At 45.4% G+C, this 115343-nt stretch carries 77 protein-coding genes and 2 tRNA genes (2 of these 79 cut by a window edge); 19 read left to right on the forward strand and 60 right to left on the reverse strand.

What is annotated here, in order from left to right; all coding sequences use genetic code 11:
• The 19 genes from GV030_RS16735 to GV030_RS16825 all read right to left on the reverse strand — a co-directional run.
• Positions 1 to 6, reverse strand: partial view of a DUF4960 domain-containing protein gene (locus GV030_RS16735; RefSeq protein ID WP_159584445.1) — the 5' end (the start) only. It extends 1266 nt beyond the left edge of the window; the window shows 6 of its 1272 coding nt (coding positions 1–6); the start codon lies at positions 4 to 6; its stop codon lies beyond the left edge, outside the window.
• Positions 7 to 39: 33 nt separating this feature from the next.
• Entirely contained in the window at positions 40 to 1773 is a 1734-nt protein-coding gene (locus GV030_RS16740; protein WP_159584447.1) for a RagB/SusD family nutrient uptake outer membrane protein, read from the reverse strand.
• Positions 1774 to 1798: 25 nt separating this feature from the next.
• On the reverse strand, positions 1799 to 4933 hold the full coding sequence (locus tag GV030_RS16745) for a TonB-dependent receptor (RefSeq protein ID WP_159584449.1): 3135 nt from the start codon (positions 4931 to 4933) through the stop codon (positions 1799 to 1801).
• Positions 4934 to 6307: a sugar porter family MFS transporter gene (locus GV030_RS16750; RefSeq protein ID WP_159584451.1), complete on the reverse strand. Its 1374-nt coding sequence runs from the start codon at positions 6305 to 6307 to the stop codon at positions 4934 to 4936.
• A 274-nt stretch (positions 6308 to 6581) separates the two neighbouring features.
• On the reverse strand, positions 6582 to 9323 hold the full coding sequence (locus GV030_RS16755; RefSeq protein ID WP_159584453.1) for a substrate-binding domain-containing protein: 2742 nt from the start codon (positions 9321 to 9323) through the stop codon (positions 6582 to 6584).
• A gap of 165 nt (positions 9324 to 9488) precedes the next feature.
• A complete protein-coding gene (locus GV030_RS16760) occupies positions 9489 to 10388 on the reverse strand; it encodes a PfkB family carbohydrate kinase (RefSeq protein WP_159584455.1) in 900 nt (299 codons plus the stop codon).
• Between the two features lie 13 nt (positions 10389 to 10401).
• On the reverse strand, positions 10402 to 11889 hold the full coding sequence (locus GV030_RS16765; RefSeq protein WP_159584457.1) for a glycoside hydrolase family 32 protein: 1488 nt from the start codon (positions 11887 to 11889) through the stop codon (positions 10402 to 10404).
• 105 nt (positions 11890 to 11994) lie between these two features.
• The gene (locus GV030_RS16770; protein WP_159584459.1) at positions 11995 to 17358 is read right to left on the reverse strand and encodes an Ig-like domain-containing protein; all 5364 of its coding nucleotides are present in this window, start codon (positions 17356 to 17358) and stop codon (positions 11995 to 11997) included.
• Between the two features lie 44 nt (positions 17359 to 17402).
• A complete protein-coding gene (locus GV030_RS16775; protein WP_159584461.1) occupies positions 17403 to 19928 on the reverse strand; it encodes a GH32 C-terminal domain-containing protein in 2526 nt (841 codons plus the stop codon).
• Positions 19929 to 19934: 6 nt separating this feature from the next.
• Positions 19935 to 22169, reverse strand: a complete 2235-nt coding sequence (locus GV030_RS16780; RefSeq protein ID WP_159584462.1) for a GH32 C-terminal domain-containing protein — start codon at positions 22167 to 22169, stop codon at positions 19935 to 19937.
• 57 nt (positions 22170 to 22226) lie between these two features.
• The gene (locus GV030_RS16785) at positions 22227 to 23489 is read right to left on the reverse strand and encodes a DUF4960 domain-containing protein (RefSeq protein WP_159584463.1); all 1263 of its coding nucleotides are present in this window, start codon (positions 23487 to 23489) and stop codon (positions 22227 to 22229) included.
• A 48-nt stretch (positions 23490 to 23537) separates the two neighbouring features.
• Positions 23538 to 25202 carry a RagB/SusD family nutrient uptake outer membrane protein gene (locus tag GV030_RS16790; protein WP_159584464.1) on the reverse strand — a complete coding sequence of 555 codons (1665 nt, stop codon included), beginning with the start codon at positions 25200 to 25202 and terminating at the stop codon, positions 23538 to 23540.
• Positions 25203 to 25211: 9 nt separating this feature from the next.
• Positions 25212 to 28319 (reverse strand): TonB-dependent receptor, encoded by a 3108-nt coding sequence (locus GV030_RS16795; protein WP_159584465.1) that lies wholly within the window; start codon positions 28317 to 28319, stop codon positions 25212 to 25214.
• Between the two features lie 10 nt (positions 28320 to 28329).
• Positions 28330 to 29724 carry a sugar porter family MFS transporter gene (locus GV030_RS16800; RefSeq protein ID WP_159584466.1) on the reverse strand — a complete coding sequence of 465 codons (1395 nt, stop codon included), beginning with the start codon at positions 29722 to 29724 and terminating at the stop codon, positions 28330 to 28332.
• A gap of 199 nt (positions 29725 to 29923) precedes the next feature.
• Positions 29924 to 32641 carry a substrate-binding domain-containing protein gene (locus tag GV030_RS16805; RefSeq protein ID WP_159584467.1) on the reverse strand — a complete coding sequence of 906 codons (2718 nt, stop codon included), beginning with the start codon at positions 32639 to 32641 and terminating at the stop codon, positions 29924 to 29926.
• 275 nt (positions 32642 to 32916) lie between these two features.
• A tRNA-Thr gene (locus GV030_RS16810) sits at positions 32917 to 32989 on the reverse strand.
• Positions 32990 to 33091: 102 nt separating this feature from the next.
• A complete protein-coding gene (locus GV030_RS16815) occupies positions 33092 to 35158 on the reverse strand; it encodes a DUF349 domain-containing protein (protein WP_159584468.1) in 2067 nt (688 codons plus the stop codon).
• A 53-nt stretch (positions 35159 to 35211) separates the two neighbouring features.
• Entirely contained in the window at positions 35212 to 35790 is a 579-nt protein-coding gene (locus GV030_RS16820; RefSeq protein WP_159584469.1) for a YqgE/AlgH family protein, read from the reverse strand.
• On the reverse strand, positions 35790 to 36374 hold the full coding sequence (locus GV030_RS16825) for a tRNA-(ms[2]io[6]A)-hydroxylase (protein WP_159584470.1): 585 nt from the start codon (positions 36372 to 36374) through the stop codon (positions 35790 to 35792). The genes GV030_RS16820 and GV030_RS16825 overlap by 1 nt, the downstream gene beginning before the upstream one ends.
• Positions 36375 to 36509: 135 nt before the next feature.
• Between GV030_RS16825 and pdxH the strand changes: the two genes are divergently transcribed.
• Both pdxH and GV030_RS16835 read left to right on the forward strand, forming a co-directional pair.
• Positions 36510 to 37151, forward strand: a complete 642-nt coding sequence (pdxH, locus tag GV030_RS16830; RefSeq protein WP_221413401.1) for a pyridoxamine 5'-phosphate oxidase — start codon at positions 36510 to 36512, stop codon at positions 37149 to 37151.
• Positions 37124 to 38377 carry a glycosyltransferase family 2 protein gene (locus GV030_RS16835; RefSeq protein WP_221413402.1) on the forward strand — a complete coding sequence of 418 codons (1254 nt, stop codon included), beginning with the start codon at positions 37124 to 37126 and terminating at the stop codon, positions 38375 to 38377. The genes pdxH and GV030_RS16835 overlap by 28 nt, the downstream gene beginning before the upstream one ends.
• Here GV030_RS16835 and bshB1 read toward each other — a convergent pair.
• The 7 genes from bshB1 to GV030_RS16870 form a co-directional block, all read right to left on the reverse strand.
• Entirely contained in the window at positions 38365 to 39084 is a 720-nt protein-coding gene (gene bshB1, locus GV030_RS16840; RefSeq protein ID WP_159584472.1) for a bacillithiol biosynthesis deacetylase BshB1, read from the reverse strand. The genes GV030_RS16835 and bshB1 overlap by 13 nt on opposite strands.
• A 55-nt stretch (positions 39085 to 39139) precedes the next feature.
• Positions 39140 to 40096 carry a thioredoxin-disulfide reductase gene (gene trxB, locus GV030_RS16845; protein WP_159584473.1) on the reverse strand — a complete coding sequence of 319 codons (957 nt, stop codon included), beginning with the start codon at positions 40094 to 40096 and terminating at the stop codon, positions 39140 to 39142.
• 95 nt (positions 40097 to 40191) lie between these two features.
• Positions 40192 to 41055 carry an RNA polymerase sigma factor RpoD/SigA gene (locus GV030_RS16850; protein WP_159584474.1) on the reverse strand — a complete coding sequence of 288 codons (864 nt, stop codon included), beginning with the start codon at positions 41053 to 41055 and terminating at the stop codon, positions 40192 to 40194.
• Positions 41056 to 41111: 56 nt separating this feature from the next.
• Positions 41112 to 43256, reverse strand: coding sequence for a polyribonucleotide nucleotidyltransferase (pnp, locus tag GV030_RS16855; RefSeq protein WP_159584475.1), 2145 nt, complete (start codon positions 43254 to 43256; stop codon positions 41112 to 41114).
• A gap of 119 nt (positions 43257 to 43375) precedes the next feature.
• Complete coding sequence (gene rpsO, locus GV030_RS16860; protein WP_159584476.1) at positions 43376 to 43645, reverse strand: 30S ribosomal protein S15; 270 nt, start codon at positions 43643 to 43645, stop codon at positions 43376 to 43378.
• 80 nt (positions 43646 to 43725) lie between these two features.
• Positions 43726 to 45492, reverse strand: a complete 1767-nt coding sequence (locus GV030_RS16865; RefSeq protein WP_159584477.1) for an LptF/LptG family permease — start codon at positions 45490 to 45492, stop codon at positions 43726 to 43728.
• 60 nt (positions 45493 to 45552) lie between these two features.
• Positions 45553 to 45942 (reverse strand): START-like domain-containing protein, encoded by a 390-nt coding sequence (locus GV030_RS16870; RefSeq protein WP_159584479.1) that lies wholly within the window; start codon positions 45940 to 45942, stop codon positions 45553 to 45555.
• 97 nt (positions 45943 to 46039) lie between these two features.
• Between GV030_RS16870 and GV030_RS16875 the strand changes: the two genes are divergently transcribed.
• From GV030_RS16875 to GV030_RS16885, 3 genes are all read left to right on the forward strand, one after another.
• Positions 46040 to 46113 (forward strand) — tRNA-Met (locus GV030_RS16875).
• A 268-nt stretch (positions 46114 to 46381) separates the two neighbouring features.
• Positions 46382 to 46846, forward strand: coding sequence for a hypothetical protein (locus GV030_RS16880; protein ID WP_159584481.1), 465 nt, complete (start codon positions 46382 to 46384; stop codon positions 46844 to 46846).
• Positions 46847 to 46887: 41 nt separating this feature from the next.
• Positions 46888 to 47634, forward strand: coding sequence for a VIT1/CCC1 transporter family protein (locus tag GV030_RS16885; RefSeq protein ID WP_159584483.1), 747 nt, complete (start codon positions 46888 to 46890; stop codon positions 47632 to 47634).
• Positions 47635 to 47688: 54 nt separating this feature from the next.
• Here the strand turns inward: GV030_RS16885 and GV030_RS16890 are convergent, their stop codons facing one another.
• From GV030_RS16890 to GV030_RS16935, 10 genes are all read right to left on the reverse strand, one after another.
• On the reverse strand, positions 47689 to 49017 hold the full coding sequence (locus tag GV030_RS16890; RefSeq protein ID WP_159584485.1) for a sugar porter family MFS transporter: 1329 nt from the start codon (positions 49015 to 49017) through the stop codon (positions 47689 to 47691).
• Positions 49014 to 49916, reverse strand: a complete 903-nt coding sequence (locus GV030_RS16895) for an ROK family protein (RefSeq protein WP_159584487.1) — start codon at positions 49914 to 49916, stop codon at positions 49014 to 49016. Before GV030_RS16895 ends, GV030_RS16890 begins: the two co-directional genes overlap by 4 nt.
• Positions 49917 to 50099: 183 nt before the next feature.
• Positions 50100 to 54347 (reverse strand): carbohydrate-binding protein, encoded by a 4248-nt coding sequence (locus GV030_RS16900; protein ID WP_159584489.1) that lies wholly within the window; start codon positions 54345 to 54347, stop codon positions 50100 to 50102.
• Positions 54348 to 54373: 26 nt separating this feature from the next.
• Entirely contained in the window at positions 54374 to 55807 is a 1434-nt protein-coding gene (locus tag GV030_RS16905) for a glycoside hydrolase family 125 protein (RefSeq protein WP_159584491.1), read from the reverse strand.
• A gap of 22 nt (positions 55808 to 55829) precedes the next feature.
• Positions 55830 to 57077, reverse strand: a complete 1248-nt coding sequence (locus GV030_RS16910; RefSeq protein WP_159584493.1) for a glycoside hydrolase family 76 protein — start codon at positions 57075 to 57077, stop codon at positions 55830 to 55832.
• A gap of 108 nt (positions 57078 to 57185) precedes the next feature.
• On the reverse strand, positions 57186 to 58250 hold the full coding sequence (locus GV030_RS16915; RefSeq protein WP_159584495.1) for a LamG-like jellyroll fold domain-containing protein: 1065 nt from the start codon (positions 58248 to 58250) through the stop codon (positions 57186 to 57188).
• Positions 58251 to 58311: 61 nt separating this feature from the next.
• Positions 58312 to 59886, reverse strand: coding sequence for a RagB/SusD family nutrient uptake outer membrane protein (locus tag GV030_RS16920; protein WP_159584497.1), 1575 nt, complete (start codon positions 59884 to 59886; stop codon positions 58312 to 58314).
• Positions 59887 to 59888: 2 nt separating this feature from the next.
• Positions 59889 to 63140 carry a TonB-dependent receptor gene (locus tag GV030_RS16925; protein ID WP_159584499.1) on the reverse strand — a complete coding sequence of 1084 codons (3252 nt, stop codon included), beginning with the start codon at positions 63138 to 63140 and terminating at the stop codon, positions 59889 to 59891.
• An 86-nt stretch (positions 63141 to 63226) separates the two neighbouring features.
• Positions 63227 to 64213 carry a FecR family protein gene (locus GV030_RS16930; RefSeq protein ID WP_159584501.1) on the reverse strand — a complete coding sequence of 329 codons (987 nt, stop codon included), beginning with the start codon at positions 64211 to 64213 and terminating at the stop codon, positions 63227 to 63229.
• Between the two features lie 147 nt (positions 64214 to 64360).
• Complete coding sequence (locus tag GV030_RS16935; protein ID WP_159584503.1) at positions 64361 to 64981, reverse strand: RNA polymerase sigma-70 factor; 621 nt, start codon at positions 64979 to 64981, stop codon at positions 64361 to 64363.
• Between the two features lie 354 nt (positions 64982 to 65335).
• Here GV030_RS16935 and GV030_RS16940 point away from each other — a divergent pair, with 354 nt between their 5' ends.
• Complete coding sequence (locus GV030_RS16940) at positions 65336 to 66169, forward strand: ion transporter (RefSeq protein WP_221413403.1); 834 nt, start codon at positions 65336 to 65338, stop codon at positions 66167 to 66169.
• Positions 66170 to 66176: 7 nt separating this feature from the next.
• On the opposite strand, the gene GV030_RS16945 is transcribed toward GV030_RS16940, so the two are convergent.
• Positions 66177 to 66773: a toxin-antitoxin system YwqK family antitoxin gene (locus GV030_RS16945; RefSeq protein ID WP_159584505.1), complete on the reverse strand. Its 597-nt coding sequence runs from the start codon at positions 66771 to 66773 to the stop codon at positions 66177 to 66179.
• A gap of 127 nt (positions 66774 to 66900) precedes the next feature.
• Between GV030_RS16945 and GV030_RS16950 the strand changes: the two genes are divergently transcribed.
• Positions 66901 to 67470 (forward strand): DinB family protein, encoded by a 570-nt coding sequence (locus GV030_RS16950; RefSeq protein ID WP_159584507.1) that lies wholly within the window; start codon positions 66901 to 66903, stop codon positions 67468 to 67470.
• Positions 67471 to 67506: 36 nt separating this feature from the next.
• Here GV030_RS16950 and argJ read toward each other — a convergent pair whose 3' ends face one another.
• From argJ to GV030_RS16980, 6 genes are all read right to left on the reverse strand, one after another.
• Positions 67507 to 68724: a bifunctional glutamate N-acetyltransferase/amino-acid acetyltransferase ArgJ gene (gene argJ / locus GV030_RS16955; protein ID WP_159584509.1), complete on the reverse strand. Its 1218-nt coding sequence runs from the start codon at positions 68722 to 68724 to the stop codon at positions 67507 to 67509.
• An 18-nt stretch (positions 68725 to 68742) separates the two neighbouring features.
• Positions 68743 to 69780: an N-acetyl-gamma-glutamyl-phosphate reductase gene (gene argC / locus GV030_RS16960; RefSeq protein WP_159584511.1), complete on the reverse strand. Its 1038-nt coding sequence runs from the start codon at positions 69778 to 69780 to the stop codon at positions 68743 to 68745.
• 2 nt (positions 69781 to 69782) lie between these two features.
• On the reverse strand, positions 69783 to 70976 hold the full coding sequence (locus tag GV030_RS16965; protein WP_159584513.1) for an aspartate aminotransferase family protein: 1194 nt from the start codon (positions 70974 to 70976) through the stop codon (positions 69783 to 69785).
• Positions 70977 to 71168: 192 nt separating this feature from the next.
• On the reverse strand, positions 71169 to 72326 hold the full coding sequence (gene alr, locus GV030_RS16970; protein ID WP_159584515.1) for an alanine racemase: 1158 nt from the start codon (positions 72324 to 72326) through the stop codon (positions 71169 to 71171).
• Entirely contained in the window at positions 72320 to 74308 is a 1989-nt protein-coding gene (locus tag GV030_RS16975) for a hypothetical protein (protein WP_159584517.1), read from the reverse strand. The genes alr and GV030_RS16975 overlap by 7 nt, the downstream gene beginning before the upstream one ends.
• A gap of 57 nt (positions 74309 to 74365) precedes the next feature.
• Positions 74366 to 75589, reverse strand: a complete 1224-nt coding sequence (locus GV030_RS16980; RefSeq protein ID WP_159584519.1) for an acetyl-CoA carboxylase biotin carboxylase subunit family protein — start codon at positions 75587 to 75589, stop codon at positions 74366 to 74368.
• Between the two features lie 268 nt (positions 75590 to 75857).
• Here GV030_RS16980 and GV030_RS16985 point away from each other — a divergent pair, with 268 nt between their 5' ends.
• Entirely contained in the window at positions 75858 to 76760 is a 903-nt protein-coding gene (locus GV030_RS16985; protein WP_159584521.1) for a sialate O-acetylesterase, read from the forward strand.
• Between the two features lie 35 nt (positions 76761 to 76795).
• Here GV030_RS16985 and GV030_RS16990 read toward each other — a convergent pair whose 3' ends face one another.
• The 3 genes from GV030_RS16990 to proB all read right to left on the reverse strand — a co-directional run bounded on the left by GV030_RS16990 (position 76796) and on the right by proB (position 80007).
• On the reverse strand, positions 76796 to 77923 hold the full coding sequence (locus GV030_RS16990) for an aspartate aminotransferase family protein (RefSeq protein WP_159584522.1): 1128 nt from the start codon (positions 77921 to 77923) through the stop codon (positions 76796 to 76798).
• A 69-nt stretch (positions 77924 to 77992) separates the two neighbouring features.
• On the reverse strand, positions 77993 to 79249 hold the full coding sequence (locus tag GV030_RS16995; RefSeq protein WP_159584524.1) for a glutamate-5-semialdehyde dehydrogenase: 1257 nt from the start codon (positions 79247 to 79249) through the stop codon (positions 77993 to 77995).
• The gene (proB, locus tag GV030_RS17000) at positions 79246 to 80007 is read right to left on the reverse strand and encodes a glutamate 5-kinase (protein ID WP_159584526.1); all 762 of its coding nucleotides are present in this window, start codon (positions 80005 to 80007) and stop codon (positions 79246 to 79248) included. The genes GV030_RS16995 and proB overlap by 4 nt, the downstream gene beginning before the upstream one ends.
• Positions 80008 to 80239: 232 nt before the next feature.
• On the opposite strand from proB, the gene GV030_RS17005 reads away from it, so the two are divergent.
• Positions 80240 to 81223 carry a cytochrome c gene (locus tag GV030_RS17005; RefSeq protein ID WP_159584528.1) on the forward strand — a complete coding sequence of 328 codons (984 nt, stop codon included), beginning with the start codon at positions 80240 to 80242 and terminating at the stop codon, positions 81221 to 81223.
• 5 nt (positions 81224 to 81228) lie between these two features.
• Here GV030_RS17005 and GV030_RS17010 read toward each other — a convergent pair whose 3' ends face one another.
• Complete coding sequence (locus GV030_RS17010; protein ID WP_159584530.1) at positions 81229 to 83127, reverse strand: ABC-F family ATP-binding cassette domain-containing protein; 1899 nt, start codon at positions 83125 to 83127, stop codon at positions 81229 to 81231.
• Between the two features lie 145 nt (positions 83128 to 83272).
• Between GV030_RS17010 and GV030_RS17015 the strand changes: the two genes are divergently transcribed.
• From GV030_RS17015 to GV030_RS17030, 4 genes are all read left to right on the forward strand, one after another.
• Positions 83273 to 87520, forward strand: coding sequence for a CHAT domain-containing protein (locus GV030_RS17015; RefSeq protein ID WP_159584532.1), 4248 nt, complete (start codon positions 83273 to 83275; stop codon positions 87518 to 87520).
• Between the two features lie 42 nt (positions 87521 to 87562).
• Positions 87563 to 88732, forward strand: a complete 1170-nt coding sequence (locus GV030_RS17020) for a sorbosone dehydrogenase family protein (RefSeq protein ID WP_159584534.1) — start codon at positions 87563 to 87565, stop codon at positions 88730 to 88732.
• Between the two features lie 3 nt (positions 88733 to 88735).
• The gene (locus GV030_RS17025) at positions 88736 to 89734 is read left to right on the forward strand and encodes an ABC transporter ATP-binding protein (protein WP_159584536.1); all 999 of its coding nucleotides are present in this window, start codon (positions 88736 to 88738) and stop codon (positions 89732 to 89734) included.
• Between the two features lie 907 nt (positions 89735 to 90641).
• A complete protein-coding gene (locus GV030_RS17030) occupies positions 90642 to 91124 on the forward strand; it encodes a dCMP deaminase family protein (protein ID WP_159584538.1) in 483 nt (160 codons plus the stop codon).
• Positions 91125 to 91129: 5 nt separating this feature from the next.
• On the opposite strand, the gene GV030_RS17035 is transcribed toward GV030_RS17030, so the two are convergent.
• The 8 genes from GV030_RS17035 to GV030_RS17070 form a co-directional block, all read right to left on the reverse strand.
• Positions 91130 to 92743, reverse strand: a complete 1614-nt coding sequence (locus tag GV030_RS17035; protein ID WP_159584540.1) for a T9SS type A sorting domain-containing protein — start codon at positions 92741 to 92743, stop codon at positions 91130 to 91132.
• A gap of 197 nt (positions 92744 to 92940) precedes the next feature.
• Positions 92941 to 94650: a T9SS type A sorting domain-containing protein gene (locus GV030_RS17040; protein WP_159584542.1), complete on the reverse strand. Its 1710-nt coding sequence runs from the start codon at positions 94648 to 94650 to the stop codon at positions 92941 to 92943.
• A gap of 246 nt (positions 94651 to 94896) precedes the next feature.
• Positions 94897 to 97509: an ABC transporter permease gene (locus GV030_RS17045; protein ID WP_159584544.1), complete on the reverse strand. Its 2613-nt coding sequence runs from the start codon at positions 97507 to 97509 to the stop codon at positions 94897 to 94899.
• The gene (locus GV030_RS17050) at positions 97506 to 97844 is read right to left on the reverse strand and encodes a PadR family transcriptional regulator (RefSeq protein WP_159584546.1); all 339 of its coding nucleotides are present in this window, start codon (positions 97842 to 97844) and stop codon (positions 97506 to 97508) included. Before GV030_RS17050 ends, GV030_RS17045 begins: the two co-directional genes overlap by 4 nt.
• A gap of 147 nt (positions 97845 to 97991) precedes the next feature.
• The gene (locus GV030_RS17055; protein WP_159584548.1) at positions 97992 to 100436 is read right to left on the reverse strand and encodes a TonB-dependent receptor domain-containing protein; all 2445 of its coding nucleotides are present in this window, start codon (positions 100434 to 100436) and stop codon (positions 97992 to 97994) included.
• An 89-nt stretch (positions 100437 to 100525) separates the two neighbouring features.
• Complete coding sequence (locus tag GV030_RS17060) at positions 100526 to 101791, reverse strand: HAMP domain-containing sensor histidine kinase (protein WP_159584550.1); 1266 nt, start codon at positions 101789 to 101791, stop codon at positions 100526 to 100528.
• Positions 101788 to 102465 (reverse strand): response regulator transcription factor, encoded by a 678-nt coding sequence (locus tag GV030_RS17065; RefSeq protein ID WP_159584552.1) that lies wholly within the window; start codon positions 102463 to 102465, stop codon positions 101788 to 101790. Before GV030_RS17065 ends, GV030_RS17060 begins: the two co-directional genes overlap by 4 nt.
• 68 nt (positions 102466 to 102533) lie before the next feature.
• Positions 102534 to 104000, reverse strand: coding sequence for a CotH kinase family protein (locus tag GV030_RS17070; RefSeq protein WP_159584554.1), 1467 nt, complete (start codon positions 103998 to 104000; stop codon positions 102534 to 102536).
• A gap of 260 nt (positions 104001 to 104260) precedes the next feature.
• Between GV030_RS17070 and GV030_RS17075 the strand changes: the two genes are divergently transcribed.
• The 4 genes from GV030_RS17075 (at position 104261) to GV030_RS17090 (ending at position 108422) form a co-directional block, all read left to right on the forward strand.
• A complete protein-coding gene (locus GV030_RS17075) occupies positions 104261 to 104914 on the forward strand; it encodes an NUDIX domain-containing protein (RefSeq protein WP_370519077.1) in 654 nt (217 codons plus the stop codon).
• 82 nt (positions 104915 to 104996) lie between these two features.
• Positions 104997 to 105560: an RNA polymerase sigma-70 factor gene (locus GV030_RS17080; protein ID WP_255465517.1), complete on the forward strand. Its 564-nt coding sequence runs from the start codon at positions 104997 to 104999 to the stop codon at positions 105558 to 105560.
• 22 nt (positions 105561 to 105582) lie between these two features.
• A complete protein-coding gene (locus GV030_RS17085; RefSeq protein ID WP_159584558.1) occupies positions 105583 to 106572 on the forward strand; it encodes a FecR family protein in 990 nt (329 codons plus the stop codon).
• Positions 106557 to 108422 carry an LA_2272 family surface repeat-containing protein gene (locus tag GV030_RS17090; protein WP_159584560.1) on the forward strand — a complete coding sequence of 622 codons (1866 nt, stop codon included), beginning with the start codon at positions 106557 to 106559 and terminating at the stop codon, positions 108420 to 108422. The genes GV030_RS17085 and GV030_RS17090 overlap by 16 nt, the downstream gene beginning before the upstream one ends.
• 84 nt (positions 108423 to 108506) lie before the next feature.
• On the opposite strand, the gene xylA is transcribed toward GV030_RS17090, so the two are convergent.
• Positions 108507 to 109841: a xylose isomerase gene (xylA, locus tag GV030_RS17095; protein ID WP_159584562.1), complete on the reverse strand. Its 1335-nt coding sequence runs from the start codon at positions 109839 to 109841 to the stop codon at positions 108507 to 108509.
• A 4-nt stretch (positions 109842 to 109845) separates the two neighbouring features.
• Positions 109846 to 111336: a xylulokinase gene (locus GV030_RS17100; protein WP_159584564.1), complete on the reverse strand. Its 1491-nt coding sequence runs from the start codon at positions 111334 to 111336 to the stop codon at positions 109846 to 109848.
• A 101-nt stretch (positions 111337 to 111437) separates the two neighbouring features.
• On the opposite strand from GV030_RS17100, the gene GV030_RS17105 reads away from it, so the two are divergent.
• Positions 111438 to 112115: an NUDIX domain-containing protein gene (locus tag GV030_RS17105; RefSeq protein ID WP_159584566.1), complete on the forward strand. Its 678-nt coding sequence runs from the start codon at positions 111438 to 111440 to the stop codon at positions 112113 to 112115.
• A 68-nt stretch (positions 112116 to 112183) separates the two neighbouring features.
• Positions 112184 to 112396, forward strand: coding sequence for a hypothetical protein (locus GV030_RS17110; protein WP_159584568.1), 213 nt, complete (start codon positions 112184 to 112186; stop codon positions 112394 to 112396).
• 110 nt (positions 112397 to 112506) lie between these two features.
• Here the strand turns inward: GV030_RS17110 and GV030_RS17115 are convergent, their stop codons facing one another.
• From GV030_RS17115 to GV030_RS17125, 3 genes are all read right to left on the reverse strand, one after another.
• The gene (locus GV030_RS17115; RefSeq protein WP_159584570.1) at positions 112507 to 112857 is read right to left on the reverse strand and encodes a hypothetical protein; all 351 of its coding nucleotides are present in this window, start codon (positions 112855 to 112857) and stop codon (positions 112507 to 112509) included.
• A gap of 837 nt (positions 112858 to 113694) precedes the next feature.
• Complete coding sequence (locus tag GV030_RS17120) at positions 113695 to 114423, reverse strand: DUF6090 family protein (RefSeq protein WP_159584572.1); 729 nt, start codon at positions 114421 to 114423, stop codon at positions 113695 to 113697.
• Positions 114424 to 114538: 115 nt separating this feature from the next.
• Positions 114539 to 115343 carry the 3' portion of a gluconate:H+ symporter gene (locus GV030_RS17125; RefSeq protein ID WP_159584574.1) on the reverse strand. The gene runs 509 nt beyond the window's last position, so the window shows 805 of its 1314 coding nt (coding positions 510–1314); the start codon falls outside the window, past its right edge; the stop codon is at positions 114539 to 114541.

The following is a 115343-nucleotide window of genomic DNA, read 5'->3' on the forward strand; positions in this document are numbered from 1 at the left end:
CATCATCTTCATTTGTTCGTTAATTGGTTTGGTTATTTATCAGTTATATCCTTTGTTCTGTAGGTACCTGCCATTGCTCAGATTGATCTGCTGCTGCGGAATGGGCAAATACTCGTGTTTTCCTGCTTCAAACTGCGCGGATTGCAGGTATTCTCTTTTTGATTTTTCGGCACTGAAATACTCGTTGATTTCCTGAGCGGCTACTCCCCACCTTACCAAATCAAAGAATCGGTGTCCCTCCATGGCTAGTTCAAGGCGCCTCTCCCATCTGAGCGCCTGGCGAGCGAATGTCTGTGTCCAGGCAGAGCCATCATAAAGAGCCACATTGTAATTGGAAAGAGGTGCACCATTAGCATATTGGAGCAATTCGGTGCTATTAATGGCCCGTTGCCTGATTTGATTAATAATCGGCAATGCTTCCCCTTGTCTACCGAGTTCTATCAATGCTTCTGCTTTCCACAAGAGCACATCGGCGAACCTGATCAGAATGGTATTTTTAGAGCTAGACATAAATGGAGGAATCCGCTCAAAGCATTCACAATTGGGTGACACGTTTTCCTTTAGCGAGGAATAAGGACCATAAATGCCCGGCTGACGTGCCCACTCATCTTCAGTATAAATAATGGAAGTCTCATACTTCCAGGGCTTCTCAGGTTGTGCCACCGTGTGGTCTAACCTCGGATCAACAGTTTCTGAAGACAAATCCAAATCGTTCTCATTAAAAGCGTCAAACATCGGGAGTCCGGATTCATCTGTTTTGAAGCTATTAACCAAATTTTGACTCGGTATATGAAACCAGCAACAACCCAATTCGGTGCTCATAGGATTATTGAGCATAGATGAAAAATCAATATTCCCGGTGGTTGTGCCATCATCATGAGACCGCTGGATGGCCCAGACGGATTCGGTACCATTTTCAAATTCCCAGAGGAAAGGATTGGCAAAATCTGACTCCAGACTATATTGACCTGATCCGATTACCTCGTCCACCAGTGTGACCACTTCTTCCAGTTTTTCGGCATTGACGGCAACTACCTGATGGTCTTCATTTTGCTCATAGGCCTGATACAGGAGTACTTTAGCCAGATAAGCCTTGGCAGTGAATTTGTTGGGCCTGCCAGCATCTGTCTGACTTTCTGGCAAGCCACTAGCCGCTGCCCTAAACTCTGCAGCCACCAAATCCCATAGCTCCTGATCGGTATAAACGGTATTGGAAATGGCCTCAATCTCTTCTACCGATGCCTGCTCATCTATCCATGGGATGTGCTTGAAAAGTATCTTGAGATCAAAATAGTAATGTCCCCGCAAAAACCTCATCTCAGCGATTCGCTGACTTTTCTTAGGATACGCAGTTTCATCCACATCCTGCAACCTTCTGAGGGCATTGTTTACTCTGGAAATAGCCGTGTATTGCCTTTCCCACTTTTTATTATCCAAGTCACCTAACACCGATGGCGCATATGCACTCATATCCGGCTGGATGGTGGAAAAAACCTCCATGGCATGATAGATAGAAATATCAGCCGGTCCATCACCACCTTTGTAGGCATCTCCTGATCGAAGATCTCCCCATGGCCACAGCATATTGGGCACGGTATAATGATCGTTGCCCAGCATAGCGTATGCCGCGATCACCAGTCCATCGATATTTTCCGGTGAATTGAGGGCTTCATCCCCTATCACTCCCTGGGGGCTTACTTCGAGAAAATCACTACATGAGATGCCAGTAATGGCAACCAGTAGTATGAGAAGGTATCTTTGTATCAATTTCATCTCTTATTTGATTAAGGTGTTTTTGTTAAAATCCTAGACTTAAACCAGCGGTATAAATGGTCGGAATTGGAAATGCATAATTTGGGTTTTCTGGATCCGGTGCCGTAAAGCCTTTGCTCTTGAGGGTGAGCAGGTTTTGACCCTGCACAAATACTCTCGCCTTTCTCATTCCAAGCCGATCTAGTGTCGATTGTGGCAAACTGTAGCCTATCTGTAGGTTTCGAAGTTTCAGGTAGGAGGCGTTTTCTATGAAATAGGTGGACACTCTACCTTCGTTATTATTGTCGACTATGGTAAGTCTGGGAATGTCAGAGTCCTGATTGGTAGGAGACCAAGCATCCAGTGTGCGCTCTCCCCAGTTGGTACCGGGCCACAAGGAGGCAAAATCCGTATAGGTCTTATAGCTATTGTAATACTCTATTCCGGTGACACCTTGCGCAAATACGGTGAATGAAAAGTTGCCGTACGTCGCATTGATATTGAGCCCATAGGATAAAGCAGGATCAGCTACCCCAATGAACGTTTGATCCTCATTGTTAATCACATTGTCTCCATTTAGGTCTTTGTATCGGATCCGGCCCAACCCTTTTCCAGGCTGACTGGCATGACTGTCCACCTCTCCCTGAGTCTGAAACAGCCCATCGGCTACATATCCATAGATAGAATTGACAGAGCGTCCTACCAGCGTCTCACCCAAAAGCTCTATTTTGGCATCGTTTGGTACTGCCCCGCTCAACGGGGTACGAATAAACAAGCTCTCGGGCATGCTCACCACCTCATTGGTCAGTGAAGCCACATTACCAGACACATCAAAAGCCAGCTTTCCTATATGATCTTCATAAGTAAGGATAGCTTCTAAACCTTGATTTCTGATGGTGCCGCCATTTACAAACTGTCCGCTTGCTTCACCCACAGCTGACAAAAGGGTGCGGAAATAAAGAATATCGCTCGTCTCTTTGATGAAATAATCCACCGATCCTGAGAACTTTCGCAAGACATAATCCATTCCAAAATCCCACTGTGTGGTCGTCTCCCACTTAAGGTTGTCATTGGCTTGCTGATTGGTGATATAACCAGAAGGAAGCTCTCCCATGTCAGCTCCGGCTATGTCATAGGCCGTGCCCAGCGCCGGTCGGTAGCTTGGAGGATTTGGATTATCCCAAATAGCATCTTCTTTTCCGTAGACAGGTCTGTAAATATTATACACCGCCAATGGATCGATCTCCTGGTTACCATTTTGCCCCCAACTAGCCCGTAGTTTTATATCTACAGGAGTGGCTATTAAACTTTTGAAAAACTCCTCGTTACTGAGTCTCCACCCAACAGATGCTGCGGGAAAATTCCCATACCGGTTATTAGCTCCAAACCGTGATGATCCATCTCGTCTGATCGTGAATGATGCGAGGTATTTATCCTGAAGGCTGTAATCAAACTTACCAAAGAAAGACATCAGGGCCCACCGGTTTCCACCTCCACTATTCAATTGATTCTCTGCACCAGCGCCCAGATAAGCGTAGTTTGGATCTTCACTTATATAGCCTTCCCTTGAGGCGTTGAACCATTCCTGAGCGTATTTGATCTGTTCTGTTCCAGCCAGAAACTTCAACGATTGATTCTGTAGGTTTAGGTCATATGTAGCTGTGTTGGTCCAGATCCAGTTGCCACCGACACTGGTGTTATTGGCCACCATATTGTCCGGCTCAGACAAGAATCCGGAAACGTATCTTTTCCTAATTGATCGATTATAAAACAAGCTATAGTCAACCCCAAAGTTCGTTTTGAACTGTAAGTTTTTTACTGGATTGATCGCTACATAGGCATTGCCAAAGGGCCTCACAAACTTGTAGCGGTTTTGCTTATTGTCTTCGATTAGCCGGACAGGATTTTGACGGTCTGTCATTCCAGACACGGGGCCTCCCCAACCTCCTGCTTCGGTATGTACTGGCACAATCGGGTGCTGTACAAGTGAGGTAAATAATATCTCCCCGGCATTGATCTGAGTTTCTTCCTGATAGGTGACCTGGAAATTTTCCCCAACAGTGATCAGATCATTCAGGAAACTGAAACTCGAATTGAATCGAGTATTTATCCGTTCGAAATTTGATTCCTTTATGGTCCCGTCGTTATCGAAATACCCCACGGAAAACATCATGCTTCCATTCTCTGATCCTTTGGAAATCCTGAGGTTATAAGATTGAATCACTGATGGTTGAGAAACCTCATCAAACCAGTCCGTATCGGCCGGGCGCATGGTCTGTTTGGCATCCAGGTACTCATTGTAGGTAATACCCCCAAGTGCTGGATTGTTGAGGTCTCCATTCCAGGAGTAGTTATAGATGGGGCTCGTAGGCTTAAGACCCGCGTTGACAGAGGCCTGCCAAAAGACCTTGCCTCGCTGATAGGTATTGAGTGGGTTCAGCTTAGTGGTGTACTGCTGTAGTGACCATGAAGCATCGAAATCGATCTGAGCTTCCTTGCTTTTCCCTCTTTTGGTGGTAATGATGATCACGCCATTAGCCGCCCGAGCCCCATAGATACTTGCTGAAGCGGCATCCTTAAGCACCTGAATAGATGCGATATCAGCTGGATTAATTTCGTGCATTCCAGCTTTGGAGGGCACTCCGTCTATGATATATAAGGGATCATTGTTGTTGAGTGTGCCATTCCCCCTAATTCTAACAGTAGCTCCTGAACCAGGCGAACCATCAGACGTAATAGAGACGCCTGGCACTCGCCCTTGTATATTTTTCATGATATTTCCCGGTGGGAGGTCCTTCACTTCCTCGAGATCAACCACTGCCACGGATCCGGTCAGATCCTTCCTCCTTTCACTGGTATAGCCCACGACCACCACTTCCTCCAGGGCTGTCACATCAAACCCAAGCGTCAGATTAATGACGGAGCGATCGCCTACCTTCACCTCCTTTGGCTCATAGCCAATAAATGAAACCACTAATATATCGGCTTCAGAGGCCTCCAATTGAAAGGTACCATTGACATCCGTAATCGTTCCGCTGGAGGTTCCTTTTATCTGCACTGATGCCCCAGGCAAACCCTCTCCGGTTTCCTCATCGGTGATGGTACCCGATATTATCTTCTGTTGGGCACTAGCCAGCATACCCGTCAGTAATAATAAAAATGTCAAAATCTTCTTCATCATTTAGTTGTTAAGGTTTAATGAATGTTGTGCAGATGACACAGCTACTGTTTCGTCTCCTGCTTCTATTTCTTCAAGTGATTTCCCTTTGGTTTCAGGCATGGCCTTCCAAACAAATAATAATTGGAGTATCATCATTGAAGTGAAAATCAAGAAGGTATTAGATGGTCCTATGTGTTTGGTGATGTATGGGAAGATCAGTGCCACTGCTGCTGCAAGTATCCAATGGGTAAAGCTGCCTAAAGCCTGACCTGCAGCACGCACCTTATTGGGGAATATCTCTGAAATGAATACCCAGATAACCGCCCCTTGAGAAAAAGCAAAAAAGGCGATATAAATAAAGAAATAGATAGAAATACTCCCGAAATCTCTGATGTAGAACGACCAGGATATTAACCCCAATGTGATAATAAGGCCGAAAGATCCTACGAGCATGAGAAAACGCCTCCCAAACCGATCAATAAATGCCAGAGCCAGTAACGTAAAGCAGAAGTTAACCACCCCAATCCCGATCGTGGAAATCAACGAGCCAGACTTGCCCATTTCGGCCATCTCAAATATTCGAGGAGCGTAGTAAATGATGGCATTGATGCCTGACAGCTGATTGAAAAACGCAAAACACACGACCAGAAATATTTGGGTCTTATACTTGGTGTTCCATAGCGATTGTCTTTCCTCTTTACCTATGGATGAATTTAATATGGAATTGATCTCAGCCTCTACCAGATTGTGGTCGCGAATGGATAGTAATATATCTCGTGCCTCATCCACTTTGCCTTGCTTCACGATTAGCCAACGTGGACTTTTCGGAACAAAAAGCACCGCAAACAGGAAGATCAGTGCCGGAATCGCTTCTACCCCAAGCATCCATCGCCAGGCCATTTCACCCATATCTGCCAACCCGTAGTTAGATAGATAGGCGATCAGTATGCCAAAAACGATATTGAACTGAAAGAGCGCCACCAACTTCCCCCTGGATCTGGCGGGAGCGATCTCTGAGATATACAGGGGAGCCGTCACCGAGCTCACGCCCACACCTATCCCACCCATAAATCTAAAAAACAAAAAGAGGTTCCAATCAGTCGCTAATGCCGAGCCTACCGCCGAAATCCAGTACAGCACGGCAATCCAAAACAATGAATACTTACGACCTAGCCGCTCTGAGGGTATACCACCGAACAACGCACCTATCACAGTACCTATTAATGCTATAGAGACTGTAAAGCCATGCTGAATAGCAGTAAGCCCCCATATGCGCTGAACTTCCTGCTCAGCTCCCGATATTACGGCTGTATCAAACCCAAAGAGAAATCCGCCCAGAGCAACTACTATAGCATAGGTAAGGATACGCACATCGTTCTTCTCAAAAACTTTCATGCTAGCAAGTTATGAGATGAGTATCCTGCCGGTTGTCAGAAATGTTTCAACAAATTACAAATTCGTTAACTCAAATAGATTTCTTTGATAAAAGCTCATTAAAGTGGCTTTTAAGGTGATTTAAATTACACAAATCACAATTTGACAATTTAGTTTTTGTATCAAATTTTAGAATTTGTATCAAAAACCGCCTCAATCAAGAACGAACTTTGTCATGAATGGGCTTAGCCACCAACAAGGGGCTAATAGATTCTGTAGAAAAGCGAGTGTATTTTTAAGAGTTTGCCCGATTTTGACGGTATTCGCTCGGCGAGATATCAAACTTTGATTTGAAAGTAGACGAAAAATAAGATGGAGATGAAAAGCCTACCTCATAGCAAATTTCACCAATACTTTTATCTGTAGTACTTAAGAGGTATTTGGCCTTTTTCAAACGCACAGTAGTGATATAATCATTCACACTGTAGCCCAGCATAGCTTTCACTTTTCTGTACAGTTGAATCCGAGAAAGCCCCAGAGATTCGCAAATCACATTTACATCGAGTGATTGATCGGCAATGTTTTGCTCAACCACCGCAGTAAAGTCATTGACAAACTTCTTGTTGAGCTTACCCTCACTCCGCTGAGACTGATCAGAGGGTATTTCGTGGAGGTAATGCTCACGCAATTTCGCCCTATTGGCCAATGTGGTTTTGATTCGCTCTGACAAAAACCTGAAACTAAATGGTTTGGTGATGTAATCATCGGCACCCTCTCTTACACCCTCTACCCGCTCCTCCTCAGAGCTACTGGCCGTCATGATGATAAAGGGGATATGAGCTGTACGAACATCGGATTTCATCTTAGCCAGTATATCACGACCTCCCAGCTTGGGCAGCATCAAATCACTCAGAATCAAATCAGGAATCTGCTCTTTGGCAAGGGTCACACCAGCCTCCCCATCTTTGGCCCATAGCACCTTGTAGGATTCAGCCAGTTTTCGCTTTAAAAAAGCAGCCAGCTCTTGATTGTCCTCAATAATCAAAACGGTAAACTCATGATCAGCCATAGATGCCTCCACCCCTTCTTCATAACCAAAACCATCTTCAATCTCATGGTCATTGACCAACTGATCCCCATCACTACTCAACTGCTCTTCACTGAAGTGTGAATCTCCCATTTTCAACCTTACTTCGAAAGTAGTCCCAACATCCTTCTGACTCGAAATCTCAATAGTACCATCATGCATCGCTATCAATTCTCTCGAAAGTGCAAGCCCTAATCCGGTTCCGTCGGCTCTTGAGTCATCTCCCTGATAGTACCGATCAAATGCCCTGGCCCGCTGATCCTTACTCATACCCATTCCGGTATCGGTAAGCTGTATGACCACTTCATTTTTTTCAGGCACTGGCAACAATATCACTTTTATGGTGCCTCCCGGAGGTGTAAACTTGAAAGCGTTTGACAGGAGATTGAAAAACACTTTATCGATCATGGTTTTATCTACCCAGAGATCAATCCGATCTTCCCGACTGTCAAATATCAAGGTATAACGACCCTTCTTAGCCAGGTTTCTGAAGGAATCAGTAATCTCCTTTAGAAACCCCACCAACTCCGTCTTTGATGCCCGGACTTTCATCCGTCCATTTTCGATCTTTTGAAAGTCCATCAGCTGATTGACTAGCCCGGTCAAACGCCTGACATTTCTTTGGGCAAGCTCCAGATCCTTTTTCATAAAACCCGTGAGGGTGTTGCTGCTGTGGAGTTCATCCAAAGGTCCCTGAATCAGAGTGAGGGGTGTTTTCAATTCGTGAGAGATGTTGGCGAAAAACTGTATTTTGCTTTGATTGGCTTTGTTCACCTGCTGGGACATCTCCATCACCTCCGCTTTTTGTCTGGACACCTCCTCGTTTCTTTTCTTTAAGCTCTTGTTAATCTCTCTTCTTTCTCTTAGGAGCTTCAGGGTAAAGGCAAAAGACAAGGCACTGATCACAAATAACACTGCAATGACATACAAAATGTATTGCTGATTCTTATAGACCACCCTTTGCTGGTCAATTCTCTCCGCCAGTCGATTAATATCAGACTCATGCGCCAGTATTTTATTGGTCTGCATACGCATGACATGCACATTGGAACTATCTATAACAGTAGTGACCAACTCGTTATCTTTATCATACGGCCTACCATGTAAAATATCGGAAGCGATCTGAATGGCCACATCTCCACCGGTAGGGTACAGTAGTGAGGCCTTCAATATGCCTGATGTCACATAATCAATCCCCCCGCCAGGCCCTGAGAGCGCATCCACTCCGATTATCTCCAGTGATCCACCGGGAGATAACTCCCGATAGCTCTCATAAGCAGCATAAGCCATGATATCATTATGGGCAAAAGCCAGATCAAATGAATTACCCCCTTTCATAAGTTCAACAAAGCGCTTTCGGGCAGTCTCCTCTCCACCCCACTCACCTTCTATTTCTGTCACCTCTATTTGAGGAAAGGTTTTTATCTGGTCACGAAACCCATTGTGTCTCTCTATAAAGGGCGTGGAACCCTTCAATCCCTTGATTTCCAATACTTTTCCTTGCCCATCCAATAGGCTGGCAATGTAGGTCGCTGCTATTTTACCAATCTTATAATTATTAGCTCCTACATAAGCAGTATAAAAATTTGAATTGGTCTTTCGATCGATCAATATAACAGGGATTCCGCTCCTGTACGCCTGGTCAACGCTGCGGGTCACGGGCTCTGCTTCATTGGGAGAGATAATGAGCAAATCCACACCCATTTCCACAAGTTCATTAATGTGCTTGTTTTGAGCATCATTGTCTCCCTGAGCATCCTTGATCACCAATTGCATGTCTCCATGAAACGAAAGCTCTCTTTGCATTTCAGATTGCATAGTCTTTCTCCAACTATCAAACGAGGTACATTGGGAAAAGCCAACGAGATATTTTTTATCCGTGATCTGTGGCTTGCATGCCCACAAAAGCGCTGAAAGCAAAAAGACTATCGTCTGAAAAGAATACTTCAAGTATTTGAATAGTTAAGGCGTCACAAAGATGCTATTTATGGGGCATCCCATTTTGAAAAAACATTAAAAATATCATTTTTTCAGAATCATCAAACAGGATCACCCAATATACCACTTTAGTGAATTCACATAGATATCGGTGAACACCGAGTCAAATGCCTATCCTCAACCCGCACTCAATATCTCAATTTTTCGCCTGAATTTCTCCGGATAGATCGGAATAGCACCGCTTTCGGATACCACAAAGCCACCAACCATGTTGCCAATGCGCGCTGATTTTCTCGCATCACGGGTACGGAGGTAGGTATTGAGAAAGGCCGCACAAAATGCATCTCCTGCACCCACACTATCCTTCACAAGCATCATTTTAGCACTTACCTTGTAGTGCTCGCTACGGGTGCGGATCACACAACCCTGCCCCCCACCAGTGATAATCAGCAAATCGATGTTTGGATAATCCGCAAGAAGCCGAACCGTGAAATCGTCCTGACTCATCTCCGCCTCATAGAGCAATGAGCTCAACACCCTCACCTCTTCATCATTCATCTTGGCTATCGTACAGTAGCCAAATGAAGACTCAATCACCTCTTTGGTATAGGCATCCCTGCGCAAATTCACATCATAAAATATAGTGTTGAACGATCCTCTGGCCATGATGAAATCCATCGCTGCTTTGGATACGGGGTGTCGCTGGGCGAGCGTACCGAAGTAAAACGCCCCATATTCGTTCAGTTTGGCTGTATCTATACCGGACTGCTCGATGTAGTCATAGGCGACATCATTTCTGATGCGGTAGGTGGGCTGACCCTCCTCTAAAAACACCATCACCCGCCCAGTGAGGTGGCTATTTCGCTGCACAAAATCCTGACCCACGCCGAGTTTGATCATCTCCTCCACGGCCTGATCACCAAGTTTATCTGTACCAACAGCCGTGACAATAGACGCCTCTCGACCACACTGCACCATGTGTGCTGCGAAATTGACCGGCGCTCCGCCAAAATGTTTATATCCTTCTATGAAATCCCATAATACTTCCCCAAAGGCCAATACTTTCGTGTTTTCCATTTGCTTATAAATTTTAGAGTTCTACCAGATCAGATTTTAAAGAAGACATTTTCACGTCCAATCCTTCCGTAAATGAAATGGACGTATATACCTCATTGGGAAACATCAGATCTGTCATCACCACCAGTCCGTCATTTACAAAGACCTCTATGGAAGATTTATCCATAAAAATCTGAAGCTTTTCTATCTCTACATCCGGCAAAGGTGCTTTATGAACAGACGCAAATAAATCATTAAAATCAGAGAGGCCCGATGATGTTCTATCAATGAGCAATTCATCTTTAGACAGAGAAATAGTGAGCTTTTCAGCAATGTTATTTTCGAAGATCAACTCCAATCCCGACTCAGGAATATTGGACAGTTCCAACTTGTAGGCCGCAGATTCGAGCTGACCACCCGAATCAATAGAACTTGATGTCTCAAAGTGCTCGCCGAGTTCTTCTACTGGCACCGACTGCAAAACGGGCTGATCATTGATCGTGAGCAGCTTCAGTTCTCGTGGTAGGGTCATAGCGCTTCTCCAGTTATCGGTAGGCACCGCTACAGCGTACTGCCAGTTACTCATCCACCCCAAAAACAACCTACGCCCATCTGACTCAGGCACATCAGACCAGGTAACTCCGGCGTAGTTGTCCGCTCCATAATCTACCCATCGGATAGTAGAATCACCAGGTGTAAATACAGATCCATCAAAATCGCCCACAAAATACTGGGTAGCCGAACCTCCCTGTGGCCCTCCCGGATTGATGCTCACCAGCATCACCCATTTTTCAGTTTCGTTTTCGTCCGTCAAAGGAAAAAGGTCTGGGCACTCCCATACGCCTCCATGGGCCCCAATAGACTGACCAAATTCACTTTCCAACTTCCATTCTTTTAGGTCTGGAGAAGAATAAATATTCACATGATCTTTCACTGCCAAGATCATCGTCCATTGCTGGAACTCTTCATTCCATGATACTTTTGGGTCTCTGAAATCTATGATCCCCGGATTCTCCAAAACAGGGTTTTGTTGATATTTGGTCCAACTTCTTCCCCTATCCAGGCTATATGCGATTCCCTGGGTTTGAAAATCAATTCTTCGGGCATCGGCTCCAACCGGATCATGATAGGTATAGATAGCTACCATTGGTGGGTTGTCCCTGGTTCCAAAACCTGAGGTGTTTTGCCAATCGATGACCGCACTACCGCTAAAAATATAACCCAGAGAGTCTGGATATAATGCAATAGGCAGATGCTCCCAGTTGATCATATCCTCAGAGACGGCATGCCCCCAATGCATAGGCCCCCAAACATTGCTGTCGGGAAAATGCTGATAAAAGAGGTGATACTCTCCTTCAAAATAGACCATTCCATTTGGATCATTCATCCATTGAGCAGGTGGTGTGAAATGATAAGCCGGTCGGTATTCCTCTCCTCCGCTTAGTTTGATCGGCTCCTTCTGCTGAACAGTAGAAGCACAACCGTAAAAAATGATCGCAAATAGAATGGTGCTATATTTCATGTGTATAAGTTTATTTTAATGGGTCACATGAAATTCGCATAGACTTTATTCAACCCGCGGGTTGCCGCCGCCTGATGTCTAAAGTCTATGCTCCTTTCAAATAGTTTATCGTTTAATTATTCTAAAAACATGCTTTTGACTGTCCGTAGTTACCATCACCAGATACATTCCCGGATTCAGTGCCCGAACATCCAGTGTTGAGCCCGTCAGCGTTTGATTTCTGACTTCTCTACCATCCATAGACAGAATGCTCAACTCATATACCGACTCCTTAGGTAAATCCAAATGCAACTCATCAGTCACAGGGTTTGGATATACCCTCAAGACAATCGTTTCCTCCACCTTTTCGAGCTCTTCGGTAATTCGCGCTGTTGCGTTTCCTACAGTAGGGATGATCAGGTTATCGAGGTTGATATGCCCCCATCCACCGGTAGCATTGTCTACCAACTTCAGATAGCACTCGGTGCCCACAAATGCGGAAGCATCAAATTGCTTCTGTATGTAATCCTCACTGTCGTTGTTGTCACCAGTGGCTTTCATCAGTACGGCACCATCTGACTTACGAACAAGTGCCAGATAGACGGTGTTAAAATCAAATCCTCCACCGATCAAAAAAGTAATGATTCCATTCCCACCCAGTGTAAAATCGGCGGTTTGAAGGGTGCCTGTATCGGCATCACTTCCAGACTGCACGGACCACAAGTGATAAGTACCCTGTGGATTGAATGGGCCTCCCCATCCCCAGTTCACTGCATTGGTAGCATCGGCTGAGACGAATGCATTTCCTGTGGAGGTCCAGCCAGAAAGGTTGCCCGACTCAAAGTCATAAACCAGATATTGCTGCGCCTCTACAGTGACACTTGTCTGATCAGAGAAAGCTCCTTCGTTGGTGGTGACCGTGATCGTAGCACTCCCCGAAGCTATTGCTGTAACCGTACCATTTGCGTCTACTGTGGCCACATTGGTATTGGACGAACTCCAACTTACTCCCTGATTGGAAGCTCCTACTGGCAGTACGGTAGCTGTAAAAGTGGTACTGTGGCCCTCTGTCAAAATCACAGAAGCCTGGTCAAGATCGACCCCAGTCACAGACACGCTGGCTACCGGAATCCTTACATTGTCCAGGTTAATATGCCCCCATCCGCCGGTGGAATTGTCCACTAGTTTGAGGTAACATTCTGTACCCACATAGTCTACAGCATTAAACTGCCTTGTGGCATAGGCTTCACTGTCATTATTATCTCCGGTGACTTTCATCAGTACAGCACCGTCAGATTTGCGAACTAGCGCCAGATAGAGGGTATTGAGGTCAAATCCTCCACCGATCATAAAGGTGATCACGCCATTTCCATCCAATATAAAATCCTGAGACTGCATGGTACCAGTATCTGCATCACCACCTGACTTGACAGACCACAAATGATAGCTGCCCTGCTGATTGAAAGGGCCACCCCATCCCCAATTGACATCAGTGGTTACATCAGCTGAGACAAAAGCGCTACCAGTAGTCGTCCATCCGCTGAGGTTTCCAGACTCAAAATCATAAACCAGGTAATCCTGGGCCACCACAGTTGCCGTAGCCTGTGCGGTAAACCCACCATCTATAGTAGTCGCTGTTATTGTGGCCGTTCCGGCTGACACTCCGGTAACTACTCCATCATTGACGGTGGCCACATTGATATTTGATGAACTCCAGCATATGTCTTTGTTGGTAGAATTCGCAGGTGTCACTGTTGCTACCAGACTCTTTGAGGCCCCGGCGGTGAGTGTAAGCGAGCTGGCATTTAATGACACTCCTGTAGCTGGCACATTATTATTGCCAATAGGCACCACCAGGTTATCCAAGTTGATGTGTCCCCATCCACCTGTAGAATTATCCACAAGTCTGACATAACACTCTACCCCAATGTAAGCCGAAGCATCGAATTGTTTGGAGACATAATTCTCACTGTCGTTATCATCTCCGGTCGCTTTCATCAACTCCACTCCATCAGACTTCCTGACCAGGGCGAGGTAGACAGTATTGATATCAAAACCACCCCCTATCATGAAAGCGATAATACCGTCTCCACCAATCACAAAATCCTGAGACCTCAACGACCCGGTCTCTGTATCGCTCCCAGAGCTGACTCCCCAAAGATGATAGCTACCTTGTGGTGTAAATGGGCCTCCCCAGCCCCAGTTTGCTGCCGTGGTAACGTCCGCATTGACAAATGCTGTACCAGATATGGTCCACCCAGTAAGGTCACCACTTTCAAAGTCATAGATTAGAAACTCCTGATTAGACACCGTCACGGTGGCCTGCTCTGTGAATCCGCCATCGGCAGTAGTCACCGTCACTACCGCCTGACCAGTGGCCACAGCAGTGACCAAACCTGCACTGCTCACAGTAGCTACCCCCGTGTTGCTTGAAGACCATGTCACCGATTGATTGGCTGCATTGGAAGGACTTACCGTAGCCTCCAAAGCGAAGGTTGCCTGTGGTGCCAAAGTCAAAGCGGTTTGATTAAGCGAAACGCCCGTAGCAGCTATCGGTGTTCCGGACTGAATAGGAATCCGTACATCATCAAGGTTCAAATGCCCAAATCCTCCGGTAGAATTGTCCACCGCTTTGAGGTAGCAGACTGTACCCAGTGCGGCAGATCCATCAATGATCACTTTGGAATAGGTCTCATGGTTATTGGCTGTCACTTTCGCAAGTAGCGCATCATCAGAGGCACGATAAAGACCCACAAAAAGGTTGTTGATGTCATTTCCTCCTCCTATCAAAAGTTCGATTTGGCCATGGGATCCCAATGTGAAATTGCTTGTAGTAAGAGATCCTACCTGTCCATCTCCTCCATCTTTAAAACCATGCAAGTGATAGGTACCCTGATGCTGGAATAGGCCTCCCCACCAGGCAATGTCACTCGTGACATCTGCAGTGGCGAAAGCTGCACCTGATACAGTCCAGCCTGAAAGATTACCACTCTCAAAATCATACACCAGATAAGTTGGTGCATCTGAAACAGTCACTTCGCATGTAGCACTGTGACCATTTGCTGCGGACGCCGTGACCGTAGCTGTGCCTTTGGCTACAGGTGTTAATTTCCCGTCAACAACCGTCACTACCCCAGCGTTGCTGGTGGTCCAGGTAACCTGCTGATTGGTGGCGGTTGCCGGAGAGACCGAGGCTGTCAAAGTACCAGAGGTTGTTAGGGGCAAAATAAGGCTTGACTTGTTTAGTGAAACACTGGTCACACCAATACCTTGTCCTCCAGCCCCTAGCAAGTAGCTCTGTACAGAAGTGAAAGTAGTCGTTCCTCCATCAGAATATAGCTCCACACCGTTACTGCTAACCATGGTTGGATATATCCTATTGGAGAATGCCGCTTTACCATTGATAAACACATCGATAGCAGAGTGGTCAAGGAATATATGGAACTTCTCGGGCTTGCCAAAAGCGGTTTCGTCATAGTCCTCTGTAAAGCTTAATCTTTCAAAACTCCGTGGTGATAAACTAGAATTCAACTTATCCAGAACTACCTGCTTGTTCACTGCATCATAGTACAGTCGGGTAATCTCCTGCCCATCATCCGACACAAGGAAGTTCACTCCATACTTATCACCCGCAGTATTCGGGTTGAGTTCCACGATCAACTCCATTGACTGACCTTTTGCCTGTATCTTTTGTGTACCAGATACGGAAAGGTTAGTTTGGGTGATGGCTGTGCCTGGTATCCGCAATGTTTGCAGCTCTGGAGCCGGACTTTGTCCTAATGTCTGCCCATCTGCCAGCAGGGTGTAAACGCGCGGAAGGCTAAACGTATGACACCAGCCGGCATCCAGCTGAGCCTGTGAATCCCACCGCTCATCCACGATCCCCATACCCACCAACTGGCCGTTGGTGTTTCTGGCCACTGTAGGAGAAAGGTGCCCATGAATCACGTCCAGATTTTTAGGCTGAGTGTAGTCAGGCGTAAAAAGCCCTCCAGACCAAACACCGGTCCAGTATACCGCCCGGGTGTGACCTGGGCCGGGAATCGGATTGACTATTAGTATGTGTTTGCCATTTCCTATACTTTCAAATACTGGCATTTCCCACAGAGACTGAGCCGGGGCTACCTGATTGTAATCCAATGTAGTAAACTGAGATTGACGTGTCCAGTTGTTCAAATCTGAAGAAGTGTAGTACTCTAGTCCACCTCTTCCACTGGTGAGTTTTGCTCCAATGATCATGTGCCATGTCGTACCTTCTTTCCACAAGTAAGGATCTCTGAAATCTGCCACTACTTCTCGGTCAATCACTGGGCCAAGCTTTGTCCAGTTCTCTAATCGACCATTGCTACTGGTGGCATGCGAAATCCCCGGATTGTAAGGCCCGGAATGATTCACATTGGTATAAAAGGCATGGGCAGTTCCATTATCCACCACTACATCACCAGACCAGATACCTTTCATGTCATAGCCGGAAGTAGATGACCACTCCAAAGTAGGCCAAAGGGCATCTTTCTCATGCTCCCAGTTTACAAAGTCACTGCTGATCATATGTCCCCAGTGCATCATGGTTTTGAATGGGCCATTGGGCGTGCGCTGATAAAACAGGTGATATTGACCATTGTACTCCACCATACCGTGGGGTTCGTTGGTCCAGTTGGCAGCTGGCATAGCATGATATACAGGCCGCTGAACATCGTTTGCAAATCGACTGGATGGTACGGCCAGCGACTCAAAACCCGATGTGGGAATATTAGCAACTAAGGCCTGATATGCTGAAGAAATAGCGGTCCCGGATTTCGCAATGTCATATATTTTGGTTTCGTCTATCGCTGCATTAAGTGCATTAATCAGGAAAATCCCGCTGTAGGTATCCACATTGCTCTTACCAATGATCAGGGGAGCAGAAGCTTCCTGTATGGTGCCTCCGTTGGGTATGGATGCCGAAGCTACTTCCTGTCCGTTTAGATACAGCCTCATCACGCTGGCACCCGCATCTACTACACCTGCCACATGTACCCACTCATAGAGCGGAAATGGGTTTGGTGCCTGGCAGGTATATTTGAGGCCATTGACATTGACCGAAAACCAATACACACCAAATGTATTGATCCCGATCTGATAGCCCTGATCTCCCTGCATCTGACTGATGATAGCCGATGGGGTAAGATTACCATAGGGCACTTCATGATCAGACGGATAACTTTCCAGACTGATCCATGTCTCCACGGTCATAGTACCACCAAAATTGGTGGTCAAATCCCGGCTGGCCCAGGTTGAGAACCCATCGGTTCTTAGCGCCTTGCCGGCGACACCAGAGACTCGCTCTGGTTTATTAAACGTATTCGCAACTTGAAAACTCAATCCTCCTGCCTCATCCAACGCCGTTTGAGTTCCACTGGCTTCATCGTACTTCAGGTAGACGATGGGGTTTTGTGCCATAGCACAGTATGCCCAGATCACCATAATAATGGAGATAAATGTTTTCATCATTTTGTAAGGGTTTAAGTTTAAATCATATGTTCACCTAGTGCCTTTTATTCTTTGTTTTTGATCAGTATCCTCTCTGAGTAAAAGAGGGTGCCATCGCTGGCGGTCAGTAAATACATTCCGGCGGGAATTTGATGTACATCTATAGCTGCCCTCTCCTGGTCAATGGCTCCACTTAGTAGCTGCTGACCTGAGAGAGAATAAATAAAATATTGGCCGTTTTCTATTCCGGGAGTATCCAGGTTGATCACGTCAAACGAGGGATTAGGGTAGAGCTTCCACCCGGATTTAAAGCCCGATTTCAAAGGCTCCTCGGGTTCCTCTGGCTCTTTGGGCGTCTTGTTAAAATGCGTAGGAAGGTTACTCGGTACACAACTTTGACCCACTACTTCATGGTCCAACATGGAGGCCATTTCCCATTTCTTAGCTGACACCACAGATACCTCGCCATCTATGGCTACCACGTCTACCAGGTCGCTTTCCGCCCGAGAAGGATAAACCCTGGCAGAAAACACAGTAAGGTTTTGCACAAACACCTCTAAAGTAGAGTGATCAATGAATATGCGCACGTTCAAAGTGTCATTTGGGTTGAATACAAAATTCCCTATTCTGGTGTTCTTTAAGGTATTCGAAAGGGATGATTGGCGCCTATCCAGAATGATTTTATTCAGTTCATAATCAAAAGTAATGGTTGTATACTCGCGCTCATCTTCATGCTTGAGCACCTGAATTACAAAGTTGGCATTGGAATCAGCTTTGATATCAAATTCCATTTCGATCTGATTCCCTCTAAACTGAGGGAGGTTGTTTCTTTTGCCATTTTCCAAAACCAATTTTTCCACCGATATCTCGTCAGACCTCAGCCTGCAAAGGTTTGGATGGGGTATTTGCCCAATGGTGCTATCTTCCAGCAGGCGCACCTGACGTGGTATGCTAAAAGTCTGTCGCCACCCGGCATTGATCTGATCATTGCCATCCCGATCTTCGGGAATAATCCCGATGTAAGTATCTCCCGTCTCATCATCTGTACCAAAGGCCGGAGCCAGCATGTGGCTATCAAATAACTCGAGTGATTTCGGGGTTTCAAAATAAGGTTTGAAGGTTTCATTTTCCCAGGCGCCCAACAAATAAATAGAACGTGCCGGTTTACCATTGTTAGGCGTAGGTGTCAACTGTAGCAGGTAGGTATCCCCCGCCAACTTCCTGAAAGTTGGCATTTCCCAAAACTCCCCGTATTCGGAAATGTCTGAATTGGCATATAACCTCGGGATAAGCGTCCAATTGACCAAATCTGAAGAACGATAGGTAAAGAGTATGCCGCCACCATTGTTTTGCAAACCTGAACCCACTATCATGTAATACAACCCATCACTTTTCCACAGGTATGGGTCCCTAAAGTCCATGTGACTAAAGCTCGTAGGTGCATTGGCCAATAAGGGATTGGACTCACTTTCAGTCCAGGTGAGCAAAGAATCCCCGGTGGGAATGGCCATGCCAATACCGGCTTTGGCTCCATCTACCCCCGTGTAAAAAATATAGGGACTTCCAGCATTGTCCTTAAGCGTGGTACCTGACCATGCGCCGAAATTATCAAAACCCGGAGTTGGCCTCAAAGCAATATCTACTTCGCGCCAATGTACCATATCAGGGCTGATCAAATGGCCCCAGTGCATGAAATATAGCTGGGGAGCATTCGGGTTTTTCTGAAAAAACAGGTGATAGTTACCCTCGTAATACATCAAACCATAGCACTCATTGGCCCAGCTGTTGTTGGGCATCGGATGGTATTGTGGTCGCAAATGATCTCCGGCAAACCTCACGGCCGGATCTATATATAAATCAACTTTCCTCTCAGGTACAGATTGACTTGCATCCGTGATTTCTGCCTCTGTGAGTGCTACATTATAGACTTTTAGGTCATCCAAAGCTCCATTGAGCACATTGACAGAGAATCCATTTGCGCGTTGATCAAGACTTCTTTTACCAATGTACAAGGTACTCTCCGGGACAGAAATAGAGGATGCCGAAAGTCCTTGTTTTAAAAACCACACGACACCATCCACATACACCCTGGTCTCCCCAGCATCCAGGTCTATAGTCGCTACAATATGATGCCATTGATAAGTAGAAAGCCTGTTTGGTGTATTGTGCACATAAAACGTATTATCCAGGTGGTAGCCAAAGTTAAGTTCCCCATAAGGGCCCACACTTAGATAAAACCCAGAAGCCCCTGATGCTGAAGACAGCTCAATGATAGAGGAAGATTCTCTATTGAAAGCCTCAGTAGCATACCATGCTTCTATGGTCAGTGCACGATCGATCCCTGATAAACTAAAGTTGGATTGTGAAATATAAGTAGACCATCCATCCAGTCGCAGGGCGTTTCCATCAGGTGACGTAATACGCTCAGGACGATCAAAAAGGTTTTCGATACTCAGTGACTGTGAGGACACCTCCTCCGTGGTGGTATTTGTCCCTGAAACTTCGTTGAACCCTACATGAAAAACCTCTTGAGCAATGACCTGCTCTGTCAACATCAATCCTACCCAAAACAACAATTGTATCTTCTTCATATCCCTCTATTGATTGATTAACTGTTCGGTAATTATTTGGTTATCAGCCACTATCCTCAAAATGATCACTCCTGAGTAAGTCTCGTTATCCAGGACTATCTCATACCCTTCGTTCTTAGTACTAATGGTAAACGGAAGTCTATTGCCTGACATCCCGATCAACTCAACATGAGCAAGAGACTTTACCCCTTCCACCCGAAACTTTCCTTGGGATGGATTTGGGAAAATTTTAACCCTCGATTTGGGAGTGAAAGTGACCAGCGCCTCCTCTCCCCGCCAAATATTCCCATATTCAAAGTGCGAAACCTCAGTAATAGATCCAACGTCCCCATAAAACCTTAGCCCGGTGGCCCCTGACGTGGGGAAAATACGGGCTGAAATCAATTCCTCACCATCATTTACAAAAACCTCTACTGACGACTGATCTACAAAAATCTGGAAATTCAATGACTGGAGTTCAGATGTACTAAAATCAAACAACTGAGTGTAGTCTCCGGAAAAAGCTACTCCAGAATGTTTCCTATCCAAAAAAACCTTAGCCGTTTTGGGATCATATCCTATCTGGGTATAGTAGCTGCCCTCAGCTGCAAGAATTACCCCTGCTCCAGATTGGGTATTTGTTTGGTTAATAGAAAACCGCAACTCGTACTGGTTAGAGCTTTGCGCTCTGCCAACAAGGGCAGTATTGAGCGCGTCCAAATCACCCTGAATAACAAGTGTATCCTGTCTCAACTCATAGACCTCAGCAGCAGGTTGCTGAAACAGCCGAATACCAGCAGGAGTCTCTTTCAAAGTAAGTTCTCTGGGCAAAGACATTCCTCCACGCCAGGTGGAGGTAGGCAGGTTGCCCGCATATGACCAGTTATTCATCCAGCTCATCCACAGCACTCGGCCATCAGGAGTTTGTTGAAAGCTACGCCCGGCATAATCATCAGGCCCATGATTTACCCAAAAAGCCTCCTTTTGTACAATTGCCCGATCAGAAAAATAGACATGGTCCACATTGATGTGCCCCCATCCACCAGTCACTTCATCCACAATCTTAAGTTGGGCAGATTTGCCTGCATATTCTGATACATCCCAGGCGTACCACCTCAGTTGTTCGGTGTTGCTCCCTGTAGCACTCCTCACCACCTGATCGTCAACGATAAGCTTGATGGCCGTCAGGTCTGGGTGGTGGCCACCCCCTATCAGAAAGTTGATATAATTGGATTCAATGATGAAGGGCGCTGAGGTAAGACTGCCTGTAGCTGCATCACCATTCAGATAGCTATTCACCAACTGATCTCCCTGATAATTTGTGACGAGTTGTTGATCGGGGAGTGTACCTGCCACAGGTGCATGGCCAAAGGCCGTTCCTGTCACCGTCCAGTTTTCATAGCCGGACTCAAAGTCTTCAAAAACCAACACCTCATCTGTTGGCTGGGGGTTGAGCAGTAGCTCAAACTCGGGGGTAAGTGTAAATGACTTCCCATCAAAATCACCCACAAAATACTGAGTACCAGATCCGCCGGAGGGTGAGCCAGGGTTGATACTGACCATCAGCACCCATAGTTTCCTTGAGGTGCCTTGCACCTCCAACTGAAACAGGTCAGGGCACTCCCACACTCCACCGTGGGCACCCATTCCTTTTCCAAAGGCACTCTGATAGGTCCAGTCTTTTAAGTTTGGAGAGGAGTAAAACCCGATTTGATCCTGCTCGGCTAATGTCATCACCCAGGTGTGTGTGGATTCGTGCCAAAGCACCGTGGGGTCTCTAAAATCGATAATTCCTTTATTTGGCAGCACTGGATTCCCAGAATACTTAGTCCAGTTTATACCTTGATCCAGGCTGTACGCCAGACTTTGCTTTTGAGTCTGTCCCGCACTTGTGTAAATGGCCACCATAGCGGAGTCTCCAAAGCCGCTGGTATTGTGATAGTCAATGACTGCTCCCCCCGAAAAAATGGCACCCTGACTGTCATTATACAGGACTACACCTTGTTCTTTCCAGTGCATCAGGTCGGTGGATGTGGCATGCCCCCAAGACATATTGCCCCATTGCGTGCCGTGAGGATTGTATTGGTACATCAGATGGTAAGTACCGCTGAGGTAGACCATGCCACATGGGTCATTGACCCAGTTTCGCTCCGGAGAAAAATGATACTGCATTCGATATTGCTCAGTATAAGTCTGCGCTTTGGCCAGATGGCCAAAAATCAGTGCTATGAATATCAAAAAGAGCTTAGTGAGAAGATGCATGGTATGTGTGAAAAAACCGGAAGAGGAAACCCCCTCCCGGTTCAGTATGAAGAAAATTTACTTTTCTATTAAATAGTTAATTGAATTAACGGTCATTGCAGCATTGTTGCTCATAAATGCATTATCAGCGCCGTTTTGCTCCCACTCATATGCAGCAGCTCCAATCACGATGATCGAACCTTCAGCTGGTGCAGAAGCCCTCGCATGAAGCTCTACTACTGCTCCACAGCACAGGTCCACCACGTGACCCCACGTACCAATAAGTGTAGCTTCCATAGCTGCTTCCCATTTATCTGCTTTATCAAAAGCATCCACATGATCGGTGATCGGTGCGGCGTTGATATCCCACATGGAATTATGATCTTCTTTGTACCCAGCTGCTATCATTGGTATAGCAGGATGACCATAGGAAGTTTGATCTACAGGGTTGGCAATGTCACTGGTAGTGCAGCCCTCAAGTATGGCATGACCAGATCGATCCCAATCAGAACTGGAAACGGTCTCAATGGCATTAACATTCAAGTTGACATTAATTCCCCACTGATCAGGGTTTTCAAAACCATCACCACTTCCGTAGATTCTAGGCGCCCATCCATTCTCTTCGTACGGCTTTCCAGCATCATCTGGAATCCTTCCCAGTTGGTTGAGGTACTGTGTGCCATGACCAGCCAACACGAAATCTCCACCGGCTGCATGCCATGCTTTGAATGCGTCAACCACTGAAGCTGCCCGTGCTGATGCAGGGATACTCTCTAATAAACCAGGGTTGTTTCCCGGATCGCTATCCTGATAGTAAACCACTACTTCGATGTATTGTAACGCATCGGTATTTACACTAGAGAACGGAATGTACTCCAGGTCATCACCATACTCTCCCGAAAGATACGCATAAGCAGCGGCCATGTCTTTTTCTTTAATACTACCCGGAGCATTGGCATCTCCCACGAAAGCGATAGAAGCAGCAAATTCAGCAGTCACAGAAACCTCAAAAGAGAGCTCCTCACTACCATTGGAAATGGTGTAAGTCACTGCTCCTGCTGAAAAATCCTGAGCAGTACCAGATGCTGGAGATACTGTAACGCCCTCTGGCAAGGTAACTGCAATAGTCACAGCCGAAATATCCGTACGTGGTGGAAATGGCTGGAAAATAACCGTACCAGCGGCGGCATCTACCACACCCGTTCTGGTGATATCAGCCGACGTAGCTGTGATGGATGTGATTTCCAATGATGGTGCCGGATCCTCGCCACCGTCCCCACAGGCAATAAAGCCCACTGTTGCGATGATCATCACCGCATAAAACAAAATTGACTTCTTCATAATTATTTTGGTTTAGAAAATTGAATGTTTATTGAAAAGTTGATTGAATTAATAACCGTTATTCTGTTGGTAAAGGCCCGGATTCTTATCCAACTCGGCTTGCGGAATTGGATAATACTCATGAGTACCCTCTACAAACTCTACCCCTTCCAAATAAGGTGTTACTGTGTATTCATCGGATAAGTATTCACTGATGGTCTGGGCTGTAATCCCCCATCTGTTGAGGTCAAACAAACGATGGCCCTCCATGGCCAGTTCAAGCCTTCTTTCTCTCCTCAATGCCTGACGGGCATAGCTCTGGTTCCATCCGGTAGTTGGATAGGGTTCTATCGCATAATTGGCAGCTGTAGATACTCCGTCCAACGTTCGAACGTAAGTACTGTTCTTAGCTCTGTTTCGGATTTGATTGATGAGGGCACGAGCCTCATTCAGATCAATATTCCCTTCTATCAACGCCTCCGCCTTCCATAGGAGCACCTCGGCATACCTAATGATTGCGAAGTTTAGTCCGGAAGCTGCCCATGGTAAACCATCATGCATCCTGGGATCGTTAGAATCTATGACGTGTTTTTTGGAAGAGTAATTATTTGGATAATCTGCACTCCTGCCCCACTCTGAAAAAGTGTAGATACCGCTCTGTTTCCATGGTATGTTATTTCTTCCTAAAGAGAAATCAACTCTAGGATCCACGGGATTGAGATAGGAAGCTCCGGTAGCATGCGGAGGATTGTCAAATCCATCAAATACCGGTAACCCATTGGCATCTGTTTTGAAGGCGTTCACAAGGTTCTGGCTAGCCAGATAAAAGTCGTCCCCTCCCGGATAAGCGTTACTATAGGTGACATTAAGAATGTTCCCAATATTGTGCCCCAAATCCGGGTTTTCAGTCAATGCAAACTGCACGGTAAACACTATCTCTGAGCTGTTTTCAAAATCAAGTGATGCCAGATCTTCAAACTCATTCAGCAAAGCGTATTGTCCAGAGCCTATCACCTCATCGGCAAATGGAATTACCTCACTCCACTTTTTCTCCTCTACCAGTATTTTACACATATAAGCCGCGGCTGTATATTTATTGACCCTTCCGAGTTCCGGCTGACTAAGGGGGAGATGGTCATACGCAAATTGCATGTCCGCTTCTATCAGTTCCAAAAGCTCCTCCTTGGTGTAAGTGGTATTAGACGCTTCTGAGCCCAATACATTTTCGTCCAACCAGGGCACCTGGTTATAGTTTCTCACCATATCAAAGTGAAAATGAGCACGTAAGAATCTCATTTCGGCCATTCTGATTTCAGAAGGATAGTTTGGGTTTTCGTATTCCAAAAGGTTGCTTATGGCCACATTCACACGGGCTATGGCCCAGGTAAGATTGAGCCATTTATTGAAGGCAAGATCATTGGTAGGATTTAACACATAAGTTTCAGCCTGATGCATTGGTACCTGATCCACGATTCCGCCCCCGCCCTTGTAGGCATCATCTGATCTGATGTCTGCAATCCAGTTGGTTGTTGGCCCCTGAAAAGTGACATGATGAAGACCGATAAACCTGGCCGTGAGAGAAGAATACGCAGCAGTGATCAGGTTCTCCATGATTCCCTCATCTACCTCTACCCCTTCCGCCAGGGCACCTTGTGGTACCTGATCCAGAACCTGGTCTTTGCATGCTGGCAGAAGTACTGCCACTATCGAAATTGCTATAAATATCTTTTTCATGACTGTCAGTTAGAGTTTGAGATTTAGACCGAGAATGAAAGTGCGGGGTAATGGATAAACTCCATTATCAAATCCGCCCGGCACTTCGGGATCAATACCCGAATAATTAGTAATAGTGAATACGTTTTGTACTTCAGCGTAGAGGTTTACATTGAACCCCTCGAATATTTTTGGAGTAAAATTGTATCCCAAACGAAGCGTCCTCATTTTCAGGAACGTGCCATCTTCTATGAAATAAGAGGAGGCCCTGCTTTCGTCATTTCCCTTATCATCCAAAGTGAGCATGGGCACCGTAGCCCCAGTGTTCTCTGGAGTCCAGGAATTTAAAATGGCCGAGGTACGATTATAGGTGCCTATTTGTGCAAACTCAGAGGTTACCCGAAGATTGTTGTAAATCTCATGCCCGATGGAGCTGTAGAAAAACATATCGAGTGTGAAGTTTTTGTATTTCACCTGTGAGTTGAGGCCCAGGGTTACATCCGGGTGGGGACTGCCCAGGTAAGTTCTGTCCTCGTCATTGATGATGCTATCTCCGTTGATATCTGCATAACGAATACGCCCTACGCCCTTCCCGGTCTGGTTGGCATGTGCCTCCACCTCCTCGGTGTTCTGGAAAATACCGTCTGCCACCCAGCCGTAAAATTCGCGCATCTGCCGGCCTTCAGCGATTCTACCCCCACTATCGAAGTATCTTTCTCCCTCGTAACCCAAAGGATACCTGTCGTCAAGATCATCTACCACAGATTTGTACCTTGACACCTGCACAGAATTGGTGATTTTAAGTCCTGAATTGCTCCTATAGAAATGCGTAAGACTCATATCAAAACCAGTGTTGGTAACCTGGGCCGAGTTTACAAATGGAGCAGTACCCTCGCCAATGGCCAGGGCCAAAGGAGGATTGCTTATCAGGTCAGTAGTCACCTTCTGATATACATCAAAAGTAAAATCCAACGACTTATTAAAAAGACGAACATCCGCTCCAATGTTGTAGCTTTTTGTCGTTTCCCATCTCAAGAATGGATTACCTCGTGTTAGCACTACAAATCCCTGTTGTACTGAGGTATTGGTTCCGGTCAGATCATAGTTTGCGTTGAGATCATTTGGCCCGTAAAAAGTGGATTGATTATGCAGAGTTCCGGTATTCTGATTGCCCAACTCCCCATAGCTGGCTCTTAACTTGAAATCATTGAGCACGTTATCTCCTATCGCTCGTCTGATGGCCGGTTCGTCCGTCACTCTCCATCCTACCATATAGGTCAGGAAGTCTCCATCAGTAGCAAACCTTGAGGTCATGTCGTGCCGGTAAAGTACCGTGGCTAAATACCTTTCTTTGAAGATATAATCCAGGCGGGCAATCTCTGAGTATAACCCCCAGTTGCTGCGCCCACCCTCGGCGATGCCTATGTCATCTCCACTGCTAATGGTCAGGTAGCTGGGTGTCTCTGAAGAATACCCAGTACGTGAAGCGGCCAAATCCCGGTAGCTGTATTGGATGGATTCTATCCCTCCGATCAAGGTGAGGTTATGGTCTTTCTTCCTGAATGAATACTCAGCAAAATTGTTCCAGGTGAGTGTAACACCCCGACCATATTTATTAAAATAACTATTGTTATCTATTTGATAGACGCCCTCATGTAAACTAGATCCGAAAAAATCATCATAGTAATCACTGTAGTCCAGGCCCACATTGGTGCGCAGTTTAAAAGCATGTGCTTCAGGCAAGATATCGAGTGCATCCAGCAGGCTCACTTCCCCATGTGCATTACCAAAGATCCTCCAGCTTTTTGTAGTGTTATTGCGGTTTCTATCCAACTGACTGACCGTGTTTCTAATGTCCGGGAAGTCTCCCACCCTGCCTGCGTAATCCCCATCAGTATCGTATACAGGAAGCGCCGGATGCTGTCTTACCACATCGTTGGCAGCTCCACCAACGCCCACACGCTCTGAATTAGATATGCTTAGATTCTCTCCCACTTTCATCCATTTGGTAAGATTGTAGTTAGAATTCAACCTGGCAGTAATCCTGTTGAAATAGGAGGTGATGATGGTTCCTTGCTCATCGAAGTAGGATGCGCCAAACATGACATTCCCTTTATCATTACCATTAGATATATTCACATAGTATTGTTGAGATTGACCATCTCTATAAATCCTGTCCGCCCAGTTCGTCCCTTCAGGTGTGTAGAGATAGGACTGATCTTTGCTCGGATCGTCTTTGTCTGGCTGATAGAGCTGTGGATCTGCCGGAATACCAGGCTTACCACCAAGATCAAAGTACCCGGTAAATGAAGGTGTACCGTTTCGGCTGTTCTTATAGGCTTCCCAGTAAACCTGCCCCCATTCCTCAGCATTTAGAAGATCCAGATAGTTGGCACGTGTCTGTCGACCTAAAATCACACCTGCGTCAATCTCCAGCTTATCCTTTTTACCTGTTTTCGTGGTGATCAAGATTACTCCTGCGGCAGCCCTGGCACCATACACCGAAGCTGCACCATCCTTCAACACCTGAATAGAAGCAATATCATTTCCATTAAGATTGTTGGGAGGCTCCTGTGAAGGAATCCCATCGATCACATAGAGTGGCGTATTGTCCCCAAAAGTGGTGAACCCACGAATGTTGACACTCGTCCCCACTGATCCCGGCTCCCCTGTTTGATTAAAGGTCACCCCGGCTACTCGCCCCTGAAGTGCCTGAAGAGGATTGGCATAAACGATTTTTCCAACCTCCTCCATGTCCACAACACTCACAGATCCTACCAGATCTTTCTTTCTCTTAGAAGTATAGCCTACCACTACTACTTCTTCCAGCGATTGCAAATCTGCCGCCAACGCTACATCTAACCTCGTTTGCCCGCTCAGCTTTATTTTCTTTGTTTCATAACCAATAAATGAGAACATCAGGGTGGCGTTGGCCTCCGTTGTGATCGTGTATTTACCATCTATATCTGTGATGGTTCCGGTATATTCATTTTCAATAGTGATGGTAGCACCTGGCAAGGTCTCACCACGCTCCTGGTCCGTCACGGTACCTGATATGGTCACTTCCTGTGCCAGCAAATCGGTAGCACACATAGTGGCCAGTAGTAGCAAAAATCCGTTGAGTAATTTTTTCATCATAATTAGAGGTTTAGTTGCCCACTTCGGCGACATAATTTTCTTTTACTTCTTGAATAGTCGATTGAGATTTTTTCGTTTTCATTCCGCCTAAGCGGCTCTGTAGCTCTTCCAGGGAAGCGCCTTTGGTTTCGGGCATCATGAAAATCACAAAGAGTAATTGGAGGACCATGAAACTCCCAAAGAGCCAAAAGACCGTCCAGGGATTCATCGAATTGATCAGCACAGAACCAAACAGGGTGATCAATGCGGCAAATAGCCAGTGAACTCCTGACCCCCAGGCCTGCCCATATGCTCTGACCTTGTTGGGAAATATCTCTGAAATAAATACCCAGATCACTGCCCCTTGTCCAATGGCATGGGCCGCGATAAATGTGAGTATAAATGTCAGCTTAAACACCTCGCTGAGTTCAGCATAAAAAGCGTATCCGACCATGCCCAGACTGATGATGTAGCCTATTGAGCCAATGTACATCAGCATTTTTCTGCCAGAACGATCGATCAGAAATACGCCCAGCATGGTAAAGAGTAGATTGACCACACCAATGAATATTGCACTAAATAAGGAGTCGGAGCTTCCAAAGCCAGCTTTCACCAGTATTTCCGGGGCATAGTACAAAATAAAGTTGATGCCCGAAAGCTGATTGAAAGCGGCCAGTAGAAAAGCCAACATGAGTGACCATCTGTACTTAACCGAAAACACGCTGGTATGAGCATTCAAATTATTTTTAACATCTTGCTTGATGCTGGCTATGATCGACCTGGCCTCTGCTTCGCTATTGTTTAATTCTAATATTTTCAAAGCGCCAGGCTCATCCTTTTTGTGAATGAGTACCCATCTGGGACTCCTTGGCACCCCCAACACCATGATTATATACGCTGCGGCGGGGATGGCCTCTACCCCCAACATCCATCTCCAGTCATTGGCACCTCCTACACCTTGCAAAAGGTAATTGGAAACAAAAGCCACCAGAATACCCAATACTATGTTGAATTGGTAAAGCGCAACCAGGCGCCCTCTGCTGGAAGGTGCGGCGATCTCAGAAGTATAAGTGGGTGCTGCAATGGACGAAATACCCACCCCTACTCCACCAATAAACCTGAAGAAAGAAAACAAATAAGGATCTGTGGCCAACGCTGACCCCAGTGCGGAAGTCAGATAAAGCACGCCTACCCAATACAGTGTGGAGCGTCTTCCTATCAGGTCCGTGGGATACCCGCCAAAGATGGCTCCCACCACCGTACCCCATAGTGCCATTGACATAATGAAGGTGCCATGAAACCAATCACTGGTATTCCATAACTCTTTAATAGGAAGGTTGGCACCTGAAATAACTACTGTATCGAATCCGAATAAGAATCCGGCGAGTCCAACAACAATAGCATAATATAAAATTCGTGCATTCATAATCTTGAAAACTTTCATCCAAGTTATGTCACGAGTCATTTTCAAGTTTCTAATGCCGTACCAATAAATTGCAATTTTGATTTTATAAGGCCTATTTCATTGAAATAAGTGCTTTTATAACGCCTTAAATGAGGTTTTAAATTATAATTTCAGCAAAGCGCTTTCAATTTTGATCGGGGGTTTCAAAATTGTAACATCCTCATGACTCGTGATTTGATTTGAACTCTGAAGGAGTCATACCAAACTGATTCTTGAATGCTGTGGAAAAATATGAAGCCGTTGAAAACCCAACGATATGTGCAATTTCAGAGATATTGTGCTCTCCTTCCAGGATCAAATGTTTGGCTTTCTTTAGACGGACGTTGCTGATGTAGTCATTGACACTATACCCCAAAAGGGCCTTCACCTTTCGGTATAGTTGCATTCGGGAGAGTCCCAATTCATGACCTATTTCATTTACTCCGAACCCAGCATCAGCGAGGTTAGCCTCTACAAGGGCCGTAAACTCACTCACAAACTTTTTATCGATCCGAGAGTTCGATACGCCCTTCTGATCCACAGGCAGTTCATGCAGGAAGTGCTCTCTCAACTTCTGACGATTCGCAAGCAAAGTATGTATGCGCTCGCAAAGAATGGCCACATCAAAAGGCTTGGTGATGTAATCATCTGCCCCCAGTCGGATTCCTTTGATTTTTTCTTCTGTTGAGGACTTTGCTGTAAGGATGACTATAGGTATATGGGAAGACCTCAAGTCCTCTTTCAGTGCTCGAATGACCTCATAGCCCGATTCATGCTTTAGCATCAAGTCACAGACGATCAGGTCGGGCACCTCATTCATCGCCATCTCAATCCCCTCAGCCACGTTGTTTGCCTCCATCACAAAGTAGTCACGGCCTAAGCGGCCTTTGAGATAGGCCCGAAGCTCATCATTATCTTCAATCAATAAAATGCTACCACTCCCGTCCTCAGATTTTTCCCGAATCAGTGGTTCTTCTGTTGATTCATAGTCTGCAGGAAAAAGTGATTCGTCGGACCTCAAATAGAGGCCTTCCTCAAGGGCAAGCATGGACTCATCCAAATGGTCTTTGCCGGTCTTTAGCTTGATTACAAACCTCGTTCCTTTGTTGGGGATACTTTCGACTTCAATGCTCCCCTTGTGTAAGTCTATGATTTCCTTGGACAAGGCCAATCCCAGGCCAGTCCCCAGGCTTCTGTATTGATCGCCCTGATAAAACCGATCAAATATATGAGTGACCTGTTCTTCGGTCATTCCATTGCCCGTATCATCCACAGATATTCTCACCTCATCACTCAGCTGATTAGTTTCCACCCGAATGAATATAGATCCGCCCTTATTCGTGAATTTAAATGCATTGGACAGGAGGTTGAAAAATACCTTATCCATCATATTACCATCAAACCAGAGCTTCACCTGATCATTGTCATGAATCAGTTTGAAAGTTATCTGCTTATCTCCGGCCAGCTTTTCGAAGGAGTCCATGATTTCCTTCAGAAAGGGTATCAACGGCTGCTCATTGATTCTCAAGTTCATTTTTGAGTTATCAATTTTACGGAAATCCATAATTTGATTGACCAACCGCAACAACCGCAACGTATTCTTTCGGATCAGCTTTAAGTCCTTTTTGAACAAACTGGCTTCCTTTCGTTCCAGCAGCTCATCTACCGGTGCTTTGATGAGGGTGAGAGGTGTCCTGAACTCATGAGAGATGTTGGTGAAAAACCTGAATTTTGCCTGAGTTGCTTCTTCTGCTTGCTGAGCATATTGGGTGATCTGCTCATTTTTGCTTTGTAACTCATTATTGATCCGACGCTTTTCCACCAAAGATTTAAGCACTGAAGCCGTCATGATAATGGATATCACCATGGTAAGTGCAAACAAATACGTAAGGGTCCGCTGAGTTTTGAAAACCCGCTGGATAACCCCAAGCTTATCCGACAAACTCAGAATATCCGTTTGCTGATCCAATATCTTCCTGGCCTGGGTTTGGATGATTTTCACGTTTGTAGAATCCACCACCAGGGTCTGAAGGATGTTTTCCTTCTCATAGGGCTCGCCATTGAGAATTCTCGAAGCAATATCAATAGACAGGTCACCACCTGTGGGATAAATAATGGAAGCCGTCAAAATACCGTTCTCAACCATCTCGAGACCATTGCCGGTTCCTGGCAATGCATCTATACCAATATAGTACTTGTTCCTGCCCTCTGGATACGCTTCCTGTGCCACATCATACGCAAACTTGGCCGCCACATCCGTGGCTGCAAAAACTACATCATATTGCTCATTGGCGATCAGCTCCCTGTACTTTGACTCTCCCTTAGCGATGGCTTTGACAGAATCTATCTGAATCTGAGGATGCGCCACCATAACCTCACGAAACCCAAAATGTCGATCCGAAAATGCCGTGATCTTAAGGCTCTCGTATACTTCCAAGACTTTACCTCTACCATTCAGTAGCCGAGCGATATATTTCCCTCCTGCATTCCCTATCAGCTTGTTGTCAGCGCCTATGTATGCCGTGTATTTGCTGGAATTGATCCTCCTGTCCAGAATAATGACCGGGATGCCCTGCTCAAAAACTGATTCGATGATTGGCTGGAGAGGGGCTGCCTCGTTGGGAGAAACTATGAGTAAATCAATGCCATCCTCCACCATCTGGAGTATCTGCGCGATCTGTATGCTGGTCTGTGAATCCCCATCTTTGAAAATCAGCTCTATCTCATCATGAAATATCAGCTGACGCTGCATTTCATTAAACATGGCTTGTCTCCATGCATCTTTCATGATCGGCTGAGAGAAGCCCACCTTGAATTTCTTTTCTTGTTCCTGTTCAGCCTGGCAGCCAAATAAAAAACCGAAGCAAAAAATACCCAACCAAATGATTATTGACCTCATAGTTTAAGTTACCCACCACAAGGTTAATAAATCACAACCAAAACCAATTATCAAGTTGGTTAAAGCAATTTCAGATGCTTACTAATACCTTGTTTATCAAAAAAAACAGACCTGAAACACCGCATACAAGTTCAATTTGCAGGAAGGGAAAGCTGTTCAATATAGAAATGCATATTCAATCTTAAACTATACCTTCTGACTATACCTTCATAAATTCTTCAAATCGACAAAAACGAAAAAACCCACCCTATTTACATAGAGTGGGTTTATCCGAGAGCCTCCTATCGGGATCGAACCAATGACCTACTGATTACAAGTCAGTTGCTCTACCAGCTGAGCTAAGGAGGCCTGATCTACTGCGCCGCAGTGAAATCTGGTTTTGCTTTCTCTGAAAGCGAGTGCAAATGTATAATTCCTCTTAAGAATTACAAAGCCTCACGGAGAAAAAAATCAAATCTGCTTCAACATTTGTAGCTGCTTCTTCAATTCCTCCATTTCGGCAGTAGCCTTTTCAATTTTTTCATTGAAATCTGCCTTTAGTTTATCAGCCGTCTTGGAATCCGCAAAAAAATCGAGATTGGTTTTCCATGTAGCTATATCACTTTCCAGGGAAGACAGTTTACGTTTAATCGCTCCTTCTTTTCGTTGAATTTTCTGTCCACCATGAGGGCTGTTCTTCAGCTTGCTCAACTGTACCTGCGTCTCCAATTCCGACCGTTGACTATCAGAAAGATCCTCAAGGCTCACGAGTCGGTTCGTGATGTCGTCATACCTGTCGTGTATCTTCTTGATGGCATTTCGTGGCACAAAACCAATTTCTGAGTACCGCTCTAGTAGGTCATATACCTGACCCAGTTCTATGGTATCAGCGTTGATATAGGCCTCCAGCATGGCACAGATTTCCTCCTTCTTTTTCAGGTTTTGATCAAACTCCTTGTTTTGCACACTGCCCTGAGCACGCTTCCGCTCAAAGAAGGTATCACATGCAGCCTTGAACTTCTGATACACCTCGTTGCGATACTTCTCTGGTACAGGACCAATATCACGCCAGGCATTCTGGAGCTTTTTCAGCTCGTTGGCGGTCTGATCCCACTCTTCACTGTTTTTAAGGGCTTCTGCTTTCTCAAGCAGCTCTTTCTTCTTGTTATAGTTTTCCTCACGCTGGGTCTCCAGGGTTTTGAAAAATGCATTTTTATTGGCAAAGAAGGTTTTGAAATTACCCCAGAAATGTTTGTTGATGTGTTTGGCTCGGTCGCGAGGCAATCCACCGATGGCCTCCCATTTTTTCTGAAGCTCGAGAAGCTGTTTCGTCTTTTTGTTCCAGTCGCTAATCTTGTCAGAATTAAACGACACAAACTCTGCCGCCTCATCACCCAACGCCTGCTTCTTATCAGCGTTTTCGTTCAGATCGTGCTTGAGTTCATCAAAAAACTCCTTGCGCTTGGCATATATTTCATCAGAGGCGGCCTTGAAGCGCTGCCAAACAGGCTCCTGGTCCTCCTTGGGGATCGGTCCGATATGTTTAAACTCCTCGTGTAGCTCATTGAGCTGTACGATGGCTTCTTTTATGTTTTCCAGGTTTACCAGCTCCTCTGCACGTGCGCATAGCTCCAGTTTACCCTCCAGGTTCTTCCTTCTGTCCAGCTCTTTCAGCTCAAAGTAGATGCTTCTGTTGTCATAGAACCTGTCTATTAGCGCATTGTAGTTGGCCCACAGGCTCTTCACATGAGCACCGGGCACCTGACCCAGCTTTTTCCATTCCTCCTGGAGTGCTTTCAGTGTATTGATCGAAGCGGTGCTTTCTTCACCATCCACGAGCTCCCGCAACTTCTCCAATATTTCATTTTTCTTCCTGAGGTTCTCATCCTTGGATTTTTCAAGCTCAGAAAAGAAACGTTGTTTCTTATTCCTTAATTGATTGTATAGCTCAAAGAATTGCCCATCTGTGTCATCCCCTTTGTAGACAAAGTCAGCAGCATCATTGCCTGCTTCCACAAAGTTTTTGAGGGCATCCTCTTTCTCTTTTTCATAGATATGGTCAAAAGGAGGCTTGATCTCCTTCAGGGCCTTATCCAACACACGCATTTTCTCTATGCCGGAAACTTTTTTAAGGGCAGCCAGGAGTTCATCCTTGGTAGGATTATCAAAATGCAATGATTCCAGCAGCTTATCATCTTCATCGCCATGATCCTCATCGTCATCGTGCGAATCATCTTCAGACGCTGAATCATCCTGTGTATCCTCGTTGGCAGTTACTTCTGCCACAGGTTCAGGCGCTTCCTTGGGGCTTTCTTCTACCACCTCCTCTGCTGGAGTTTCCTCGGTCTTGGCTACCTCGGCCGCTTGACCTTCAGGCGCTTCCTCCACCTCTGCTTTGGGAGCTTCCTCCGGCTCTGCTTCGCTGGTTTCGCCCGAGTCTTCCGGGGTTGTGCTTTCGTCAGTCAATTCAGGGTTTTCCTGAACACCATCCTGCAAATCCTCGAGATTTTCAGGCAATTTGTTTTCCTTATCCTCCATGATGGAATCTTTCTATATTGGCTTCAACCTATAAATTTAATAAATCCGTCGTACTAATTCAGTCTCGGGTCGGTAGGATAGTTTGAGATTACTCTAAACTTCCCTCCCATTGTCTTAAGTGCCTCTCTCCACAGGTCATCCGGATTCATTTCAAAAACCACTTCCGGGGAAGCCTTTTTATAGACTATCCATGATTTGGATTTTAGCTCGTCCATCAGCTGCCCTGGTGACCAACCAGAATAGCCCACAAAGAACTTTAATTCCTCTTTAGCTACCTGCCGGGTATTTATCGAGCTCAGCAATCCTTCAAAGTCAATGCCCCAATATACACCATCCACCACTTTCTTGTCACCTTTTAAAGTGGCCGGAGATTTATGTAAGAAATGTAACGTATTTTGTTGTACTGGTCCACCCACAAATACATCGGTGCTAAACCCCTCCGCTTCCTCAATCAGCTCATCCAGCCTGGACTGAGCACGTTTGTTAAGCACAAAGCCAAAGGACCCATTCTCGTCATGCTCACAAAGTAAAATCACCGTGCGCTCAAAGTTTGGATCTGGCAAATAGGGCTCTGAAATCAGCAAGTCTCCTCGCTCTGGTTCTATGATCTGGTCTGTTGCAAAGTAGTCCATCAGTGTAATGCAGGTTTTAGTGGTAAGCTCTGAAGCACAACGGCTTCATAATCAGTCATTTCCTCTAGTCTTTTATAGACCGCCTTTTCTTCAAAATAGTTTAAGGCCATCCGCACAAATACTTCCCCGTGCTTGGCTTCAGAAGCCCAAAGTTCCTGATAGAAGCGTCTTAGTTCGGGATCATCCATGGCCTCATACACCATCCTAAATCGCTCTGCACCCCGAGTCTCTACCAGAGATGCCAGCAGCAACCGGTCCATAAATCGCTCCTCGCGACCGTCACGGCATTTATCCAAAAGCTGCTTCACATAGATGTCTTGCCCTATTTCATGAGTAAGCTCTATTCCGCGCTCTTCCATAATGGCATAGACCGACCGGAAATGTTCCAACTCCTCCACTGCGGTATTGATGAGCTCCGGGATGATTTCCACACGATTAGGGTATTTAGCCACAAAACTCATGGCCATGGCGGAAGCCTTGCGCTCACAATTGGCATGATCCTTTAAAAACTCATCAAAATCAGACACCACTGTGTCAATCCACTCCTGGCTACTCTCTACTTTCAGATCAATTCTCTGTTTCATTCGTCACTCCTTTTCTGGTGATTTACTATAAATCAGTAAATTTTGACACCTCTTCGTCACTCCTTCTTGGTAACTTTGGTTTAAGAACAAATAAAACAATTTTGAACCTTAATTCTGTATCTCAGTAAATTTAGTATGAGTCTGGATCTTGCATCACTTAGACAGGAATACACAAAGGCCTCACTGGATTTGGATAGCGTCTGTGCCTCTCCCTTTGACCAGTTTCAGCAATGGTTTGACGAAGCTCAAAAAAGTAAAGTCACCGAACCCAATGCCATGGTGCTGAGTACCAGCGACCTGAGTGGGCACATCACCCAAAGAACCGTTTTATTGAAAGCAATAGACCCGAATGGTTTTGTGTTTTACACCAACTACAAAAGTCGGAAAGCTCGGCAGATCGAGGAGAATCCTCAGGTGTGCATTCTTTTTCCATGGTACCAGCTGGAGCGTCAGGTTATCATCACTGGCAGGGCCGAAAAAGTAAGCACCGCGCAATCCATGAAGTATTTTCTAAGCAGACCTCTTGGTAGTCAACTGGGTGCATGGGTTTCTCACCAGAGTGAGGTGATCACTTCCAGGAGCATTCTGGAAATGAAGCTGCAGGAAATGAAGGCGAAATTTAAAGATGGAAAAATTCCCCTTCCAGACTTCTGGGGTGGTTACAAGATCGTACCTGACTCCATCGAGTTTTGGCAGGGAAGAGCCAGCCGCCTTCACGACCGTATTCTTTACACCCGATCAGACTCAGATTGGTCCACACAGCGATTGGCCCCTTGAAGGCAGAGAGCATTTATCTGAAAAGATACGCCTGGCCAGCCACCGGCCTTGCAGGCAAAGTCAGCGGAAACCCTCAGATGATCGTTGTGATCCCGGCTTTCTGTGAAGACCACCTGCCCAAGGCGCTCACCTCCTTACATCGATGTACACCTCCAACACTCGAAGTAGCAGTATTGATCATAGTGAATGAATCAGAGAACGCTTCTCTGGAAATTCAGCAAAAAAACCAGGCGTGCCTACTGGCCATACAGCAAGTCATCCCCACCTTTCAACAGCATGTATTGCATGTGAAACTCCCCCCAAAAAAAGCTGGGGTGGGTTTGGCGCGAAAAATCGGGATGGACGAAGCGGTCAGGATATTTGAAGATCGTCAGGTGGATGGAATCATCGTCTGCTACGATGCAGACTGCCACTGCGATGATAACTACCTTCAGGCCATAGAGCATTTCTATCAGGACCCTCAAAACAATCTCGGGCTTGTTCATTACGAACATGAGCTCCACGGCACCAATCATGAGGCCATTCTCAACTATGAACTGTATCTCCGCTACTATACCAATGCACTAAGGGTATGCGGGTATCCTTATGCGCTTCAGACACTCGGATCATGTATTACGGTGAGATCCTCTGCCTACCAGAAGCAAGGCGGAATGAACACCCGAAAGGCCGGTGAAGACTTCTATTTTATCCATAAGACCATTCCCCTCAAAGGAATTGGCGAAATCAACCAAACCACGATCTACCCCTCTGACAGGGTATCTGATCGGGTGCCCTTTGGCACCGGACATGTCATTGGTAAATACCTGGAAGATGAAGCCGATGACTACTCCGTCTATCACCCCGATATATTTGAACAGCTTAGACCTATAAACAAGGATCTAAAAGACCTTTACATCACACGAATATTCGATATTTCAGAGGTTTCTCCCTGCCTAAGGGCTTTCTATCTTGAAAACAATTTCGAAGAAGCATTATACCAAATCCTTGATCAGTCTGGCAGCTACAGCAACTTTCTGGATAGGTATTATCAATGGTGGGATGCCTTCAGAGTCCTTAAGTATGTCCACTTTGCCCGAGATCACTTTTACGCCAGTGTCCCCTTGCATTCTGCTATGCAGTGGCTCTCGTTACAGCTTCCTGAGCTTCTGCTAGCAGAAAAAGATCAGCTGGCCCAGCTCCTGAGAATGCGTGAGTATGACAGGGCAAATACCTTTTACATCAGGTGATAGAGGTCTTTCACTCCAAGGGACTGTTTCGTCATAAAGCCCTCTGCATATTTCACACCTATGCGGTGACCATATTCCAAAGCTCTCGCTTCGATCATCTGCATAAACTCTGGTTTTGAAATGTAGGTCTGGGGTTCCTGACTATTAGGGTCAAAAAACTGCGACTTATAGGCCCGAACTGCCTCCATTTTGAGTTCTTGCGCATCCGAAATATCCACCAGAAAATCGGGTGTCAAGGAGACGCTCTGTACACAAAAATAGGTCTTCTTTGGCCTCCAGGCCTTCTGTGGGTTTCCTTCCGCATCCAGGGTTTCTACCTTCTTCAATCCCGCTTTGAAACAGGCCTCTTCTACCATGGTCGCTGCGCGTCCGTGATCCGGGTGGCGGTCATAGAGCGCGTTGGTCAGCACGATATCCGGTTGAAATTCTCTGATTTTCTGAACGATCTTCAGCTGATGCTCAGTATCGTTGGTGAAGAAAGAGTCTGCAAATCCAAGATTCTCGCGTACAGAGACTTTCATGATTTCACCTGCTCTTTTGGCCTCTTGAAGTCGCTGCTCGGCAGTACCTCTGGTGCCCATTTCTCCCTGGGTAAGGTCTATAATGCCGGTAGTAAAGCCCCGCATCTGATGAACGATAAGTGTGCCGGCGCAGCACAGTTCCACATCATCAGGATGAGCAGCAAAGGCTAGTATATTTATCTTCATAACAAAAAAAGTCCCGACATAGTCGGGACCATATGGTTAATTCTATCTTAAAAAATTACAATGCCGCTTCCTGAAGCTCTACCTCTTTCTCAGCGATAAACTTCTCTGCATCCAATGCGCCCATACATCCGCTACCAGCTGCAGTCACTGCCTGTCTGTAAATCTTGTCCTGGGCATCACCTGTGGCAAATACTCCAGGAATATTAGTCTTGGACGTACCCGGGATGGTTTTAATATACCCTGCACTATCCATGTCCAGAAATTCTTTGAAAACATCTGTATTAGGTTTGTGACCAATGGCCACGAAGAAGCCTTGTACCTCAATCTCTCTTTTCTCTCCTGTCACAGTGTCCTTGATACGCAGGCCTGTTACTTCTTCTTCTCCCAAAACCTCATCGGTTTCAGAGTTCCAGAGCACTTCTATGTTTGGCGCGTTCAGCACACGTTGCTGCATGATTTTACTGGCGCGCATCTCATCTCTTCTCACCAGCATGTATACCTTATTTACCAGCTTCGACAGGTAAGTAGCTTCCTCAGCGGCAGTATCCCCACCACCCACGATGGCTACATCCTGACCTCTAAAAAAGAATCCATCACATACCGCACAGGCAGAAACACCTCTTCCATTCAATCGCTGCTCACTCTCCAGTCCCAACCACTTGGCAGATGCTCCGGTAGAAATGATCACTGCCTCCGCTTCGATCTCTGTCTTGTTATCCACGGTAACACTGTGTGGCCATCCTGAAAAGTCCACCGCCGTGATCATGCCGCTGCGGATGTCTGTCCCAAAGCGTTCGGCTTGCTTTTGAAAATCCACCATCATCTGTGGCCCCATGATTCCCTCAGGATATCCAGGGTAGTTTTCCACGTCAGTGGTGATGGTCAGTTGACCGCCAGGTTGACCGCCCTGGTAAAGCACGGGCTTCATACCCGCACGTGCTGCATAAATCGCAGCTGTAAAACCTGCAGGACCGGAACCTATGATCAATACTTTTACTCTTTCTTTAGTCATTTTTACGAATATGTTTCAATTTTCTATTACAACGACGATGCAAAGTTATTGTAACAAAGAAAACGCCATAATGTAACGAAATGTCATTTTGGCTACTATCCAAGAAAAGTTTTCAATGACCTACTTCTCGAAGCGTGACGTAATCTTCTTATTGCTTTTTCTTTAATCTGTCTCACACGCTCCCGGGTGAGGTTAAACCTCTCCCCGATTTCCTCCAGGGTAAGCGCATGCTGTTCATTGAGTCCAAAGTAAAAAGCCACCACATCCGCCTCACGCTGAGTAAGGGTGGATAAAGCCCGCTGTATTTCTCTTCTCAATGAATCGGTCAGTAAGCTACTGTCGGGAGTATCCTCGCCCACATCCTCCAGCACATCCAGTAAACTGCTCTCTTCACCATTGGCAAAGGGCGCATCCATAGAAATGTGCCTTCCGGAAATTTTCATGGTGTCCAGCACTTCACCTTCTGTCATCTCCAACACTTCTGCCATTTCGTCAGCTGAAGGTTCTCTTTCAAACTTTTGTTCCAGAAATGAAAAGGTCTTGGAGATTTTATTGAGTGAACCTACCCTATTGAGTGGTAGCCTGACGATCCTGGACTGCTCAGCAAGGGCTTGCAAAATGGATTGTCTGATCCACCAAACGGCATAGGAGATGAACTTAAAGCCTCTGGTCTCATCGAAGCGCTGAGCAGCTTTGATCAGACCGAGGTTTCCCTCATTGATCAAATCCCCCAGTGTAAGTCCTTGATTTTGATATTGCTTAGCCACAGACACAACAAAACGTAGATTGGCTTTGGTAAGCCTCTCCAGCGCCAGCTGGTCGCCTTCTTTTATTTTCTTGGCTAGTATTACTTCCTCATCGGCGGTGATTAACTCTACTCTTCCGATTTCCTGCAAATACTTATCGAGAGATTGACTCTCCCGATTCGTAATTTGCTTGCTAATTTTCAGTTGTCTCATTTGGCGGTGTTAATTAAGCTGCACAAGATGTGCAGCCAGTATTATCACCACTAAATTTAATCAGCTTTCTCTTTTCTTTCCGGCTTAGGTAGTAAAACTTTTCTTGACAACCGATATTTACCGGTTTTCTTGTCGATCTCGATGAGTTTCACTTTGATCTCTTCACCTACTTCCAGAACGTCCTCTACATTATCTACCCGATCCCACTTGATCTCTGAAATATGTAGCAAGCCGTCTTTGCCAGGCAATACCTCAACGAAAGCACCAAATGGCATGATGGCTTTTACTTTACCTTCATAGATCTCTCCCACTTCAGGCACCTGTACGATGGCCTTGATGCGTGACAGAGCGTTGTCCAAGGCTCCTTTGTCTGCAGCGAATACACTCACAAGGCCTCCCTTGTCAGTTTCTTCAATATTTACAGTAGCACCAGATTCTCTCTGGATTTCCTGAATAATCTTTCCGCCAGGTCCGATCACTGCACCGATCATATCGCGCTCGATCACCAACTGTACCAGACGCGGTGCGTTTTCTTTCATTTCGGCTCTAGGCTCAGAAATGGTTTTCTTCATTTCGTTCAGAATATGAAGACGACCTCTGTTGGCCTGAGAAAGTGCTTCTTTCAACACATCATATGACAATCCGTCAATCTTGATGTCCATCTGACAAGCTGTGATTCCTTTTTCTGTTCCGGTCACTTTGAAGTCCATGTCACCAAGGTGATCTTCGTCTCCAAGAATATCAGAAAGTACTGCATACCTTCCTGTAGCGCTATCAGAGATCATTCCCATGGCGATACCTGAAACAGGGCTCTTGATCTTAATACCGGCGTCCATCAAGGCCAATGCTCCCGCACAAACGGTAGCCATAGACGATGATCCGTTTGACTCCAGAATGTCTGAAACAATACGAATGGTATAAGGATTGTCTTCTGTAGGAATCATCGGTTTCAATGCCCTCATGGCAAGGTTACCGTGACCTACTTCTCTTCTACCCGGTCCTCTGTTGGGTCTTACTTCACCCGTAGAAAAACCTGGGAAATTGTAATGAAGAATAAATTTGTTGTAACCAGAGATCATGGCACCGTCGATCATCTGCTCATCCATTTTGGAACCGAGCGTCACGGTGGTCAATGATTGTGTTTCACCTCTGGTGAAGATAGCCGATCCGTGCGCAGAAGGGAGACAGTCCACTTCACTCCAAATCGGTCTGATCTGATCCAGATCTCTTCCATCCAGACGCTTTTTAGTATCTAGTACGCAGTTTCTTACTGCGTCTTTCTGCACGTCGTGGAAATATTTTTTTACCAGAAAGCTGTTAAGCTCTTCTCTTTCTTCTTCAGTATAGGTGGCCAGGAACGACTCTTTAATCGCATCAAACCCTTCTGATCTTTCTGTTTTGTTGGCAGAACCTTTCTTAGCGATTTCGTAGCAAGCATCATAGCAATGTGCTCTGATCTTGGCTTCCAACTCAGCATCTGAAGGCTCATGATCAAACTCACGCTTCACGGTAGCTCCCACTTCAGCTGCAAGCTCTACTTGTGCCTGACACTGAATCTTAATGGCTTCATGTGCCACCTTGATCCCTTCGAGCATATCCTCTTCGCTCACCTCTTTAGACTCGCCTTCCACCATCATGATGTTATCTGCAGAACCCGCCACAATGAGGTCGAGAGAAGCTTCAGCCATCTGTGCTGGTGTTGGATTCACTAGAAATTCATCACCGAGCTTAATCACCCGTGCTTCTGAGATAGGACCATCGAATGGAATATCTGATACCGCAAGTGCGGCTGAGGCTGCCAAGGCTGCCAGTGCATCCGGCATTACCTCCGGATCTGCGGAGATCAATGAGAGCATTACCTGAGTGTCTGCGTGATAGGTAGATGGGAAAAGAGGTCTTAACGCTCTGTCCACCAAACGACAAATCAACACCTCGTAATCAGAGAGTCTGCTTTCACGCTTCAAAAACCCCCCAGGGATCTTTCCTGCTGCTGCAAATTTTTCCTGATAATCAACTGATAACGGAAGGAAGTCAACGCCCTCTCCCGCTTCTTTTTTGGATACTACTGTGGCGAGGATCATGGCATCACCCATTCTCACCACTACTGAACCGTCAGCTTGTTTGGCCAGGCGGCCTGTTTCGATGGAGATCTCTCTGCCATCTGCCAACGCAAATTTTTTAACCGTGTATTGAGGCTTCATATTTGAATGTTGTTAATAATGATATCCTGGAGCCCCATCTTTTTACTGTTTTCTTTCAGGCGCCGAAGATAAAAAAAGGGAATCCTGAGTTGAATTCCCCCTTAAATAGTGTCTTATAATTACTTTCGGATTTTCAACTCCGCGATAATGCTTCTGTATCGCTCGATATCCTTTTTGTAAAGGTAATCCAGCAATCTCCTTCTCTTACCGACTAGTTTCATCAATCCCAATCGGGTAGAGTGGTCTTGCTTGTTTTGCTTTAGATGCTCGGTGAGGTGGTTGATACGGAAGGTGAAAAGTGCGATCTGACCTTCAGAAGAACCAGTGTCCTCTGTACCTTTTCCGTGTTTAGTGAAGAATTCTTCCTTCTTTTCCTTCGTTAAATACATTATTTGTTGTTCTCTTGTTTGTCTCCTTAAATCAAAGCGCAAATCTAGGGGGCTTTAGGCTGAAAAGCAATAATTACTGCTTAACTTTTCTTGAGCCGCTGTTTTAATTGGTCAAACCATACCAGATAAAAATCTGTATCAAAAAGCTTGGCATCTACTCTGGCTTGTCGTAAAAAGAACAAACCTACCGGCAGGAGAGCCAAATCCGCCACCCAAACCGCCAAAACCGGGTCCATCACCCCTTCTTTGGCAGATTTTTCACAGATAATGCCTATGATGTAATAAATCAGGAAAAAGATAATGGACACAATGACCGGTACACCAAGCCCCCCTTTCTTAATAATAGATCCCAATGGCGCTCCTATCAAAAACATCACCACACAGGCAAATGCCTGACTGTATTTCTTGTATTTTTCTATTACAAATTTTCTGTAGTCACGACTCAGGTTGTCCACCCGGGATGCCACAGAGGACAGGTTGATCTTCACATTCTGAGCCTGATTTCTGGCTGTTTGCAATACATCCGCACTCTTACCCTCCACCTTAGCATTCAGATAGTCCCAACCAAGGGTATCCAGCAGGACTTGCTCCTTTTGGGTAATGGAGCCAGAACCATCCGGACGAGGCTGCTTCCTCTGGATGCCGGTATTGGCTGCAATCAATCCGCCATCCGGCTTCTCCAGTGTCTTGACAGGCTTAGCGCCCATACCCTCTTTGATCATCGGTCGCTTAACCTTAGGCTTGGGCAAGGAATCCTCGGTCATCTCTTTTGGATGATTCCTCTCCACATAGGCTAGCATAGCTGCTTTCATACTATCCGGCTCAGCTTCTGGTGACTCCACAACAGATTCATCATCGGCTTTATCATCTTCCATCGGGCTCCTTACCGACTCTTCCATGACCTGCTGAGCCTTACTCTTTTTGGCTACCTTTTCCATGTTAATCTCTAATGAATCCAGGTGGTAAGAGAAAAAACCCTTGGCATTAGCAAAAAAACCATGCTTGGCCTCATAGATAGAGTAGGCCAGCGAATCCATATCTTCTGTGAGTTCGGCAATGTTCTTCATTTGCCGGTTGTTCTGAAAAAGCTCTTCCTTGGTTCGTTTCAGATCAAATGAAGACAAGTTGAACACCATGTCCATACGTGCGAAATTGGTGCGGTAAAACTGATCGACAGGTTCCCGGGCCTTAGGCTCCTCGCTATAATAATTTCCATTATAAAGCTCCAACTTCAGGTATTTATCATTGTAAATCATGAACATCTTGCTGGAATCTGCCAGAATTACCCGATTGTTTCCGATCCCACTGGTGTGATCATAGATGAGCACATTCTTCATGGTCTTGTTATCCGGAAACTTCTCCTGTGCCTTGATGCTGTAATCGGGTATGCCGTTGTAAAAAACACCTTCTTTGATGTCCAAAGCAGGCTTCTTGTGCTTGATGTCGTAGAGTAGGCTGTAGGCCTTGAGGTTAGCAGCAGGCACTATGTAGTTATTGAACTCGAATGCGGCGAAGGTGAGTACAATGACGAAAAAGAAAATCGGCCGAAGGGCTCTCACCAGTGAAATCCCGGCACTCTTGATCGCTGTGAGTTCAAAATTTTCGCCAAGGTTTCCGAAGGTCATGAGCGAAGACACCAGTACTCCCAATGGAAGGGCCACCTGAAGCATATTCAGGCTAAAGTAGAAAAGCAGCTCTGCAAAGACCTCTGCACCCAGGTCTTTACCAACAAAATCATCGAAGTACTTCATCATGTACTGGATGAGCAGCACGAATGTGGCCACCACAGTAGTGAGGATAAAAGGACCTACAAATGATTTAATGATTAATGTATCTAGCCTGCGCATAAAACCCCGCAAATATGCTTAAGAAAACTCAAAGGGCATACGCATGGTCTGGATAGATAGTTACCCTCCAACAATTTCCTTGAGGTCATTGATGAGGCTCTCATATAGATCATTCACTTCTTCCTGATCTATATCGCTGTAGTCTGTCACCCGAATGAACACTTCCTGTGTCAGCTCATTCATATCGAGTTTGAATTCAACATAAGTGGGGTCATCTTCATCCCCATCCTCTTCTATAAATTCAAAGCGTACATGAGAGTTGGTTCTGCTGGAGACCATCTTCGCTTTGTTTTCATCTCCATCCCACAAAAAAGTATAGATTTTATCCTCATCAATATTCACATCATCTGCAAACCACTGCGCCAGACCAGAAGCCGTGCTGAAGTAAGGATAGAGCATTTTTTTGGATGCGTTAATCGGGTACTCGCCAACAAATTTTTCTTTCGGCATGGATGATTAATTTTTGGATAAGGTAAAAAAAAAATTGAAATCAGCAATATGCTATGATAAAAAAGAAAACTTTTTACATTTGCACTCCTTTTCCAACGGCGAGGTAGCTCAGATGGTTAGAGCGTCGGATTCATAACCCGGAGGTCGGGGGTTCGATTCCCCCCCTCGCTACTCTATTTTCACATACAGAATCACGATAAAAGCTATATACTGATGATCAGTAATATAGCTTTTTATCTTTATCCGAGCAACACGACACGTGGGGTAATTTCTATCCTCAATCATGCTACCCACCTAACATAATCTCCAGCAGGCAACTGTACCCTTATCACAGTGCTTTCAGTGCTTTAAACGAACTTAACTGAAGCGTTTCGATGCCCCATCAAATCTCCTTTTCAGGTGTGATCAAAAGTGGATAACTTTACTCAAAAGAATCGCAATGAAAGCTATACAGTCAAACCTGATCATTTTGTTACTCCTACTATGTTTTGTTCTGGGATGTGAAAAGGAAGATATTCAAAAAGAAAATAAGACCAACATAGTGGGCACATGGCTGCTCAATGCCACGTCTCAGTCTAACTGTGATGACGCTGAACTCAATGGACTCCAGTCGTATGAATGCACTGATGACAACTGCACCAAGTATATCTTCTCCAGCGACTCCACTGGTATGAACTATATCAAAGAGTTCATTGAAGATGGCATCCTGATGTCGGAAGTGGGAACCTATTCAGTGGGTGAGTCCAAGCTGACGATGTGTGTGGAAACAGAAGATGGTCCCGAATGCACAAGTTTCAAACTTGCCCTGACAGTAAGCACCATGAACATCAGCGGTAAGAATGACGAAACCGGCTGTACAGAAGCACTCTACTTCGACAAAGAAGCCCAGGAAGAAACCAACTAGGTTTTTTTATTCAAAACAATTTTTCAACACAACCACACCTCATGAATAAAGAAGCTGCAAAGCATCATAAGGAGGCTCATATTCATGGTGAAAAGCACTTTCTCTCCAAATTTCAAGACTACCTGGGCGAATTTGTTTACGGCGCCATAGATGGTAGCGTGACCACCTTTGCGGTGGTGGCCGGCTCAGCTGGAGCTGGTCTGGACAGTGCCGTAGTGATCATTCTTGGGTTTGCCAACCTCATTGCCGATGGATTTGCCATGTCTGTGGGTAGTTACCTATCTACCAAATCAGAGCAGCAAAACTATCATAAACACAAGCAGATAGAATATTGGGAGGTGGATCACATGCCCGAAAAAGAAAGAGAAGAAATCAGGGAAATCTACGCTGCGAAGGGGTTTGAAGGAGACCTGCTGGATCAAGTGGTGGCTACCATCACCGCCGACAAGGACCGGTGGGTAGATGTGATGATGAAAGAAGAACTGGAAATGGCCGAAGAAACCAAATCCCCTCTGGCTATGGGCTTTGTGACCTTTATCTCTTTTATCAGTCTGGGATTCATCCCACTGATCATTTATGTAGGTGATTACATTCAGCCCATATCAGCCGATCTGTTTCTGATTTCCAGCCTGCTCACAGGCGTTTGTTTTTTAGGTATAGGCTATCTGAAAAGCATCGTCACCAATACTCCGAAGCTCCAAAGCATTATGGAAACACTCCTGCTTGGAGGTGCCGCAGCCACTCTTTCGTACTTCGTGGGGAATATTCTCGAGCGAATTATTTCCTGATAAATCTGTCTTTTTGAAAATATTGATTCAGAAAACATTCACCCTCTTCACCTTTTATTTTGATAACAAATCTTCTAAATCTTCCAGACTTTTTCCTTTTGTTTCGGGCATCATAAAATGGGTGTAGAGCAACTGTAGGACCATAAAGCATCCGAAAAACACAAATGCCACCCACGGCGCAAATGTATTGATCAATACTGCCCCAAAAAGTGTGATCAAAGCTGCAAATACCCAGTGTGTGCCACTGCCCCAAGCCTGACCGTAGGCTCGCACCCTATTAGGAAATATTTCAGATATAAATATCCAGATCACAGATCCCTGGCCAATGGCATGGGAGGCGATGAAAGTCAAAATGAATATGAGCTTGAATATGGCACTGGACTCGACATAAAACCCATAAGCCACCATGAACAGGCTAGTGATATAGCCGATAGAGCCAATATACATCAGTTGCTTTCTTCCTGCTTTGTCGATCAACACCATCCCCACAAAAGTGAAAGCCAAATTCACGATACCGATTGAGATCGAACTTAACAGTGAATCGGATGAGCCAAATCCTGCCTTCTGCAGAATCTCCGGAGCATAGTAAAGAATAAAGTTGATCCCAGACAGCTGGTTGAAAAAAGCAATCAGAAAAGCCAGTATTAACGAACGTTTGTACTTTGCTGAGAATACTGAAGATTTATCATCTTTTGTTTTACGGTGATCCTCTTCTATGGCCTTTAGCATAGCAGAAGCTTCTGCCTCAGACGAAGACAACTCCTTGAGCACCTTTTCGGCACCAACATAATCGTTCCGATGAGTAATCAACCATCTTGGGCTTTTGGGCACACCCAGCACCATTAATGTGTAGATGAATGCGGGTAATGCCTCTATTCCCAACATCCAGCGCCAATCGTTATCTCCTCCTACACCCTGAAGAAGGTAGTTAGAGATGAATGCTATTAGGATTCCAAATACGAGATTGAACTGATAAAGAATACCCAAACGACCCCTGTTACTGGCTGAAGATATCTCCGAGATATAAGTAGGAACGGCAATTGAAGACACCCCCACTCCTAATCCTCCAATGAAGCGAAAAAATGAGAACCAATATGGATCGGACGCTAAACCACTGCCGAGAGCTGACACAAAATACAGAACACCAACCCAGATCAATGTGGTCTTTCTGCCAAGTCTATCGGTAGGAATACCTGCCAGCATAGCCCCCACCACAGTGCCCCACAGCGCCATAGACATGATAAAAGTGCCATGAAACCACTCTGAGGTATTCCACAACTCTTTGAGAGGGAGGTTAGCTCCAGAGATAACCACCGTGTCAAATCCAAATAAAAAACCCGCTAAAGAAGCGGTTAGAGAGGCCATAATCAGCTTTCTACTCATGCTATTTTACTTTTCAGATTCATTTTCTTTTTGACATATGCCGAGGCAGCTCCTAGAATTGCTGCACTTTCTCCAAGGGTAGATAGGTGGATTGGCTCCTTTATTCCGGTTTTGGTGAGTTCCGCTTGCACCTTAGGCAAGAAAATATGTTGCGCTTTTAACATATTCCCTCCCAGGATGATCGCGTCAGGGTTTTCTTCGGACACAAACAAGCCAATCAATTTTGCGAGGTTAAAACCGAACTCCTTAAATACTGATCTTATTGACGGTTCACTATTGCTCATTTCTGTGAGTTCCTTTACTCCAGAAATCTCCTGGCCGGTCAGCTCCGAGTATCTTCGCTTAAACCATTTCGTGGAAATAAAATCTTCAACTATTCCATCATTGAATGGGTATTGCCATAGCTCCCCATCTACACCCACTCCATGCCTGATTTTTGCGGTCCCGCATCCAGTTCCAAGCGTTATACCAATTGGATGTTGATATTTCCGACCAACTCCCATGTCCAATTCGCCTTGAAGAAAACAAGCAGCATCGTTGGTCATCTGAATGTTCTCCTCTGGGATACTCAAAGCATGAGCTAGCGTCTCACAGACATTTAATCCATACAAATTGGAGTATTTCGACAAGCCATCTATGTGGCAAATGCCTCGCTCATAATCACATGGACCAGGCATAGCCAATCCGATATGTTTGGACATATCACTATAACAAGACTCGACTATACCTCGCCAAACATTCAGTATCTCTTCAGTTGATCCCTGTGAATCCAATTCCACTCTTCGGAGAGAATCCTGAACAATTAACCCATTGTCCAAATCCACCAATCCGGCGGTTACATGTGAGCCCCCGATATCCATACCAAGGACATAACTATTTCCTACAAATAGATTAGTCATATGTGCTCTCAGACTACTTGATTCGTTTAAAAGTGATTACGCCTTGTCCGGTGTGAAATCTCAAAATATAATACCTGACTTCAACGAGTTCGCCTCGATTTTATCCTTGTCACTCAACATAGCATTTAGAAGCAGTTTTCCACTGAATCATATATTTCAAATGGTGTCTGCTTCCAAAAGAGGTTATCGGATGATAACTCTGGTGACAAAAGTTCCATTGGTTGTACTGACCTTCAATAGGTAAATTCCTTTAACAGAGCGACCAATACTCACTTCAACTTCATTTGGTAGTTCATGATAGGATGACCGTTGTATTTGCTGACCACTCAGGTCAATCAATTCAATTTCTCTGATACCATCATCCTTGTATGTATGAACTATGAGTTGATCCCCAGCACTGATCGGATTTGGATAAATCTGAACCTCTGCTGGCGACAATTTCTCAACGTGGACCTTTTGATCTTCAAGGCTTTCCCGACAACTTACACAACTCTCTTCAACTCCAAATAACTGCCATTCTGCGAGCTGGAGCAGTGAAGACCCATTATTGGCAGTAATATCCAAGCGATAACGCTTGTAGCTGTTGTCATTATCAATGTAGAAAAACCTTCTTTGATAGCGATCAGAAAAATCCTGATTTGTTTGCGTGTCCAGGTCTACCCAGCTCGTGCCATTGTGCCCTTGCAGTTTCCAGTCTTTGGGATCCCTATCTTCAGCATCGTTAGCGGATGTTATGGAATAGGTAGTCACCCGGTGACCTTCGGATGTTTGATACTCAATATACCCTTCGGCATGAGTTGTCAGGTATTTAGTTAGTGATGAATTATCAATGACTTTATCAATCTCTTCCCCACTAGGAGAGTCGTCATGCTCATCAGAAATGGTGCCACCCCCATCAGTGATATCATAGAGTAGTTCAAACCAATTCATATGAAACTCGCCCTCATTGCCTAGCAATTGAAGCACAGTATTACCTGCAGAAGGAAAATCAATCACTGCATCAAGATCGTGCCATCCAGTATTACTGGAAATTGAAATGGAATCGTAAAGCGTAGAAGAATTGGCATCTTTTATCATCATTTCGGCATCATTGCTAATGTGACTATTTGACACCCTGGCTTTAAATAGGTATTGCCCCGCGTTATCAATGTCAAGAAAATAATCCATGTGATCTCCGACACCTATATCATTACTCGTATACACTATTCCATTGTCGCTTCTCTGATCCACGAACACTCCCGCTTCGCTATTGGAGTTTTCAGCCTCAATCTTCACATAATCGCCAACCACAACAGCTTTATCGAAACGAATCCAATTCAAATTGAAAATTCCAGTTTGAGCATTAACCCTGAGAAGATGGGGCCCTTGAGAAAGGGATATTTGATCGTATAGGGTCACAAAATCACTCCAAGTGCCTGTGCCGTCAATAGTAAGTGTAACAAGTGTACTGCCATCTTCAACCAGTTGTAAAACGCCCTGGCCTGAAAGTGCATTGTCTCTGGAAACCCTGGCCGAGAACAAATAGGTGGCAGTGGTGGGTACATATACGTAATAATCCAGCCAACTGCCTGTCTGCATCGATAGCTGCCTGGTACCGAGGTTATCTTCTGATTCCTCACCATAGATCTCCGTTTGATAAGGACTGGAACCATTGAAAGTTGGGCAGCCTGTACCACTTTGTTCGCTATGCTCTGTATGGGCATTTTCTGCTTCAAGTCGAGCATCGGTGAGGCTGAAGGCTCTGAAAAATTTCAGCCAATTCAAATTGAATCCCCCTGTGCTGCTAGAAATTCTAATTGTATGACCTCCTTCACTAATATTCAAGATGGTCGAAACCGATTCATAGAATTGCCAATTCCCGGTGTTCGGAACATCTATCGTTTCCACTGGCGTACCATCAACCTCGACTGTTAAAGACTTTCCGGACAACTCACTGGACACTCTCGCGACAAACATATAATCCGTTGTAGAATCGGCATAAACCAAGTATTCTGCCCATTCGTTTGCGTCAATTCCAGCCAGGCTGAGTCCACTACCTATATCACAGTTCGTTTCTGTGCCTACACCAGCATGAGCGGATATGAAATCCTCTGCCTGAATTGTTCTGACAAATTTGGGAATGAAGGTCAGTTCAAACCAGTTGATATTGAACCCGCCATCAACTGCATGAATTCTCAAAGTTTGAACCCCTGCGGTCAGTTGTACATAGGCGGTCTCCGTTTGAAAATTTTGCCATCCTCCAGTATTCGGAATATTCACTGTGGTCAGCACATCAGCTGACTTTTTCAATTGAAATGATCTCCCTGTATAAATACTAGCGATCCTCGCATCTAGCTTATACCACCCATCTGATTCAACGCTTAGCTCATAGTCCATCCATTCCCCAGCATCAATGCCGCCTACATTTTGCCCACCACCTGTATCTGTTGTAGTTTCAGTAACTACTCCACTCATAGATTGGTAATCTTCCGCTTCAATTTGGCCGCTGACCACACTTTTTATACTATCCAGTTTGAACCAATTGATATTGGCGTTTCCATGTTTCGACTCCAACCTGAGTATTTGAGCTCCTGCGGTTAAAGTAGCTGTAGTACTTTGGGTGGCCCAGTTTTCCCAACCTCCTGTGGAGGGGATGGCAATTTCCTGTATCAGGGTAGCACCACTTTTCAATTGGAGCGTATCACTTCCTACTGGCTGACGTGATGCGCGAACCAAAAAATTGTATTGTCTTGATTTTTTCACATCCACGTAATATTCCATCCAATCACCTGATCCTACCGCATCAACCGTTTCCCCACCACCAAAGTCAGAGGTTCCTGATGTTCCCACTCCCGACATCTCCACAAAATTCTCAGCTTCTATCTTTTCTGAGGTTAACACCAATGGATTTTCAAAGCGAATCCAATTGAGATTGAAACTACCATTTGGTGCTGACAATGTTAAAAGCGTATCCACGCCTGCAGTTAGGTTGATCATGCCAGTCACCGTTGAATAGGTCTGAGCATCACCCGTATTATCAATATCTATTGTTGCCAGAGCATTTCCATTTGATGAGATAGTGAGCTGACGTCCACTATTGACACTCGCCGCTCTCACCCGAACTAAATAGGTGTCGGTGGAGGTTACCCTAACTTTGTAGCTGATGTCATCTGGAGCATCAAAACTGGTAATATTCATACCACAATAAGGGTCTGCATCTCCATTTTCCTCAACACTAACTCCAGTTGCACTGGTATAATTTTCAGCATTAATTCCACCAGGGATCAAAAACCCATCATCATGTGAGATTAACCCAAGTTTCACGGCCATTTCTAAGAGTGTAATTCCCGCCAGCTGAGCGGAAAGCACCGCATCACAGGTAGATTCACCCCAATATGGCCCTGTATGATAGTTCACCGGATTTAACCCTCCACTCACAAGAGCGCTGGCATTGTCAGCAACCATTGCCTTATAAGTATCTCTCTTGATAGACGAAACGGATGTTTCCATGGCAAGCTCAGTTAAATACCTTATCAAAACTCCCTTAAACAAAGGAGCGTCTCCACTTGCTCCTTCGCTCTTATAAATCCCATCATTCAACAGATTATTTGATTCCCCTACGGCATAATCTGCGGTAAGAATAGCATCATCCAAATAATGAGTGCTGTCGGTAGCTCTGTACATTTCCAGTGCAGCACCTATAAATGTCCCATGCCCATAAGTGAACTCCCAGAGATCAATTTCACCGGGTGCGTTTTTGGGGTCTCTGTTCACTCCATCATATACGCGACCCGAACTTGCTACCAGATTACTTTTAACCCAACTATAGAGTCTTCGAGCCAACGCAATATCTTCAGCATCACCCAAATACTGATACCTTCGGGCTGCCACTATTACAGTGGGAGAATTGGCAGCATTGTTCTTGTAATCTCTTTGTGATTTGCGCCAGGCAATACCTCCTCCCATTATATCATTTTCCCCAGTCTTGATATCCTCCAATAATGTGGTGGAAACATCAAGAAATAAGGAAGAATCTGACGGATGAGTACCTTTGATGGCTTCAAACGCCCTAAAACTGGAAATGGCTAACCATTCCATATCATCATAAAAATTATTGTAGTGCCCATAGTTGTTGTTGAAGGTTTCATTGGCAGTTTCCATACCATTCACCAAATCTTTCATGAGCTCTACAGCAGTGTCTCGTTGTGTCCCGGAAGTAGCTCTTTCATACCTATCTACCAGGACTTCTAATGCATAACCATTCCACCAATAATGAAAATACGTATTGGACGGGCTCGTACTCTGATCAAAAAAGTAGCCCCCCGTAACAGTATAAGAGTAATCGTCAACAAGAGCCTGCTGCGCCGAATCAGCCAACTGTTCATAGCTTTGGCTCCTTAAATTGAGCATGCTCAGCAAGCTTACTATTGTGAAAATTAGTTTGGTTTTCATGGATTAGGGGTTTGGTTTTAAAAAAATTAAATGCTCTTTAGCACTTCAGGCCTTTCATTGAATGTTTTGAGAATTAATTCACCAAACAGGGTATTTGCCCAGGCAAACCATTCTCTCGAAAACTTCTTTGGATCATCTTTATGGAAGGATTCATGCATAAACCCGGTCTCTGCATCTGTATCCATCAGGGTTTTGATACAAGCCGCTATTTCCGCATCGTTTTCGCTAGTCAGGGCTTTCATAATAATGGACATAGGCCAAACCATATCCATACCCACATGGGGACCTCCAATACCTGATGCAGCCTTTCCCTCGAAGAAGAATGGATTGTCCTTGCTCCAGACAAAATCTCTGGTGTTCTGATAGATGGGATCGTTCTCAGATACACACCCTAAATATGGAAGTGCTAAAAGGCTGGGCACATTGGCATCATCCATAAATAGCTTGTTTCCAAATCCATCTACCTCGAAAGGATAAATATTTCCATAACCCAAATGTTCTACAATAGCATATTCCTTGAGTGCCGCCTCTACCTCATCGGCTAAGGCTATACACTCCCTGGCAAGTGATCCATCACCTAATACTTCGGTAGCGATCTCAGCCACCTGTCGCAAACTTACCACGGCAAAGAAATTGGATGGTACCAGAAAAAGATATGTAGTAGCATCATCAGACGGTCTGAAAGCCGATGCAATCAAGCCAACGGGGACTACCGGGTTTCCAAAACCTCTACCTGGCATGGTGTCGGTTTGTATGGGCGTTTCGCGCATGAATTTGTAAGGACCATCCCCTCCTTTTCGTTGTTGCTCCTTAAATGTTTTAAGTACCAGTTTCATGGCCTCTTGCCACTCTGAAGTAAAGACAGAGGTATCTCCTGAGGTCTTCCAATAATGGTAGGCCAGTCTAATGGTGTAACACAAAGAATCCACCTCCCACTTTCGCTCATGCAGCTCCAGCTTCATTTCTGTATCATCACTCTGCCAATGCCCTCCGGTAGCTTCCTTGTTGAATGCGTTGGCATACGGATCTATCAGTACACATTTGGTTTGCCGCCGTACAACACCCGCAATTAGCTTCCGAAGCTTGTCGTCTTTGTTTATCAAAGGTAAGTACGGCCATACCTGGGCCGTACTATCCCTTAACCACATAGCTGGTATATCTCCTGTAATAACAAATGTATCTGGCAACCCACCTTGCTCTTCGTACTGAACGGTGGTATCCAGTGTATTGGGAAAACAGTTTTCAAACATCCAAGCCAGTTTTGGGTTGTCAATACCCTTTTTCACTGCGCCTATAGTTTCTTCAACAGCTTTGCTGACAAAGTTTCGTTTTGACTTTGGAGGGCGGTTAGAGGTGTAACTCTTATCCCCTAAAGGCACTGGGAAACTCATTCCAGACAATAACGTGCCTACCCCAATCAGAGAAAGGGTATTGGTTTGAATAAACTTTCTTCTATTCATTTTATCAAATGTTATTGTTGAGTTATAAAGTTTTGAGAAGTCCTTTGTTTTCAAGAACTGCAAGTGTCTCCATTAAGAACACACCGCTCAGAGCCACTGTGAGGTCCACAGAAGATGAAACTTGCCCCTGACCATTTATAGGTGGGCTGACCCTCCAATCATGATTGAACAAAAACGGATAAGCAGGGTTTTTTGCCTTATCCCAGGCACTTTCCCCATTATCAACCAAGTAATCAATTACATTCCTTCGCTCTCCATCACTTAACCCTTCAGAAAGAGCCAGCACACCAAAATAGCGCATCATAATCCCTTTGAACAACCCCCCATCTCCATCGCCCTCCGGGCGGATGATGCCTGCAGAGCTTGATAAAAGTGATTCTGTAGCGGAGAACGTCTTTAATGCTTTAACCAACAATTGGCGATCCTTTGTGATGGTATAGAGCTCAGCAAGAGCGCCGGCATATGTTCCTTGGTTATAGGTGAAACGCCAAAAATCTTCAGTACTGTTGTCTCCGTCTATCTCAGTTCCTCCCTGACGACCAATGCCATCCCATACAATTCCGGTAACAGGATCAACGAGCTTTGATTCTTGCCAAGCCAGAATTTGTTTTCCGAAATCAAGGTCAGCTACTGATCCGGTAATTTTATGAAGCCTAAAGGCCAAAATTGCTGCTGGACCATTCGAAGGGGCATTTTTATAATCCAGTTGGTTTTCATTCCATGCGATTCCTCCACCGTGATTATCATTCCATCCAAGTTTGATGTCTTCCCAAAGTCCCTTAACATCGTTGAGGTATTCTTCATTTTCTGTAAGCTCATAAGCTCTTAAAATGGACAGAGCCATCCATTCGCGATCGTCAAAAAAATCATTGTTTCGAAGTGAACTGATATTGTTTTTTATACCAGAAATCATTTCGTTCATCTGATTAATTGTTGATGGGCTCTTGGCCCTGACGGCAGCATCCACCACGGCGTCCAGCGCATTGGCCTGCCACCAGTAGTGCTGAGTATTCAGGTTCTTTTTATTATCCGTATTATAAACACCTTTTTCCGCGTTCCAATAAATTAGGTTCAGAGAATTGAATGAGGAATCAGCCCGAGATATCCAGGAAGGAGGCACCGGTTGTTTAGGTTCGTTTTCATCAGGATCCAGGTTAGATTCTTCTTTGCAACCCATAAGGGGAAGCAGTATTAAAATAAATTTTAAGAGTATCATCCTATTTTTCATTAGTAGATTTTCAAATGGTTCTTGAAGAATTTTTCTGCACATTTCCGCGCAGGTCTGAACCAGTCTTTAAAAATTTGGGCAATAGTGTACAAGGCCGCACAATGATGTGCGGCGTTATACATGTATGAAGAAATGTGAAGTTTTATTAAACTATCGAGTGCTTACGATAGCTCCATCTACTAAGGACAAATTGTTCTCCCCTTCCGTATCTGAAGCCCAGTCGGTGATCAAATCAGTTGTAGCAGGCTTGGCAAAAGGCCAGTAGCCAATCAGGCCAGTTTCATCCCCGTCGATAATAAAATCCATGTCTTCTTTGATTTCGGCTGCAGACCTTGCCACTCCCCAATAGCGCACATCAAACATTTTACCGACCAACCTTCTCTCAGGTTGTTTAAAACCCGCACTATTACCCAATGTAAGAGGCTGAGCTCCTTCTTGAGCAGCTACTTCACCCATTCTGTCTCTATCAGATGCATCTAGTGACCCTATTTCATTCCCATTGATGTAAGATTTCATAGTCGTACCATCAAAGGTGCATGCTATATGAACCCACTCATTTCTAGGAACAATAGCCCCGGGAACAGCCGTAACATCCGGTTGAAGTCTACTCTCTCCATCTGCATCCCCAATTGCAAAGTCAAGCGCGTCTCCATCTCCAACTCTTACATTCCACCCCCAAACACCGTCAGCATAAAACTCGGTAGAAGCCATTTGCCCAAAGAATCCCGGCTTATCCGTGTAGTAGACCCAGGTTTCGAATGTGAATTCGCCTCTATTGAAAATACTCGCGGAATTGCTACTTTGCTCCACGGCAATAGCATTTTCGGAACCATTGGCCGAAAACTGCAATGCTGCATCTTCAATCTCTCGAGCTGCAAATGCAAATCTGGCATCTTCGAGTGAGGTCAACGCGGCATCTATTTCTTCCTGAGTTGCAGCCTCGTTGTTGCTCACGGTTTGAGCGTCTGCCAAGGCCGTTTCCAGTGGTTCCTTAGAATTCTTATAGTACTCTCCAACACCGTTCCCCTCAACGGATGAAGAAAGCAAAGTCTCTACGGTTGATATTTCTGCTGTTAATGCTGTTAAATCAGTATTCGGACCTTTGTCCTCCCCGTCATCTCCGCATGAATTCAGGGTAAAAATCACAAGTACACCTAGGGACAGCACCAGGGCCCTAATCCCGTAAATTTTGGTTTTGTTGTTAAAATCAATCATTGTAGTTCAAGTTTAGATTTAATTAATATTCAATAAATATGCTTTTCGTTTGGTCATCTGGTTAATCCGGGTATCCTGGATTCTGATCCAGGTTTGGGTTTACGTTTCTACTGGACTGCGGAATAGGAAATAAGGTTCTGAATCCGTCACTCACCTCCTTATCCCACCAATTTCCAGTATACTTTTTGTATCTGATCATGTCCGTACGGCGTAAGCCCTCATAGGCCATTTCTCGTCCTTTTTCATCATACAATTCATCTAATGTTAGGTTTTGATAAGTTGGAACATTTGCTCTGTTTCGTATTACATTGATTGCATCAAGCACATCTTGAGGAACGATACCCCCATTCCTGAGAGAGGCTTCGGCTATATTGAAATATATCTCCGCTAACCTGAAAAGCACTATATCATTGGAGAACCCTACCGCACCATATTCTACCTGATACTTAATGTTTCTGGCACCTGAAGCTTCATTGCCATCTTCCATGTTTGGTACATCCAACTCAAAAACCAAGTGCTGTCCATTCTTGTCATTAGTTCCCAGAATAGGATTACCATCTCTTCCGTACTGTGGCCCCCACATAAACTGGCCTCTCAGCAAAGTCGGATCATTCTCGTTTCCGGGAATAAAAACTCTGGAGTCAAAAAAGCATCTGGCATCATTTAGGGTGTCATAAGTTTCTATAAACTCACGGACGCTGACCATACCGTTGTACCCACCATTTCCCTGATATCCAAACTGTGGTTCTCGCTGCTGCCAGTGGGTAGTGAATTGAAACATTTGCTGTAAATCATTTCCAAAAAGCTCATCGGCTGGAATAGCAAAAACATTTTCGTCGGAGGCATAATTATCGGTTTTGAAAGGAGCATCCCACTGTGCCTCCAGCGAGAACGAAGATCCCAATACCAAGCGACTAACTTCTATACAATCAGTCCATCTGGCCTCACCTGTATACACTTCAGCGTTCAGATATAGCCTTGATAGAAGACCATTGGCAGCTTCTTGAGTAAATCGTCCGTACCATCCTATATCACCTTTCTTAGGAAGGTTGGTCCTGATGTCCAGGATTTCTTCTTCGATAAAATTGAATACTTCTACCCTTGTATTGTTGGACGGGCTAAATTGGTTAATCGCGGTTACTAGCGGAACATTGCCAAACAGGTCGAGCAAATAATAGTAATATAGGGCTCTAAGTCCTCGTAGTTCAGCTTGATATTGTAGTTTGTCCGTAGAGTTAACCGCATCAATATCCTTAAAGTCAAAAAGCAGATTATTGCATAAAGCTATTCCTTTATACATGTCGTTCCAGGAAATAGCGAAAGAACCATCCTCCACAGTCCACTCATGGCGATGCAATCGAATCCAGTTTCCGTTATCAAAGCCATCTCTACCCTTGGTAGGCCAGGCAGCCTCATCCGTTGACAATTCTTGTAAGAGAAATACCCCGCATCCATTGGTGGAAAAATTGAGGAAGACTTGTCTTAGATGAGCATATGGCCTCATCACTGCCGACACCACTTCTTCTTCATTCTGATAGAAATTACTCGCTGTAACTTCACTATAAACTTCTTCATCCAAGTCTACACAACTGGATAGACTAATCCCTAGCAAAAATATTTTCAGTAAATTTTTCATGATCAAAATGTAATGTTGAGGCCTAGTAAATAAGTGGCAGATCTTGGGTAGAAACTACGTGTATCCCACCCGAAACTCAGCCCTCCGTTGGTTCCACTACCCACCTCCGGATCAATTCCAGAGTAGTTAGTCAATAATGCCACATTTGTAACCGTGGTGTAAATCCGCGCCTGTTTGAACACAGACACATTTTTCAGGTTATAACCGAGGGTAATGTTATCGAGTCTTAGATAATTACCCTTTTCCAGATAGTAATCAGAAAATCTTAGGCGATCATCGAGTGAAGACTGGGGCTCATCCAACATTGATTTGAAGTAATTGGATGGTGAATTTGCCGTATTCTCATACCATAACCGTTTCTCATTAAAAACATGATAACCTGCAGCTCCTACCATGTATATGGATAAATCAAATTGCCTCCAGCTAAACTGGTTGTTCAAGCTGAAAAAATACTTCGGGAGCCCATTCCCTATTACTTGGTAATCAATGTTTTCATCAATTCTTCCATCATTGTTTTGATCCTTGAATACCCATTTTCCATCAGAGCCGATCTCTTTAAACTTAAAGCCGTAGAATGTACCAACAGCTGTGCCTTCAGCCATCATATACAGAGACGTTGCTACATTTCCATAATCACCATAATAAATCGTATCTGCTTGAAACTGATCATTGGCCAGTGAAATGACTTCATTCGTATTGATAGAGAAAGTGGGTGTAATGTCCCACTTAAATTCATTGCCATCTATGGCCTTGAAAGTCCCTATGAATTCAATCCCCTGATTCTTAATTGATCCGACATTTGTGAATAGCACTGGCTCTAAACTTGGGGGTGTTTGTGTGTTAAAGGAACCAAGCAAATCATCTGTGATTCTGGTATAAAAATCTACCGAACCAGTCACTCGTTCAGATAAAACACCAAAATCCAATCCTATATTCAACTCCTTGCTTCGTTCCCATCTCAAATCCGGATTGGGGTTATTAATGGGGCCATAAGTGAAGATCCACTGCCCATTGTAAAGTGCTCTTCCGCTTTCACCTATTCTGGCAAGAGACTGATAAGGTGCAATTCCCTGACTTCTTCCTGTCACTCCATATCCGGCCCTCAATTTTAGGGATGAAATGAAGGGAAGGTCAGACATGAAGTCTTCTTGCGAAATTCTCCAACCACCAGAAACGGCGGGAAATAAACCCCACTTATTGTTCTCACCAAAAACACTCGCTCCCTCTTGTCTCAAACTAGCATTAAAAAGATACTTAGTCGACCAGGAATAGTTGAACCGCCCAAAAAAGGCAATGAGTCTATAGCTCTGTTTGAAACTTCCAAAATCAGCTCGGCCATCCTGCAGAAAGCTCCCAGCTCCGATATCATTGTATTTGAGCTTGTTGGTAAGGAAACCTCGATTGAACATATTGCTACCGTGCGTAACATTGTTGATCAAGCTATATCCAGCCAGTAGTTTGATGTTGTGTTTACCAAACTGTTGATTGAAGTTTGATGTTGCTTCGAAAATATTCTCAACCGATGAATTATTCTCTTTTTCGGCTCTACCCGGAATACCTGACAACACGCTATTTCTTGAGTCTATGTCTTCAAAAAGTGAGCGTTCATAGTTTCTTAGAAAAGAAGACCCTTTGACCGAAACTGATAGGTTATCAGTAATATGACCTGTGAGGTTTACGTTCAGATTTACCCTGTTACTTATGGCTCCGTTTTCAATCTGTTTCAGCAGTGCAACCGGATTTGAAGCGCCCACACCTGGCAACTGATAGAAAGTGCCATCTTCATTATACACTGGAGCGGTTGGGTCATATTTCAACGCCTCATCCAAAGCATTGTAATTGGCAAAAGCCTGATCGGAGCGGTTTCCACCAATGGTTCCTTCCGCCTCCAGCCACTTGTATATTTGTTGTTTGAAGTTTAATCTAAAATTGGCCGTCTTATTGCTACTATTCAATATTAGCCCCTTGCTATCTCGATAGCCCAAAGAGAAGCGCATCTGGGATGTTTTTGTTCCTTTTGATATTGCTAAAGAATGATAGGAACTCAATTTTGATGTGATCAACTCATCCGTCCAGTTGGTATCAAAACCCTTATCAATAGACTCTTTGCTAAAACCCAAGGTTCTCATCACATCGAGGTATTCCTGAGCATTCAACATTTCGGGGTTTCTTCTTGGCTTCTCTATAAAATAGGAACTGGTATAAATGATCTGACTCTTCTCTCGTTCACCAAACTTAGTCTCCACTATGATTACTCCATTACTACCTCGGGTTCCATAGATAGCGGCTGATGCGGCATCCTTCAGTACGTTAAAGGACTCAATGTCATTAGGGTTTAGAATGTACAAGTCAGGCATAGTACCGTATACACCGTCTATAATTACAAGCGGTTCATTGTTAGCGCTAATGGTACCCACGCCTCTAAGATTTACCTGCGGAGTGCTGTTTGGATCACTTCCTGCTTGGTTTATGATGGAAAGACCCGGCACTTTCCCTTTTAGCAACTCAACAGGATTATTTGTCACTCCTGCTCTGAAATCCTCACTTTTGATTTGAACTATGGAACTAGTAAGCTCCTCCTTTTTAGACGTGCCATAGCCCACAACCACCACTTCATCAAGCGCCTCAATATCCATACTCAACTCTACATTGATCTCAGTACGGCTATCTACGGGCACTTCCATTGTCTTAAAACCAACAAATGAAAATACCAGCACATCCTGTTCCTCTGCCACTATAGAATATAAACCATTCACATCTGTAATAGTGCCAACAGATGTCCCTTTGACTTGCACTGTGGCACCTGGGAGCGTTTCGCCCGAGTCGTCAATCACGCGGCCACTTACTGTGATCTGTGATATTAATTCCTCGTACAGCTGCGGATTTTGGGTATTGTCTAATACCAGTTTTATGGAAATTATTTCATTTACTCTGCGGATAGAAACTTTTGACTGGCTTGACACGTCCTTCATCAATCTTTCCATATTCCATTCTCCTTTTGGAATACTTATCTTTTTACCCTTTAAATCAGAACGGGTATACATAAATGAAAAGTCAGTGACGTCTTCAAGCTCCTTTATGAGACCCAGCAGCTCTTCATGGTTTTGCCTGACATCCACATGGGTCTCCACGAGTCTTTTTCTTTGCGCGAGCGACTCACCGGCAAATGCCATCGTGAGCGAATAGCAAAAAATCATCGTGCATATGGCCAGTTTGGACATAAAAGAAATAAATAAGTGTACTTTTGTATTCATAAGTTGTTGGTTAAATCCAAGACTTGTAGTTCAAAAAAGCCGAGTAGTTTTCCCCAAAACCATACTCGGCTTTTGTATTTATTTGATTAAAATATCGTTATTAAATCCCCATTTATCTTATAGTCAAATTCGTAGTTATAAGAAAGACTTTCCATCAGTTCCTGGATTGAGCAATCTTTACAATTGATAGTTATTTTCTTTTCTTTCAGTGCAATTTTGTCGTAGGAAACTGAAACACCGTACCACCTTGAAAGCCTTCTAAACACCACGGCGAGTTCTTCATCTTCAAAAACCAACCTCCCATCCATCCAACCGAAAGCTGCAGCACTATTCTCAATACTTGACCGACTAAGTATATTTTCTCTCTTGTCATAAGTCGCTCTCTCAGCTGGGAGGATATCGACAAAGCTTCTGCCCGAAGGATCACTCACCCTGACTTTCCCGGACCGTACAAATACCTCAGAAAAAGACTCATCTTCGTATGCCTGAATAGAGAATGAAGTCCCTAATACCTCAATATTGATATTGTCGGTGGTTATGATAAATGGCGTGGATTCATTCCTGACTACATCGAAAAAGGCCTCACCGGTCAAAACCACCTGCCTACTGTTGCCTTCGAACACTTCCGGGTAACTAATCTTCGATCCTGAATTTAATTTGACGGTGCTACCATCAGCCAATTGTAACTCTAACTTCTTTCCTACAGGGGCCACCTTTTCAACCACACGAATAATATCCGAATTACTAAGATTGCTGCCTGACCAGAAATTATAAACTAGCCAACTTGAGGTAATAAGAAGCGCAACTGCAGCTGCCATATGATACCATGTAACATGAAACTTCTTCGATTCCTTTTGACCATGATAACCTGCAGACAAATCGATTTCATCAAGTAGTTGAAGCCAAATTCGATTTTTTGCACTCTGAGCTGAAGGGTCTGATGATTTCCAGTATAACTCAATCTTAGTTAAAATCTGACGATTCTTCGGATCCTCATCCAACCACTTTGACAATCTGTGCTGATCGTCAATGTTCATTTCATTATTCAAATACTTAAGAATGATCTGGTCCATAAGATGCTTTAACTCTATGTACTATAAAGAGTCAAAAGCATGTCTCAAGTCACATTCAAATCTAAAAATTTGTAATTATTTCACTGATATGAGCATACGCCTGCATAAAATCCCACTAAAAAACCGCTTAAAATAACAATTTCATAATTATCCGAGCAGCCCCATAGTACCAAGAAACAGCAGAACAGAGAAACTACCATAATTAGACTTAGTGCCACCCGAAGCCTCAAGATAATCTGTAACTTCTTCTCTTATTCGGGAAACAGCCTTCGTCATGTGGTTTTTTACCGTTCCTTCCGATATACCCATTTCTGTTGCCACTTCTTTCACAGATTTTCCCTCCTGCCGGATCAGCTTATAAACAATCTGGCATTTATCCGGCAAAGCATTTATAGCATCATTTATAGCGCCAACCAGTTCTTGCTCCAGCATTACCTGTTCAGGGTCGTGTCTATCAATCTCTTTGATAGTTTCTTCCAAATTACTGCCAAAAAAACTATTGGGATTTCGTGTAACGAACCTTATTGCTGAATTCTTTACCGTAATGAAGAGATAAGAATTGATATCCCTAATTGAAGTGAGACTATCTCTATTACTCCAAAGATTCATAAATACTTCAGAAACAATATCTTCGGCAGATTGCACATCATGAGTTATGCTCTTAGCATATTGATAAAGACTTGTAAAGTTCTGATCGTAGCAGCTTTTGAACCATTGATGGGTGTCATCAAGTGAATTAATATTATGAATTTTCCGCCTTATGGTCATTTACTTTAAAAAGTTACTCATGCAAGCTGCATCTAAGCTGAAAATATTGCTTAAGTCACAATGATATAAATAATCAATCTCAATTGATAATAAAATAAAGTTCTCTCAAGCCTCTTTGATTCCTGTTATGTAGTCGGTCTGTTCCACTTTGAGCATATTATTCTCCTGAGCCAGAGTCACTCCTCCTTGGAGGTGCCGCAGCCACTCTTTCTTACTTTGTGGGGAATATTCTCGAGCGAATTATTTCCTGATAAATCAACCTTTTTGAAAATATTGATTTGCAGCTTATTATAGGGCAAATTGGTTAATATTGCATTTTATCAGATCATGAATAACCAGACCAAAAATCCGCTTATGCTCATCTGGGATCGAGTCAAAAACATGGACGACCTCAGGGCCTTCATTGAATCTAAAGCGTTTCAATATTCCATCATAGCCCTTATTATTATCAATGCCATCACCATAGGACTGGAAACCTCTGCCACTATTCGGGAGTCAGCCGGGCTTTGGCTTACAGAAATAGACAAATACATTCTGGTCATCTTCACGCTCGAAATCTCTGTGAAAATCGTGGCCTATCGTCAGAAGTTTTTCGCCAACACCTGGAACATTTTTGACTTCCTCATTGTGGCCATTGCGCTGATCCCAGCTGCAGGCCCCCTGCACATCCTGCGTACCCTCCGCGTGCTACGAACCGCCCGCCTCATCAAAAATGTACCCAAGCTTCGCTTGATCATAGAGTCTTTGCTCAAATCTATTCCAAGCATTGGATGGATCGGGGTGCTGCTATTTATGATTTTCTACATTTTTGCGGTGATTGGTACCGATTTGTATCAGGATCAGTTTCCTGAGTACTTTGGCGATATGGGCAAGACCTTTTTCACCCTGTTTCAGGTGATGACGCTGGAAAGCTGGTCTTCGGGGATTGCCAGGCCTATGATGCAGGAGGTATCCTATTCCTACCTGTTTTTTATTCCTTTTATCCTGCTGGCTACCTATACCACACTCAATGTATTCATAGCGATTGTGGTCAACACCATGAATGAGATCAACCGTGCTGAAATGAAAGAAGAAGAAGAGCGGGTGAAGGATTTCGTACATCAGGAGCACGAGCAAATGCTCGATTACCTGTCTAGTATTGAGAGAAAAATCACCCAGCTCGAGAAAAAAATAGATCAGAAGAATTGAGCTCAACTCACTCTGCTTCGAGTTCAGGGTTTTTATCCACCAGTTCACCATCCTCATATCGGTAGGCTATCGACAGGTTTCCTTCCTGGTCATACCACTTTGCCAAACCGTGAAGTTTTCCATCAACATAGGGCGCCTCCTGCATCAGCGTACCATTGTCATAGTATTTCGTCAACGGGCCATTCAACACCCCATTGTTATAATTTCTGGTTTCTATGACTTTTTTGCGCTTGTAGACCACATACTCACCGTCCAGCTGATCGCTATGGTAATAGCTCTTAGTCTCCACATATCCCTGCTTGTCAAACTTCAAAGTCACTCCTTGTTTTTTACCCTCATTGAAGGTTTCCAGTAAAGTAATCGCCCCTTCTTTGTCATAGGTAATCCACGAGCCATGCTTAAGTCCATTGAGTACGTCCCCCTCCGTTACGATTCGTTGATCACTGCGCTGAGTGGCTTTGCTCAGTCCCTCCACATCGCCATAGGCACTCACCTCCGCCGTGGATGGAATCAAGGATGTTTCCAAAATCACAGGTGTTTCGTTCTGGCAGGCCATCATTACTCCCAAAACCAACATCAACCAAATTGAACCAATTCTATTCATGCTATTACAAAGTTTTAAGGTTTAAGATGTGCCAAAATTATACAACCAAAAGAAAAAATTCACTTCTGTAAAACCGGAAACTGAGACTCTGTCAAAACAATGAGTAAAAAGCAGCGTTGCTATACTAATGAAAAACAAGTACCTGAAGGCCTGGATGGAAGAGGCCGTGCACATACCTGGAAAAATAGACCAGCACTTTAGTGGGCTTAATGAAGAAGTTCTGAACCACAAACCTACCCCTACTAAATGGAGCATTGGAGAACTACTGGATCACCTCATCGTCACCAATACCCTTTATTTCGGAAGGTTTGAGAAAATCATAACCCAGAAACATTCCAATCCGCTCGCAGCAAGATTCAAATACTTGTCGGCATTTTTCGGCCAGTCCATACTGAAATCTGTACATCCGGATAATACCCGGAAAATCAAAACCGTGCGTAAGTTTCAACCAGTAAAGAAGCAATTCACACTGGATAAATTAAAGGAATTCAAAGATCACCACTCCGTGTTGATGGATTTCGCCCTAAAAACTGACGTGGCTGATCACCAAAAAACCATCATCACTTCTCCTGCCAGTGGGTTGATTTTCTATTCGCTGGAAGATGCATTCAGAATCATACTCGCTCATGAGCAGCGACACATCCAACAAGCCGTTCAGCTCCTGCCCACCTCAAAAGAAATGCCCGTATCTTCCTGAAAATACGGGCACTTTCATTTTTTGATCACACTGAACTCAGGTGGTATACATAGAATTGAACATGACATAATCTGTCGTAAGGTCTGTGCCCCAGCCGATGGCTGAAGATCGCCCCTCGCGCAGCTTCATTTTGATGGTGATCTCAGATTGCTTCAATATCCGTTTCACCAAATTGATGTCAAATTCCTGGGGCTTGCCCTGAACCATCATCATGACTTCTTCTTTCTCATTACCCAGGGAGAGGTCCACCTTATCTACATCGAAAGAGACCCCTGACCGCCCCATAGCGGCCAGTATGCGCCCCCAGTTGGGATCGCGACCAAACATGGCGGTCTTCACCAATGAAGAGTCTGAAACCACCCGCACGATCTTCCGGGCATCTTCTCTGGTTTTGGCACCGGAGAGGCGATACTCTATAAACTTACTCGCCCCTTCTCCATCTGAAATGATCAGTTTGGCCAGGTGTACCATGAGCTCATTCAGTTTTTCTTTGAAAGTAATGTAATGCGGATCGCTCGCTGAGGTGATCATCTCATTATCGGCCAGGCCATTGGCCATGATGCTGGCCATATCATTGGTAGAGGTGTCTCCATCCACAGTGATCATGTTAAAGGAGTCCTCCACTACCTCTTTGAAGGCCTTATCCAGCAACTTCTGATCTATATTGATGTCTGTGAAAGCAAAGGCCAGCATGGTCGCCATGTTGGGATGAATCATTCCAGACCCCTTGGCAATCCCGCCAATGTTGATGGTATTGCCATCTATATCAAACTCTACATAACCTTCCTTCGCAAAGGTGTCTGTGGTCAAAATGGCATTAGCAGCAAAACTCCCTGCCCGGGAATTTTCAGAAATCTTCTTTACATTTTCCTTAATTCCATCTACCACTTCTTCTGTTGGAAATTTCTGCCCGATGATTCCTGTAGAGGCAATCATCACCTGGTTGACATCTATTTTGAATTCATCCGCAGCTGTCTGTGCCATAGCCAGAGCTCCCTCCGCTCCTTGCTGGCCTGTGACAGCATTGGCGTTACCCGAGTTAACAATAATGGCCTGTGCCATATAATTGGACTCCTGAAGGTGCTTTTTGGTTAATTTGATAGGCTCTGCAATGACGAGGTTCTGAGTAAAAACTGCCGACACTTTGGCTGGCACCTCTGAGTACATAATAGCCAAATCCCGGCGCATGGACTTCACGCCCGTATGCGCCCCCCAGCATTTGATGCCTCTTACATTGGTTATATTTCTGATCATATTCAAAGCAATAGTATTTTAAGGTTGTAGTGGTGAAATGTGAAGACCGGAGGTTTCGTCCAGTCCGAGCATAATGTTCATGTTTTGAACGGCCTGCCCTGCCGCCCCCTTCACCAGGTTGTCAATGACACTGATCGTAATAATGGTATTGGTCCGGTCATCATAGGTGGTGAAGATATCACAATAGTTGGTCCCACGCACCTGCTTGAGGTTGGGCAGCTCACTTCTCAGTCGCACATAAGGTTCATTTTCATAGTATTCCCTAAAAATATTTTCCAGCTCCGGAGTACTGATCTCCCGGGTGGGCTTGGTGTAGGTGGTAGAGAGGATCCCACGATCCACAGGCAATAAATGCGGTGTGAAAAGCACGGTAGCTTCACTGTTGGCGTATTTCCCAACGATCTCCTGAATCTCTATGGTGTGCCGGTGGGATTTAACCCCGTAGGCCGAAAAGTTGTCGTTCACCATCGGAAAATGAGTATTGGGCTTTGACTTAATCCCTGCGCCTGTCACGCCTGTTTTCGAGTCTACGGTGATCTGGTTTCTATCGATAATGCCCTCCTTCATCAATGGAGCCAGTGCCAGAATGGCGGATGTTGGGAAACAACCTGGATTTGCCACCAACCTGGCTTCCCTGATTCTTTTTCGATAAAGCTCCGGCAAGCCGAATACCGCCTGGTCAAACCCCTGCTCAAAATGGTGATCCTTTTGATACCATGCCTCATAGACTGCTTTACTGGAAAGCCTGAAATCTCCACTGAGGTCCACGATTTTAAAAGATTTATGATGGTTGTCCTTAACAAAATCCATGGACACCCCATGTGGAAGGGCTAAAAAAACCAGGTCGAGGCCCTCTTCCTCCAGATCATCTATCCCTACCAGTGTGAGGTCGAAGATATCCTTAAACTGAGGATGCACATCGGAAAACAGCTCCCCCTTTCTACTCTCAGAAGTAATCGCCGTGATGTTCACATCCGGGTGATTAATTAATATTCTTACCAATTCACTACCCGTATAACCGGTAGCGCCTACGATTGCTACATTGTATTTAGACATTGTTATCTGTTTGCTTTGATTGACTTGAGCATTACCTCAAAAACTGTTTTCAAATCCTCCATGGGAATATTCAGGGGCGGGACCAGCCTGATCACATTGCCAGCCGTAGCGTTGGCCAATACCCCATGCTCCATCATGGTGGTTACCACAGGTTTGGATTCAATGGTCAGTTCTATACCGATCATGAGCCCATAGCCTCTGATCTCTTTGATTTCAGGATATTCGGATCTCACTCTTTCCACTTCAGCTTTGAGCCAGGCTCCTTTTTCGGTGGCCTGCTTCAGCATTCCTTCTTCCTCCATGGTCTCTATAGTAGCCAGGGCAGCCGCACAAGCCAACGGATTGCCACCAAACGTGGTGCCGTGATCTCCCCAGTCTATAGCCGATCCTACCTTCTCTGAAGCCAGCACAGCGCCAATGGGCATTCCTCCGCCCAATGCTTTTGCCAGGGTCATTACATCCGGTGTTACTCCAAAATGTTCAAATGCAAACATTTTCCCGGTACGCCCCATTCCCGATTGGATCTCGTCAAAAATTAATACCAGATTTTGCTCATCGCAATAGGCTCTGAGCGCCTTGAGGAACGAGGGATCTACCAGATTGATCCCACCCTCACCCTGAATGGGCTCCAGCATAATGCCGCCAACCTCCTCAGTTACCATTTCCTTAATCGCCTCCAGATCATTGAAGGGTGCATGGAGAAACCCCGCAGGGATTGGTGCAAAACCATTCATCATGGCCTCCTTACCTGTAGCCGCCACAGTGGCCAATGTACGCCCATGAAAGGCGTTTTTCATGGCTATGATCGTGCCCCTACGTCCATTTTTGCTGGCATATTTCCTGGCAATTTTGATGGCTCCTTCAGCAGCTTCCGCTCCGCTGTTTCCTAGGAAAACACGCTGCAGACCCGATAATTCTGCCAGTTTCTTGGTCAGCATCACCTGTGGTTCACTCAGATAAAAATTGGAAATATGAATCAACTCATGTGCCTGCCTGCCAATAGCATCCGCTACTTTGGGATGCGCATGGCCGACATTGTTCACAGCGATACCTGCCAACGCATCGATGTATTCTTTGCCCTCCATATCCCAGAGGCGGGAGCCAGAGCCTTTTTTGAAGGCCAGCGGGTAGCGTTTAAAAGTGGGTAAATAGTAAGTTTTGTCTAATTCGTGTAGTTCTTTTGTTGAATAACTCATTGGTTATTTTAATGTGATCACCCGAAGGTTAATTAAAAAATGAAAGGTCTCCCAAAAAATAAACTGACCTGGAGACATAAAAATCCCAACCCAGATGGAGACATCTACATAAGTAATAGCTTAAGTCTTCAATTGTTCCTTAAAATTTCAAACAATAATAATAATCCAATAAATTATTACAATAACACAATATCACTTCACAATCCTTCTTGGAATGGCTGAAGGCAACCGGCTAAGCATTTCGTTATTAAGAAGCTGGGTGAGTTGAGTAAATGAGCTGATGTTGATGGTGTTATTCTGTTGGCGACCTACCAAAACTACTTCGTCTCCCACCTCCACATTGGAGATATGAGAGATGTCTACCATAAATAGATTCATATTGATCAACCCGACGATTGGGGCTTTCTTTCCTTTGATCAAAACAAACCCGCGGTTAGATTGTCCCCGAGGGTACCCGTTGGAATAGCCCAGTGGAAGTACGGCTACCTTCATATCCTGTGTGGCCTGATAGGCCGTACCATAGCCAATAAATTCACCTGCATCCACATCACGCACGTCCATCACGTCTGTTTTCCATGTAAAAAGTCGCTTAAGAGAGCCATTTCCTTTAGCCTCACCTGCCTGCATATGCATGTAATAGATGTCCGGGCTTGGCCAAAAACCGTATTGAGCAACACCCATCCTCACCATATCGTAGACCGTGTCGGGGTAGGCCAGTGCCGCAGCAGAGCATGCAATGTGACAGATTTCAGGAATTACTCTTTTCTTCTCGCAGATTTTCACGAATTCTTTAAAACGCCCCTGCTGAGCGGTAATCTTAAACTGATTGGAAAAGCTCTCGGCTCCACCAAAATGAGTACATAGCCCTTTGAAAGCAACATGCGCATGATTTTTCTTCAGAAAAGCAAGCGTATCCGGAAACTCACGGGCGTTCATCCCCGTGCGGTTAGCACCCGTTTCTACTTCGATATGTACTTTGGCCTGTATGCCCAGCTTTTGAGCCTTTTCCAAAACCACGGGCAGCCGCTCATAGTTAAATACATAGAACTCAATGCCATGCTCAATGGCCCACTCAATATCCTCGTCGTACAGAATACCCATGATCATCACATCAGCTGCTTCGGTTTTGACTTCCAAAATCTCCTCTGCTTCAAAAGCTGATGCTGTTGCAAAATGATCAACTCCCGCTCGCTCGGCCATTTTCACGAATTGAGCAATGCCATGACCGTAGGCGTTGGCTTTCACTACTGATGAAATCCTGACGTCTTTCCCTACCTTCTTACGAATAAAGTTGATATTGTTGGTCAGTGACGATTGACTGAGTTCTATTCTTGATGAGTGCCTTACCATAGCTTGATTTGTTGATTCCAGATATAGGATTTGCCCCAGCTCTCCTGCGCCAGAGCAACTGCGTCTTTCAGTAAATGATCAGGTACACCACTTAAAAAATCGGTGGTATCCAGCGGGTTGTAATGGAACGCATACACCCTGGCTACAAACTGCCCAAATGGTAAAGAGGACTCGCCATGCTTCTCCCCATGGCCGAATACAGAGGGCTTGATACCCTGCCCCCAATCTTGTCTACCCTCATTGTTCGGATTAAGAAAATAGGCACGAACCACACCTGTGGAGTCCTGGTCTACCCTGAGTAATGAAATGGCGTGAAAGCCCATCATATCGCCCTTAGAACTGGTAATAAAAATCCCCACAGGATTGGGATAGACCATTTCTCTCTGCCCGTTAAATTCTGGATGAAAAGCTGCGTAAAAAATTCGTACAAAGCCCTCAAAATCCAGAATGGAATTGGTCAGGTAATCATAGCAGGAAGCAAACCCCAACTGAATCCATTGCCCGTACATGAGTGGGTTCACCCACTTATGTGGGTCTTCACCCCGGCCTGCCGTGCGCCGCATCATTTCGTTGTACAGTTTGTCCAGATGTGGCACGAGCACTACGGAGACCGGATCCAGATTATAGTCCAGCTTTTCCATCAGCCCCTTACCCAACTGATTAGAGGTGAGGTCCACATTTTCAAACCTCATGATGAGGTTATTTTGGGTGGCCACTGTGATAATCATGTCAATTAACTTGGCAGGGGCATGCTGACTCCACATACTCATCCCTCTGGCTGACTGGCAAGTGGGGTTATTGCCCTGGCCTACCCCCAGTGGCTGTCCCAGGACTCTGAGCGTACCCCCCAGCAGGTACTTCAGAGCATTGGCATCTGGCTGCTGGTTAACGAGTGACTTTAGGATCCGCTTCTCCACCTGACTGTTGAGCTTGATCTTCCTGAGATTTTCCAATCCCACACGGACTGGCCTTCTGGAAAACAGGTTTTTACCCAGCATACGCGCCAGCCCATAGATACACTGACAATTATCCGGGCTTACCACCTCCATAATAAGCGTGGATACCAGCTCATGAAACTTCTCCCATTCAGCTATACCCCGGTCGTTGAGGTCCAGACTGTCCGGTACCAGGTCGGGGTATTCCTGCACCAGTTTTTGAAGGAGAAGCGCATGAAAGCTACTTACCAGCCCTGTAGAGCTCATGTGATACCCCATCGCTTCAGCTTCAGCCTTGAGGGTTTTCATATTGGCATTGCTCAGAAAGTATTGATAATCCGATAGCTCACTATGTGCTTTGGCTCCTTTTGATGGGCCATAAATCGCATTTATACAATGCCTTACTGACTCATCTGTTTTGGAGTTACCTGAGGTATCAAATCGCTCATCCACAAGCCTGATCAACTCACGAACTTTTCTGGTCACGATAGGCCGCTGAGCACAAATGAGCCTGATCTCCTCGGCCAGTTTTTCATAAACTCCTCCCAGGTCTATTTCACTCATGATAAACCCAAAGAGATTAAACGCTTTCTTCATCTCACGCTCTGACATGACGATCCTGGTTTCTTCAGAGGGTTCCTTCAGAGCAAATTCGAGATTGTGCACCACCACTTCCTCTAGAAAATGCTGCGCATCTTCAGCAGTCATGACCGGAGATACCATGTCTCCATTGGCCATGGCCAAAAGCCTGAGCTCTGAAAGAATTTCAAAGCTGGAGGAAGGATGCCCAAACGTAAGAGTTCCTTTAACCAGGTATGGGACTAACTTATCAGGTTCGTTCCAGGCGGTGCCCGTAAATATTCCCGCTTCGTCAAGATCTGAACACTTCTTGTAGAGGTATGATAAGCCATCTCTCGTAAGGCTCAGCAAGTCTATCTGACTAGCCAACTTGGTTGCCTTTTCAGGTTTGGTGAGTTCAGTGGATTCGAAAAACTCCTTTAAGCTTAACTCAAAGTTATCAAATACCTGATCTGAAGCTGTTTGCATACGTTGTTTTGAATTCAATACTATTAAAAAATGATCGCTTAAAGTCGCCTTACTTACTTAGATATAAAAATCGACCTCTTCATAGTGCTGCAAAAGTTCTGTCATCCTATCCGGATCTTCCCCTTTGAAATTGATGGTACCAAAATGATTACCAAAACCCTCACGACTGTCGCTGAGCTTCTGACCACTGTAAGGTGGTACCAGCGTGTGGTCCACAAAGTATGGCTCATTATTGAGTTCCTCAGGTATCTCTAGCTTTGAAAACTGACGCTTGCGTGGGTAGATCATCACATTTCCGTGGTAATTTTTGGGCTTAAAATCTTTGGCCGGAAAAATAGCATCCAATTCCTCCTCAGTGGCATTGGGATCATGAGAAACGACAAATGCCGCTAGTGCATCAAACTCCCATGATTTACTGGCCAGCTCCAAAATATGACCGCCCGGGATTCTGCAGGCTGTTTCTCCAAAATTGAGCTCATCATTGTCGGTCAGAAACCATTCCGGATGCACCATACCATACTCAATCCCAAAAATATCAACCAACTTCTGTACATGCTGATGTATGAGATCTCTTTTACTCCGCAGATAGTTTCCTTCTGGAATAAAATTGGAATAACCCAGCTTGACGTACTCGGTAATATTCAGAAACCGTATTTTCCCTTTGTGAATAAAGGCCTCGCAAGAAAACTCCCTACCAGAAAGGTGGCTCTCAGCCAAACATGGAAAATCACCGTCTTCGCACTTTTCGTCTATGTCCTTCATGGAGCGAAGTAACCTGTGCCCGACGGTACCTGCCGAAGCAAAGGGCTTGATGTGTACCCAGCTATCTTCTTCGCCTTCCAACTGCAGGTTGGCTTCATTGAGACGCTTCATAAAGGCTTTGACTCCCTCTTTATTATGCACTTCCTCAAAAAGCCCAACACGCAACCCTCCAATAAGCGCCTTACGTTTCATCATGGCCTTATTTCTGAAAAGGAACGCACGATTGAGTACCCGTGGGTCACCGCGATAAATAGAATTGAGTGCACCTGCCCACTCCACTGTTTCTTCATAAAGAGGTACCGCCACATCTGCGTCAAAGGGTTTGAGCTTTTCCACCAGGTCTAATGAATTGGATGTATCACTCCATTCATCCAGCTGGTAAGACACAAACGGGATGTCGTTTTCCTTTGCATAAGGTTCAAAATCAGCAAAGGAAACCACTACATAAGGTTTTCCCAGCTTCTGCATACTCTCTATCACGGGCAGACTCCATCCAATCAATGCAAAACATTTAGCCATAACTATTTTCTATTTTAAGGTTGTGAAATCGATTAATCAGCGCAGACGCATCTCTTCGAAGGGACCCAATTGGACATATATTTCCTGTATTAGATAGACACATCTATCTATAGTAATGACTGAGTGTCTTTATTGTTCCTGAAAATCGCGATTACCTCTAAGAGTACAGCAGTTTCTTAGAATAGTTTAAAATGAGAATGCCTTAACTGATGATTGGTGCCAGTACCCGAAAAGTATTAATTTAAGCCTTCAAAAAAATCCAACCGAAATGAAAAGTCTGATTCATCTGATTTTAGTGTTTATTCCCCTGTTCTCCTTCAGCCAGGAAACCGTTCGTGTTTTCTATCTGGGTGGTCAGTCCAATATGGACGGCTACGGATACAACAAAGATTTACCAGATTCACTGAGCGGATCATTCGATAATGTCTGGATATTTCATGGCAATCTCGCCGGAGATGGTGAGCCCAACGGTGGTCAGGGAATCTGGGAAGTCCTTAAACCCGGCCATGGAGTCGGGTTTGCATCAGATGGTAAATCCAATCAGCTCAGCGACCGGTTTGGGCCAGAACTCGCGTTTGCGAAGAGGATACAAGGACTTTACCCTGGTGAAAAGATTGCATTGATCAAATATTCCAAAGGTGGTACCTCCATAGACAGCCTCGGTGCGGGGCCCTTTGGTTCATGGGAGCCAGACTTTCGGGGAAAGGGTGGGATCAATCAATACGATCATTTTTTAGCCACCATACGAAACGCCACACAGGTGCAAGACATAGATGGAGATGGGGTAAATGATCTCCTGGTCCCCAGTGGTATTCTCTGGATGCAGGGGGAAAGCGATGGCGACAAAACGGAAGCCATGGCCAACCGCTACTATGCCAACCTGAAACGTCTGATGGACCTTGTACGTGCTGCTCTACGGGTGGATGACCTTCCGGTAGTGATTGGAAAAATATCTGACTCCTGGAACGATGAAGATGGCAAAGTATGGGACTACGGCGAACTGGTGCAATACGCACAGGAAAAATATGCCCGCACCGACGGCAATGCTGCCATAGTAAGGAATACACGGTACTATGGCTACTCAGATCCATGGCACTACAAGAGTGAAAATTACATTGACCTGGGCAAGGCCTTTGCTGATGCTTTATACCAAATAATGGGAGATCAATAGTCTCCCTTTGCCTTTAGGAGTAAAGCTTCAAACCTTCACCCAACAGCACTTTTAAAAATCTCCAGGAAGTGATCGGCATCCTCTTTACTGAGGTTGAGCGCGGGCAGCAACCTAATGGTGTTCTTTCTGGAAGCCGAACCCGTGAATATGTGATGATCAAACAGCAACTTCTTTCGAAGGTCCGCTGCGGGATATTCCAGATCAATACCGATCATCAGGCCTTTTCCACGTACCTCCTGCACAGCGGATATTCCGGCCAGTTCACCCATCAGGTAGTCCCCAATAGCTCCTGCATTTTCGATCAGATGTTCCTCCTGAATCACCTCCGCCACGGCCAGTGCAGCTGCACAAGCCAGATGATTTCCGCCAAACGTGGTGCCTAGCATTCCGAACTTCGCTTCAAACTTGGGAGAGATGAGCACTCCTCCTATCGGAAACCCATTGCCCATCCCTTTGGCCATGGTATAGAGGTCGGCTTCCACACCATAGTAATCCTGGGAGAAAAACCGACCACTTCTCCCATAGCCGCACTGTACGGAATCGGCAATAAATACCGTTCCATAGATATCGCATAGTGAGCGGATTTTCTTCATAAAAGACTCATCCGGCAAAAAAATACCGCCCACACCCTGAATGCCCTCTATGATCACTGCAGCAATCTCGTCGTTGGCAAAAGCCATCTCCAGTGCCTCCTCATCGTTGAAGGGCAGAATCAATGCATTGTCTGTAGCATTAACGGGAGCCACAATGCCCGGATTATCAGTCACCGCCACAGCCAGAGAAGTACGTCCATGAAATCCATTGGTAAATGAGATCACTTTCTTCCTCCCTGTGTGGAAAGAAGCCAGTTTCAAGGCGTTTTCATTGGCCTCAGCTCCAGAGTTGCACAAAAACAAATCCCACTCAGGTCTACCAGAAAGTTCACCTACCTTAACAGCCAGCTCCTCCTGCAGTGGGTTCTGAATTGAATTGGAATAAAAACCCAATCGCTGCACTTGCTCTGTGATGCGCTGAACATAGCGCGGATGAGAATGGCCAATAGAAATGACCGCATGACCACCATACAAATCAAGGTATCGGATGCCAGCTGTGTCGTAGACATAGCTGCCTTCACCTCGGGTGATCTCTATAGGAAAGAGTGGATATACATTGAATAAACCCATTTTCTGTATTTTGAAAAGTTGATATTATAAAGGTGAAAACCCCTTTCACCATATCGGTCTGCTACTTCATTAATTGTTCCGGATCTGTCCGTCTCCCCTCACCACCCATTTGTAGCTGGTCATTTCCCTCAACCCCATGGGGCCACGAGCGTGGAGTTTTTGCGTGCTGATACCGATCTCAGCACCCAGCCCAAACTCACCACCATCCGAAAAAGCAGTGGAAGCATTGGCGTATACGCAGGCCGCATCCACCTGTTTCAAAAACTGATCAATCGTCTGCTGATCTTCAGCAACAATCGCTTCACTGTGCTTGGAGCTATATCTGGCAATATGCTCCAGTGCTTCTTCCAAGTCCGTTACCACGCGTATCGACATTTTGTAACCGAGCCATTCTATCCCAAAATCTTCTTCATTGGCCGGATGTAACAAGTCGCTTTGGTAATGACCTGTTAGCACTTTCAAACTTTCCTCGTCAGCGTAAATCCCCACCTGATGATGTTCATCCATTCCCGCCAGCAGTTGAGGCAGGTCACTAAGCAAACTCCTGTGCAATACCAGACAATCGAGGGCATTACACACGCTCACTCGCCTGGTTTTAGCATTCTGAATAATGGCCTTCGCTTTGACCAAATCTGCTGAGCTATCCACGTAGGTATGGACGATACCCGCTCCAGTCTCAATCACAGGAATGCTGGCGTTTTTCCGAACAAAATCGATCAGGCCCTGACTACCTCTGGGGATGGCACAGTCTATGAGACCCTCAGCTGTGAGGATCGGTTGCAGCGCTTCACGTTCGGCCGGAGCCAGGTAAACCACCTCTTCGAGTTGATGTGCCTTCAGGACCTCATGAATCACCGCTACTATAGCGGCATTGGAGTCTTTGGCATCCCGGCTACCCTTCAGCACACAGGCATTTCCTGTCTTTAGACAGAGTGAGAACACATCAAATGTCACATTGGGGCGTGACTCATAAATCACAGCAATAACCCCAATAGGTACTGACACCCTGGACAGCATCAAACCATTGGGTAATGTGCGCTCTTCAAGCTGCTGACCCAACGGAGTGGGCAGCTGGGCCACCCTGCGGATATCTTCGAGAATCGACTTCAAACGATCATCGTTCAGTAAGAGGCGGTCATATTTAGGATCCTCAGGATCCATGCGACTGAGGTCTTCCTGATTGGCTGCCAGTATAGAGTCTTTTTTCTCCCATGACAAATCTGCCACTTCATTCAGGATTTGCCGGATCTGCACATCTTCCAGACTAACCAGTCGACGGCTGGCGGTCTGTACCCCCTTCAAACTTTTCAGTATCTCCTCTTTCATTTGCTTGCTTCTTTTATGGCAAAACGAGTGCCCATTGCTTTCCCGTTGAGAACATCCAGAATAACATTATCCTGCTTGCCGTTGGCAATGAACGTCTCAATACCTCCGGCAGCGGCTCGCGTGGCTATCTCTACTTTTGAATGCATTCCTCCTCTGCCCATTCCGGATTTTTCCACGGAAATGTGCTTCTTGTGGGCATCATCACCAAAAGGAACCAGACCAATCACGTGTCCGGTATCATCATACACCCCATCTACGTTGCTCAGGATGATCAGTTTTTCCGCACCAATCATGGAGGCTGTGAGTCCGGCCAACTCGTCATTGTCTGTAAACATCAGTTCTGTAAGAGAAACCACGTCGTTTTCATTCACAATAGGAACAATCCCCTGACCAATGAGCCCCTCGAAGCAGTTCATCATGTTTTCATAGTGCTCTCCTTCAGCAAAGTCTTCTTTGGTGGTGAGCACCTGAGCGCACACAATGTCATACTCTATGAACAATTCAAAATAGCGCTTCATCAGGGAAGTCTGCCCGACCGCAGAAAGCACCTGTCTTCTGATAGCCTCACTGGTGATGCCACTGTCTCCAATAATACTCCTGCCTGCACCCACAGCGCCTGAAGATACCAATACCGGATGCCAGCCCTCCTGAATCAGCTTCACGAGCTGTACCACCACTTGTCGGAAAATAAGCTTATCCAACATCCCATCGTGCCTGGTCAGCACGTTTGTTCCCACCTTTATTACGATCCGTTTCACCTCTTTTCGATGATTTAAAAATGCTAAGTTGTTTTTTGGGTTGTGTTGCAATCAGACCTTTGGGGCAATGTCAAAGAAGAGACTCGGTCTAAATTGAGCGGAAAAGTAGCAGTAAATTGATTCAAAGTGAAGGAAATAAGTCAACAGTTGTCTTCATTTTTTGTGATCCCTACCCCATTGACTTTTTTTTGGATAATTCTTACCTTCAGGATTCACGAACCTAACCATTTTTATGAAAATCCTAAAAATCCTTGGAATTATTATTGCTGGCGTAATTTTGCTGGCACTTTGTGGCATTGCCTTCATCAAAACTACATTGCCTGATGTGGGACCAGCGCCCGAGGTATCCATAGCAGTCACTCCTGAATTGGTGGCTCGTGGTGCCTATCTGGCCAATAGTGTGACGGTTTGCATGGACTGTCATTCTACTCGCGAATGGTCAAAATTCTCTGGCCCACTCAAACCTAATACACTGGGACAAGGTGGTGAAATCTTCAATCAGGACTTTGGTTTCCCTGGCTCCTTCACCTCCAAAAACATCACTCCAGCTGGTGTGGGCGACTGGACAGACGGTGAGCTTTACAGGTTGATTACCACAGGGGTCACCAAAGACGGCAACCCGATATTTCCGGTAATGCCCTACAAGAGATACGGCCAAATGGCTGATGAAGACATTTACTCCATCATTGCGTATATCCGATCTCTTGCCCCTATACAAAATGAGGTGACACCTTCTGAAGCTGATTTCCCGATGAGCATCATCCTGCATACGATTCCCCAACCAGGAAACCCACAGCCTAAACCGGATAAAAGCGACGTATTGGCCTATGGCGCCTATATGGCCAATGCTGCCGCTTGTGGTGACTGCCACACTCCGCAGGATAAAGGCGCGCCAATTATGGCACTGAATTATGCTGGAAGTTTTGAATTTAACATGCCCGGGTTCGGGATTGTTCGGTCGGCCAATATCACCCCTGATGAGAAGACTGGTATCGGCTCGTGGTCCGAAGATTTCTTCGTGAACAGATTCAAAGCTTATGCAGACTCAAGCTACGTGCCGCATACTGTGGGCGAAAATGACATGCAGACGGTGATGCCCTGGTTGATGTATGCCACCATGGAAGAAGAAGACCTCAGAGCAATATATACCTATCTGAGATCCCTTCCGGCCATTGAAAATAAAGTGGTGAAATTCACACCAGCCTCAGAACGGTAAAAGGACTACCCTATTTTTTCCACCAATTGCTCCCAGGTAGCATTGAGCGTTTCCAGCTCAGCTTTCTTGCTCTGGTAGCGGTTGGTGGTTTTTTCCATTTTGGCAGCGTCTCCAAATACCTCTGGTTTACTAAGCTCCGTTTCCAGTTTAGTTACTTCGCTTTCCAGTGCTTCAATCTTGCCTTCCAGTTGAGCTATCTCCTTTTCCAGTTGTTTCTGGGTATCGTCGTGGCGTGGCTTTTCAACTGCTACTTTAGCCTTTTCCTTTTTCTCACTATTCTGAGGCTGGGGTGATGACTTTTTCTTCTCCTGCTCTCTATTATACCACCACTCCCACTCTTCGTAAGTACCGGGGTACTCTTTGATTTCATGGTCTTCGATCCACCAGATCTTATTGGCCACTTTGGAGATAAAATCCCTGTCGTGAGATACCAGCAAAAAGGTACCCTCAAACTGCTGCAGGGCCTGTACCAGTATACTCACCGACATCATATCCAGGTGGTTGGTAGGCTCATCCAGCATGAGAAAATTGGACTCGGTAATCAGGGTTTTGGCCAGTGCCACACGCGACTTCTCTCCTCCACTCAATACCTTTATTTTCTTAAAAACCTCATCATCGGTAAAAAGGAAACAGCCCAATACACCACGTAACTCCTGATCGGTTTTTCCGGAGCCCGCTTGTTTCAGTTCTTCAAGAATTTCATTCTGAATATTCAGCGCCTCCAGCTGATGCTGCGCATAGAAAGCCGTAGTTACATTGTGTCCCTTCTGTAAGGTGCCCTGAAAAGATTCCGTCTCTGCAACAATACGCAGCGCTGTGGATTTTCCTTTTCCATTGGCCCCTATAAAGGCAATTTTATCCCCACGCTCAATGTGCGCATTGGCATGTGAAAGGATGTTGAGGTCGCCATAGGACTTGGAGATATTCTCCATCTTCACTACATGACGTCCTGATTTTACTTTGAATTTAAATTTGAAATCGACCGCCGCAGCTTCATCCGCCACAGCCTCTATGCGCTCCATTTTGTCCAGCATTTTGGCCCTGGACTGTGCCTGTTTTGCCTTTGAAGCCTTGGCCTTGAAGCGTTCCACAAAGCGTTCAGCCTGCCTGATTTTCTGCTGCTGGTTTTCAAATGCATTTTGTTGAATCTCATTTCGCAGCTCCTTCTCCTCCAGATAGAAATCGTAATTACCAGCGTACATATTGAGCTGATAAGCCGACACTTCCACTATTTTATTGATAGAAGCATTCAAAAATCGTCTATCGTGCGAAACGATAATACAGGCACCGTCATAAGACTGCAGGTAATTCTCCAGCCACTGAATCGAAGGTAAATCCAGGTGGTTAGTAGGCTCATCCAGCATGAGCAGGGAAGGCTTTTCCAGCAGCAATTTGGCGAGCATCACGCGCATGCGCCACCCTCCGGAAAACTCCTTGAGTGGTCGCTGAAGGTCCTGGGTACTAAACCCTATTCCTTCCAGAATTTCTTCGGCCTTCGCCTGCATGGTGTAACCATCGTTGGTTTCAAACCGCTCCTGCAATTTGGCCAGTTTGTCCACTAGCTCATCACGGTAGTTGGTTTCCATCTCATGCAGCACCTCATCTATTTGCTTCTGAATCTTCATGGTCTCAGCAAAGGCCTGCATAGCCACATGAAGAATGGAATCGTCGGTTAGGTAAGAAAGCAGATCCTGATTCAAAAAACCAATGGTCGTATCATTACTCATATTGATCTCGCCAGCGGTAGGTTGATCCTCGCCTGTGATCATTTTCAGCAGGGTAGACTTACCGGTACCATTCAGCCCAATAAGGCCTATACGGTCCTTGGGACCTATAAAAAGCGATGCATCATCATACAGGGGCCTGTCTCCGATGTAATATGAAAGGTTATTGATACTAATCATGGCCGCAAAGTTATATGACTCGGCAGATGAAAAACGATTCCCGCTCGTTTTTTCCTCACTATCACTTAATTAAGTATGAATAGTATTTATAGGAGCTTATTAATTAATTTTATCCTTGAGCCGCCATCTCATTTTTAAACAAGCCATGATATCTCCTAAAATGTATCTCCGCAAATCGTGCGTCATTGCACTGTTATTTCTCTTTGTATCCTCGGCCACCCAGGGACAGACCTGGGAAGTACTCCTGAAAAAAGCTGAAAAGCAGTACAACAAAGGCAAATATGCCAAAGTAGAAAAAGCACTGACCAAGCTGAGAAGCAAGCACATTGCCAAGAAATACAAGGGGGACTCTTCCCTCTACCCCCTCACCTACATCATGGGAGCCAGGGCAGACTATGCCATGGCCGATTTTAAGGGTATGGAGGGCAATTTCAATATTGCTTTGAAATCACTCCCAAAATGGAAAAATGGGCATACCTACAATTACACCATGGGAATGCTTAGGGTCATTGACTTCTACAATGAATATGGGAACCACCGAAAAGCTGATAGCCTGACCTCCATCCTGGAAGGACTCAGTACTGCTTACCTGCAAAATGACATTCTGGCTCAGGAGATCAAAATGCGCCGGGCTTTTACCGATGTAGCCATGGGCTCATATGATGAGGCCCTCATCTCCCTCAAAGAACTCATCGCAGCATGGCCTACCAAACTCAAATTGAGCTATTCATTTGAAGCCATAAAAGCAGAAGACGAAGCTTACAAAACACAACTTCTGGTAGATCTTTTCACAGCGGAAATAGAAGCATACCGAGGCAAGGGTGAATATCAAAAGGCCATTGAGCTGCTGGAGACTCGCAACAAACAGGTGAACCGACTAGTAGAAGCCACCACAGAGGCATATGTAGACTTCAGAATTGCCGAAACCAACGTGTATCTGGACTATGGTGATGCCACCAAGGCCAGAAAAGTGAGTGACCAGATTCTCACTGTAAAACCCAAAGGGAAACTTTTTGAAAAAGCTGGCTTTGCCAACATCATTGCCAATGAACGAGAAGGGCGCTTTGGCGATGCTGTGACCACTTCCATGAAAGTAGAAACAGCTTTGATCAAGGCCAAAGTGAGTCGGGAATATGCCTATTTCAACACAGAGTTTCTCAACACCCTCATGCGCAGCTATGAGCGAGATACCAAGCAAAACATAGTGATGCGATTCAATTCGCTGATCTCGCGCACCGCCAACCTCCTGCCTGAGGATCACAAGACCATGACCTTAGCACTTGAAAATGGAATTCAATACATTTTCGACATTCAACGATCAGAGAATTATCCGCTCGCGGAGAAATTCTACATCAAACTGGGTGAGTCTCTGAATACCCGGTATGGAAAAAGGGCCCTGCAAACCAATATCTATCAAATCAACTTTGCGGGCTATTACCTGAAGTACTCAGAAAACCCGGCCAGGGCTTATAAGCTACTGGCCGGGGAAGTGTACAAAAAACCACTCACCCAACTGTCCACCCAGCATCCTGATTATGCACGCATCGTCACCGATCTAATGGAGTATTTCACCCTCACGGGTAACTTTGACTATCCTATTGCCCTAACCAAAACTGTAGTAGAGGCCATGGTGGCCAACCCCAATACCACCAACTCAGAGCTGGGTGAAAAACTGGTGGCGCTTGCCAGACTGCAAATACAAGGCGGCTACTACAAAGATGCTGAGCTCAATGCCGACGAAGCACTGAAGGTACTCAGGCGTGGCGGTGAGCGTAAATCCGAGGAGTATGTGAAGGCGCTCAACAGCGCTGCATTTCTATACGGTACCATTGGATTGTACAACAAAGCAGAGAATCAGCTCCGCAAATCAGAATCTATTTATAAGAAAATAGCCACTGCCAATCAGGAACTCCGGCTGGAATCCATCGTGGACCTGGCCTTTCTCTACACCCGTATGGGCAACTATAGCGAAACCGAGGAGCTGGTGAATACGGCCATTGCAGAGCGGAAAAAACTATACGGAAGCAGTAGCCGCCGATTAATCAAACCATACAGTGCGCTGGGCGAGGTGTTCATGATCCGAGGGGACTATCCTGAATCGGAAAAAAACCTGAGAGCGGCCCTCTCGATTGCCGAAACCGTGTATGGCGACACCACACTGATCTTTGCTGAGACCCTCAGCAAAATGGTAAAACTATACCTCGACCTGGGCAACTATGAAGCAGCGCTGGTCAATGCCACAGACGTGCTGAAAATCAGGGAAAAAACCCTACGCCCCGATCATATTCTCTTTGCGGATACCTACACAGACCTTGGCCACATTCATTATAATCTTGGTAGTCAGCTCCAGATAGTGGACAAATACTATCAGCTGGCCAAAGAAATCACCGCGTCCAACTTTGACGAAAAGCATCCACTCTACGCCGAAGCGCTCAAAAACATTGCGTTTGTACACATTCAGCGTGCAGAATATGACGTGGCTCTGGCACTCTTGGATCAGGCCGATGACATCTGGAGAGATGCGCTGGCCAACCAAAACAGAAGCTCAGGTGAGGTAGCCAGAATAAAAGGAGACATCTACAACTATCAGGGTAAATTCAAAGAAGCACGTCGTGAGTACGAAAAAGCGGCCAAGTATTTCAAACGAATCTTCAGTGAAGAACATCCTGACTTTCTCAATACCCAAAGCCGACTGGCACGTGCCTACTACATTAACGATGAAGTGAGCAAGGTGGAGTCCATACTCAGTGAGACAACTCTGGCTTACCTCAATTACACCAAAACCTACTTCCCTACTCTGAGTGAGGACGAAAAGGCCAAATTCTGGAACAAAATCAAACCGGACTTTGAATTTTATAATACGGTGGCGGTGCGCTATAGCGCCAGCAAGGAAAAATACCTGGAAAACATGTACGATTTTGCCCTGGCAACCAAGGGTCTCCTCCTCAACTCCTCCATCAAAACGAGAAATAGTATTCTTCACAGTGGGGACCAAAAACTGATTACACTTTTCAAAACCTGGGTAAGTAAAAAAGAATACCTCACCACAACTTTGGCTCAGAGTTCGGAGGACGCCAGTGAGACTGAAATAGACATCAAAAAGCTGAAAGACGAAATTGCAGTACTCGAAAAGCAACTAAGTGAAAGCTCCGACACCTTTGAGGATTCCTTCGAGTACAAACTCTACACCTGGGATGACATCCGTAAGTCGCTGAAAGACAATGAAGCAGCGGTTGAAATCATCAGATATCGGGAGTTTGATGACCAATTCAATGATGAGAAGATTCGATACGCCGCCCTCATTATCACCAGTGAGACCAGAAAGAATCCGGAATTGGTCCTTTTTGAAGATGGCAACGAAATGGAAACACGCCATTTTATGTATCACCGAAATATCACCAAATACAAATTAACTGATGCCAACTCTTTTGGCGTTTTCTGGGAGCCTATTTACAATAAGGTAAAGGACAAGGAAATTGTTTTCCTATCGCCAGATGGTATTTACAATCAGCTCAATGTAGAATCTTTCAAAATCAATGAAACGGAGTATGTCATTGACAAAATGAATGTGCGGGTAGTGAATAACACCAAAACCATCGCGGCGCTCCGCTCCAGAGAGGCGAAAAAAGTGAAAAAAGCCGAAGAGCCACGTGAATTCACTGCCATGCTGTTGGGCAATCCAAACTACTATATAACCGACGAAAACCGAAAAACTGCGCAACGAGAAGCCAATCGTGGCGGAGCCAATGTCTATGTACCACAGCTACCTGGCACAGAGCAGGAGGTTATCACCATCAATGATCTGCTGAAAACCAAGGGCTGGAAAATAGAATATTATCTTGGAGAAAATGCGACTGAAAATCAAATTAAGCAATCACAAAATTATACGCTCGTACACATTGCCACACATGGTTTCTTTGATGACAAAGCCAAAAAAGAGAAACGCCCTGAGTTTATGATTGAGGAAGATGACAATCCGCTCGACCGGGCCGGATTACTGGCAGAAGGTGGCGGAGATGTATTGGTAAAAGCCACCAAAAATTACAACATTGATGATGGAATACTCACCGCTCATGAGGCCATGAACCTCAATTTTGATAAAACTGAACTCATCGTACTGAGTGCCTGCGAGACAGGTCGTGGGGAGATTCAGCAAGGAGAAGGAGTATTCGGCTTACAGCGATCATTCCTCGTGGCCGGAGCAGATGCCATTGTCATGAGTTTGTTTCAGGTATCCGATGAGGTCACACAGAAGCTCATGGTGGAATTTTATAAGAACTGGCTCAATGGGCAGGATAAACGTACGGCGTTCAACAATGCCCAACTGACCATCAAAGCACAATACAGTGATCCTATTTATTGGGGGGCATTCACGATGATTGCCAAGAGCTAGCGCTATCTTTGAACAATCAAAAGACTTATTGATTAAATCTTCATGACCAGACTTATAATCATCTTGCTGAGCATTGCGCTCCTTTCCTGTACCAAGACACCGGAATCAGATTCGAATACTGAGAAATCTACATCAGCAGACACCACGTTGCTGGATATGACGGACTTGCAACTAGACTCCCTGGTGCTGCCTGACGGATTTTCCATAGCCCTCTATGGCCGGGTAGAAAACGCCCGATCTATGGCCATAAGCCCTTCGGGAGTCCTCTACGTGGGTAACCGCGGGGGTGACAAAGTCTACGCCCTGAAGGATAACGATGGTGATTTCAAAGCGGACGAGATTTACGTTTTGGCTACTGACATGCGAATGCCCAATGGTGTGGCTTTCAAAGATGGTGACCTGTATGTGGCTGAAGTGAGTAAACTTTGGAAATTTCCTGCCATAGAGAGTAACCTGGCCGCACCGGTCAAAGAACTGATCTATGACGATTATCCCACTGATGGTCACCATGGCTGGAAATATATTGCCTTCGGACCTGACGACAAGCTTTATGTGCCTGTAGGTGCTCCGTGCAACATTTGCGAAAGCAAGGATGAAATATATGCTTCTATCACCCGCATGAATGCTGATGGCTCTGACCGTGAAGTGTATGTAAGTGGAGTCAGAAACACGGTCGGGTTCGCCTGGCATCCAGAAACAGGAGATCTCTACTTTACCGATAATGGGCGAGATATGCTTGGTGATGACATCCCTCCCTGTGAGCTAAACAGAGCTACAGAAAAAGGCCAACACTTTGGCTACCCCTACTGCCATGGTGGCGATCTCAAAGACCCGGAATTTGGAGATAAGAGATCGTGTGATGAATTTGTGGCACCTGTTCAAAAACTCGGAGCACATGTGGCACCACTTGGCATGAAGTTCAACACCGGCAGTATGTTCCCTTCCCAGTACGCCAACCTGGCCTTCATTGCGGAACATGGCTCCTGGAACCGCTCGCCGGAGGCTGGGCACAGTGGCCACAAGATCACTACCGTGAAAATAGAAGACGGCCAGGGTGTAGCCTATGAAGATTTTATTACAGGTTTTCTCAACAAAGAAACCAACACCGCCTGGGGACGCCCGGTAGATGTACTGTTTCTCAAAGACGGCTCTATGCTCATCTCCGACGACCTGACCGGGTCTATTTACAGAGTGACCTACACCGGATCGTAAATATTGTCCATACTCAGCGCACATTCTGTAGGGAAAAACTATGACGGACGCACTGTCCTTCAAGGCGTTTCATTTGAAATCCATAAGGGAGAAGTATGCGCACTCATAGGCAGAAGTGGATCGGGGAAAACCACACTGATCAGGATACTGGCTGGCCTGCTCGCACCTGACACTGGCGAGGTTTGGCTGGAAGGCGAAAAGTTGGAAAATCCTGACGATCAACTCGTACCAGGCTATGAAGAAATCAGGCTCGTACATCAGGATTTTCAGCTGAAGCACCGCATGACAGTCCGGGAAAATATCCGGTACGAACTTCTCAGCTATGTGTCCGACTATCAGCACGAACGAATCTCAGAGCTGTTGAAGCTTTGCCGAATCGAGCACCTGCAGGATAAAGACATCTCTTTGCTCTCCGGAGGCGAAAAGCAGCGGGTGGCCATTGCCAGAGGCATGGCCACCGAGCCTGACGTGCTGTTGCTGGATGAGCCCTTTAGCAACCTGGACATCAACACCAAGGCTATCCTGCTCGAAGAAGTAAAGGAGATAGCAAGCTCTACGGATACTGCCATTTTCCTGATCACCCATGATGCTCGGGATGCTATGGAAATTGCCGACAGGCTGCTCGTGCTGGATGCCGGACAGCTCATCAAAACAGGCACACCGGAAAATATCTATCATGCCCCAGATGACACCAGAGTGGCTGACCTCCTGGGCCTTTATAATACATTGACAGTGGAAGAACTACAAACGCTTCTTCCAGACATCCTGCCACCAGCGGGGCAGCACTTCGGCTTGTGGGCAGAAGACCTGCAGCTCGATCCAGACGGTTTTGCAGCCACCATTCAAAAAGTAGTGTTTGGCGGGCCCTATAACAAGGTAGTTCTCTCTCCACATTCCCTTCCCCATTTACGCCTTTGGGCCTTTGATCATACAAAAAAAATCACTCCAACAACACAAGTCTGTTTTTCAATCAAAGGGGATCGCCTCTTCCCGGTCACCTAATTGCGCGGAAAACTCAATCTTGCCCACTTTGACCTCAATTAAGGCATTTGATAAATCAATCAGAACCATGGTGACCCAAAGCCGAAGGCATCAAAAGCCATCGTCTGTATCACAGAATTCTAACAAACCGGTCTTATTGACGAGTGAACCCTGATCAAGCAGTAAAGCTGTGGGGAGATTGCATTAAAGATGGATAATGAAGTAGAGTGACCTGATACCTTATAACCCCAATCCAACTGATTGGCCACTTACCCTTCATTTTCTTTGCTTGCCCCGGGCCGCGTAGGCAAAGAAAACAATTTGGTGCTCCAACCAAATGGCACCAACCTAGCCGGTCGCACGCAAAAAATCATTTTGACTCATCGTTTATGGACTTTTTTAAAGACCTTCTGAAGTCAAAATGATTCACACTTGTCCCGGCCGGGCAAGGCTTGGATGCCCCACCCGCCTTGTGCCCTTACTTTTCTGGATCTACAGTGGATTATTTCAGTTTTGCAAAATATAACCATTTAGTGATATCCCACACAAGTATTGCTTGATCCGTGCCCCCTCAATGATCAGCAAGCGCCAGCAGTCCTATAACCATAAAAAACCCCGCCTTGAGCGGGGTTTGCTGGGTGCTATCCGGAGTGATCAGATCAATCGAATAACCAGGCCAGATCCTGTGTTGCTGTGGGTTATCCCAAACAGTTTTCTTATTTAGTAGCGCAAATACCAATCATCTGATATAAGCATGAAATTACTACCTAAAAGCCTCTAAATGCTGTTGAAAAACATGATCAGTGGTGATATGTATCAACGGTATTCATCAAATATTTTAGGTAAGAAAACGTTACCTTTTTCCGTCTGATTTCAAAAAAGGTTAAATCCTTGAACACCTAATGCGAGTTGTCACTAGATTAGCAGTATGGACAGACCAGCGTTTGACGACATCTTCATGGAACTGGCAGTAAACCTTGCCAAAAAAAGTCATTGTATCAAAAGACATGTAGGGGCAGTACTTACCAAAGACACCCGCATCATCTCTATAGGCTACAATGGCCCTCCTGCAGGCACGCATAACTGTGATGAAGAATATCCTGAAACAGGTTGCCCCCGAGATTCAAAAGGTGGCTGCTCTCTGGCGATTCATGCCGAGCAAAATGCCATACTTTATGCTGTGAAGAATAAGGCAACAGTAGAGGGTTCCACCCTTTATGTGACACTTTCACCTTGTCTGGCCTGTGCCCGGATCATCTATACCGCCGGTATCGTAAAAGTCATCTACCTCAACTCTTATGCTGCTCACAAAGGAATAGAGCAGGATGAAGGAGTGGATTTCCTGAGTAAGTTTGGTGTGACCATGGAAAAGTACCAGGGTCAGATCTCTCATGTCACAGACCTAATCTGAAAAGGTTATTGAATAGCGAGTCTTTTGGTGGAATATCCATTTAAATTCTGCACTTTGAGTAAATAGGTACCCGGCTTCATTCCGGCTGTGCTAATCTTCTGCTCCACACTGAAATTGCCCGTGCTTATCTGAAGTCCGCTGATGGTATACAGTCCCCAGGACATATCTGCGGTGGCTCCGTCTACGGCAAATATCGATTCTGAAAAAGCAGGATTCGGATAAGTTTTGATTTCCGAAGAAAAAGCGGTGGACCCCAAGGCAATGACTTTGAGCACTTCATGAGTTCCATCATAGTCGGTCTGTGAAAGCCTGTAATAGGTGACCGTCCAGGCATTGTGTCCTTGTTCATCAGTCACTTCATACCTACGCATTTCTTTGCAGGATCCGGCTCCTTCCACTTTTATTATTTCCTCAAAAGTCTGTCCATCCCTTGATCGCTCCAGGGTAAAGTGGCTGTTGTTGAGTTCAGAGACGGTCTCCCAACTAAGTACAACCTTTCCTGCTCGCTCCACTCCTTCAAACAACAACAGACTCACAGGAAGCGGATTGCAGGAACTCCCGCAACATCCTCCACTCCCACCGGAGCAATCGCCAGTATCTCCCGTTGGTGTGTTGCCAGTGAAAGTACCTCCAACCACCAGAGTACCACCATTCACATCCACAGCACCACCATTCCTATTATCAAAATTTCCACCTACATCAATGAACCCTCCACTATCTGCGGAAACATCACTATTTCCACGATTGTCGAAATTGCGAAGCAGATTAAAAGTGCCATTGTTTCTTACCACTAAAATCTCATTCCCTGCATTGTCAAAATTGCCTGTGGCGCGAACATGTGAGTTGTCTATGTACCATTCATTATTCACAATATCCCCTTTAATATCCACCTGAGTATTGTTATTCATCGTGAGCACACCATTGCCATTGAAATCCAGTGCAGTGGTCCCAAATGACATCAAATTGGAAGTACCAAGATCCAGGGTGCTATTGTCAAAAACCACGCTACCATTTTCAATGGTCATTTTCCCTCCTGAATTCACGATACTGTTAGTAACTGTAGTGTTTTTCAAGGAAATACTCGTTCCCACATCCAGCACCGCGTCGGTGATGGTAGCATTCTCGAGTTGCAAACTCCCGGAGGTGGTTATATCTGTCCCTGTCATGGCCATGCTGGTCACGCTGGTGGTCCATGAGGATACGCCTGTAAATGTAGAGTTCTCCAGTACTACATCGTCTCCTGAGATACTCACTGTCCCCATGCTGAGTACTACATTGCTATTATACATGGCAAAATCTCCACCATTGGCGGTTGAAAAACTAGTAGATACATTATAGGTGCCGCCATTGTAGGTGTTGGTGGATCCGGCCCCATCGGCTAGTGTCCACACATTAAAGGTAGCTCCAGTGCCGTTGAGCGTACCTCCGGATTCTACTTTGAGTGTACCCATCACGGTCACCGTGACTCCCGGATCCACATTGAGCGTAGTGCCGGAAATGGTCAGGTTCCCAATGGTGGTACAATTGCTGCTAATAGTACCAGAAGTAGGGCATTGTGCCCATAACACTCCGGTAAGTGCTAAATATGAGATGGTGAGTAAGCCTATTTTGATGATCATAAGGTGGTTTTTTTTTAGTCCATAGCTAAGAACTACACCTTAAAATAGGGTTATATTTTATTCATAACATATTGATAAACACGCAATTGGGCGAATTACGCACATTTTTGCGTGTTATACGCAGGGGGTCTTTTACCTAACGGAACTGAATCAAACAGGGTATATTAAGTATAAAAATTACCCAATATGGCTCTCTGTTATCGGATGATGATTTTAGCAGTGGTGCTGGCTGATCCGCTGAAACTTTTCAAGAGGTATGTCCCTGGCTTGTAGTGTTGCGTATCTATTCTGTTGCCTGAAATAAATGAACCTCTGGCCATCAGCCCACCGGATAAAGCGTATATTTCCCACGACATATCGGCCGTTACACCCTCTATCTGAAGTTCATCCCCTTGCCAGGCCGGATTTGGAAATGCCTGGATCCTATTCACCTGTGCACTTTGTCCCAGATCAATTACGCGGAGCCATTCAAAAGTTCCATCATAGTCCGTTTGCGAAAGGCGATAATAGACGGAAGTGGAGGAGGAAACAAAACCCAGGTAATCTATGAATGAATAATGTTGAATTACTTTGGAGGTACCATTTCCTGAAACCTGAGCGATGGGTTGAAAAGTACGCCCGTCTGTAGAGCGCTCCAAAGTGAAGTAATCATTGTCTTTTTCCGTGGCAGTACTCCAACTCAGAAGCACCTGATCGTCCTCCTGCAGGGCGTCAAAAGTGATCAATGACACGGGCAATGCTGCGCAACCAGATCCACAGCAACCATCTGCACACTCCGAATCTCCTGAGGATGCCGAAACCCCGCTATGAGGATCGGACATAGTGCCTCCATAGGAGAATGTGCCGTCAGGAACCGTGATAGAAGCTGGTGTAGACTCGTTGCCATTTGTAACATTTCCGGCTACAGCAAACGACCCTCCTCCGTCTATATCAATCGAACTCCCAGCGGAGTTATTCAAGTTGCCGCCAATCGAGACAGAACCACCATCCACATCTACATAACCCTGGTCTGCAGGATCACCATTGGGTTGTAACCCGTTGTTAAAGTCACCCGTCACGGTGAGCGTTCCGTTATTTCTTACCGTCAGCTGTGCGTGAAAGTCATTGTTCATATCTCCGTTGATGTACACATCGCTGGCATCGATGATCAGACTAGACTGATCCTCCGTATTCATGTTACCATTTGAGAGGGTGATATCACTCCCATTTTGGGCCAAAATAGTAGCCTGGAAGTCATTCATAAAGTTTCCTGATGTGAGCGTGATCGTAGAATTATCCAGGATCATATCGGCACCATTGTCATTTAAGAAATTACCTCCGACTACAAGAGATGAGCCATTGGTAATGTTGGAGCCAGATTGCTCCCCAATCGTGAAGTTAGTGCCTGAGTTGATGGAAGAGTTGTTCACGGTGAGTGTGCGTCCGCTGCCACCGGTAAAACTGAAGGAAGTCCCTGCATCGATGGACGATCCATTTGTCAGTGACAACTGTGTGCCTCCTCCGGAAGTGGCAAAAGTAGTTCCGGTGGAAATATCAGAGTTATTGAGTGTGATGGTACCCTGCTGGAACCCCTCTGAAAATGATGTGCCAATATCCAAAACGGCATTGGTCATGGTGAGCCCACCGTGATAACCACCGGTATAGCCGTTAGTCACATTCAGTGTAGTACCACTTAGGTTCAGGGTATAATTATCTCCGATGGTGGCTGTGCCTACCTCTACAGTCCCGCCAGAAATGGTTCGGGTAGTGGCCGAACCAACATAGCTATTATTGAGTGTACCTGTCACCGTGAGTTTAGCTCCTGCACCCAATGTTAGATTGGCATTCAGTGTAAGGTTTCCGGTAATGGTATAGTTGGCTCCTGCAGCAATGTTACAATTGCTATTGATGGTTACATCACCTGTCACATTTCCCGTTGGGCATTGCGCATAGGAAGTCAGACATAATGTTATAAAAAATAAGGCGCATAACGCCCTCACATTCAAGGTCATGGGTTGGACTAATTACTATGGACTAATCCCGTAAAAGTACCTCACTTGACCATAAAAGACTCATTTTTATCGCTAAATGGTACTCATTTGTCGACACACACCCGAGATACTCCCATAACCGTTAAAGTTGGAACACTTACCCCTCATCAACACGACATTATTCTACTCTTCCTTTAAAGAATCCAATGGGTTATTAGCTGCCATCCTGTAGGTCTGTAGGGCTACAGTGACCAGCGAAATCAGGGCCAGTAATGCCAAAGGGATCACGAAAATCATACTACTCAAATCGATGCGTTCCTCATAATTATCAAGCCAATCATGCCCCAGGTAGAACGCAACCGGCACAGCAATAAATGTACTGGCGATGATAAGGCGTCCGAAGTAGGCTATTATCCTCACAAAGATTTGACCCACTCTGGCTCCAAGGACCTTTCTGATCGCTATTTCCTTGCGCTTGCGCTCCAGCACAAATGCCGATAGCGTAAACAATCCAATAGAGGCAATGACAATGGCGAGAACCGAAAATCCGGAAAACAACAAGCCAAACCTTCGCTCTCCATCGTACAGAGCCTGGAATGAATCATCCATAAATCGACCATCCAGAGGGTAATTGGGTAAGAAACGATCCCATGTGGCCTCAATGTGTTCCAAAGCGTCTCTTAAATTACCATCTATTTTCACCATCAGATAATCTCCCCCGAAGATATCAAATACGCCATCATTCATATACCGAAACACTACTGGTGCGTTTCCGCTTTTCGCCGAGCCCAGAGCAAAGTCCTCCACTACGCCGATGATTTTGAAATGCCCTTCACTTCTACCCAACATTTTGCCGAGAGGTTCCTCCCACCCCAGGGTTTTCACCAGCGTTTCATTGACAACAATATTCATGGTATCGGTACCCAGGTTCGCGCTAAAAAATCTACCACTTTGGAGTTTCAAGCCCCATACCTCCAGAATCTCGCTGGAAACGAAGATATTATTAGGACTCAGTTGAATTTGGTCTTCATCCACTGAGGTATAGTTCCAATCAGCCATACCCCCCGAAGGGTATCCATTGGCCAGCCCCACCTGACTGATGGTCGCCTGGCTGAGTAGTTGATTCTTAAAAGCTCCAAAGTCCCCAGCTATCTTACGAGCATCTCTGATGACATAGGTCTGTTCTGTAGCCAGGCCCAGTTTTCTATTGCTCATCAGCGAAATCTGCTGATATACAATGTAGGTGCCCACCATGAGTAACAACGAGATAGAAAACTGAAAAATTACCAACCCTGAGCGCATCCGGCTACCTCCTCCCTTCACCGTCTCTCCTTTCAAAGCTGCAATGGGACGAAAAGACGCCAGGTAGAGCGCTGGATAAATCCCGGAAAGCAAACTGGTAGCGATCAAAATGAGGAAAAACCAAAGGGCATTCTGCAGGTTCACAATGTCCAAGATACCATAGCTTCCCAGACTCACCTGGTTGAAATATGGGAGGCAAACCAACGCCAGCACGAGCCCGGCCACCATGGCGATGAATGTAATCACAAATGACTCAAGAAGAAACTGCTGAGCAATAAGGCTTTTCACAGAACCCATCACCTTTCTCATACCGATCTCCTTAGCCCTGAGAGAAGAGCGCGCAGTGGCCATATTCACATAGTTAATGCAGGCGATAAGCAGGATAAATACCGCCACCCCTCCAAAAGTGAGTATGCTCTGATAGTCTGCCCCTGTACCCAGGGAAAGTCGCGGGTGATGCAGGTGAATGTCCTTCATCGGGACAAGCCCAAAGGAATACTGGTGACCTTCGGCGAAGTAATCTTCAAGGGTAGCGTAGGCATCATAAAACCCCAGAATCTCCGGGCCAATGTATCGCTGGACGAAATCAGGAAACTTACCCTCCAGTTGATCAATGTTAGCATTAGGATCAACAAGCAAATAAGAATAAAAATTATTCCCAGTCCACCAACCATTGGTCACCCATGACTCACGTGGCATGGACAAGATAAATTCATAGGGAATGGAACTGGTCGCTGGTGGATTTTCTATGACAGCCGTAATTCTATAATCATCCCCATCTACATTAATCTCCTCTCCTACCACTTCTCCATTAGGGAAAAGTTTATCGGACACTCTTTTTGTAAGCACTACATCCCTGGGGCCACTGAGTACCTGACCGCTCCTGCCCGCCAGGAAGGTAGCAGGAAACAGATCGAAAAAAGTAGAATCCGCGTAGATCCCACCTCCTTGCCTGATGTAGCGGCCCTGGAGTGAGATCACACTTTCCAGAGGCCCCGAAATCCTGGTTCCATTTAGTACTTCAGGATAGTCAGCCTGCATCTGCTTCACCAGCAATGCCGGGGTGTTCCCTCCACGCTCATTTAATGTCACACGGTAGATATTCTCCAACTGTGGAAGGTGCTTATCGAAAGCAAACTGATACTTGATGTGGATCAGAATGAGGAGACATGCCGCTATGGCCATTGAAAGACCCAAAATATTCAATGTAGTCTGCACCTTGTTTTTACCCATGCTCCGCATGGTCACTTTGAAATAAGTTTTGAACATACCAAAAGGTGTATTAGGTTGAAAATCTTCTAAATCTTTGATGTATCGCCACCTGAAAAAACGAATCACATTCATGTAGGCAGCTAGTCTGGCCTTGGTTGGATGTGTGGCCACCTGTCTATGATAAAGCTCCAGCAGGTCACCCTCTATCACTTCGGCATACCAGGGCTTGCAGAACCATCTCAGTATTCTGAAGGGCAGTTTCGGTGGATTGGCAGATGTCATCGGGTTTCCAGCAAAACTTTGGGTATTTGATCGTAAAGAGTATTTCTCACCCTTCGATTGATTTCCAATACCTGTACCCCAAGATTAGTCACTTTGAAATATCGCTTACTACGACCCCCTCGCTCGGCTGTGGCGCCTCCCATGTATGAGCTGAGGTAGCCTTTTTTCTCCAATCTATCGAGGGCAGTGTGTACTCCGCTGATATTCACCTTCCTGCCCGTCTGCGCTCCAATCTCGTCCATCACTCTGACCCCATAGGCATCTTCATGAAGGATGGCCGTCACCAGCAGCACCAGTTCTTCAAACTCTCCAATCTGTACCTTTTCTTCTTTCATATCATTCATGATTGTAAATGAAATACGTCAGCAAATGTAAAAGGTTTCTTTCATAGTTGTAAATGATATGATCAAAACAAAAAAAACCGACTCATTGTATGAGCCGGCTTCTACCAATCAACCTAACTAACTATATTTTTCTGGGGATCAAAAACCTCCATCACCTTCAAACTCGTCCCGGCCTGCACCGCGCTCAGGTCTTTGCTTCTTCTGATTAAGGCGATAAGTAGCGGTGAGCACAAAAGTGGGGCCCTTCCGCCACTGCCAGGTGGACTCCTCGTAGAAAGTGGGTATATCCGTGATCGACCTCCACTTTCGTGAATTGAAGAGGTCTCTCGCACTGAGGGAAATGGTCCCGTTATTTTTCCAGATATCTCTGGTCAGCCCCACATCGACCACCGTCACGGAGAGCCTTCTCCCCTGCGACTGATTCTGCGGCGCCTGATAGTTCACATTCACCTGAGCATCAAAAAGCTTAGGTATCTTGAAGTTGTTGCTTACCCTTGTACTGAAGGTGGTAGTGCGTGCTCCCAGATTGATGGTGTCTCCCACCGTACCGGTAATCTGCTGATGATAAAAGTTGAAATTACCACTCACACGATACCAACTGGTAAACTCATGGGCCGCATTGATTTCCATCCCTAGTGCATCACTTTCGCCAATATTGTATGGAATCTGCACCCGTTCTCCACTCTCGTTTGGAGCAAGGCTCACTCTACGAATCAGCTGAGTAGTATGTCGGTAATACACCCCGTAGTAAATAGATGAAGCCTTCAGGTTCTGAAGAAATCCGGTTTCGTATGAATCAGTAAATTCGGGCTGAAGCTCAGGGTTTCCTATGCGGAAATTACGATTGTCCGTAAAGGAGCTAAACGGATTCAACTCTCTGAACCTGGGCCTGTTGATCCTACGGCTGTAGCTCAACTGCAATTGGTTTTCACCTTTGAGCTTATAGGTAAAAAAAGCACTTGGGAAAAGGTTGGTATACTGCCAGTTTCGCTGCTTGCCTGTTTCCTGAAACACCGTATTGATGCTGGTGGTCTCACTTCTAAGCCCCAACTGCCAGGATATTTTATCCAATTCGTTGCTCACGATACCATAAAAAGCATGTACATCCTCATTGTAGGCAAAGTCCGTGCTGAAGGTATCCAGGGGAACATACGCCTCGGAGGGGTCATTCTTCTCTTGTACGTTATAGATATTTTTCACTTCTCTGAAAGTACTCCGGAATCCAGCTTCTACCTTGCCCTTCTGACCAAATGGCTGGATATAATCCGACTGAAGCATCAAACGCTTCTCGCCCTCATCGTTGCGCACTTTTTGAAAAAGTTCGGGGACACTTTCGGCCATGGTAGCTCCCTGATACTGTACAATGTCGGACTTCTCCAGTTCATTGTTATTTTGATACTGAAAGTCTGCCGTGAGTTTTTGGCCCTGACGCTGAAAGGTGCGGGTATAGTTGACTGCATACTCAAGGTTCTCATCACCCTCCGTTTCGGTGTCTTCCCGGCGTGTATAGTCTATGAGTTGTTCGTTGCCATCATAATCTTTGTACTCAAGTTCCGAATCATTGAGTTCATCAGAGTAGCGATAGAGAAAAGAGGTGGTAATCGTACTGTAATCGTTGAGGTAAAAATCCGCTCCGAACCTCACGTTATTGGATATCCCACCCCGGATGTGCTGACGACTCAGGTCAGTCGTATAGGAAGTATCTGGCAGCATATACTGCTGACTGGCACCTCCCAAGCCTGGCGCTTTGTTGTAGTTTACTCCATAGTTCAGAAACAGATTGACCCATTTTTTTCTAAAATTAACATTGGCGGAGGCTCCATGATTGTGTGGATAGCCGGTATTCACCTGAAAACTTCCATTGAGACCGTTTCCTTTGTCCTTTTTCAAAATGATATTGATGATACCCGCCATCCCCTCGGCATCATACCGGGCAGAAGGATTGGTGATGATCTCCACGCGCTCGATCATATTGCCCTGAAGCTGACGCAAAGCATCTGTACTGGACAACCCCACGAGTCCTGAGGGTTTGCCGTCTATGAGTACCTTCACACTGGAGCTCCCACGGAGCTCCACGTTGCCCTCCACATCCACAGTGACAGACGGCAAATTTCCCAAAATATCAGAGGCGGATCCTCCTAACGAACTCAGGTCTTTACCCACGTTATACACTTTCTTATCGAGGCTGAGCTGCATCTGAGTGCGCTCTCCTGAAACCACCACTTCATCCAGTTCACTCACCGATGGCTTCATGCTGATGGTTCCCAGGTCGGGATTGCGGTTGCCTTGTCCCACAATGACCGAAATCTCTTTCGTTTCGAAGGTAACAAACTGAATTTTCACCACATACTCACCAGGCTCCACTGCCAGGCTAAACCGACCTTCGGCATCTGTAATACTCCCAGTGATCAGGCTCTTGTCGTCCGCACGCACCACACTCACCGTGGCAAACTCTAAAGGCTGGCCTGTACCTGCATCAATCACCTGTCCTCTGATAGAAGGTGCCTCCTCGATAGGTGATGCCCCATGAAGGGTGATGCCAAAAAGAAAAATGAATAAAAAAGTGTAAGTGTTTCGTATCATAAGTCTATTAGAGAATGCAAAACTACCTGCACACTCTGATTGAAATTTGTTTGAATTCTGAAGGAAATCTGATTTTTGTGTAGCTACATCTAATTTCTACTTTCCCAACGTACCGAGAGGTGATGTTGTTCGGCAGAAGTTTGATAAATAACAGAGAATTGATGTTCTGAACAGATCTGCTGAACAATAGATAGCCCCAGCCCGGAGGAATCAGGATTTTCTGACCCCTTTTTGAATCGCATGAAATAATCCTGCGCATTGCCCTGGAGAGGTTCGCCCGTGTTGGTGATGTCCAGACCGGTGGAGGTAAGCTCGATACGGAGGCTGCCGCCGGTACGATTATGTCTTACAGCATTGTTCAGCAGATTCGTCATCAGAATACCCAGTAGCGTAGCATTGCCAGAGACCTCCACATCAGGCTCCACATCTATGGTGAGCGTAATCTGTTTCAGCTCTATTAGCTCTTTGAAATCAAATAGCAACTCCGACAAAAGCTTAGAAACATTGACAGGTGCAAAATCCGAAAATTCCTTATTTTCGATCTTAGTGAGGAGTGAGAGTGAATTGCTCATCTTACTCAGTCGCTTCAGCGCATTCTGTGCTGAGGAGATGAGCTCCATCTGATCTTCGCGGAGCTCGGATGACTCCATGAGCAACTCCAGCTTGCCTTGAACTATAGAAATGGGTGTCTGTATTTCATGTGAAGCATTTTCCGAAAACTCCTTCAGCGAGCGATAATCCCTTTGAGCTTTTTGCATCATTTCGTCAATGAACTGGTTGAGTTTTTTAAACTCCGCTGTGGACGAAATGGGAAGTTTTGGTGTATTGGTCTGCTTGATAGAGAAATCCCGGATAGCAGCCAGTGTAAACTGAAAGGGCCTGAATACATAGTAGGAAGCAATGAGACTAAGAACGAGCGAAACCAGCAGCAACATCAGGTAGGTTTTCACCATTGATTCACGTACGGCATCCTCGATATCGTCTTCTTCTATGATGAGATCATAGAGCATAATTTTATAGGCCCTCCCATTGACCTGTCGAATGACATCCAGCTTCAGATGCGGCTCTATCCTATTGAGGGTTGAGTGTGTGACGAGGGTATCGGTAAATACAATTTCGCTATCGCTCACCAATTCATCGAGCGGTGTGATGACCATCTTATCCCGTGAAATTTCGTGGGTTGGATTTCTGTGTTCCAGAAACCCTACGACTGACTGGAGTCTTTCTTTGAGAAAAAGCCGCTCCTCTATGTCAATCTCACGGCTTATAGCATTGTAGCTAAATACCGCTCCAATGAGGAATACAATAGAGGAGATGAGGACAAAATACAGGGTGATTTTAACAACGAGTTTCATCCTTTTTTGAATTTATAACCCACGCCGTAGACGGTATGAATGTAATCGGTACCTCCTGCTTCAGCGACTTTCTTACGTAGATTTTTGATGTGCTGATATACAAAGTCGAAAGAATCGGCGGTGTCCATATAGTCCCCCCAAAGGTGCTCTGCGATGGACTGCTTGGTGAGCACACGATTTTGATTGAGCAGGAGATACTGGATCAGTTCAAACTCTTTACGGGTGAGGTCAAGCACCTGTCCTCCCACCACTACCTCAAAGGTCTGAGTGTTAAGTTCCATGTCTTCAAACTGGATTTTGTCATCCCCCTGCTGGTTTTTTCTTCGAAAAATCGCCCTCAGGCGGGCGTTGAGTTCAGCCAGATGGAAGGGCTTGGCCAGGTAGTCATCTGCTCCCAGATCGAGGCCCTTAATTTTGTCATCAAGGGCATTTTTAGCGGAAATAATCAGCACGCAGATCTGAGGCCAGTTTTCCTTGATGGTTCGAAGCAGGTCCAGACCATTGCCATCAGGCAGCATGAGGTCTAGTGCCACCAGATCATACTGATAGGCATAAAGTTTCTCCACGGCCTGCTGGTAGCTGCCTGCCACTTCACACACATAGCCCTCCCCGTGGAGATAGGTGCGAATATTGGCGCTAAGTTGATCATGATCCTCTATGACAAGTAGTTTCATTGGGATCAAAAATACGGGCTATTTCTGAAGGAATTTTGAAATGAGAAGTGGTGCTCAGTATTGGGCACTCAAAAAGCCGAAATCTGACCATCCATCCACTGGGTGCGCTCCTCCAAATAGGTCTTGAGGCTGGCGATACTTGCGTCATAATCCACCCCGATGGCCTTCCCCCATCGATCATAGTTGCGATCTACAGCACCATTCTCTATCAGATAGCTGGCAGTGGCATCAACCATCGCCTTGAGAGATGCAGTGCTCATGATCCCTCCCCGCAGGCTGTTCCACCTGATCTTGACAGCCGTCCTAAACTTGGGGTCTTCCATAAGTCTTGGCCACCAGAAGGGCACCATCCAGGCGTCGGACTCCACATACTGATTGTAATTCATCACCCACCCATCTATGGGTACCCGCCCACCATTGTCATAGCCAATGTTCAGGTCCCAAACCGGGCCCATGTTTAACCTACCGCCACGGTCTTTGTGCAGATAGGTACTGAGCCGGTAAGCATCTACGTTCCGTACTACCTCATTCAGTAGGAAAAAATCCACAAAACTTGACAGATCAACAAAATCGGTATAGGTCCGCTCTTCTGTAGAAAAGTCATCCGTCAAAAGGGCCGTCTCAAAATCACTGATATACGCTTGAATGTAATTTTTCTGAGTAGCGGTAATCTCGGTAGCCTTTGGATACTCATACAGAAAATAGGTTTCCAGGTACATATCAGCATGGTACGGCTGCCCATATGGGTCAAATTCAATAGGCTGTCCATAGATGTCATAGTCCGAACGAAAGCTGATATCCTCAGTGTACCGGGCATCATCCTCCCAGTTGTTTTCAAAGTATTCCAGCGGCTGGTTGATGTTCAGGTCCCCACCTGCCGTCTTATCAATTTTCAAAATATACCCACCTGTAATGTCATCAGCCAGCACATCTCCTGGCTCAAGTTTTTTAATGTCTATTCGATTCTTGTCTCGTTTGAGTTTTTCCATGAACACATAGACCCCTTTGTAGTCATCGTCTATCTGTAGCTCCACAAACTCCGTGCGACTGGCATATCGGCCCATCGCCTCAAAAAGCCGATACCCAAACTGATGATACATGAGTGTACGGTCAAAAATATATCCTTGCCCTTCATTGACCACATGCCCCATAAGTATCCAGTCTTCTTCTTCTGGAAACCCAAAAAAACTCACTTCGGTATCGCTACCATCCTCGGCCCAGGTCTCTATTCCAAAAGACTTCTTGTCCGACAACCGGAAAGAGGTAGACCCTCTATATTCAATGCCGATGTGTGCACTCTGCACTGCGGCCTTTTCCACATAGATCTTCAGCTCAGCTGGGATTTTAGGCTCATTTTTGATGTCCACACCTTTGGTATCGATGATGAGGTAAGGCAGTTGGCTCTCTCCGGTCTCAACCGCAAAGACCACCTCCTCTGGAGTCTGGGGATTGGGCTCCTCCTTTTTGTCGGTTTTGCAGGCTACCAGCGCAGAGAGGCCTATTATTGCACTAAAAAAAGTCAGATGAGTACGCATAATTCCCACAAGTTACGCAATTTTCATACCCCCAAGAAGAGCCACCGTTAGCCGATCAAACCCGAGAGCGCTGGAATTCAAACCATCCGTTTCTCAGCCTTCTGCCCAGGTGCATTATCTTCACCTTTGGAAACTTGCCTTTAATTACGCATTTTAACCTGCGATGAAAGAGTGCACACGAGATTTCTGCACCTTATTTACAAATAATAGATTTAATCACAGCCATGATCACCACTTATCAAAACCAAAAAAGACTGCTTGTGGCAGTAGACTGTATCATCTTTGGCTTTGACGATGAAGAACTCAAGCTGCTTTTGATCAAAAGAAATCTGGAGCCCGAAAAGGGGAAATGGTCACTCATGGGTGGCTTTCTTCGTGAGGATGAAACCGCCTCACAGGCCGCCAACAGGATACTCCACAGCCTCACTGGTCTACGAGACGTCTATATGGATCAGGTGCGAACATTCAGTCAGCCAGACAGAGACCCTGTGGAACGAACGATTTCCATTGCCTATTATGCGCTGATCAAAATAGAAGACCACAATAAAGAGCTCTCCCGACAACACTCAGCTGAGTGGTTCAGCCTCAACAAAGCGCCTAAACTCATATTTGATCATGGCGACATGGTCACTACAGCCATCAATCTCCTGCGATACAAAACCTCCGTTCAGCCCATTGGATTTGAACTGCTGCCTGAAAAATTCACCATGCGGCAGCTACAAAAGCTCTATGAGGCTATTTTGGATCAGGAGTTGGACAAGCGAAATTTTGTCAAAAAAATCAATCAACTGGATGTGCTGACCAAACTGGAAGAGAAAGACATGACCTCCAGTAAAAAAGGCTCATACCTCTATCAGTTCAACAAGGAAAAGTACGCCTCAGAGTCCAAAAGGGACTTTTCGCTGAATGTTTAGATCAAGACGTACGTCTCGATAGCACATACTTACAAACAATACCCTTTCATTTTATACTTTTGGGTATATCCACACCTAACCGTTGAATCCTAGCTCCAAACAAATTGTCCATATCAGTGATGACCAGGTTTTCGAATCTCTCTTCAGGACTCACTACGACGAACTGGTACATTTTGCACTGAGCTACATCTCCAATGAAGACGATGCTGAAGAAATCGTGCAGCAGCTTTTTGTGACGCTCTGGAGCCAAACAACCATTGATATCAACACTTCTGTCAAATCCTACCTCATGGGGTCTGTGCGCAATAGATGTCTTAATCATTTGCGACATGAGAAGGTCAAAGCCTCGCATGCCACTCATCACCAGATCACTCACCCAAATGCAAGTAATATTGATTTCCTTGAACTCGAAGAGCTGAAGGAGGCGATTGAAGCAGCACTAAATAAGCTGCCAACCAAATGCAGACAGATTTTCAACCTGAGTCGATACGAGGGTAAAAAATATCAGGAAATAGCTGATCACCTCCATTTATCTATTAAAACAGTAGAAAATCAGATGAGTAAAGCGCTGAAATCATTGAGGAACGAACTCAAAGATTTTCTGATCTTAATTTTTTTGTGGATGGTGAATGGGGGTAGATTTTGAGTAACGTGTCAACTAAGAAAGGATGAATACAAAACTTCCAGATCATATTTCCACGGAGCTACTAATCCGGCATTTCTCAGGGCTTGCCTCAAAAGAGGAAGAACTTGTCCTGATGCATTGGACCAATACTTCTGTGGAAAACAAGGAGCTTTTAAGAGAGCTTCATATTCTGTGGGCTGATACAGGAGCAATCAGCACCCCAAACACAGACTATAAAAAACGAGACATTGATGCAGCCTGGCAAAAAGTGCTGGCACAAAAACCTGTCTCACCAACCAATGGTACTTACACCCTTCTCAAAATAGCGGCGATCATTTTAGTGATGGTCGGTGTTGGATACCTCGTACGTTTCTTGCAAGATCCACAAAAAACTTATACTACTCATTCCACAGTAGGCAACATACAATTGGAGGATGGCTCTGTCGTGGCTCTCAATGAGGCCAGTCAGCTCACTTACCCCGGTTCCTTCAGTACCGAGGAACGAAGGGTAGCACTCAGTGGAGAAGCTTTTTTTGAAATCACTCCCAACCCCAATCAGCCATTCATCATCGAGGCAGGCCCCACTCAAATCAGAGTGTTGGGTACCTCTTTCAATGTTAAAGTGGATGACAAAAGCGTAACCGTAATCGTAGAAACAGGCACCGTACAATTCACTCGGGGAAACGAATCTGTCCTGATCGTCCAGGGAGAGAAAGCCACATTCAGCAACACTACTGAAACTTTGTCACCCGCCCAAAAAACATCTTCAGTTGGACTGGAGCAATTCTGGAGAACAAAATCCCTTCGCTTCTCCGGCGAAAAACTCCCTGAAGTCATCCGAACCATTGAAGAAGCTTACGCAACTCAAATCAAGCTTGGAAGCGAAAAATTAAGCGATTGCAGCCTGAGTGTGACCTTTAACAATGACACGCTTGAAAACATTCTGGACGTGATTGCCCTTACGCTGAACCTTGAAATTTCGCAAACCGACCAACAATACATTTTAACTGGAAAAGGATGTACCGATTACTAACCTTTATTGCGCTCTTACTATTTTCTCTGTCAGGCCATTCTCAGATTGATCCGCTGAAAGATACACTGACCATTTCCTTCGATGGTTCCACTACTATGGAGGCGCTGGAAATGTTGTCCAGACATTCTCAATACCACGTTTCTTACAATCCAGACAGGTTACCCAAAAAAGAGATTTACAGCACCTACCAAAGAGAGTCCATTGAAACAATTCTCAAAGGTATTTTAGGAGCCGGGTTCAATTTCAAGGTTCATGGCAGCTATATTATCATTCAGGTAGATGTCTCTGAAAGCACCTCTACCCCCATCCACATCAATGGTGAGGTTCTCGACGCAGTAACCGGAGAAAGACTTGCCAATACCAGAATTTACGAAGTGAGTAGACTTTCGGCCACACTTTCCAACGAAGATGGGTCTTACCACCTGGCCTCCAGGCCAGACGGAGACAAAATCACTTTGGCCATTAGTAAGGAAAATTATAAGGACACGGTAATTACAGTAGACAAAACCTATAGCGACTTCCTCAGTCTGCTTTTAGAACCTATTCATAAAACAGAAATCACCATCAACTCCATAAAACAAGCAGCAGGTCTGTTCATAGATAAAAGAGAAAAAAAACATACCGAAGACATCCCTTCAGGAGAAGACCGCTGGGCTCAACTTTCCCTTGTACCAGGAGCGAGCACTAATGGTCAGGTTAGCAGTCAGGTCACCAACCACATCTCTTTGAACATCCTGGCGGGTTATGCCGGAGGGGTTGATGGCGTTGAATTGGGCATGTTTAATGCAAACCGTGGACAAGTCAGAGGCCTTCAGATTGCTGGTCTGGCCAACACTGCTGGCGGGGATATCGAGGGCCTTCAAATAGGTGGTGCATTCAACCTGAGTAAGTCCGAAATGAAGGGCTTTCAGGCCGCTCTAGGTGCCAATGCTGTTTCTGGATCGGCAATGGGGGTACAAATGGCTCTCGCGGCCAACTACTCTGCAGACCTCAGTGGTCTGCAGGCATCCATGGGTGCGAATGTAGCGGAAGACGTCAGAGGTATGCAGGCGTCATGGGGCTATAATTTGGCCAGGGATACCCTTATGGGTATTCAAATGGCCTTGGGTGCCAATATGGCCAGCAACACCAGTGGAGCCCAGCTGGCCCTCGGCTACAATCATGCTCATGGAAAATTGACAGGAGCACAGCTTGGCAGTGTGATGAATTACACACATCATTCCCTACGGGGGATGCAAGCTACCTTGCTCTACAACCATGTGGGCGACACGCTCAAAGGCCTACAATTGGGAACCGTCAATTCTGCTTCTACATTAAAAGGAGTACAGGTAGGCCTGGTGAATATGGCCGAAAAAGTGGAATCCGGAACGATGTTCGGTCTGGTCAACCTGGCAAAAGGTGAAGTGATCGCTTTAGATATTGACTATAATGATGTCACCGAATTTAACATGTCATTCAAGTCTGGAGTCAAACATTTTTATACCATCATCACTTCTGGCATTAGCTATGAAAAGAATTTCTGGACTTCAGGTTTTGGCTTTGGAAGTCAACAAAACATTGCCAAATTTCTCTATATGGGAGTTGAATTAACTGGTCACACGCTCCTCCCTTCCAATCAGCAGATTACCAGCGTTCCAATCAATGGTAGGTTCAATATTTCGCTCGGTGGGCAGATTACAGAGCGCATGTCTATCCATGCCGGCCCGGTGCTTCACTACCTCTATTTCTATGGCATCAATGACCGATTCAACCCGATGGACTTAGTGGGTATCAACCCTCTATTGGAAAGGTCTAGTTCCAGGAATTCTCAAAAATTATGGCTGGGCTATCGCATTGGACTGAGAATTTGAAATTCAGGATATTTCAAACATAAAAAAGGGAAATGAAACGAATCATTTCCCTTTGGAATTCACCTAAACCAAAAAGTGAACCTCTTAAATATATTGGTTGATTATGTTTTCAAACAGCTCTTGCTTGCCACTCTGCAAAGGAATGTTATCCATGCCAGCGCCAATTTTCGCCAGATCTGTCAGTTTTAATTTTCCACCTTCAAAGGCCTTGCCATCTGCAGTACCAAAAGAAGCATATCGCTCTGCTTTCAGTTTGCTATAATCAGACTGAGTCAAAATGGCATCCGCTGTAATCAGTGCTCTGGCAAAAGCATCCATACCTCCTATGTGAGCATGGAAAATATCGGCCAGATCCGTAGAGTTTCTTCGGGTCTTCGCATCGAAGTTGATCCCTCCACCCTGTAGTCCACCTACTTCCAGGAATACCAGCATCATCTCAGTGAGTTCATTCAGGTTAGTCGGGAACTGATCTGTATCCCATCCATTCTGATAGTCGCCTCTGTTAGCGTCCATACTACCCAGTGCTCCGGCATTGGCTGCTATCTGCATCTCGTGCTGCATGGTATGCTGTGCCAGCGTAGCGTGATTCACTTCTAGATTCAGCTTGAAATCAGCCAACAAATCATACTCTCTGAGGAATCCCAGCACAGTAGCCGCATCGAAATCATACTGATGCTTGGTAGGCTCCATGGGTTTAGGTTCAATAAAGAAATTACCTTTGAATCCCTGACTTCTTGCATAGTCTTTGGCCATATGCAGAAACTGCGCCAGGTGATCCAGTTCACTCTTCACATTGGTATTGAGCAGGCTCATGTAGCCTTCTCTCCCCCCCCAGAATACATAGTTTTCTCCACCGAGTTTGATAGTCGCGTCCAGTGCATTCTTCACCTGTGCTCCTGCATAGGCCACCACCTCAAAGTTTGGATTGGTTGCGGCTCCATTCATGTAGCGTGGATTGGAAAACAAGTTGGCCGTACCCCAAAGCAACTTAGTGCCGGCAGCGGCCTGTTTTTCTTTGGCATAATCCGTGATAAAATCAAGTCGCTTGGCAGACTCAGCCAGGGTATCCCCCTCCTCTATCAGGTCAAAATCATGGAAGCAATAGAATGGTGCTCCGATTTTAGAGATAAACTCAAAACCAGCATCCATTTTATCTTTGGCGCGCCGGTAAGCGTCTCCTGCTGTGCTCCATGGAAAATCTTTGGTGCCAGGACCAAATGGATCTCCACCGGTACCGCAGAAGGTGTGCCAGTAGGCAATTGCAAACCGGAAGTGTTCCTTCAGGGTTTTACCTGCCACTACTCTGTTTTCATCATAATATTTGAAAGCAAAGGGATTGTCTGATTCCTTTCCTTCAAAAGCGATCTTGCCGATTCCGCTGAAGTATTCCTTGTCTCCTAAAATAATTTGTTTGCTCATGTTTCTAGTCGTTTAAAAGTCTCTTTAAGTCACTTACCCAAGCCTGATAAGCATTGCTGTATTGTTGATATTCACTCGTGGTTGGTTCATAAATATTTATTGTGGCATCTCCACTCACCGCCTCTGCCAGGCTGGAAAAATGCCCTTGGGCAAAAGCAGCGCCTCTGGCGGCACCCACTGCTCCGGTAGTTTCTACCATCTCTATAGGGGCATCGGCCAAGGTGGCTATTGTCTTACTGAAAATACCGGATTGAAACAGGTTGTCATTGCCCACCCTGAGCTTGGTAATATCCAAACCCAGTTCTTTCAATATCTCGATACCATAAATAAATGAAAAGGCCACGCCCTCAAGAGCGGCTCTGTAAAAGTGCTCCTTCTTATGCCTGTTGAATTGTAGGTTATTCACCTGAGCACCAATGTTGCGGTTGCTGAGAATCCGCTCTGCCCCATTCCCAAAAGGAATTACCCGTAGCTGGTCAGCTCCGATAGGTACACGGGTCATTACCCGCTCCATATCAGTATACCCCAGTCCTTCCTCAGCCATCATCTGCTTGATATAACGGTACTGAATGCCAGCTCCGTTGATACAAAGTAGTACCCCTATTCGTGGATCTTCAGAAGTATGGTTGACATGGGCAAAACTATTGACCCGTGATTTGAGGTCATACACGGGCTTGTCCTTCACGCCATATACCACGCCAGAGGTACCTCCCGTGGCTGCTACTTCTCCGGGATTGATCACCCCAAGAGCAAGCGCGTTATTTGGCTGATCACCAGCCCGATAACCAATGCCAATGCCCGGCTTCAAACCTATCTCCCTTGCTGCAGTGACCGAAAGCCTTCCCTGATCCCCAAAAGTTGGGACAATCCTGGGGATGACCTCCTGATCAAAGCCTAAATGATCCATGAGAAATCCGGCCACTTCGTTATTTTGAAAGTCCCAAAAAATACCTTCGGACAAACCTGAAACAGTCGTGGTGGTTTCCCCTGTGAGTTTCAGTGCTATATAATCTCCCGGCAAGAGGATCTTGTGAATCTTTGCATATAATTCGGGTTCGTTTTCGCGCACCCATTTCAGCTTGGACGCGGTGAAATTACCCGGCGCATTAAGTAAATGCTTGTGACACTTTTCTTCTCCAATACCCTGAAAAGCCTCCTCCCCAATCTCCACTGCACGGCTGTCGCACCAGATAATGGCCGGCCTCAGCACCTCGTGATCTTTATCTACGAGGACCAGCCCATGCATCTGATAAGAAATACCAATGCCCGCTACCTCCATCGGATGGATTCGTGCTGAATTCAATGCTTTTTGAGTGGCGGCACATGCATTTTTCCACCAGACATCCGGCTGCTGCTCAGCCCAGCCCACCTGCTCACTGATCATATCCATCTCTGTTTCAGGATATTGAGCTACGGCTACTTGCTTGTTCGTGGCGCCATCTACCAGAGCGGCCTTGATCGAAGAACTTCCTATATCTAAACCTAAAAAGTACATTTTCTATGAATTTGAAAATAAAGATAGTGCTTATAGTCACAATGACCATAAGTATTGGAAAATATTTTATCTTTATTTTGGCAAAAGCTTAAAATCACGACATGGCAGAACATATCATGGAAGACCTTTCTATTGACTGTGTGATCTTTGGATTCACTGATGAACTCAAAGTGCTCCTGGTCAAGCATGGAGAAGGGATTAGCAAAGGCAAGTGGGCATTGCCCGGGGGGTGGATCACCTATGAGGAGTCTCTGGATGCAGCAGCTAACAGAATTCTTTATCTCCTCACAGGTGTGAATAATCTATTTCTGGAGCAGTTGAAGGCTTTCGGATCGGTGGATCGTTTCCCAACCAAGCGGGTGGTGACTGTGGGTTATTATACATTGATTAAAGACACTGACTATGATGTGGTGGCTGGCTACACCGCCTCAGACGTGCAGTGGTTTTCTCTGAATGAAGTGCCAGAGCTGCCTTATGACCATGACGAAATCCTCACCTATGCGCTGGATCAGCTCAAAAGCCGGGTGAAGCAGGAGCCCATTGGGTTCAACCTCCTGCCGGAGAAGTTTACACTACTGCAGCTGCAAAATCTGTATGAATCCATCCTGCAGATCAAACTGGACAAGCCCAACTTCCGCCGAAAAATTCTGGGTATGAAGCTCATCGTAGACCTGGGCGAAAAGCAAAACAATGTATCCCACCGTGCGGCCAAGCTCTATAAGTTTGATCAGGAGGTGTACCAGGCCCTAAAAGAGCACAAGTTTGTGTTGGATTTATGAGGTATATTATCTATTTCCTAGATTAAAATTTAATTATAAATCGTTACTCTGTAAAAAAGACAATCGACATGGATATTCAAGCAGAAAAATACTCCCTTATTGAATACATCAGCCAGATTGCAGACATAACGCTTGTAGAAAAACTTAAGCAATTTGTAAAAGCTAATGAGCAAGATTTTTGGAATGACCTTACTTTATGTCCAACATCGATAATTGAGATGATTAAAAGTAGGGTCTTTTTATCATCAACAGCTCGACACCCTTCAAAAACTAAACACTAAGAAACCCTACCGTCTTGTGGTCTTGCGCGACCTATTCAATATAGACAGATTTTTTCTTCGGACTTGTAGCCTCCTCGCAATGAGTGATCTGCCTTTTTTAGATGCGAGAATCACTCCCTGATCTCCCAGTTGAGGTAATAACTGGCCTTCTGAGCACCTGCCTCGTTGCGCATGAGAAGTTCGGTGTAATTTCCCGGATCAAGGTTTTTGAAATCCAAATGAAAATTTCCCAGGTGATCGTTTTTGCTGGTCACGTCATATTCCCACAACTCAAGCTTCATCCTTCCCGGTCCTTTGATGTTGAATTTCAGTCCGAGGGGCAGTATCTCGTCCACATCGATCTTGAGGTATTTCTTATTCTGTGGCCAAATTTTCTTGCCCTGAAGCATGAGATAGATCTCGTCCTTGTCAGATTCTTCGGGGATTTCACAAACAATGGAGGATAGTATTAATGTTGGCATATGCGGTGTTTTGATTGAGCCAAGATAACTTATGAGTTTCTAATATATTCCATTTTAAATAAATCTTCTTTCCCTTCACGTGAGTCTAGAACAATTTTATGGAGTGTAAAGAGATATCTTGCTGGAACATGTCGCTCCGCTGGAGCTGTTTGTTTTAAATTAGAAACCTATCTATTCAGATTGGGCACCTCTGGTGCCCCCCATAGCTACTAGCTACGGAATTCTCATAAAACATATCGCTCCTACGGAGCTGCCTCTTTTATATGAAACGTAGCTATTGACATTTGACACCTCTGGTGTCGTTCATGATTTAGTCGATGGATTGGGGAGAAAAAACTTTTCGGTTCTACTTATCTAAATACTGGCTCTATAGGAGTCGAATCTCCATAGCAATATGGTCCAGGACATACAAGCTGCGTAGCTGCGAAACCCTCTTCGAAACATGTCCCTCCTACCGAGCTGTTTGTTTTAAATTCAGAAACCTAATCTATTCAGATTGGGCACCTCTGGTGCCCCCCATAGCTACTAGCTACGAAATTCTCATAAAACATATCGCTCCTACGGAGCTGCCTCTTTTATATGAAACGTAGCTATTGACATTTGACACCTCTGGTGTCGTTCATGATTTTTGGTTAACCGAATGTTGAGCAGAATCCCTTCGGTTCTACCATTTAAATACTGGCTCCATAGGAGCTGAATATTCATAGCAATAAGGTCCAGGACATAAAAGCTGCGTAGCTGCGAAATCCTCATATAAACATGTCGCTCCGCTGGAGCTACCTGTTTTATTTATCTGTCTATCTATTGATATTGAGCACCTCCGGTGCATAAATGACATCATTCTCCTATTTCTCTATTGATTATCGAGAGCAAATCCTCTGTGATCTGCGTCATTTCTTCCAGCTGTCCATTCATTTTGGATAACTCCAGAATAGCCATCAAAAAACCGTTTTTGACCCTGGTATCCACGAAAAATGTACCGTAATTCTCTCGGGAAAGTTCCACATCCTGGCCGATGTGCATTTTCAGCGTGGGATGCAGGTCCATAATACTGTAAATAGGTTTGTATATGATCTCCTCAGAATCAAAGCGAAAGTGATCTTCTTCAGCTTTTGTCTGTTTGTATAAGGATTCTAGATTAAGCAAAAGGGATTTGATACTGTCGTTGGAAATAATGGTGAGATTCCCAGAGTACATAAGCTCTTCAAAAGTGTAGTTAATTTGATAAAACCTACGCCAATCGTAAATCCTGATGCAGTCTTCATTGAAAGCATACCAGTCATCAATGGGCTTCCCTTCCAGATGAGCTACTACATTCTGTGCTGAAATAATGCATGCTTTCCGTTGAGTCAGGAATGCTTCCATATGTGCAATGTTATTCACCAAGTCTTGTTTGATGTTGCTCAGGTAATGAATTTCCCTATCCCGCTCTTTTCTAGCCTCATTAAGCCCATCAATCTGGATGGCAACGAGAATTCCAACAATGACGAGTATGATTTCACCAATGGCATATAGCAGGTAGCTTTTTACTTTGCTACCGGTTTTGTCAGTAGAGAGGTCTCCCATAAGATTTCGGCGGATTTTACGAAGGAAAAAAAGCATATTACCTAAAAGCGTGGTTATGAATGATGTGAAATTTAATCAAATAAAGCTTTACAAAACATGCTACTCCTCTACTGAATCAAATGATCAAATCCAGGATCATTACACCAATCAATCCAACCACTGACACGATGGTCTCCATGACCGACCAAGACCTGATGGTATCCTTAATGCTGAGATTGAAATACTCTTTGTACATCCAAAAGCCACTGTCGTTGACATGCGAAAAAAGTAAGCTACCAGCGCCCACAGAAAGAACCATCAGATTAGGATCTACATCCACCTGGCCCATCACAGGAGCCAGAATACCCGCTGCAGTAAGCCCCGCCACTGTGGCCGACCCAATACATACCCTGATGATGGCCGCAATCAACCAACCAAGCACCAAAGGATGAATGTTCATATCTTGCAACCCTGATACCAATTCTATACTTACTCCACTCACCACAAAAACCTGTTTGAGTGCTCCGGCACCAGCCACGATCAATAGGATCGGCGAAATGTCCTTGATGGCATCCGTATAAAACTCCATCACACCTTTCATACCATAGCCTTGCTGAAGTCCTATAGAATAGGTGGCATAGGCCAGCGCCAGAATCATGACAATGGAAGGATCTCCAATAAACCCTATGATTTGCCCGGCCAATCCTGCGGGCGCCCAAAAGAGCTGTACCAAAGCAGCACCGCCCAATAAAAATACTGGTAGAAGGGCGGAAAAGAAGCTATTAAAAGCACCTGGCAACTGATCCTCTGGCTTAGCCTCGGCCTGAAATGTCTTGAGTGGTTTGGCCTCAATATTTCGAAGTGTCTTGGCAAATACGGGGCCAGCGAGTATAATGGCCGGCACTGCCAGACAAAACCCATAAATAAGGGTAAGTCCCATG

The organism is Marinoscillum sp. 108, from assembly GCF_902506655.1.
GTDB classification, from domain to species: Bacteria; Bacteroidota; Bacteroidia; order Cytophagales; family Cyclobacteriaceae; genus Marinoscillum; species Marinoscillum luteum.

Excerpts from the sequence above, each read along its gene's own strand:
- GV030_RS16740 (WP_159584447.1), bottom strand. The coding sequence starts at position 1,773 with ATGAAATTGATACAAAGATACCTTCTCATACTACTGGTTGCCATTACT.
- GV030_RS16745 (WP_159584449.1), bottom strand. The coding sequence starts at position 4,933 with ATGATGAAGAAGATTTTGACATTTTTATTATTACTGACGGGTATGCTG.
- GV030_RS16750 (WP_159584451.1), bottom strand. The coding sequence starts at position 6,307 with ATGAAAGTTTTTGAGAAGAACGATGTGCGTATCCTTACCTATGCTATA.
- GV030_RS16760 (WP_159584455.1), bottom strand. The coding sequence starts at position 10,388 with ATGGAAAACACGAAAGTATTGGCCTTTGGGGAAGTATTATGGGATTTC.
- GV030_RS16765 (WP_159584457.1), bottom strand. The coding sequence starts at position 11,889 with ATGAAATATAGCACCATTCTATTTGCGATCATTTTTTACGGTTGTGCT.
- GV030_RS16770 (WP_159584459.1), bottom strand. The coding sequence starts at position 17,358 with ATGATGAAAACATTTATCTCCATTATTATGGTGATCTGGGCATACTGT.
- GV030_RS16775 (WP_159584461.1), bottom strand. The coding sequence starts at position 19,928 with ATGAAGAAGATACAATTGTTGTTTTGGGTAGGATTGATGTTGACAGAG.
- GV030_RS16780 (WP_159584462.1), bottom strand. The coding sequence starts at position 22,169 with ATGCATCTTCTCACTAAGCTCTTTTTGATATTCATAGCACTGATTTTT.
- GV030_RS16785 (WP_159584463.1), bottom strand. The coding sequence starts at position 23,489 with ATGAAGAAGTCAATTTTGTTTTATGCGGTGATGATCATCGCAACAGTG.
- GV030_RS16790 (WP_159584464.1), bottom strand. The coding sequence starts at position 25,202 with ATGAAAAAGATATTTATAGCAATTTCGATAGTGGCAGTACTTCTGCCA.
- GV030_RS16795 (WP_159584465.1), bottom strand. The coding sequence starts at position 28,319 with ATGATGAAAAAATTACTCAACGGATTTTTGCTACTACTGGCCACTATG.
- GV030_RS16800 (WP_159584466.1), bottom strand. The coding sequence starts at position 29,724 with ATGAATGCACGAATTTTATATTATGCTATTGTTGTTGGACTCGCCGGA.
- GV030_RS16805 (WP_159584467.1), bottom strand. The coding sequence starts at position 32,641 with ATGAGGTCAATAATCATTTGGTTGGGTATTTTTTGCTTCGGTTTTTTA.
- GV030_RS16815 (WP_159584468.1), bottom strand. The coding sequence starts at position 35,158 with ATGGAGGATAAGGAAAACAAATTGCCTGAAAATCTCGAGGATTTGCAG.
- GV030_RS16820 (WP_159584469.1), bottom strand. The coding sequence starts at position 35,790 with ATGGACTACTTTGCAACAGACCAGATCATAGAACCAGAGCGAGGAGAC.
- GV030_RS16825 (WP_159584470.1), bottom strand. The coding sequence starts at position 36,374 with ATGAAACAGAGAATTGATCTGAAAGTAGAGAGTAGCCAGGAGTGGATT.
- pdxH (WP_221413401.1), top strand. The coding sequence starts at position 36,510 with ATGAGTCTGGATCTTGCATCACTTAGACAGGAATACACAAAGGCCTCA.
- bshB1 (WP_159584472.1), bottom strand. The coding sequence starts at position 39,084 with ATGAAGATAAATATACTAGCCTTTGCTGCTCATCCTGATGATGTGGAA.
- trxB (WP_159584473.1), bottom strand. The coding sequence starts at position 40,096 with ATGACTAAAGAAAGAGTAAAAGTATTGATCATAGGTTCCGGTCCTGCA.
- GV030_RS16850 (WP_159584474.1), bottom strand. The coding sequence starts at position 41,055 with ATGAGACAACTGAAAATTAGCAAGCAAATTACGAATCGGGAGAGTCAA.
- pnp (WP_159584475.1), bottom strand. The coding sequence starts at position 43,256 with ATGAAGCCTCAATACACGGTTAAAAAATTTGCGTTGGCAGATGGCAGA.
- rpsO (WP_159584476.1), bottom strand. The coding sequence starts at position 43,645 with ATGTATTTAACGAAGGAAAAGAAGGAAGAATTCTTCACTAAACACGGA.
- GV030_RS16865 (WP_159584477.1), bottom strand. The coding sequence starts at position 45,492 with ATGCGCAGGCTAGATACATTAATCATTAAATCATTTGTAGGTCCTTTT.
- GV030_RS16870 (WP_159584479.1), bottom strand. The coding sequence starts at position 45,942 with ATGCCGAAAGAAAAATTTGTTGGCGAGTACCCGATTAACGCATCCAAA.
- GV030_RS16880 (WP_159584481.1), top strand. The coding sequence starts at position 46,382 with ATGAAAGCTATACAGTCAAACCTGATCATTTTGTTACTCCTACTATGT.
- GV030_RS16885 (WP_159584483.1), top strand. The coding sequence starts at position 46,888 with ATGAATAAAGAAGCTGCAAAGCATCATAAGGAGGCTCATATTCATGGT.
- GV030_RS16890 (WP_159584485.1), bottom strand. The coding sequence starts at position 49,017 with ATGAGTAGAAAGCTGATTATGGCCTCTCTAACCGCTTCTTTAGCGGGT.
- GV030_RS16895 (WP_159584487.1), bottom strand. The coding sequence starts at position 49,916 with ATGACTAATCTATTTGTAGGAAATAGTTATGTCCTTGGTATGGATATC.
- GV030_RS16900 (WP_159584489.1), bottom strand. The coding sequence starts at position 54,347 with ATGAAAACCAAACTAATTTTCACAATAGTAAGCTTGCTGAGCATGCTC.
- GV030_RS16905 (WP_159584491.1), bottom strand. The coding sequence starts at position 55,807 with ATGAATAGAAGAAAGTTTATTCAAACCAATACCCTTTCTCTGATTGGG.
- GV030_RS16910 (WP_159584493.1), bottom strand. The coding sequence starts at position 57,077 with ATGTGCAGAAAAATTCTTCAAGAACCATTTGAAAATCTACTAATGAAA.
- GV030_RS16915 (WP_159584495.1), bottom strand. The coding sequence starts at position 58,250 with ATGATTGATTTTAACAACAAAACCAAAATTTACGGGATTAGGGCCCTG.
- GV030_RS16920 (WP_159584497.1), bottom strand. The coding sequence starts at position 59,886 with ATGAAAAATTTACTGAAAATATTTTTGCTAGGGATTAGTCTATCCAGT.
- GV030_RS16925 (WP_159584499.1), bottom strand. The coding sequence starts at position 63,140 with ATGAATACAAAAGTACACTTATTTATTTCTTTTATGTCCAAACTGGCC.
- GV030_RS16930 (WP_159584501.1), bottom strand. The coding sequence starts at position 64,213 with ATGGACCAGATCATTCTTAAGTATTTGAATAATGAAATGAACATTGAC.
- GV030_RS16935 (WP_159584503.1), bottom strand. The coding sequence starts at position 64,981 with ATGACCATAAGGCGGAAAATTCATAATATTAATTCACTTGATGACACC.
- GV030_RS16940 (WP_221413403.1), top strand. The coding sequence starts at position 65,336 with ATGCTCATCTGGGATCGAGTCAAAAACATGGACGACCTCAGGGCCTTC.
- GV030_RS16945 (WP_159584505.1), bottom strand. The coding sequence starts at position 66,773 with ATGAATAGAATTGGTTCAATTTGGTTGATGTTGGTTTTGGGAGTAATG.
- GV030_RS16950 (WP_159584507.1), top strand. The coding sequence starts at position 66,901 with ATGAAAAACAAGTACCTGAAGGCCTGGATGGAAGAGGCCGTGCACATA.
- argJ (WP_159584509.1), bottom strand. The coding sequence starts at position 68,724 with ATGATCAGAAATATAACCAATGTAAGAGGCATCAAATGCTGGGGGGCG.
- argC (WP_159584511.1), bottom strand. The coding sequence starts at position 69,780 with ATGTCTAAATACAATGTAGCAATCGTAGGCGCTACCGGTTATACGGGT.
- GV030_RS16965 (WP_159584513.1), bottom strand. The coding sequence starts at position 70,976 with ATGAGTTATTCAACAAAAGAACTACACGAATTAGACAAAACTTACTAT.
- alr (WP_159584515.1), bottom strand. The coding sequence starts at position 72,326 with ATGGTAAGGCACTCATCAAGAATAGAACTCAGTCAATCGTCACTGACC.
- GV030_RS16975 (WP_159584517.1), bottom strand. The coding sequence starts at position 74,308 with ATGCAAACAGCTTCAGATCAGGTATTTGATAACTTTGAGTTAAGCTTA.
- GV030_RS16980 (WP_159584519.1), bottom strand. The coding sequence starts at position 75,589 with ATGGCTAAATGTTTTGCATTGATTGGATGGAGTCTGCCCGTGATAGAG.
- GV030_RS16985 (WP_159584521.1), top strand. The coding sequence starts at position 75,858 with ATGAAAAGTCTGATTCATCTGATTTTAGTGTTTATTCCCCTGTTCTCC.
- GV030_RS16990 (WP_159584522.1), bottom strand. The coding sequence starts at position 77,923 with ATGGGTTTATTCAATGTATATCCACTCTTTCCTATAGAGATCACCCGA.
- GV030_RS16995 (WP_159584524.1), bottom strand. The coding sequence starts at position 79,249 with ATGAAAGAGGAGATACTGAAAAGTTTGAAGGGGGTACAGACCGCCAGC.
- GV030_RS17005 (WP_159584528.1), top strand. The coding sequence starts at position 80,240 with ATGAAAATCCTAAAAATCCTTGGAATTATTATTGCTGGCGTAATTTTG.
- GV030_RS17010 (WP_159584530.1), bottom strand. The coding sequence starts at position 83,127 with ATGATTAGTATCAATAACCTTTCATATTACATCGGAGACAGGCCCCTG.
- GV030_RS17015 (WP_159584532.1), top strand. The coding sequence starts at position 83,273 with ATGATATCTCCTAAAATGTATCTCCGCAAATCGTGCGTCATTGCACTG.
- GV030_RS17020 (WP_159584534.1), top strand. The coding sequence starts at position 87,563 with ATGACCAGACTTATAATCATCTTGCTGAGCATTGCGCTCCTTTCCTGT.
- GV030_RS17030 (WP_159584538.1), top strand. The coding sequence starts at position 90,642 with ATGGACAGACCAGCGTTTGACGACATCTTCATGGAACTGGCAGTAAAC.
- GV030_RS17035 (WP_159584540.1), bottom strand. The coding sequence starts at position 92,743 with ATGATCATCAAAATAGGCTTACTCACCATCTCATATTTAGCACTTACC.
- GV030_RS17045 (WP_159584544.1), bottom strand. The coding sequence starts at position 97,509 with ATGACATCTGCCAATCCACCGAAACTGCCCTTCAGAATACTGAGATGG.
- GV030_RS17050 (WP_159584546.1), bottom strand. The coding sequence starts at position 97,844 with ATGAAAGAAGAAAAGGTACAGATTGGAGAGTTTGAAGAACTGGTGCTG.
- GV030_RS17055 (WP_159584548.1), bottom strand. The coding sequence starts at position 100,436 with ATGATACGAAACACTTACACTTTTTTATTCATTTTTCTTTTTGGCATC.
- GV030_RS17060 (WP_159584550.1), bottom strand. The coding sequence starts at position 101,791 with ATGAAACTCGTTGTTAAAATCACCCTGTATTTTGTCCTCATCTCCTCT.
- GV030_RS17065 (WP_159584552.1), bottom strand. The coding sequence starts at position 102,465 with ATGAAACTACTTGTCATAGAGGATCATGATCAACTTAGCGCCAATATT.
- GV030_RS17070 (WP_159584554.1), bottom strand. The coding sequence starts at position 104,000 with ATGCGTACTCATCTGACTTTTTTTAGTGCAATAATAGGCCTCTCTGCG.
- GV030_RS17085 (WP_159584558.1), top strand. The coding sequence starts at position 105,583 with ATGAATACAAAACTTCCAGATCATATTTCCACGGAGCTACTAATCCGG.
- GV030_RS17090 (WP_159584560.1), top strand. The coding sequence starts at position 106,557 with ATGTACCGATTACTAACCTTTATTGCGCTCTTACTATTTTCTCTGTCA.
- xylA (WP_159584562.1), bottom strand. The coding sequence starts at position 109,841 with ATGAGCAAACAAATTATTTTAGGAGACAAGGAATACTTCAGCGGAATC.
- GV030_RS17100 (WP_159584564.1), bottom strand. The coding sequence starts at position 111,336 with ATGTACTTTTTAGGTTTAGATATAGGAAGTTCTTCGATCAAGGCCGCT.
- GV030_RS17105 (WP_159584566.1), top strand. The coding sequence starts at position 111,438 with ATGGCAGAACATATCATGGAAGACCTTTCTATTGACTGTGTGATCTTT.
- GV030_RS17110 (WP_159584568.1), top strand. The coding sequence starts at position 112,184 with ATGGATATTCAAGCAGAAAAATACTCCCTTATTGAATACATCAGCCAG.
- GV030_RS17115 (WP_159584570.1), bottom strand. The coding sequence starts at position 112,857 with ATGCCAACATTAATACTATCCTCCATTGTTTGTGAAATCCCCGAAGAA.
- GV030_RS17120 (WP_159584572.1), bottom strand. The coding sequence starts at position 114,423 with ATGGGAGACCTCTCTACTGACAAAACCGGTAGCAAAGTAAAAAGCTAC.